The following is a 91,009-nucleotide window of genomic DNA, read 5'->3' on the forward strand; positions in this document are numbered from 1 at the left end:
GGGAAATCCACATCTGTTGGCGGCAGGCGCGGACAGTAGCGTCAACATGGAAGGTAAAGAGGCACGCTTTGGCGTGCTGGCCAGCAGCCTGTTTGCCGTCGTCACGACCGCGGCGTCCTGCGGGGCGGTAAATGCCATGCACGACTCGTTTACCGCTCTGGGCGGTATGGTGCCGATGTGGCTGATGCAAATTGGCGAAGTGGTCTTTGGCGGCGTCGGTTCAGGGCTGTACGGCATGTTGCTGTTTGTCCTGTTGGCGGTGTTTATCGCGGGGCTGATGATCGGTCGCACGCCGGAGTATCTGGGGAAAAAAATCGACGTGCGCGAAATGAAAATGACCGCGCTGGCGATTCTGGTCACGCCGATGCTGGTCTTGTTGGGTTCGGCGCTGGCGATGATGACGGATGCCGGACGCAGCGCAATGCTGAACCCTGGCCCGCACGGTTTTAGCGAAGTGCTATATGCCGTCTCCTCTGCCGCCAACAACAACGGTAGCGCCTTTGCAGGTCTGAGCGCTAACTCGCCTTTCTGGAACTGTTTGCTGGCGTTCTGCATGTTCGTCGGACGTTTCGGCGTGATTATTCCTGTCATGGCCATCGCCGGATCGCTGGTCAGTAAAAAAGTACAGCCGGCCAGTCAGGGAACGCTGGCGACCCACGGCGCGCTATTTATTGGACTGCTCATTGGCACGGTACTGCTGGTCGGCGCGCTGACGTTTATTCCTGCCCTGGCGCTTGGCCCGGTAGCGGAACATTTCTCTTTACCTTGAGCGATGCGGAGTACATTGATATGAGTCGCAAGCAACTGGCGCTGTTTGAACCTGTTTTACTCGTACAGGCGCTAACGGATGCCGTAAAAAAATTAAGCCCACGCGCCCAGTGGCGTAACCCGGTGATGTTTGTGGTCTGGGCCGGCAGCGTGCTAGCCACTCTGTTAACGCTCGCTATGGTAACAGGACAAATAGCGGGAAGCGCCTTGTTTACAGGGGTGATCAGCCTGTGGTTATGGTTCACCGTACTGTTCGCCAATTTTGCCGAAGCACTGGCGGAAGGCCGCAGCAAAGCCCAGGCAAACAGTCTGAAAGGGGTGAAAAAGACCGCGTTCGCTCGCCGTCTGCGCGCCCCGCGCCATGATGCGCAGGCCGATAACGTGCCCGCCGCTGAACTGCGGAAAGGCGACATTGTCCTGGTCAAAGCGGGCGATATTATTCCCTGCGACGGCGAGGTCATCGAAGGCGGCGCCTCGGTGGATGAAAGTGCGATTACCGGCGAATCCGCGCCCGTGATCCGCGAGTCCGGCGGCGATTTCGCCTCTGTCACCGGCGGCCGCGCCGTAGAAGCCGCGGGCGATGTCGACGTGTTACTGCTGGATAAAACCGGCACTATCACGCTCGGCAACCGCCAGGCGTCCGATTTTATACCCGCCCGAGGGGTGGACGAACGCACGCTGGCTGACGCCGCGCAGCTCGCTTCGCTGGCCGACGAAACGCCGGAAGGCCGCAGCATTGTGATCCTCGCCAAACAGCGCTTTAACCTGCGTGAACGCGATGTGCAGTCGCTTCATGCCACCTTTGTTCCGTTTACCGCGCAAAGCCGCATGAGCGGGATTAATATCGATAACCGGATGATCCGTAAAGGCTCGGTGGACGCGATTCGGCGTCATGTCGAGAGCAATGGCGGCCATTTTCCCGCCGATGTCGAGCAAAACGTCGAGAACGTGGCGCGTCTGGGCGCGACGCCGCTGGTGGTCGTGGAAGGCGCGCGCGTACTGGGTGTTATCGCCCTCAAGGATATCGTTAAAGGCGGCATTAAAGAACGTTTCGCCCAGCTACGAAAGATGGGCATTAAAACGGTGATGATCACTGGCGATAACCGCCTGACGGCGGCAGCGATTGCCGCCGAAGCCGGTGTGGACGATTTTCTTGCCGAAGCCACGCCGGAAGCCAAGCTGGCGTTGATCCGTCAATATCAGGCGGAAGGACGGCTGGTCGCCATGACCGGCGACGGCACTAACGATGCCCCGGCGCTGGCGCAGGCTGACGTCGCGGTGGCGATGAACTCCGGCACCCAGGCGGCGAAAGAAGCCGGTAATATGGTGGATCTGGACTCTAACCCGACCAAGTTGATTGAAGTGGTGCATATCGGTAAGCAGATGCTGATGACGCGCGGCTCGCTCACCACCTTCAGTATCGCGAATGATGTAGCGAAATATTTCGCCATTATTCCCGCCGCGTTTGCCGCTACCTATCCGCAGCTAAACGCGCTCAACGTGATGGGGCTGCATTCGCCGAACTCCGCCATTCTGAGCGCGGTGATCTTTAACGCCCTGATTATCATATTTCTGATCCCGCTGGCATTAAAAGGCGTGAGTTATAAGCCGCTTTCCGCATCGGCCATGCTGCGCCGTAATTTATGGATCTATGGTCTGGGTGGTCTGGTGGTGCCGTTTATTGGCATCAAAGTGATTGATGTGCTGCTGACCCTGCTGGATCTGGCGTGAGGTGTATGATGATCGGTTTACGTCCTGCTTTTTCGACAATGTTATTTCTGCTGTTATTGACCGGCGGCGTGTATCCGCTTCTGACCACGGCGCTGGGGCAGTGGTGGTTTCCCTGGCAGGCTAATGGCTCGCTGATTCATAAAGACAATCTGATACGCGGCTCAGCGCTTATCGGACAATCGTTTACCGCCGCGGGCTATTTTCATGGCCGGCCCTCCGCCACCGCCGATACGCCTTATAATCCACTGGCGTCGGGCGGAAGCAACCTGGCCGCCAGCAATCCCGAACTGGATGCGCAAATTCAGGCCCGCGTCGCCGCGCTACGCGCCGCTAACCCCCAGGCGAGTTCCGCGGTTCCGGTTGAGCTGACGACGGCGTCGGCAAGCGGGCTGGATAATAATCTGACGCCCGGCGCCGCGGCATGGCAAATCCCCCGCGTGGCGGCGGCTCGCCAGCTTCCCGTTGAACAGGTCGCGCAACTGGTTGCAGAATATACGCACAGGCCGCTGGCGAGCTTTCTTGGGCAACCAGTGGTGAATATTGTTGAGCTTAATCTGGCGCTGGATGCGCTACAGGGACACAGAGCGAAATGAACGACGAACCCTTGCGTCCTGATCCGGATCGCTTGTTGGAACAAACGCCCCCGCCCCACCGGGGGAAGTTAAAAATTTTCTTCGGCGCCTGCGCAGGCGTCGGAAAAACCTGGGCGATGCTGGCGCAAGCGCAGCGGCTGCGAGCGCAGGGGCTGGATGTGGTGATCGGCGTGGTAGAGACGCACGGCCGTAAAGAGACCGCCGCGCTACTTGACGGGCTGACCATTCTGCCGCCAAAACGTCACTCGCACCGGGGGCGGCAAATTCGCGAATTTGACCTGGATGCCGCCCTCGCCCGGCGTCCGGCGCTGATTTTAATGGATGAGCTGGCGCACAGTAACGCGCCTGGCTCACGCCATCCTAAGCGCTGGCAGGATATTGAAGAGCTGCTGGAAGCGGGAATCGACGTTTTCACCACCGTGAACGTACAACATCTGGAAAGTCTGAATGATGTGGTGAGCGGCGTCACGGGGATTCAGGTGCGCGAGACCGTCCCCGATCCCTTTTTTGATGCCGCTGATGAAGTCGTACTGGTCGATCTGCCGCCCGACGATCTGCGCCAACGGCTCAACGAAGGTAAAGTGTATATCGCCGGTCAGGCGGAACGCGCTATTGAACATTTTTTCCGCAAGGGCAATCTGATCGCCCTCCGCGAGCTGGCGCTACGCCGGACAGCCGATCGCGTGGACGATCAGATGCGCGCCTGGCGCGCGCATCCGGGCGAAGAAAAAGTATGGCATACCCGCGATGCGATTTTACTGTGTATCGGGCATAACACTGGCAGCGAAAAACTGGTGCGTACCGCGGCGCGTCTGGCCTCCCGGCTCGGCAGCGTCTGGCACGCCGTCTATGTCGAAACGCCAACGTTACACCGCTTACCGGAAAAACAACGGCGGGCTATTTTAAGCGCGCTGCGCCTGGCGCAGGAGCTTGGCGCGGAAACCGCCACCCTGTCCGATCCCGCCGAAGAGAAAGCGGTCGTGCGCTATGCCCGCGAGCATAATCTGGGGAAAATCGTCATGGGCCGCCCGGCGTCGCGACGCTGGTGGCGACGTGACGCTTTCGCCGACCGTCTTGCCAGGCGCGCGCCGGATCTCGATCAGGTAATCGTCGCGCTGGAAGAGCCGCCAGCGCGCGCGTTGGCGCAAACGCCTGATAACCGACCTTTTAAAGAGAAATGGCGTGGACAGATTCAGGGCTGTCTGGTCGCCGTGGCGCTTTGCGCCATAACCACGTTTATCGCTATGCAGTGGCTTGTCACCTTCGACGCCGCCAATCTGGTGATGCTCTATTTGCTGGGCGTAGTGGTGATTGCGCTGCTTTACGGACGCTGGCCGTCGGTGGTGGCGACGGTGATTAACGTGGCGAGTTTCGATCTCTTTTTTATCGCACCACGCGGTACGCTCGCCGTTTCGGACGTGCAGTATTTGCTGACCTTTGCCGTGATGCTGACGGTTGGTCTGGTGATTGGCAATCTTACTGCCGGGGTGCGCTATCAGGCGCGCGTCGCCCGTTATCGGGAACAGCGTACCCGCCATTTATATGAAATGTCTAAAGCGCTGGCCGTCGGGCGTAGCGAACATGATATCGCCGCGACCAGCGAGCGGTTTATCGCCTCGACGTTTCAGGCGCGCAGCCAAATTTTATTACCTGATACTAACGGTAAGTTGCTGCCTCTCACCCACCAGCAAGGCATGACGCCGTGGGACGACGCAATTGCGCGCTGGAGTTTTGATAAAGGCCAGCCTGCCGGCGCAGGCACCGATACCCTTCCTGGCGTGCCTTATCAAATCCTGCCGCTGAAAAGCGCCGATAAAACGTACGGTCTGGCTATCGTCGAACCGGGTAATTTGCGTCAGTTAATGGTGCCGGAGCAGCAACGCCTGCTGGAAACATTCACTCTGCTTGTCGCCAACGCGCTGGAACGACTGACGCTGACCGCCAGCGAAGAACAGGCGCGTCTCGCCAGCGAGCGCGAAAGTATTCGCAACGCTCTGCTGGCGGCTCTGTCGCATGATTTACGCACGCCGCTGACGGTATTGTTCGGCCAGGCGGAAATTTTGACGCTGGATTTAGCCAGCGCAGGATCGCCCCACGCGCGTCAGGCCAGTGAAATCCGCCAGCATATTCTCAACACCACCCGGCTGGTGAATAATTTGCTGGATATGGCGCGTATTCAGTCCGGCGGGTTTAATCTTAAAAAAGAGTGGCTGACGCTGGAAGAGGTCGTCGGTAGCGCGTTACAGATGTTAGAGCCGGGTTTATTGCATCCGATTACATTGTCGCTGCCGCAACAGTTAACGCTTATCCATGTCGATGGCCCCTTATTTGAGCGTGTCCTGATCAACTTGCTGGAAAACGCCGTTAAGTACGCCGGGCCGCAGGCCAGTATCGGCATTGATGCTGCGGTTAAGGACAATCGTTTACAACTGGATGTCTGGGATAATGGGCCGGGTATTCCTGCGGGGCAAGAACAGAAGATTTTCGATAAGTTCGCCCGCGGCAACAAAGAGTCCGCCGTCCCCGGCGTGGGGCTGGGGCTGGCGATTTGCCATGCTATCGTAGAGGTACACGGCGGCACGCTTACCGCCTATAATCGACCGCAGGGCGGCGCCTGTTTCCGTGTGACGCTGCCGCAAGGAAAGCCACCTGAACTTGACGATTTTCATGAGGATATGTGACAAACGTTCTGATTGTTGAAGATGAACAGGCCATCCGCCGCTTTCTGCGCGCCGCGCTGGAAGGCGACGGCCTGCGCGTGTATGAAGCTGAAACATTACAACGTGGTTTACTGGAAGCCGCCACGCGAAAGCCCGATCTGATTATTCTCGATCTCGGCCTGCCGGACGGCGACGGAATCGATTTTATTCGCGACCTGCGTCAGTGGAGCGCAATACCGGTGATTGTCCTTTCCGCCCGCAGCGAAGAAAGCGATAAGATTGCCGCGCTTGACGCCGGAGCTGATGATTACCTGAGCAAGCCATTCGGCATTGGCGAGTTGCAGGCGCGTTTGCGTGTCGCGCTGCGACGGCACGCCGCCAGCCCTTGCGCCGATCCGATCGTCCGCTTTTCCGGCGTGACGGTCGATCTCGCCGCACGGTTGATCCACCGTGGCGACGAAGAAATCCATCTGACGCCGATTGAGTTCCGCCTGCTGGCGGTATTACTCAATAATGCCGGCAAGGTATTAACCCAACGGCAGTTATTAAACCAGGTCTGGGGCCCTAACGCCGTGGAGCATAGCCACTATTTGCGCATCTATATGGGACATTTACGCCAGAAACTGGAACAAGATCCCACCCGCCCACGCCATTTTATTATCGAAACCGGAATTGGCTATCGCTTTATGCCGTGAATAGCTATTCATTATTTTTAAATAACTTTTAATTTTTATGTCATTTATTTTCGGCGTCGCGAATAATTATTTTCGCGGCGATATTATATTTTATGGAGGATATAAAAAACATATAATTAACATTTAAGAAACAATCCGTTATTTCACAGCACGATATGCATAATCGCCGACTAATTATTTTTCAAATGATCGTTTTTTGTTGATCTGGTTCACAGATTGCTGGCGCTCCCTGGATAAAATATCCATGCTTTCAATAAATCAATGAAAGGACCTCAAAATGGAAAATAATAATCGTTTTATGCCCCATATAAGGCGGACAACGCATATTATGATGTTTGCCCACCGTAATAGTTTCGACTTTCATTTCTTTAATGCCCGGTATTTTTTCTGCTACGGGTACTTCAGCATACAGGTCTTTCCGACCCTTATGTCATTCAGGTCTATTGCCTAAATAACTCGAATTGTTAAAAGCGACAGTACGGTAATTCCTTTACGCCCAGCCAGCTAACTATGTGGTTTGACAGAAGAAATTCCGACTCAGCGCAATTTTAGTTATCGCGGTTTCTGCCTGTATATCGTAGTACTCAACTCCTTAAATCCTGAATTTCCTGCAACCGGACGGGTTGGGATTTATTACATCTAAAATAAAGCTAATTTACTGATTTTTTTATCAGCGGGATAGCTTTGATTTTTTCCGGAAGAATCAGTTTCTCATGCGAGAAATTGAGGGCCTGCTATTACCTGAAATAAAGAGATGAAAAATGTCAGAATTAAAAATTGCCGTTAGCCGTCATTGCCCGGATTGTTTTTCTACACACCGTAATATTGTAAATGTTGATGAGAGTCGTTTCATCGACGTGGCTGCATCCGTGTTATCCATCGACGACATTGAACACGGAAAACTCGATGAAATCGACGCAACGGGTTACGGTATTCCCGTGTTTGTCGCGACTCATGACGAAGGACGCGTACCGCCTGAGTATTTGCCGCGTATCTCTGGTGTATTCGAATATAATGAATCCCGTACTGCCTTCTATGGTCGCCAGTTGGAAACCGCAGCAAGCCACTACGAAACGCAGTTACGTCCGCCGTTTTTCCGCGCGCTGGTGGATTATGTCAACCAGGGCAACAGCGCATTTGACTGCCCGGGGCATCAGGGCGGCGAAAGTCTTTAACGCCGATAAGACCTACTTTGTGCTGAACGGGACCTCCTCCTCTAACAAAGTCGTACTCAACGCGCTGTTAACGCCGGGCGATCTGGTACTGTTTGACCGTAACAACCACAAATCTAACCACCACGGCGCATTATTGCAGGCGGGCGCAACGCCAGTTTATCTGGAAACCGCGCGTAACCGTATGGTTTTATCGGCGGGATCGACGCTCACTGCTTCGAAGAAGATTACCTGCGCGAGCTGATTAGCGAAGTCGCGCCGCAGCGTGCCCACGAAGCACGTCCATTCCGTCTGGCCGTCATCCAGTTAGGCACCTACGACGGTACTTAGGCACCTACGACGGTACCATTTATAACGCCTGTCAGGTCGTCGATAAAATTGGTCATCTGTGCGACTACATCCTGTTTGACTCCGCCTGGGTCGGCTATGAACAATTTATTCCGATGATGGCCGATTGTTCGCCGCTGCTGCTGGAACTGAACGAAAACGATCCGGGTATTCTGGTGACGCAGTCCGTTCACAAACAACAAGCCGGTTTCTCCCAGACCTCGCAGATCCATAAAAAAGATAGCCATATCAAAGGGCAATCGCGCTACGTTCCGCATAAGCGCATGAACAACGCCTTTATGATGCACGCCTCCACCAGCCCGTTCTATCCGCTGTTCGCCGCGCTGGACGTTAACGCCAAAATGCACGAAGGCGTCAGCGGTCGCAATATGTGGATGGATTGCGTAGTTAACGGCATCGATGCCCGTAAATTGATCCTCGAAAACTGTCACCACATCCGTCCGTTCGTACCGGAACTGATTGATGGTAAGCCGTGGCAGTCATACCCAACGTCAGAGATCGCCAGCGATCTGCGCTTCTTCCACTTCGTTCCGGGAGAACACTGGCATGCGTTTGAAGGCTATGCCGAACATCAGTACTTTGTCGACCCTTGCAAACTGCTGCTCACCACACCGGGCATTAATGCAGCGAGCGGCGAATATGAAGACTTTGGCGTTCCTGCCACGATCCTCGCCAACTTCCTGCGCGAGAACGGCGTTGTGCCGGAAAAATGCGACCTCAACTCCATTCTGTTCCTGCTGACGCCGGCAGAAGACATGGCGAAGTTACAACAGCTTGTCGCTCTGCTGGCTCGTTTCGAAAAACTGCTGGAAGCTGATGCGCCGTTAGCGGAAGTATTACCGTCCATCTACAAACAGCATGAAGCGCGTTATGCCGGCTATACCCTGCGTCAGCTTTGCCAGGAGATGCACGATCTCTATGCGCGGCACAACGTGAAACAGCTGCAAAAAGAGATGTTCCGTAAATCGCATTTCCCGAAAGTCAGTATGAACCCGCAAGAGGCCAACTATGCCTATCTGCGCGGCGAGGTCGAACTGGTTCGCCTGCCGGAAGCGGAAGGTCGTATCGCGGCTGAAGGCGCTCTGCCTTACCCGCCGGGAGTGCTGTGTGTAGTTCCGGGTGAAATCTGGGGCGGTTCTGTCCTGCGTTACTTCAGCGCCCTGGAAGAAGGGATCAACCTGCTGCCGGGCTTTGCGCCTGAACTGCAGGGCGTTTATATCGAAGAACACGACGGCCGTAAGCAGGTCTGGTGCTACGTCATTAAACCTCGTGACGCGCAGCGCTCCCTGCTGAAGGAGGAAAAATTATGAGTAAACCTAAATCCAATAAAATGGGTGTCGTGCAGCTCACAATTCTGACTATGGTCAACATGATGGGCTCCGGGATCATCATGCTACCGACCAAACTGTCTGAAGTCGGCACGATATCCATTATCTCCTGGCTGGTCACCGCCGTCGGCTCGATGGCGCTGGCCTGGGCGTTTGCGAAATGCGGTATGTTTAGCCGTAAATCCGGCGGCATGGGCGGTTACGCCGAATATGCCTTCGGTAAATCCGGCAACTTTATGGCGAACTATACCTACGGCGTCTCGCTGCTGATCGCCAACGTGGCTATCGCCATCTCCGCTGTCGGCTATGGTACCGAACTGTTCGGCGCCGCGCTGACGCCGCTCCAGATCGGTCTGGCGACTATCGCCGTATTGTGGGTTTGTACCATCGCAAACTTTGGCGGCGCGCGTATTACCGGACAGATCAGTAGCGTTACCGTTTGGGGCGTCATCATTCCGGTTGTCGGCCTGTGCATCATTGGCTGGTTCTGGTTTAGCCCCAGCATGTACGTAGCGTCATGGAACCCGCACCATGTTCCGTTCTTTAGCGCGGTCGGCTCTTCCATCGCCATGACGTTGTGGGCATTTCTTGGACTGGAATCCGCCTGCGCTAACGCAGACGTGGTCGAGAATCCGGAAAAGAACGTCCCCATCGCGGTACTGGGCGGTACGCTGGGCGCGGCGGTCATCTATATCGTTTCGACTAACGTGATTGCCGGGATTGTGCCGAACATGGATCTGGCGAACTCCACGGCGCCGTTTGGTCTGGCGTTTGCACAGATGTTCACGCCTGCGGTAGGTAAAGTGATCATGGCGCTGATGGTAATGTCCTGCTGCGGCTCGCTGCTGGGCTGGCAGTTCACTATCGCCCAGGTCTTTAAATCCTCCGCTGACGAAGGCTATTTCCCGAAAGTCTTCTCTCGTGTAACGAAAGTCGACGCGCCGGTACAGGGGATGCTGATTATTGTGATTATTCAGACTGGCCTGTCGCTGATGACCATTAGCCCGTCGCTGAATAGTCAGTTTAACGTCCTGGTTAACCTGGCGGTGGTGACGAACATTATTCCGTATATTCTGTCGATGGCCGCGCTGGTTATCATTCAGAAAATGGCGAATGTGCCATCATCAAAAGCGAAAGTCGCTAACTTCGTGGCCTTCGTTGGCGCCATGTATAGCTTCTACGCGCTATATTCCTCCGGTGAAGAAGCCATGCTGTACGGCTCAATTGTGACCTTCCTCGGCTGGACGTTATACGGCCTGGTCTCACCGCGTTTTGAATTGAAAAATAAACACGGCTGATGGCGCGCCCGGGCTGCGGTAACGATAGCCCGGGCATTTTCACTCTTTGAATAAGATAATAGAAATGAGTAATCCAGAACGGGAAGTCACTGATATAGCAGAAATACTGGCTATTCTCAGTAAACACGAAGTGTGTCGGATAGGGTTTAACGACAATCTCTGTCCGTATGTTGTCCCCGTAAATTTTGGCTACGAGTATCAGAACGGACGCTGGATATTTTATTTTCACGGCGCACGCACCGGGAAAAAGATGCGTCTGTTACGTAAGAACCCGGCAGTATGCATTGAAATGGACGGCGACCATGCATTACTACGTGCCGATGACCCCTGTGATTATAGCTACGCCTACACCAGCGTTTTCGCCACCGGACTGGCATCGATATTGCAAACGCGCGAGGAGATGCGCCACGGCCTGGACGTCATTATGCGCCAGACCGATCCGGGAAAAACCTTCAGTTATCGGGAAGATATGATGAAAGCGGTTTGCGTGGTGCGTATCGAATGCGACGCCCTCACCTGCCGCCGACATCTGGCGACTCAGAGCGAATAAGTCAGATATCACAAGCGCCTTATCCGGCCTGGAGGCGGTTTACAGGCCTGATAAGCGCAGCGCCGTTAATACAAAAAAGGAGCCGTAAGGCTCCTTTTTCTTCCATATCGCCCATCAGGCGTTTTTCAATACTTCGCTAACGATTTCAACGGCTTCTTTCTCAATCTGCTTGCGATGTTCTTCCCCCAGGAAGCTTTCGCAATAGATCTTGTAAGCGTCTTCCGTACCGGATGGACGCGCGGCGAACCAGCCGTTGTCGGTCATTACCTTCAGGCCGCCAATCGATGCGCCATTACCCGGCGCTGCGGTAAGACGCGCGGTAATCGGGTCGCCTGCCAGCGTGCTGGCGCTCACCATTTCCGGAGACAGTTTAGACAATGCCGCTTTCTGGGCCGAGGTCGCTGCCGCCTGCAGACGGTTATAGCTCGGCGCGCCAAAACGCGCTGCCAGTTCATTGTAATGCTCTTGCGGGTTTTTCCCGGTAACGGCGGTGATTTCCGCCGCCAGCAGGCACATGATGATCCCGTCTTTATCGGTAGACCACGGCGTACCGTCGAAACGCAGGAACGAAGCGCCCGCGCTCTCTTCCCCGCCGAAACCAAAGCTGCCGTCGAACAAACCGTCAACAAACCATTTGAAGCCAACCGGCACTTCTACCAGCTTGCGTCCCAAATCATTCACCACGCGGTCAATCATCGCGGAAGAGACCAGCGTTTTACCGACAGCCACGTCTTTGCCCCACAGCGGACGATGCTGGAACAGATAGTTAATGGCGACCGCCAGATAATGGTTCGGGTTCATCAGCCCTGCAGGCGTCACGATGCCATGACGGTCGTAGTCCGGGTCGTTGGCGAAGGCCAGGTCAAACTTGTCACGCAGCGCCAGCAAACCCGCCATCGCACATTCGGAGGAGCAATCCATGCGGATCGCGCCATCTTTATCAAGGTGCATAAAGCGGAAGGTTTGATCAACCTGATCGTTGACTAACGTCAGGTTAAGCTTGTAATGCTCAGCGATACGTTTCCAGTATTCAATACCAGAGCCGCCCAGCGGATCAACGCCCAGCGTCAGACCGGCTTTCTGAATCGCCGCCATATCAACGATATCCGCCAGCCCTTCGACAAACGGCTGTACCAGATCTACCGCTTTAACGTGACCCGAGGCCATTGCCGCATCCAGAGAGATGCGCTTAACGCCTTGCAGGCCATCCGCCAGCAGCGCATTGGCGCGATCTTCTACCACTTTAGTGACGTTGGTATCCGCCGGGCCGCCATTGGGCGGATTATATTTAATACCGCCATCTTCCGGCGGGTTGTGCGACGGTGTAATGACAATACCATCTGCCAGCGGGCCGCCTTTTTTGTTATGGACCAGGATAGCATTTGACACGGCAGGCGTTGGCGTGAAGCCATTATTTTCCTGCACGATAACGTCTACGCCGTTTGCCGCCAGCACTTCCAGCACGGAAATGAAGGCCGGTTCCGAGAGCGCATGGGTGTCTTTCCCCACATAGCAGGGGCCGGTAATGCCATTTTTCGCCCGCTCTTCAGCAATCGCCTGGGCGATCGCCAGAATATGCGGTTCGTTGAAACTGTGACGACCTGCGCTGCCGCGATGGCCGGAAGTGCCAAATTTCACGGCATGTTCTGCATTCCCTGCCTCCGGTTTCAGTACATAATACTGCGCTGTCAGTTGGGCGACGTTAATCAAATCACTCTGTTGCGCGGGTTGTCCTGCGCGGTTGTGGATTGCCATTGCCTGGTCCTTCTAATGCAAGGATTAAATTGTTCCGCAAACCTTTTCAATCAATTCCGCCGGGAATTGCATTGACTGCATGATGTGTTCGATCATGCTGCATTTACGGCCGGTGTTGGTGTTGGTGATCACCCAGTACGGCGTGCCGGGAACGTGCTTAGGTTTAGTTTGATTCCCATTTTTCAGCAGCGTTTGTTCATCCGCCGCAAAATAGACGCGCGTGCGGCCATGCAACGACTCCGTCGCCTCCGCAAACGCGTGGTGATCCAGTGAATAGAGTGTAGTCAGAATCAGCATAAAGCGGTTGACCGCTTTTTTCTGCTCGGCATATTCATCAGACAACAACAGCTCACGCATCGCGCGAACTTTGTCTTTTACCGGGTTAACCGGTTTCGCTTCGGCAACGGGTTGCGCCGCAGGCGTCCCCTTCACCGCTGAAGCCGTTGGCTGTGTCGTGGCGGAAAACTTCAACATACGCCGTAAAATGTCGGATGCGCTCTCGCCGATATGCTTGGTGTGGCTGGCAATATAGCTATAGAGTTCATCATCAACTTCAATCGTTTTCATCTTAATCCAGTGCGATGTCTTTGCTGAATACAAGTCATTGGGATTATAGGAACAAATCCCAACAGCGGATAGCGTTAAGCCCGGCTGACAAAAAAACTCGGAGTAAACCTTAGAGGTTGCAGCCCAGTGGCAGAATGGTCAACATAATACCCTAACCCGACAGAGCGAAAAAAAGAACTTTGCCATGAAATTAAACATCCGAGCGCAATCTGCACAAAACCTGCACAATAATTCCCCCATCGTTCTCGTTCATGGCCTGTTTGGCAGCCTGGACAACCTCGGCGTACTGGCGCGCGATCTGGTGACCGATCACGACATTATTCAGGTCGATATGCGCAATCATGGTTTATCGCCGCGCGATCCGGTCATGGATTATCCGGCAATGGCCCAGGATCTTCTGGATACGCTTGACGCGCAGCAGATTGAAAAAGCGACGTTTATTGGTCATTCCATGGGTGGAAAAGCGGTAATGGCGCTGACGGCGCTGGCGCCCGATCGCATCGATCGTCTGGTCGCGATTGATATCGCCCCCGTGGATTATCACGTTCGCCGCCACGATCGCATTTTCGCGGCCATTAACGCCGTCAGCGAATCCGACGCGACATCCCGCCAACAGGCGGCAGGGATTATGCGCCAGCACCTCAACAAAGAAGGCGTGATCCAGTTTCTGTTAAAATCCTGGGCTGAAGGCGAATGGCGTTTTAATGTTCCGGTATTATGGGAGCAGTATCCGCATATCGTCGGCTGGGAAACCATTCCGCCCTGGGAACATCCGGCGCTGTTTATTCCAGGCGGTAACTCGCCGTACGTGACCGAAGCGTACCGCGACGCGCTGCTGGCGCAATTCCCTTTGGCGCGCGCGCATGTGATCGCCGGCGCGGGCCACTGGGTACATGCCGAAAAACCAGAGGCGGTTCTGCGCGCCATCCGCCGTTATCTGCACGATAAACGCTAACTGATTAAAAACTCATCGCCTGTGCGCGATTACGCGCGCGAGCGTTGGCGTCGCTTCCTCGCTGATGTATGATGGCGCGCTATCCATCCGGGCATAAGCCTGGCTGATTGTTTCCCCCGAAGTCACCAAAATCATGGCCAAAGAACAAACGGACCGTACGACATTAGATCTGTTCGCGCACGAGCGTCGCCCGGGACGACCTAAAACGAATCCGCTTTCGCGCGATGAACAGTTACGCATCAACAAGCGCAACCAGTTAAAACGCGACAAAGTTCGTGGCCTCAAGCGTGTCGAATTAAAACTCAACGCACAAGCGGTTGACGCGCTGAATGAGCTGGCCGAAGCGCGCAACATTAGCCGCAGCGAGCTCATTGAAGAAATATTAATGAAGCAGCTTATGGCGCTGCGCGGCCAGGGTTTAGTCTGAAAATAAGTTTTGTTTCATATTTCGTGTAGCAGAGCGTGCAGTCCCGCGTGATTGCTGTTTCCGCATATCTGCCTGTTCTGCTATGATTGCCCTTATCCGTGGGCAATTCGCCACCACCATTTCAATAAGTTTCAAGAGGTTATTTTACTCATGGCAATCACTGGCATCTTTTTCGGCAGCGACACCGGTAATACCGAAAATATCGCAAAAATGATTCAAAAACAGCTTGGTAAAGACGTTGCCGATGTGCATGACATTGCAAAAAGCAGTAAAGAAGACCTAGAAGGGTATGACATTCTGCTGCTGGGCATCCCAACCTGGTACTATGGCGAAGCGCAATGTGACTGGGATGACTTCTTCCCGACTCTCGAAGAGATTGACTTTAACGGTAAGCTGGTGGCGCTGTTTGGCTGTGGCGATCAGGAAGACTACGCGGAATACTTCTGTGATGCGCTGGGCACGATTCGCGACATTATTGAGCCGCGCGGCGCCACGATTGTGGGTCACTGGCCAACCGCAGGCTATCATTTTGAAGCCTCTAAAGGTCTGGCTGACGACGATCATTTTGTCGGCCTGGCGATTGACGAAGACCGTCAGCCTGAACTGACCGCCGAGCGTGTTGAAAAATGGGTTAAGCAAGTTTCGGCTGAATTGCACCTCGGCGACATCCTCAACGCCTAATCTTATGCGGCGCAGCGTTATATCTGCGCCGCATCAATAGACAAGACCAATCAAAATAATTGCTACAAATTTGTAACTTTCGCACCCATCCCTGTACAATGTCCGGGTGTAATCAGGTGGCGCCAGAATTTGCAGGCAAAACCACAGTTTTATTAACATCTGCGAGAGACTTGCGGTTTTCATTTCGGCATGGCAGTCCTATAATGATACGCATTATCTTGAGTGCAATTTCTGTCACTTCTCTAATGAAGTGAATCGTTTAGCAACAGGACAGATTCCGCATGACTGACAACAATACCGCATTAAAGAAGGCTGGCCTGAAAGTAACGCTTCCTCGTTTAAAAATTCTGGAAGTTCTTCAGGAACCAGATAACCATCACGTCAGTGCGGAAGATTTATACAAACGCCTGATCGACATGGGTGAAGAAATCGGTCTGGCAACCGTATACCGTGTGCTGAACCAGTTTGACGATGCCGGTATCGTGACCCGCCATAACTTTGAAGGCGGTAAATCCGTTTTTGAACTGACGCAACAGCATCATCACGACCATCTTATCTGCCTTGACTGCGGAAAAGTGATTGAATTTAGTGATGACTCTATTGAAGCGCGCCAGCGTGAAATTGCGGCGAAACACGGTATTCGTTTAACTAATCACAGCCTCTATCTTTACGGCCACTGCGCTGAAGGCGACTGCCGCGAAGACGAGCACGCGCACGATGACGCGACTAAATAAGTGTAAATCTTTCGAAGAGCCAACCGCCCGGTTGGCTTTTTTATATCCTCCTCTTTCCTGCCGCTTGATGTTGATTTAATGTAAAAAACGCTATCGCATCTCAGGAGAGCAGGAATGGAGCTTCGCCAGTTACGCTATTTCGTGCGTATTATTGAAACCGGCAGTATGGGCAGCGCCGCACAGGATCTTGATATTGGCGTTTCAGCATTGAGTCAACAGATGTCCCGTCTGGAAAACGAGCTCGCCATCCGTCTGCTGCAGCGCACCTCGCGCGGCGTAACGCCAACCAACGCCGGGCTGGCCTTTTATTCACAGGCGCAACTCGCCCTGCGTCATGCCGACGACGCGATTCTCGCCGCCAGAGAAGCGCGCCTTTCCGGTCATGTGAGCGTAGGAATGGCCCCCAGTACCGCCTCCATACTGGGTATACCGTTTATCCATGCCATGCAGGAAAACTATGCCGATGTCCGACTGCATGTGGTGGAAAGCTTGTCCGGTAATCTGGAAAGAATGATCAATACCCGCCAGATTGATTTAGCCGTTGTCTTTCAAAAAGATAAAATCCTGCGCTGGAGCGCCAGACCGATCCTTGAAGAACAGCTTTTTCTGATTGGCTCCCATGCCCTGCTGGCGGCGCTTCCTGATAACCCGATCACACCTGAACAACTGGCAGGCATTCCGCTCATTATGCCAAGCCAGGGACATGGGCTGCGCGGCAGGCTGGACGCTGTCTGCAAGGAACATGCGCTTAATGTTGAAATCGTCGCGGAAATTGACGGCCTGGCGTTGTTGATGCGCGCCGTGCGCGACGGTCTTGGCGCCACGTTGCAGCCCGGCGCGGCGATTTCTCATCTGGATAACGACGCGCTACGCGTGATCGGCGTCCATAATCCGGTACTCAGCCGCCCCAATTTTTTAGTCAGCCTGTCGGATGATGAACTGACGCCCGCCGGCCTTGCCGCCAGAGTAGTCCTTACCAAAGTTATGCGTCAGTTAGTCGACGCCGGTGAATGGCCAGGCGCAACCCTTTACGCTTACTAAACCCCTGTTTAGCGCTACCTGATAGCGCGCCGCTTATTTATCCGTATACATTTCAATTACAAATTTAACAAATAGTTAAATGGTACGGGAGTATAAGATGGTTGATGTACTGGTGATAGGCGGAGGCAATGCCGCATTATGCGCCGCCCTGACCGCACGGGAAGCGGGCGCATCGGTTCTGCTGCTGGAGGCTGCCCCGCGAGAATGGCGCGGCGGAAATTCTCAGCACACACGAAACCTGCGCTGTATGCATGATGCGCCGCAGGATGTGCTGGTGGAAAGCTATCCTGAAGAGGAATTCTGGCAGGATCTGTGGCGAGTCACCGACGGCAACACCAACGAGGCGCTGGCGCGGCTGGTCATTCGCACCTCTTCGCAATGCCGCGACTGGATGCGCAAACATGGCGTTAACTTTCAACCGCCACTATCTGGGGCGCTCCACGTTGCGCGCACCAATGCGTTTTTTATGGGCGGCGGGAAAGCGCTCGTCAATGCCTATTACCGTAGCGCCGAACGGCTGGGCGTACAGATTCGCTATAACACGCCGGTTCACGCGCTTGAACTTCATGACGGCGAATTCGTGGCGGCGCTGGCGGGTAGCGAACGTATTACCGCCAAAGCCTGCGTATTAGCGGCTGGCGGTTTCGAATCAAACCGTGAATGGCTGCGGGAGGCCTGGGGAGAAAACGCCCGCGGCGAATGGCCCGCGGATAATTTCCTGATTCGCGGCACGCGTTTTAACCAGGGCGTATTACTCAAATTTATGATGGATGCCGGCGCGGATATCATTGGCGATCCGTCCCAGTCGCACTGCGTAGCGATTGATGCCAGGGCGCCGCTGTACGACGGCGGTATTTGTACTCGCGTGGATTGCGTATCGCTGGGTATTGTCGTGAATCGCGACGCCGAGCGTTTTTATGATGAAGGCGAAGATTTCTGGCCGAAGCGTTACGCCATTTGGGGGCGGCTGGTGGCTCAACAGCCAGGACAAATTGGCTATTCGATTATTGACAGCAAAGCCATTGGCCACTTTATGCCGCCGGTTTTTCCTGGCGCGCAGGCCAATACGCTGGCTGAACTGGCCTGCCAGTTGGGGCTGGACGCGGAAAAATTTACCCATACCGTCACGCAGTATAACCAGGCCTGCCAGCCCGGTCATTTTGATCATACCTTGCTTGATGACTGCGCCACCAAAAACCTGACGCCGGCGAAAACCCACTGGGCGCGCCCGCTTGATGCGCCGCCCTACTACGGTTATGCGCTGCGACCCGGCATCACGTTTACCTACCTGGGCCTGAAAGTCAATGAACGTGCCGCGGTGCATTTTGCCGGTCATCCAAGCCGCAACCTGTTTGTTGCCGGCGAGATGATGGCAGGAAATGTTCTGGGCAAGGGGTATACCGCAGGCGTAGGCATGTCTATCGGCACAACCTTTGGCCGCATTGCGGGAATAGAAGCCGCTCGCGCGGCGCACAAGGAGGCGCAGCATGAAACAGCTTGAAAAATTAATCATTGAGGCCACCGTGCTTACCGAACCGGAAGCCGAGGTCGAACGCGTCATGCAAGTGTGTAACGCGTGTCGCTACTGCGAAGGTTTTTGCGCGGTATTTCCGGCGATGACCCAGCGGCTCGAATTCGGTAAAGCCGATATTCATTATCTGGCGAATTTATGTCATAACTGCGGCGCCTGCCTGCACGCGTGCCAGTACGCGCCGCCCCATGAATTTGCCATTAACGTGCCGAAAGCGATGGCGCAAGCCCGCCTGGAGACGTATCAACAGTATGCCCAGCCCGCCGCTTTTGGCGCGTTATACCGTCGGGCGGGGATCACCGTCGCGCTGGCGCTGATAGTCGGTCTGACGCTCTTTTTATTACTGGCGATGGCGCTGAAAGGGTCGCTGATTCATCCGCCGCTGGCCGGTGACTTCTATCAAATTTTTCCGCATAGCCTGCTGGCATGGATGTTTGGCTCAGTTTTTGTGCTGGCAATCGGTTTGCTTATGGCGGGCGTAATCAGCTTCTGGCGTGAGATCTCGCCGGGTGTACCGCGTTCGGCGGAGATTGCGGAAGCGTCGCACAATGCGTTAACGCTGAAATATCTCGACGGCGGTCACGGCAAAGGCTGTAACGAAGCGGACGATGCGTTCACGCTGCTGCGCCGTCGCTTTCATCACTTTACCTTTTACGGTTTTATGCTCTGTTTTGCCGCCACGGTCGTGGCGACGGGCTATCACTACGTCGCCGGTTGGGAAGCGCCCTACCCGTTCTTTAGCCTGCCGGTCATGCTCGGCACGCTGGGCGGTATCGGTCTGCTTATCGGCCCGGCCGGGCTACTGTGGCTCAATCTGCGGCGGTCGCCGTTACATAGCGATGCGCGCCAGAAACCCATGGATCGCGGCTTTATTCTGCTGCTGTTCTTAACCAGTCTTACCGGGCTGGCGCTGCTGGCAGGCAGAGACACCAGCGGAATGGGCATACTGCTGGCGCTCCATTTAGGCGTGGTGATGGCGCTCTTTCTCACCCTTCCCTACGGAAAATTCGCCCACGGATTTTTCCGCTGCGCGGCCTTACTCAAATGGGCAGTTGAGAAGCGACGCGGAAAACATGCGGGGGATACAGGCAACTGACCCGCAACATCTTACCTATAAAACAATAAAGACAGTGGAGAGCAAACCCTATGGCACAACACACACCTGCAACATCGCGCGCCGGCACGTTCGGCGCAATACTGCGCGTGACAAGCGGCAATTTCCTTGAACAGTTTGATTTTTTCTTGTTCGGATTTTACGCCACCTATATCGCCAGAACGTTTTTTCCGGCGGAAAGCGAATTTGCCTCATTAATGTTGACCTTTGCCGTCTTTGGCTCCGGTTTTTTAATGCGCCCCGTCGGCGCGATTGTGCTTGGCGCCTATATTGACAGAATCGGACGTCGTAAAGGGCTGATGGTGACGCTGGCGATTATGGGCTGCGGTACGTTGCTCATCGCCCTCGTCCCCGGCTACCAGACGATCGGCCTGGCAGCGCCTGCGTTGGTGTTGTTGGGCCGGTTATTACAAGGATTTTCTGCGGGCGTTGAGTTAGGCGGCGTCTCGGTCTATCTGTCCGAAATCGCAACGCCAGGCAATAAAGGGTTTTATACCAGCTGGCAATCCGCCAGTCAGCAGGTTGCGATCGTTGTCGCCGCGTTGATTGGTTATAGCCTGAATATCACGCTGGGACACGACGCGATATCGGAGTGGGGCTGGCGAATTCCGTTCTTTATCGGCTGTATGATCATTCCGCTGATTTTTGTTTTACGTCGTTCATTACAAGAAACAGAAGCGTTTTTACAACGCAAGCATCGCCCCGACACTAGGGAAATTTTTGCAACTATCGCCAAAAACTGGCGCATTATTACGGCCGGAACGCTGCTGGTGGCGATGACCACCACAACGTTTTATTTTATCACCGTTTATACGCCGACCTATGGCAGAACCGTGCTTAATCTCAGCGCGCGGGACAGTTTGATCGTCACCATGTTAGTGGGGGTGTCCAATTTTATCTGGTTACCCATTGGCGGCGCGATTTCCGACCGGATTGGCCGTCGCGCCGTGTTAATGGGCATTACGTTGCTGGCGCTGATCACCACCTGGCCCGTCATGCAGTGGCTGACCGCCGCGCCCGACTTTACCCGCATGACGCTGGTACTGCTGTGGTTCTCTTTCTTTTTTGGCATGTATAACGGCGCAATGGTCGCGGCGTTAACCGAAGTGATGCCAGTCTATGTGCGTACCGTTGGTTTCTCGCTGGCCTTTAGCCTGGCGACGGCAATTTTTGGCGGCCTGACGCCGGCCATCTCTACCGCGCTGGTAAAGTTAACCGGCGATAAAAGCTCGCCCGGCTGGTGGCTGATGTGCGCAGCGTTATGTGGACTTGCCGCGACGGCGATGCTGTTTGTACGTCTGAGTCGCGGCTATATCGCGGCAGAAAATAAAGCCTGAAAAAACCACAGGCGGAAAACATTCGCCCGTGGGTGGCAAGGCAGGGTTTTATTGCACGTTATTATGACTGCGAATTTCCTGCCAGACCTTATCGCAGTCAGCCTTGACCGCCTGATCGTTACCCGTGCGCGTCGCCTGAATGCACTGCTGATAGTCCAGTACCCGCACGCTTTCTTCGTTAGCAAATTGCTGATGTTTGCGCTCTTTTTTAAGGACATTCAGTACGCTTTGGCAGGCCTCTATCTTCTCAGGCGAGCCCTGTGCGGTATTGATACAGGCGCTGTACGCCTCTTTCAGCCGACTATCTTCTTCCGGCGCGGGTGATGACGCGCAGGCCGTCAAACCGGCGGTCATGCTGGCGATGAGTAAAATTTTTTTCATAGGTCGTTCCTCAACAGCGCGGCAGACCGGCAGCCTGCCGCATCTGACATCAGAAAATAGTGAATGGCGCAATAACGATAAATTTCACGTCACGTTCATCCTGGAAGATGTTGCCGTAACCACCGCCCCAGCTTGGAATATTGGAGTGGTTGTCATATTCGGTGAAGTGCAGTTTGAACATGGTGCCTTTGGCACGCCCCTCCTGCAGGGTATAGACCGCATCCAGACTGTATGAGGACTCTTCGATAGTGCGGTTTTTGTCGTAGTAAGCATCCGGGTTACTTTGCCAGGTTGCCGGTTTAGCATCCCAGGCGTAAACGTAAGACGCGCCCACAGCCCAGCCCGGCAGATTCCAGTTTTTCAGGTCATACATCGCGCCGAAGAAAACCGCCTTTTCACCGTTAGCGTTAAAGTCGGAGCGGTTATCCCACCAGATATCCAGACGACCGTTTGAAGAGGCGTAGGTTGGCGTCATACGTTGCAGAAAATAGCCCTGCTGACCGTCCGCTTTCACCCAGGTGCCCTCCAGACGCAGGTCAACCACTTCCGCGACTTTGTAGCCGAAGGTCAACGCCTGCAGCCAGGCCGTACCGTCGTAAATGTCATTCACGCTGCGATCGTCTACTTTGTCGCGCGCGCCGTAGAACTGGTAACTGGTGGTGAACGGATTGCCGCCTAAATCAAATTTATAGCTGGCCTTTGCGAAATATTGATCGACATAGCCTTCGGACTGACCAAACGCCGCTTCCAGCACCAGATCATTTTTGAAGTCGTACTTCGCGCCGATGGAGTGGAGATAGTCTACATTGGTTTTTTTATCCGCCTGATAAAACTTATCCATTTCGGTATGCCACGGCGCTTTATATTCGTTAGTCCACATGTAGGAAAAACTTAACGCGCCCGCATCGCCATAGTCAAAACTGGCGCCGGCTTCCGCACCCTGATAGGTACCCGGCATAAAACTCCAGTGCGGCGCTAACAGCGTCTGACCGGTAGGCTGAATATAACCGGCGCGCGCCCAGACCGGGCCATATTTAAATTTCGCGGCGGCTTTATAAAGACTGATACCGCTCTTATCGCCGGAATAGTCTTCGTCGTAGCCTTTATTCTTTTTCGAGAAGGCAATTTCGTTTGGATGACCGCTGTCGCCGTTTTCTGCCATTTCAATCGCGGTAAACGCCGCGATATCCAGACCGAACATATCCGCAGCGTAACCAGACTGAAAATCCAGGTTAGCGTTCCAGGTCGCATGAGAAAGGTTAGTTTTATATTTGTCGCCGTCGGTCACATCTTTGCGATCGCGTTCACGCTGCCAATAATAGATGCCGCCCGTTAACGTGGAGTCGTCGAAAAAGCCGGAGGCTTGCGCCTGCGGAACAACGATCCACCCCGACATTGCTGTGATACCGGCGATAGCCAGAGCCAGCGTACTACGTTTGCCACTAAACGTACGCATAAGTTAATCCTCTTTGACGTATAAATTGCTGCCGACAAAAGCGAACAGCGAAAAAATAAAAATAAAAAGTAGCGCTGAGAAACCTCATTTACTACGTTAAATAGACTATTTTTCGCGATGCGAATTATCAATCTCTTTCTGTAACCAGTATGTAATAATATGAGCAACCGCACATATTTAATTGCTTTCTGTTACATTCGACTGCTGGTGGGGGAAGCAGACCGCCAGAAAGAAAATTGACTTGTTTTCCATAGGCATGAAAATAATTGTCTCCTGTTGACCTGACGCTTATAACATTTAGATTAATAATCATTTATCAGATCAATAATTTTCAGAGAATAATTAATTCGCCTCGCAAAAAAGAGAATCGACTTAGAAATGCAGAGAAAAAACGCCGCAGAACGCGGCGTTGACAAGGTATTTTTACAGCATTCGCCTGTTGGCGCAGTGCTTATTCGCCCGCTTTCGCCCAGGTATCACGCAGGCCCACGGTGCGGTTAAAGACCAGCTTATCGGCCGTTGCATAGCGGCTGTCAAGGCAGAAGTAACCTTCACGTTCAAACTGGAAAGCTTTCCCTGCTACCGCCGCTTTCAGCGACGGCTCGCCATACCCCTGCTTAATCACTAATGATTCGGGGTTGATAACAGACAGGAAGTCCTCCGCGGCGCCCGGGTTCGGCACGCTGAACAGACGGTCGTAGAGACGAATTTCAATCGGCAGCGCATGTGCTACGCTAACCCAGTGGATTACGCCTTTCACTTTACGCCCGTCAGCCGGATCTTTACTCAGCGTATCAGCATCATAGGTACAGAAGATGGTGGTGATATTCCCTTCGGCATCCTTCTCTACGCGCTCCGCTTTAATGACGTAGGCATTACGCAGACGCACTTCTTTGCCCATCACCAGACGTTTGTACTGTTTGTTCGCTTCTTCGCGGAAATCCGCGCGATCGATCCAGATCTCACCGCTAAACGGCACTTCACGGCTGCCCATCTCCGGTTTATTCGGATGGTTAGGCATGGTAACCATTTCGCTCTCGCCCTGCGGGTAGTTTTCGATAACCAGTTTTACCGGATCGATTACCGCCATCGCGCGCGGCGCGTTTTCGTTCAGATCTTCGCGAATGCAGGATTCCAGCGACGCCATCTCAATAGTGTTGTCCTGCTTGGTGACGCCGATGCGTTTGCAGAACTCACGAATAGAAGCCGCGGTATAGCCGCGACGGCGCAGACCGGAAATAGTCGGCATACGCGGATCATCCCAACCTTCGACGTGTTTGTCGGTCACCAGCAGGTTCAGCTTACGCTTGGACATCACGGTGTATTCCAGATTCAGGCGCGAGAATTCGTACTGGCGCGGGTGAACCGGAATGGTGATGTTGTCCAGCACCCAGTCGTACAGACGACGGTTGTCCTGGAACTCCAGCGTACACAGAGAATGAGTAATGCCTTCCAGCGCATCGCTGATGCAGTGAGTAAAGTCGTACATCGGATAGATGCACCACTTCGTGCCGGTCTGATGATGCTCGGCGAATTTAATGCGATACAGCACCGGATCGCGCATCACGATAAACGGCGACGCCATGTCGATTTTAGCGCGCAGACAGGCTTTACCCTCTTCAAAACCGCCGGTACGCATTTTTTCAAATAGCGCGAGGTTTTCTTCCACGCTGCGATCGCGGAACGGGCTGTTTTTACCCGGCGCGGTCAGCGTACCACGGTATTCGCGGATCTGCTCCGGCGTCAGCTCATCAACGTAGGCCAGGCCTTTATTGATGAGCTCGACCGCATAGGCGTGCAGTTGGTCAAAGTAATCGGAGGAGTAGCGAATATCGCCAGACCAGTGAAAGCCTAACCACTCGACGTCGTTTTTGATCGAATCAACGTACTCGATATCTTCTTTTACCGGGTTGGTGTCATCGAAACGCAGGTTGCACTGGCCCTGATAATCTTGCGCGATGCCAAAGTTCAGGCAGATAGATTTCGCGTGGCCGATGTGCAGATAGCCATTCGGCTCCGGCGGAAAACGGGTATGGACAGTGGTATGTTTACCACTCGCCAGATCTTCATCAATAATCTGACGAATAAAGTTAGTCGGGCGGGCTTCAGCCTCACTCATCGTGGATTCCTCAAAGCGTAAACAACGTATAACGGCATATGATCTTATAAGCCGGACAGACTGACAACCTTTAGTTACTTAAAAAGTGGCTTTGCAGAAAATATTGGGGCTAATTGCGGTAAAAAAAAGCGGCGAAGGTTTCCCTCTGCCGCTTATGTTTCCTGTGATATCGCCGGATGGCGTCTTACGCCTTATCCGGCCAGGAAGCGATTATTTGCTCTTGATCTCGTACAGCGGCGTTTGACCCGCTACCACGTGACCATCCGCTTTGATGACCAGAGCGCTGAAGTCATCGCTGTTGCTGCAAACAACCGGGCTTATCTTGGAACGCGCATTGGCATTCAGGAAGTCCAGATCCAGTTCCAGAACCGGCTGACCCGCCGTGACTTCCGCACCCTCTTCTACCAGACGCTTGAAGCCCTGACCGTTCAGCGCGACGGTATCGATACCCATATGGACAACGATCTCCGCGCCTTTTTCGGTTTCCAGACAGAACGCGTGGTTAGTGTTGAAGATTTTCACGATAGTACCCGCCGCCGGAGAAACCACGGTTTTATCGGTGGGTTTCACCGCCACGCCGTCGCCGACCGCTTTGCTGGCGAAAGCTTCATCCGGTACCTGATCCAGCGCCACTACCTCACCGGTAATCGGAGAGACCAGTTCAGCGATAGTCACCGCATTCGGCACCGCCTGGGGTTTGGCCGCCGGAGCAGGTGTCGCAACGTGAGCCGCATCAGCAGACGCTGCCGCGACCGGCCCCCGCGCCACCACTTTCTTCATTTCATCGCCAATCGATTCCGCTTTCGCGCCGACAATAACCTGAATGGTCTGTTTGTTCAGTTTCACCACGCCGGAAGCGCCGAGGCGTTTGCAGGCCGCATCGTTGACGCGAGCAGAGTCGTTCACGGTCAGGCGCAGACGGGTAATGCACGCATCGACCGCTTTCAGGTTGTCCGTACCGCCAACCGCAGCAATATAGCTGGTCGCCAGTTGCGTTAACCCTTCTTCGGTGTTGCTGTTGGCTTCTTCCGTTACCATCTCATCAACTTTATCTTCGCGGCCCGGCGTTTTCAGGTTAAACATACGAATAACCGCGCTGAACAGCAGGAAGTAGATGATAAAGAATACAACGCCCATCACCAGCAACATCCAGACGTTATTGCTGGCCGCAGGCAGGTTATACATCAGAACATAGTCGATCGCGCCTGCCGAGAAAGAGAAGCCCGCATGGATACCCAGCAACGTCGCGACGAACAGGCTGATACCAGTCAAAATGGCGTGCAGGAGGTACAGCAGCGGCGCCAGGAACATAAACAGGAATTCCAGCGGCTCGGTTACGCCGGTCAGAAACGCGGTGATCGCGACAGACAGCAGCATACCGCCCACCATCGGACGACGTTCTTTCGGCGCGGCGAAATACATCGCCAGAGCGGCGCCCGGCAGACCAAACATCATGATCGGGAAGAAGCCGGACATAAACATCCCCGCCGTGCCGTCGCCAGCATAGAAGCGGTTGATGTCGCCGTGGAATACAGTGCCTGCGGCATTGGTGAATTCGCCAATCTGGAACCAGGCGATGGTGTTCAGTACCTGATGCAGACCGGTGGGGATCAGCAGACGGTTGATGAAGCCAAAGATACCGGAACCCAACGCGCCTGCGGAAACGATCCATTCACCGCCCGCATGGATGCCATGCTGTACCGGCGGCCAGACGTAACCGAAAATAGCGGCCAGCACCAGACAGAAAAAGCCCGTTGCGATCGGCACAAAACGTTTTCCACCGAAGAAACTGAGAAAATCAGGCAGTTTGATACCAGACCAGCGATTATAAACCGCGCCGCCGACCAGACCGGTAATAATCCCCGCCAGCACGCCCATGTTGATTTCCGGGTTAATCGTCACCATCGCTTTGGTCATGACGAAGTAACCCACGGCTCCCGCCAGTGCTGCCGCGCCTGCGCTATCTTTAGACCAACTGGAGGCCACGCCGATAGCGAAAACCAGCGCCAGGTTATCGAAAATAGACCCGCCCGCTTGCGCGATAAACGGCATATTCAGCAAATCTGGTTGGCCGAATCGCAGCAACAACGCTGCCACCGGCAACACGACGATAGGGAGCTGCAACGCCCTACCCAGCCGCTGGAAAAAACCTAAAATATTCATCTTATTCCCCCTACGAGACGCCGATATGGCTTCTTTGAAGCCGTTTTTTATTGTGCTGCAAACGTTAAAAACGTGATGTTCTGTAATCGAACGGTGAGATCATCTTCTGCAGAGTGTGTGGAAAATTAATTCGCCTCGCAAATTAAACGGGTGTTTTTTGTGATTATAATCACTAAATATCGTAATCACCCCCACCATCCACTGGCTAACACGGAAAACTTATTTTATGATTCAAAAAATCAGGACGGATTGAACACGAACCCTGGATATCCAGGTTACGCTTAATACGATCCGCCAAATTTTGACATTGATTATTGAGGTGAAGAATGAGACTGATCCCCCTGAGTACCGCAGAACAGGTTGGCAAATGGGCCGCTCGCCATATCGTTAACCGTATTAATGCGTTCAAACCGACCACCGATCGTCCGTTTGTTCTTGGACTGCCTACCGGCGGCACGCCGCTAACGGCGTACAAAGCGCTGGTTGAGATGCACAAAGCGGGCGAGGTCAGCTTTAAGCATGTGGTCACCTTTAATATGGACGAATATGTTGGCCTGCCGAAAGAGCACCCGGAAAGCTACCACAGCTTTATGCATCGTAACTTTTTCGATCACGTTGATATTCCAGCAGAAAACATCAATCTTCTCAACGGTAACGCACCGGATATCGATGCAGAATGCCGTCAATATGAAGAAAAAATTCGTTCTTACGGTAAAATCCATCTGTTTATGGGCGGCGTCGGCAACGACGGTCACATCGCCTTTAACGAACCGGCGTCTTCCCTGGCTTCCCGTACCCGTATCAAAACGTTAACCCATGATACTCGCGTAGCGAACTCCCGCTTCTTTGACGGCGACGTAAACCAGGTGCCGAAATACGCGCTGACGGTAGGCGTGGGTACGCTGCTGGATGCGGAAGAAGTGATGATTCTGGTGCTGGGCCATCAGAAAGCCCAGGCGCTGCAGGCGGCGGTTGAAGGCAACGTCAACCACATGTGGACCATTAGCTGCCTGCAACTCCATCCGAAAGCGGTTGTGGTATGCGATGAGCCGTCCACAATGGAACTTAAAGTTAAAACATTGAAATATTTCAATGAATTAGAAGCAGAAAATATTAAAGGTCTGTAATGTTGTCTCCGCCCCGCCAGTCAATGCGGGGCGGTAAATTTTTGATATCGGGGGTCAGAATGTATGCTTTAACCCAGGGCCGGATCTTTACCGGTCACGAAATTCTTGATGACCATGCGCTTGTTGTCGCTAATGGCCTGATTGACCGCGTTTGTCCGATGGCCGAGCTGCCGCCGGGAATAGAACAACGCTCATTGAATGGGGCCATTCTCTCCCCCGGTTTTATTGATGTGCAGCTAAACGGCTGCGGCGGAGTGCAGTTTAACGATACCGCAGAAGCCGTCAGCGTTGAAACGCTGGAAATTATGCAGAAAGCCAATGAAAAATCGGGCTGTACTAACTTTCTGCCAACGCTTATCACTACCAGCGACGAATTGATGAAACAGGGTATTCGCGTCATGCGCGAGTATCTGGAAAAACATCCGCACCAGGCGCTGGGTCTCCACCTGGAAGGCCCCTGGCTTAATCTGGTAAAAAAAGGCACCCATAATCCTGATTTCGTGCGTAAACCAGACGCTGCGCTGGTCGATTTCTTATGCGATAATGCCGACGTCATCACCAAAGTCACTCTCGCGCCGGAAATGGTGCCTGCTGACGTAATCGCTAAACTGGCGAATGCGGGCATTGTGGTTTCCGCAGGTCACTCCAACGCGACGTTAAAAGAGGCAAAAGCGGGCTTCCGCGCCGGGATTACCTTTGCGACTCACCTGTTTAACGCGATGCCGTACATTACAGGGCGTGAGCCGGGCCTTGCTGGCGCTGTTCTGGACGAAGCGGATATTTATTGCGGCGTTATCGCCGATGGTCTGCATGTCGACTACGCCAACATTCGCAATGCCAAACGCCTGAAAGGCGACAAACTTTGTCTGGTGACAGACGCCACCGCACCGGCGGGGGCCAATATTGAGCAGTTCATTTTCGCAGGTAAAACAATATACTACCGCAATGGACTGTGTGTGGATGAAAACGGTACGTTGAGCGGTTCGTCCTTAACCATGATTGAAGGCGTACGCAACCTGGTCGCGCATTGCGGCATCGCGCTGGATGAAGTGCTGCGCATGGCAACGCTCTATCCGGCACGCGCTATCGGCGTTGATAAGCATCTCGGTAGCATTGCGCCGAGTAAAGTCGCCAACCTGACCGCGTTCACCCACGATTTTAAAATTATCAAGACCATCGTTAATGGTGACGAGGTCGTTGACTTGAGTAAGTGAGAATATGACACCAGGCGGACAAGCTCAGATAGGTAACGTTGATCTCGTAAAACAGCTTAACAGCGCGGCCGTTTACCGCCTGATTGACCAGCATGGTCCTATCTCGCGCATACAAATTGCCGAGCAAAGCCAGCTTGCTCCCGCCAGCGTAACGAAAATTACGCGTCAACTCATTGAACGCGGGCTGATCAAAGAAGTCGATCAGCAGGCCTCTACCGGAGGCCGCCGCGCTATCTCTATCGTCACGGAAACCCGTAACTTCCACGCCATTGGCGTTCGCCTGGGGCGTCATGACACCACTTTAACGCTCTACGATCTGAGCAGTAAAGTGGTCGCTGAGGAGCATTATCCGCTGCCGGAGCGCACCCAGGAGACGCTGGAACATGCGCTGCTCAACACTATCGCCGTCTTTATTGATAGTTGTCAGCGTAAAATTCGTGAATTGATCGCTATCTCGGTGATCCTGCCAGGGCTTGTCGATCCGGAAAGCGGCGTGATTCGTTACATGCCGCACATTCAGGTTGAAAACTGGGGACTGGTCGAAGCGCTGGAAAAACGGTTTCACGTTACCTGTTTCGTGGGTCACGATATTCGTAGCCTGGCACTGGCGGAACACTACTTCGGCGCCAGTCAGGATTGCGAGGACTCGATTCTGGTGCGCGTCCATCGTGGTACAGGTGCCGGGATTATCTCCAACGGACGCATCTTCATTGGCCGTAACGGCAACGTCGGCGAAATTGGGCATATTCAGGTGGAGCCGTTGGGCGAGCGCTGCCACTGCGGTAATTTCGGCTGTCTGGAAACCATTGCCGCCAATGCGGCGATTGAACAACGGGTGCTGAATTTGCTTAAACAAGGGTATCAAAGCCGTGTTCCGCTTGACGACTGCACGATTAAAACCATCTGTAAGGCGGCAAACCGGGGCGACAGCCTGGCCTCGGAAGTCATTGAGCATGTTGGCCGCCATTTGGGCAAAACGATCGCCATTGCTATCAACCTGTTTAATCCGCAAAAAATCGTCATTGCCGGCGAGATCATTGAAGCCGATAAAGTCCTGTTGCCCGCTATCGAAAGCTGTATCAATACGCAGGCGTTAAAGGCCTTTCGCAAAAATTTGCCGGTGGTACGCTCCACGCTGGATCACCGTTCTGCTATCGGCGCATTTGCCTTAGTTAAACGCGCCATGCTCAACGGAACATTGCTGCAACGTTTGCTGGAAAGCTGATGCGCTCTTATAGTATCGGATTATTCACAAATTCCCTGGGTAGTTCATGACCATCAAGAATGTAATCTGCGATATCGACGGCGTGCTGATGCACGACAACGTAGCCGTACCCGGTGCGGCGGAATTTCTGACGGGGATTCTGGAAAAAGGTCTGCCGCTGGTGCTGCTGACCAATTACCCGTCGCAAACCGGCCAGGATCTGGCGAACCGTTTTGCTACCGCTGGCGTTAACGTGCCGGACAGCGTGTTTTATACGTCAGCAATGGCGACAGCCGATTTTCTGCGCCGTCAGGAAGGTAAAAAAGCGTATGTCGTGGGCGAAGGCGCGCTTATTCACGAGCTCTATAAAGCGGGTTTTACCATTACCGATGTAAACCCTGATTTTGTCATCGTTGGAGAGACCCGCTCCTACAACTGGGACATGATGCATAAAGCAGCATTTTTCGTCGCTAATGGCGCGCGCTTTATCGCCACCAACCCGGATACCCACGGTCGCGGCTTTTATCCGGCCTGCGGCGCGCTGTGCGCAGGCATTGAAAAAATTTCCGGCCGGAAGCCGTTTTATGTCGGCAAACCCAGCCCGTGGATCATCCGCGCGGCGTTAAACAAAATGCAGGCGCACTCGGAAGAGACCGTTATCGTCGGCGACAACCTGCGCACCGACATTCTGGCGGGGTTCCAGGCCGGTCTGGAGACCATTCTGGTGCTTTCAGGCGTATCAACAATCAATGATATTGACAGTATGCCGTTCCGCCCAAGCTGGATTTACCCTTCCGTCGCCGAGATAGACGTTATCTAAACCTGTCCCCTGCCTGATGACGCGCCGCTTTCAGGCCTACGGTTCGAACAACATTGTAGGCCTGATAAGCGAAACGTCATCAGGAAAAACATAATTCAATTAAACCACTATAAAACTGAAGATTCATCAATAAATTCGCGCAATACGTAATCATTTTTCACTAATCAACAATGACGATTGCGTTTTTCATTTTTCAGACCGTAATCCCCTTGCGCCTTCCACGCCTTTGCGGCATTTTTTAGTCAAGCAAACACAAAAAGTACGACGCAACAGATTAACGGAGAAGGCTATGTGTTCTATTTTCGGCGTATTCGATATCAAAACAGATGCAGCGGAACTGCGTAAAAAAGCCCTTGAATTGTCACGCCTGATGCGCCATCGCGGCCCGGACTGGTCCGGCATCTACGCTTGCGATAACGCGATTCTCGCACATGAACGCTTGTCGATTGTTGATGTTAACGCCGGCGCCCAGCCCCTGTATAACGCTAAGAAAACTCACGTGCTGGCGGTGAACGGTGAAATTTATAACCATCAGACGTTACGCGCGGAGTATGGCGATCGTTACGCGTTCCAGACTGGCTCCGACTGCGAAGTTATTCTCGCGCTATATCAGGAAAAAGGGCCGGATTTCCTTGACGATTTACAGGGGATGTTCGCCTTCGCCCTGTATGACAGCGAAAAAGACGCTTATCTGATTGGTCGTGACCATATCGGTATTATTCCGCTCTACATGGGCTATGACGAATTCGGCAACTTCTACGTAGCGTCAGAAATGAAAGCGCTGACTCCGGTCTGCCGCACCATTAAAGAGTTCCCGGCGGGCAGCTACCTGTGGAGCAAAGACGGCGAAATTCGTCAGTACTATCAGCGCGACTGGTTCGATTACGATGCGGTAAAAGATAACGTCACCGACAAAAACGCGCTGCGTCAGGCGCTGGAAGAATCCGTGAAAAGCCACCTGATGTCCGACGTGCCCTACGGCGTACTGCTCTCCGGCGGCCTGGACTCGTCGGTTATCTCGGCAATCACCAAAAAATTCGCCGCCCGTCGCGTCGAAGATCAGGAGCGCTCCGAAGCCTGGTGGCCACAGTTGCACTCTTTTGCGGTAGGTCTGGAAGGTTCGCCTGACCTGAAGGCGGCCCAGGAAGTGGCTAACCACCTCGGCACCGTGCATCATGAAATTCACTTCACCGTCCAGGAGGGTCTGGATGCGATTCGCGACGTGATTTACCACATTGAAACCTATGACGTAACCACTATCCGCGCCTCAACGCCAATGTATCTGATGTCGCGTAAGATCAAAGCGATGGGCATCAAAATGGTGCTCTCCGGCGAAGGTTCTGATGAGGTGTTTGGCGGCTACCTGTACTTCCATAAAGCGCCGAACGCCAAAGAGTTACATGAAGAGACGGTCCGTAAGCTACAGGCGCTGCATATGTATGACTGCACCCGCGCCAACAAAGCGATGTCCGCCTGGGGCGTGGAAGCGCGCGTACCGTTCCTGGATAAAAAATTCCTCGACGTGGCGATGCGTATCAACCCACAGGATAAAATGTGCGGCAACGGCAAGATGGAAAAACACGTGCTGCGCGAGTGCTTCGAGTCTTATCTGCCAGCAAGCGTGGCGTGGCGTCAGAAAGAGCAGTTCTCTGACGGCGTAGGCTACAGCTGGATTGATACGCTGAAAGAGGTGGCGGCGAAACAGATTTCCGATCAACAACTGGAAACAGCCCGCTTCCGCTTTCCATACAACACGCCGTCGTCTAAAGAGGCGTACTTGTACCGGGAAATTTTTGAAGAATTGTTCCCGGTGCCGAGCGCCGCGGAATGCGTACCCGGCGGCCCGTCCGTGGCCTGTTCTTCCGCCAAAGCCATTGAGTGGGATGAAGCATTCAAAACGATGGATGACCCGTCAGGCCGCGCGGTCGGCGTGCATCAGTCGGCGTACCAGTAAATTAACGATGACGAAAGAGCCCCTAGGGGCTCTTTTTTTATAGCAACCCACTTTCGGAAAAACGATTAATAACCAATAATTGCCGAATATTGCGCCACGCTGTTCGCAACCTAACCAAACAGACACTTTCCGACGTTTTTCGATGAAAAAGAGGTTGACGCTTCAAGGCTCAATACGCATAATGCGCCCCGCAACGCCGATAAGGTAACGCGAAAAAAGATGGCTACGTAGCTCAGTTGGTTAGAGCACATCACTCATAATGATGGGGTCACAGGTTCGAATCCCGTCGTAGCCACCATCTTTTTTGCGGGAGTGGCGAAATTGGTAGACGCACCAGATTTAGGTTCTGGCGCCGCAAGGTGTGCGAGTTCAAGTCTCGCCTCCCGCACCATTCACCGATAAGCGTTGTACGGATGGGGTATCGCCAAGCGGTAAGGCACCGGTTTTTGATACCGGCATTCCCTGGTTCGAATCCAGGTACCCCAGCCATATTTCTTCGAGTTTGCGGTTCACCGCGACGGTATTGGGGTATCGCCAAGCGGTAAGGCACCGGTTTTTGATACCGGCATTCCCTGGTTCGAATCCAGGTACCCCAGCCATCGAAGAAATCATCTGGCTACGTAGCTCAGTTGGTTAGAGCACATCACTCATAATGATGGGGTCACAGGTTCGAATCCCGTCGTAGCCACCATATTCAGAACGCGTCGAGGTATTCGACCGGTTCGAAAATAATTTGTTGGGGTATCGCCAAGCGGTAAGGCACCGGATTCTGATTCCGGCATTCCGAGGTTCGAATCCTCGTACCCCAGCCACTTTTAAAAAGCTCGCTTCGGCGAGCTTTTTGCTTTTCTGGCAATTCGGACAGCCTGATGGCGCTACGCTTATCAGGCCTACGGGCGAATACAGGCCGGGTAAGGTATAGCCGCCACCCGGCATAACACAAACTACAACCCCAACGCATACTTCAGCGCCTGACGTTTTAGCACGCCTGCGCGCTGCGCCGCCATTAGCCCCATATTGCGTAAAATACGCAGTGGCGGCAGTTCATTGCTGAACCCGGCATAAAACAGATCCATTCCACTTTGCATCATAAAATTATCTGCCATGCGCCGCGTCTGATAGCGTTTCAACACCGAATGGCTGGCCCAGGACTCGCCATAGCTACGGGCACTCGCCAGCACATCAATCAACGCATCAACATCCCGATACCCCAGGTTGACGCCCTGCCCGGCCAGCGGATGAATGGTATGCGCCGCGTCGCCTACCAGCGCCAGCCCCGGTTGCGCATACTGCAACGCGTGACGACGGGTTAGCGGAAACGCGCCCGCCGCGACAGGCATCACCGCCCCCAGACGCGCCGGAAAGTGCTGGTTAATTTCCACCTGCAATTGCGTCATCGATAAACTCTGTAGCTGGCGAATACGTGCCGGAGCGTCATACCACACCAGCGACGCCCAATCGTCGAACAGCGGCAAAAAGGCGCGCGGCCCCGTTGGCGTAAACTGCTGCCAGGTGCTGTCGCCTGGCGCATTTTCACACTTGACGGTGATAAGCATACACGACTGCGCATATTGCCAGGCATGAATGCCAATTCCCGCCATTTGCCGAACCTGCGAATTCGCGCCGTCGGCGCCAATCACTAACTTCGGCGTTACCCATTCGCCGTCGGCCAGTTCCAGCGCATAACCATCGTGGCGGCGGTGCAATGCCGCCAGTGAAGCCGGAACGCGCAGCGTCACGCCGGGGTGCGCTTCCAGCGCCTGCCACAGCGCCTGTTGCAGGACGTTGTTCTCTACCATATAGCCTAACAGCGGCAGCTTGAGTTCAGCGGCGTCGAACACCACATGGGCGTTTTCCCACTCCCAGGTCTCCAGTCGCCGATAAGGATGGCTACGCATCCCCTGCACCGCCTCCCAAACGCCCAGCCCCTTGAGCAGCGCCACGGATGCCGCGCTAATGGCCGAAATCCGCACGTCAGGCTGGCTGTCAGCCACAAACGGCGCAGGCGCGGCATGTTCTATTACCATCACCGTAAACCCTTGCTGCGCCAGACCCAGCGCCAGCGCGCCGCCGACCATTCCCCCGCCGACAATGGCAATTTCCGTTGGTTGATTTGTCATGGTCATTCATCCTGTTACGTTTTAGACAAGTTTACAGGATTTTTTACCCATTAGGGCTGACGTCAGTCATACTGGTCACAACCGCGCCAAAGCATTACACTATGCGCCCTGCTTTTCAGCCACTATTTCGCAAGAGCAAGTCGATGACTAAAAAACTCCATATTAAAACCTGGGGCTGTCAGATGAACGAGTACGATTCATCGAAGATGGCCGATCTGCTGGACGCCACCCACGGCTATCAACTGACCGACGTGGCGGAAGAGGCGGATGTGCTGCTGTTGAATACCTGCTCAATCCGCGAGAAGGCTCAGGAAAAAGTCTTCCATCAATTAGGTCGCTGGAGACTGTTAAAAGAGAAAAATCCCGATCTGATTATCGGCGTCGGCGGCTGTGTGGCTTCCCAGGAAGGCGAGCACATTCGTCAACGCGCCCATTACGTCGACATTATTTTTGGCCCGCAAACCTTACACCGCCTGCCGGAGATGATTAACTCCGTGCGTGGCGACCGCAGCCCGGTGGTCGATATCAGCTTCCCGGAAATCGAGAAGTTCGATCGTTTGCCGGAGCCGCGCGCCGAAGGCCCGACCGCTTTCGTTTCTATCATGGAAGGCTGCAATAAATATTGTACTTACTGCGTGGTACCGTATACCCGCGGTGAAGAAGTCAGCCGTCCCTCAGACGATATCCTGTTCGAAATCGCCCAGTTAGCGGCGCAGGGCGTGCGTGAGGTCAACCTGCTGGGCCAGAACGTTAACGCCTGGCGCGGAGAAAACTACGACGGCACCACCGGCACCTTTGCCGATCTGCTGCGTCTGGTTGCCGCCATCGACGGCATTGACCGTATTCGCTTTACCACCAGCCATCCGATTGAGTTCACCGACGATATTATCGAGGTGTACCGCGATACGCCGGAGCTGGTCAGTTTCCTGCATCTGCCGGTACAGAGCGGTTCCGATCGCGTGTTGAATCTGATGGGGCGCACCCACACTGCGCTGGAATATAAAGCAATCATCCGTAAACTGCGCGCGGCGCGGCCGGACATTCAGATAAGCTCTGACTTTATCGTCGGTTTCCCAGGCGAAACTACCGATGATTTCGAAAAAACCATGAAGCTTATCGCCGACGTCAACTTTGATATGAGCTACAGCTTTATCTTCTCTGCGCGTCCGGGAACGCCGGCTGCCGATATGGTTGATGACGTACCGGAAGAAGAGAAAAAGCAGCGTCTGTATATTCTGCAAGAGCGTATCAATCAGCAGGCGATGGCATGGAGCCGCCGTATGCTCGGCACGACACAGCGCATTCTGGTGGAAGGCACGTCGCGTAAAAACATTATGGAACTGTCTGGCCGTACCGAAAACAATCGGGTGGTGAACTTTGAAGGCACGCCGGAGATGATTGGTAAGTTTGTCGATGTGGAAATTACTGACGTCTATCCGAACTCCCTGCGCGGAAAAGTGGTGCGTACCGAAGATGAAATGGGTCTGCGCGTCGCCGAAACGCCGGAGTCCGTCATTGCCCGTACCCGTAAAGAAAATGAGCTGGGCGTAGGATTCTACCAGCCTTAATCCTGCAGGAAAGGCAATAATGCCCGATGGCGCTACGCCTGTCGGGCTTCCTGGTCATGGCCTGTCGCCCGACGGGCCTTGCAATTTTCTCTCTTCATCCCCATCTTCATTGCAATGCTTGCGCCTTTTCCCTATGGCGTGAATAATTTCCTTAGATGCCGGTAAATGTTCAGCGTCCGGCGATACAGACACAAGAGGAACAGTTTGAATATAGACACTCGCGAAATTACCCTTGAGCCCGCAGACAACGCCCGTCTGTTGAGCCTTTGCGGGCCGTTTGATGACAATATTAAACAGCTCGAACGTCGTCTCGGTATTGAAATCAACCGCCGTGACAATCACTTTAAACTGACCGGTCGTCCGATTTGCGTGACCGCGGCGACAGATATTTTGCGAAGTCTGTATGTCGATACCGCACCGATGCGCGGCCAGACTCAGGATATCGAACCGGAACAAATTCATCTGGCGATCAAAGAAGCGCGGGTGCTGGAACAGAGCGCGGAAAGCGTGCCTGACTATGGCAAAGCTATTAATATCAAAACCAAGCGCGGCGTGATTAAACCGCGTACCCCGAACCAGGCGCAGTACATCGCCAATATTCTCGATCATGATATTACCTTTGGCGTCGGCCCGGCGGGTACCGGTAAAACTTATCTTGCGGTCGCCGCTGCGGTAGACGCCCTGGAGCGCCAGGAGATTCGCCGTATTCTACTGACCCGTCCGGCGGTGGAAGCGGGCGAAAAACTCGGCTTTCTGCCAGGCGATTTAAGTCAGAAGGTGGACCCGTACCTGCGTCCGCTGTATGACGCGCTGTTCGAAATGCTCGGCTTTGAAAAAGTCGAGAAGCTGATTGAGCGCAATGTGATTGAAGTCGCGCCGCTGGCCTATATGCGCGGACGCACATTAAACGACGCCTTTATCATTCTGGATGAAAGCCAGAACACCACTATCGAACAGATGAAGATGTTCCTGACGCGTATCGGCTTTAACTCGAAAGCGGTGATCACCGGCGACGTGACGCAGATTGACCTGCCACGCAACACCAAATCCGGCTTGCGTCATGCCATTGAAGTGCTGGCGGAAGTCGATGAAATCAGCTTTAACTTCTTCCACAGCGAAGACGTGGTGCGCCATCCGGTCGTTGCCCGCATTGTGAACGCCTATGAAGCCTGGGAAGAGGCCGAACAAAAACGCAAAGCGGCGTTGGCGGCGGAGCGTAAGCGTGAAGCCCAGGAGCAGGAACAGAAATGAGCCAGGTGATCCTCGATTTACAGTTGGCCTGTGAAAACCACGCGGGCCTGCCGGATGAAGCTCAGTTTCAACGCTGGCTGGACGGCGTTATTCCGCAGTTTCAGGAAGAGGCGGAAGTCACAATCCGTCTGGTGGATGAGGCCGAAAGCCATGACCTTAATTTGACGTACCGCGGGAAAGATAAACCCACTAATGTTCTCTCCTTCCCGTTTGAAGCGCCCCCCGGCATTGAAATGCCGCTACTGGGCGATCTGATTATTTGCCGTCAGGTCGTGGAGCAGGAAGCGCAGGAACAGAGCAAGCCACTGGAGGCGCACTGGGCGCACATGGTCGTACACGGTAGCCTGCATTTGCTGGGTTACGATCATATCGACGATGACGAAGCGGAAGAGATGGAGTCTCTCGAAACGGAGATTATGCTTGCTATGGGCTATGAGGATCCGTACATTGCCGAGAAGATTGCAGAATAGTAGCTTGCCGGATGGCGGCGCTTGCGCCTTATCCGGCCTACATTCATGCCTTTTGTAGGCCTGATAAGCGTAGCGTCATCAGGCAAAACATGCCGTCACAGCTGAGTATACGCATGACGAGCTTTGTATTAACTAACATGAGAACCCATACGACGCCATGAGCGACGACAATTCACACAGTAGTGACACAGTAAACAGTAAAAAGGGATTTTTTTCCCTGCTACTCAGCCAGCTTTTCCACGGTGAACCTAAAAACCGTGATGAGTTGCTGGCGCTGATCCGTGATTCCGGGCAGAACGAGCTTATCGATGAAGATACGCGCGATATGCTCGAAGGCGTAATGGACATCGCCGACCAGCGCGTTCGCGATATTATGATCCCGCGCTCCCAGATGATTACCCTGAAACGCAACCAGACGCTGGACGAATGTCTCGATGTTATCATCGAGTCCGCCCACTCGCGTTTTCCGGTGATCAGCGAAGATAAAGATCACATTGAAGGGATTCTGATGGCCAAAGATTTGCTGCCGTTTATGCGCAGCGATGCCGAAGCCTTCAGCATGGACAAAGTGTTACGTACCGCGGTTGTCGTACCGGAAAGCAAACGGGTTGACCGTATGCTCAAGGAATTCCGCTCCCAGCGCTACCATATGGCCATCGTTATCGATGAGTTTGGCGGCGTTTCCGGCCTTGTGACTATCGAAGACATCCTCGAACTGATTGTCGGTGAAATTGAAGATGAGTATGACGAAGAAGACGATATCGACTTCCGTCAGCTTAGCCGCCATACCTGGACGATTCGCGCGCTGGCGTCGATTGAAGACTTCAATGACGCTTTCGGCACCCACTTCAGCGATGAAGAAGTCGATACCATCGGCGGGCTGGTGATGCAGGCGTTCGGCCATTTACCGGCCCGCGGCGAAACCATTGACATTGATGGTTACCAGTTCAAAGTGGCAATGGCCGATAGTCGTCGTATTATTCAGGTGCATGTCAGGATCCCGGATGACTCGCCCCAGCCAAAACTGGACGAATAACAGCAATAGTGGACTAAAAATGGCATTTGCCTCGTTAATTGAACGCCAGCGTATTCGCCTGCTGCTGGCGTTATTATTCGGCGCCTGCGGAACACTGGCTTTCTCTCCGTATGACGTCTGGCCCGCAGCGATAGTGTCGCTTATCGGGCTGCAGGCCTTAACGTTTAATCGCCGCCCGCTCCAGTCTGCCGCCATCGGCTATTGCTGGGGACTCGGACTTTTCGGCAGCGGGATTAACTGGGTTTATGTCAGTATCGCGCAGTTTGGCGGCATGCCGGGCCCGGTTAACGTTTTTCTGGTGGTGCTGCTTGCAGCTTATCTCTCGCTGTATACCGGACTGTTTGCCGGGATTTTGTCGCGCCTGTGGCCAAAAACCAACTGGCTGCGCGTCGCTATCGCCGCGCCTGCAATATGGCAAATCACCGAATTTTTACGCGGCTGGGTGCTGACCGGCTTCCCCTGGCTGCAATTTGGCTATAGTCAGGTCGACGGCCCGCTAAAAGGCCTGGCGCCGGTAATGGGCGTCGAAGCGATCAACTTCCTGCTGATGATGGTCAGCGGCCTGTTAGCGCTGGCACTGGCGACGCGGAACTGGCGTCCGCTGGCTGTCGCCGTGATTCTGTTTGCTTTGCCCTTTCCGCTACGTTATATCCAGTGGTTTACGCTGGAACCTACCAAAGCGACCCAGGTATCGCTGGTGCAGGGCGATATTCCGCAGTCGCTGAAGTGGGACGAAAACCAGCTACTGAATACGCTAAACATTTATCTCAACGAAACTCGCCCAGAGTTAGGCAAATCACAGATTATTATCTGGCCTGAGTCGGCGATTCCGGATCTCGAAATCAATCAGCAGCCTTTCCTTCGTTCGCTGGACGAGATGTTACGCGAAAAAAATAGCACGCTGATCACCGGTATTGTCGATGCGCGTCTCAATAAACAGAATCGATACGACACCTACAATACGATTATTACGTTGGGCAAGGATAATCCATACAGTTATGACTCGCCCAATCGCTACAATAAAAATCACCTTGTACCCTTTGGCGAGTTCGTTCCGCTGGAGTCTATCCTGCGTCCGCTGGCGCCGTTCTTCGATCTGCCCATGTCCTCCTTTAGCCGCGGCCCTTATATCCAGCCGCAGTTACATGCGCACGACTATAAGCTGACGGCGGCAATCTGTTATGAAATTATTCTTGGCGAACAGGTGCGGGATAACTTCCGCCCGGACACCGACTATCTGCTGACGATTTCTAACGACGCCTGGTTTGGTAAGTCCATTGGCCCGTGGCAACATTTCCAGATGGCGCGGATGCGTTCGCTGGAGCTGGCGCGTCCGTTGCTGCGCAGTACTAATAACGGTATTACGGCGGTGATTGGCCCGCAGGGCGAAATTCAGGCGATGATCCCGCAGTTCACACGCCAGGTGCTAACTACCAAAGTCACGCCGACCACCGGCCTGACGCCGTACGCACGAACCGGCGACTGGACGGTGTGGTTGATTACCGTACTGTTCGGCTTTGGCGCGCTGGTGATGAGCCTGCGTCAACGCCGCAAATAAAACATTGCACTATCCAATGTAGGCCGGATAAGGCGTTACGCCGCCATCCGGCAGTTGTATCGCACCGTGCCTGATGGCGCTACGCTTATCAGGCCTACAACCTCTCACCGCCACCAAAATCTCATTCTGGCACGCCAATTGCTTAATATAATCAAGAGGCTGCACACTCCCTACCGGCGCAACCAGGTTGCACCACAACACAGCATCGGTAGCACCATTATTGTGCAAACTGCGATTTTTGCCTCTGAACGGTGCGGCGCACTTCGCAAAAATAAACAATATCGCAGCAAAATATTTACAACAAGCCACACTAAATGTTAACAAACACACATAACACTGCACGCGCAAGTTGCAGGCAATAACAACATCACAATAGCTATCAATGCGTCGACGGCGCAGATGATAAAGGAGTTGGATATGCAATTACGTAAGCTAACCACAGCAATGCTGGTCATGGGACTGTCTGCGGGCCTTGCGCACGCAGAAGATGGCGCGCCTGCCGCTGGTAGCACCCTGGACAAGATCGCTAAAAATGGCGTGATCGTCGTCGGGCATCGCGAATCTTCTGTGCCCTTTTCTTATTACGACAACCAGCAGAAAGTGGTCGGCTATTCCCAGGACTACTCCAACGCCATTGTGGAAGTGGTAAAAAAGAAACTTAACAAGCCCGATCTGCAGGTGAAGCTGATCCCGATCACCTCGCAAAACCGTATTCCGCTGTTGCAAAACGGAACCTTCGATTTTGAATGTGGTTCAACGACTAACAACCTTGAGCGCCAGAAACAGGCCGCCTTCTCCGATACGATTTTCGTCGTCGGGACGCGACTGCTGACTAAAAAAGGCGGCGATATTAAAGATTTCCCGGATCTGAAAGGCAAAGCGGTCGTCGTCACCTCCGGGACGACCTCTGAAATTCTGCTGCATAAGCTTAACGAAGAGCAAAAGATGGGGATGCGTATTATTAGCGCGAAAGACCACGGTGACTCGTTCCGCACCCTGGAAAGCGGTCGCGCCGTCGCCTTTATGATGGATGACGCGCTGCTGGCCGGCGAGCGCGCCAAAGCCAAGAAACCGGATAACTGGGAGATTGTCGGTAAACCGCAGTCCCAGGAAGCCTACGGCTGTATGCTGCGTAAAAACGACCCTGAGTTTAAAAAGCTGATGGACGATACCATCGCTCAGGCGCAAACCTCCGGCGAAGCGGAAAAGTGGTTTGATAAGTGGTTTAAAAATCCGATCCCACCGAAAAACCTGAACATGAATTTCGAGTTGTCTGACGAGATGAAAGCCCTGTTCAAAGCACCGAATGATAAAGCGCTTAACTAACTAAAACTAAATGGGACGGGACTCCTGTCCTCTCGATTGTCGCTCAGCACGGACAGACTATAAGCCTGATGGTCGTTCCCCATCGGGCCTGAAACCGCAGATCGCCGGGCAACAATCTTCGAGGGTAGCGCTGCTACCCTTTTTTTTCGGAGTAGATGTATGTCAATAGACTGGAACTGGGGTATTTTTTTACAGGAAGCCCCCTTCGGCAATACCACCTATCTCGGCTGGCTATGGAGTGGTTTTCAGGTCACCGTAGCCCTTTCGATTACCGCCTGGATTATCGCTTTCCTGGTAGGATCTATTTTCGGCATTTTACGTACCGTTCCCAACCGTTTCCTCTCCGGACTGGGCACATTGTACGTAGAACTGTTCCGCAACGTGCCGCTGATCGTGCAATTCTTCACCTGGTACCTGGTGGTGCCTGAACTGTTGCCGGAAGATCTTGGCATGTGGTTTAAGGCGGAACTCGATCCCAATATTCAGTTTTTCCTCTCCTCAATGATCTGTCTGGGACTGTTTACCGCCGCCCGTGTTTGCGAACAGGTGCGCGCCGCGATTCAGTCTCTGCCTCGCGGACAGAAGAACGCGGCGCTGGCGATGGGGCTAACGCTGCCGCAGGCTTATCGCTATGTCCTGCTGCCGAATGCCTATCGCGTTATCGTGCCGCCAATGACGTCAGAGATGATGAACCTGGTGAAAAACTCGGCTATTGCATCAACCATCGGCCTGGTGGATATGGCGGCGCAGGCAGGCAAACTGTTGGATTACTCGGCGCACGCCTGGGAATCCTTCACCGCCATTACGCTGGCCTATGTGCTGATTAACGCCGTTATCATGCTGGTTATGAGCCTGGTTGAACGCAAAGTCCGCCTGCCGGGCAACGTGGGGAGCAAATAATGTACGAATTTGACTGGAGTTCGATTATCCCCTCACTGCCTTACCTGCTGGCCGGGTTGGTCATCACGCTGAAGATCACCGTCACCGCCGTTGTCGTGGGGATAGTCTGGGGAACCATTCTGGCCGTCATGCGCCTCTCAAGCTTTGCTCCTATCGCCTGGTTTGCTAAAGCGTATGTTAACGTTTTCCGTTCCATCCCGTTGGTCATGGTCTTGCTGTGGTTCTATCTGATTGTACCCGGCTTTCTGCAAAACGTGCTGGGACTATCGCCGAAAACCGATATCCGCCTGATCTCCGCGATGGTGGCATTCTCCATGTTTGAAGCGGCCTACTATTCCGAGATTATTCGCGCCGGTATTCAAAGCATTTCCCGCGGGCAGTCCAGCGCCGCGCTGGCGCTGGGGATGACCCACTGGCAGTCGATGAAGCTCATTATTCTGCCGCAGGCGTTTCGGGCAATGGTGCCGCTGTTGCTTACGCAGGGCATCGTGCTATTTCAGGACACCTCTTTAGTTTATGTACTCAGCCTGGCGGACTTCTTCCGCACCGCGTCGACTATCGGCGAGCGTGACGGTACTCAGGTCGAAATGATTCTGTTCGCCGGCGCCGTTTATTTTGTTATCAGCCTGAGCGCGTCGTTGCTGGTCAGCTATTTGAAGAAAAGGACAGTTTAATGATTACCCTGAAAAATGTTTCAAAATGGTATGGTCACTTTCAGGTGCTGACCGATTGTTCGACAGAAGTGAAAAAAGGTGAGGTGGTGGTAGTCTGCGGGCCATCGGGTTCCGGTAAATCCACGCTAATTAAGACCGTCAACGGTCTGGAACCGGTGCAAAAAGGCGAAATTACCGTTAACGGCATTATTGTGAACGACAAAAAAACCGATCTGGCGAAACTGCGTTCCCGCGTGGGCATGGTATTCCAGCACTTCGAGCTGTTTCCCCACCTGTCGATCATCGAAAACCTGACGCTGGCGCAGGTGAAAGTGCTGAAACGCGATAAGGCCGCCGCCCGCGATAAAGGCCTGAAGCTGCTGGAGCGCGTTGGCCTGTCTGCGCATGCCAACAAGTTCCCGGCGCAGCTTTCCGGCGGTCAGCAGCAGCGCGTGGCGATCGCCCGCGCGCTATGTATGGACCCCATTGCCATGTTATTCGATGAACCGACTTCCGCGCTCGATCCGGAAATGATCAACGAGGTACTGGACGTGATGGTCGAGCTGGCGAACGAAGGGATGACCATGATGGTGGTGACGCACGAAATGGGCTTTGCCCGTAAAGTGGCTAACCGGGTGATCTTTATGGATGAAGGTAAAATCGTCGAAGATTCGCCAAAAGAGGAGTTCTTCGCTAACCCCAGTTCCGATCGCGCAAAGGACTTCCTTGCGAAAATCCTGCACTAATCTTCCCGGCGCGCACGTCAGAGTGCGCGCTACCTCACGCTTTACTTCTTCGCTTCTCGAAACGTATCCAGCCGGGCGTTAACCTTGTCACAAAGTACCGCTTACAAGGAGCCACAATGGCACTGCCCATTATTATTGATTGCGATCCGGGTCATGATGACGCGATCGCCCTCGTTCTCGCCCTCGCCTCCCCTGAACTGGAAGTGAAAGCGATCACCTCTTCCGCCGGCAACCAGACGCCGGAGAAGACGCTGCGCAACGTGCTGCGGATGCTGACACTGCTCAAACGCCCGGATATTCCTGTGGCGGGCGGCGCGGTGAAACCGCTCATGCGCGAACTGATTATCGCTGATAACGTTCACGGCGAAAGCGGTCTTGACGGCCCGGCGCTGCCCGAGCCGTCATTCGCCCCGCAAAGCGGCACTGCCGTTGAGCTGATGGCAAAAACACTGCGCGAGAGCGCACAGCCGGTCACCATCGTCTCCACTGGCCCACAGACCAACGTGGCGCTGCTGCTGAATAGCCATCCGGAACTGCATACGAAAATCGCCCGCATTGTGATCATGGGCGGCGCGATGGCGCTGGGTAACTGGACGCCCGCTGCGGAATTTAATATTTACGTCGATCCGGAAGCGGCAGAAATTGTCTTCCAGTCAGGCATTCCGGTGGTGATGGCCGGGCTGGACGTCACCCATAAGGCGCAGATTCACGCCGCCGATATCGAGCGTTTCCGCGACATCGGCAATCCAATTTCGACGATCGTGGCTGAACTACTCGACTTCTTCTTTGAATACCACAAAGACGAAAAATGGGGATTTGTCGGCGCGCCGCTGCACGACCCTTGCACTATCGCCTGGCTGCTGAAACCTGAGATTTTCACCACCGTTGAGCGTTGGGTTGGCGTGGAAACTCAGGGGAAATATACCCAGGGGATGACGGTGGTGGATTATTATTTCCTGACGGGGAATAAGCCGAATGCGACGGTGATGGTCGATGTAGACCGTCAGGGATTTGTCGATTTGCTGGCGGAACGGCTGCAATACTACGCATAAAGCGCAAAGAAGAATCCAGGGATGAACAGCGATGTTTTGGCGTAACAATAGACCTGAAATCAGCCTGCTACAGCACGACGTAGCCCATATAACGTTTTCAGTACGTAACGGAAAAGCATTGCTTCGTCCCTGCATTATCCACGATCCCGACTCTGACGCCGGTATTCATATGCTCTCCTGGCATGGCTCGCCGCTGATTCGTTTTTACACTGAAGCCTGGTGCCCAACCTGCGCAGAATTTGTTTATGCCGGTTTTAGCAATGATGATGAAGGCGCCGCGCAGTTTTTATCCTCACTTGCCGAGTGGAATCAGCCAGGAGTCGGGTTGAACGAAGCATTTACCGCCCTGACGCCGCTGTTTTCACTCTTTGCCGATGGCTATTACCGGCTGGAAGCCCAACTACACTCTTAACATGGCGGACGGCAACCGTCCGCTCACGATAATGAACCTTACGGCTCAAACGGCCTGCGCTGGAACTGATCGTGCCCACACTTCGGGCAGAGCGGCAGCACATCCGGCGTGTAAACCGCCAGATGATAGTGGCATTTCTCGCACACCAGATTCCCCAACCCCACCACTTCGCCACTGTGATACACGCCGTGGTGATTCAAATCCTGGAAGACTTCACGCCATTCCAGCTGGGTTTTGTCGGTAATATCCGCCAGTTCCTGCCAGAGACTCTCTTTAATCACCCGCAAGAAGACGCTATCTTCCTGGCTCTCTTCGTAGCTCATGGCGAACTCTTCCAGATCGCGTCTGACAGCGCGCGTCAGTTCGTCCACCTCGGTTCGCGTTAACTCCCCTGTTTGCATCACGCGCTGGCGCGCCTGCTCCACCAGCGCATCAATGTCGCGCTCGCCATTGCGTAAACGCTCGCTTAATGAGGCCACCAGTTCACGATAATATTGAGCAACCTTGTTCATCACTTCACCTCTTGGATCGTTAACTGCCTATAATAATAGACGTTATTTGCGTTACGCTTTGCAAGGCTGCCCACAGAGTCTGTAAATTCTTGTCAGGCCGACTCGCGTATCCAGCGCGTCAGCGAGGTACGATCGACATTTAACCGTTTCGCCACTAACGATTTATTATCCCTTTCCGCCTCTAATAATTTTCTCAAAATACGCAGGCGAATCGTTTTATAATCGCCAGCCAGCATCTGGCAGTCGTGGCAGGTACTTGGCTCGCGTCGGCTCCCCTCTTCCAAATCGTCCAGCAAGAGGCGGCCCTCATCCAGAGTTGCCGGGGAGTGATCAATAGAGAGCACCAGCCGTTCGATAATATTGCTTAACTGCCTGACGTTTCCGGGCCAGGCGAAGCGCTGAAGCTCCTGCCACAGCGCCGGGGTTAACGTTAGTGCCGGGCGTTTATAATGCTGGCTGAAACTAGTAAGCAGCGACAGGCCGATGGCTTTGATATCCTCCGGACGTTTGCGTAGCGGGATAGTGGTTACTTTTAATACGTTAAGCCGATAATAAAGATCTTCGCGAAATGTCCCATCCGCAATGAGCTTCGTTAACGTCTGATTGGTCGCCGCAATCACGCGAATATCAACAGGTATCATCTGGTCTGAGCCCAGCCGCATAATCTGCCGCTCCTGCAATACCCGTAATAAGCGCGTCTGTAGCGGTTTATCCAGTTCGCTAATCTCATCCAGAAAAATGGTACCGTGGTGCGCTAATTCAAACAGGCCTATTTTGCCTTTCGGCGACGCGCCGGTAAATGCGCCGGCGACATAGCCAAAGAGTTCGCTCTCCAGAATCTGAGTGGCCATCGCGCCGCAGTTAATGGCGACAAACAGGCCGTTGACGCGTTGGCTGGCATTATGAATACTTTGCGCCAGCACCTCTTTTCCCGTCCCGCTTTCGCCATTAATTAAGATAGTCGCGTCCGTACCGGCATAATTTTTAATGATCGCCAGACGACGCAGCATTTCCGGGTTTTCGGTAAGCAGATCGTCGAAATGATAGCGGGCGCTCAAGCCGCGGCGAGACAGTTCCTGGCGGCGAACATGATGTTCCGCCCCCTGTAAACTGGAGACGGTTTGCATCGTCAACACCACCCGGCTTAACTGTCTGGCCGCAAATACCGGATACAGATTAACTACCATCGCGCCTTGCGGTGTATCGACGACTTTCGCGCTGACGGTTTTTCCCTCACGTAATGTATGCCGCTCCTGGTGCAATACCTGTTTCAGGAAAGATGCGTCATAAATTTCACCGGAGGCGTTAATTTTAAAAAGTTGGCTCGCATATTTATTGTAATGCAGTAACGCGCCGGTATCATCAAGCGTGATAACAGCTTTATCAAACTGATCGAGAATCAGCTGCAGATGATGGCGCTCCAGTAATTGGCTGCGAAAAGCCAGATATAATGAGCGGGCTTCTTCCAGAGCTTCGGTTATTGAGGCGGGGCTGGAATCAAGTAAACGGAATTGCGAGCCCAGCGGTGAAAAATAATCCTGACAAACGGTATCGCCAACAATGCAATCTAATGGCGTGGACGCTAATTGCCGCTTCAGGCAAGAAATCGTTTCTTTATCATTTCCCTGTAAGGTAAAAATTTTATAGTTAATATTTAACTGTTCCGCTACGCGCGCGCATCCTTTGATCACACTGGAAAAGCCGACAATACCGACAGTGCCTTTTTGTCCTTTAAAAGGGATAAGCGCATCAAGAATGTCGTAGCCGGACATTTTAATTTCGACTACCGGTAATTTACTGTGCTTTTTTAATATTTCCGCACAGCCGCCACGACTAATCAGTACCTGGTGCCCACGGGACTCTAATAAAGGTAGCTCATCCAGGATACGATTAAGCGTCGTTTGATGAATAGTGACGGCGTAATCCAACTGCGCGACCAGCGCCTCGGCAGCCTTTGCCAGTTGCGGATAAGGAGAGACAAAACAGAGAGGAGATGCGGCTATATCTTTCGTCTTATTCATCACTCACCATCCTGTTGGTTTATAAACGGGCGAGACCGCCCGTCGTGATTTATTTTCCGCCGAAACGCTAACCGCCTGCGGCGGCTGGGTTCAGTTTACGATCGTAGCGTTTTTTTATCCATACGGTCAGGAAGGGGGCGCACAGAGCGGTAATAATCGTCGAGGCCGCCACCTGCGCCGCCGCCGTCGACGCCAGGTCGGTAAAATGCGGATCGAGCAGCGCGATTGCCGCTGGCGTCGCGACGGCGTTGCCAGAGGTGGTGGATACCGCCGCGCCTGCCACGCCGCTGCCTCCCGTCACACGATCGGCGAAAATATTAAAAAATCCGCCAATCGCCACCGTCATGAGTCCCAGTAAAATGCCTGAAGAACCTGCCGTGATAAGTCTTGCGAAATCAATACTGTATCCTAACCCAAAGGCAAAAAAGGGAATCGTTACCACGCTGCCCTGTTTAAGAAACTTGCGCATGTCCTCATCCAGATTGCCCAAAATCATGCCAATGATAATGGGAATAATAACCGCCACCAGATTCATAAAGGGTATCGACACCATGCCTGCCGATCCTAACGCCAGCATGGTGAAAAAGGGACCATCGTTCAACGATATTACCGCAATCGCGCCGCCGTCGGTTTCATCGCCGTACTCCCCCACCAACGCGGCATATAACCCACTGTTCGAGTTGGTCATCGCCGAAATAATCGCTAAAGCCGACAGACCTAATAACCCATCCGGGCCGCAAAATTTCCCGACCAGAATGCCAATAATCACGCCGCTGGCAAATTTCGCAAAGGTGATCGCAGCGCCTTTTTTCAACGCTTTCGGCGCGGCTTTAAACTGGATATCCGCGCCCATACAGACTAAAAACATGCCTAAAATCGCCATTGCGCCATGCGAAATAGAGATGACAAAACCGCCTATTTCCAGCGCCTCCGGCGCAAAAGTTTTAAACAAGGCGCCGATGATCAGCGGTACAACCATCATACCACCAGGAAAACGTTCCAGTGTTTTTTTAATTTTCATAGCTTATTCCCAGGAGATAACCGGACAGCTTGTGCTGCCCGATTTGGTATCAGAACGTCGGCGCGATCTTATAAATAGAGAATTCGTTATGACCTAAATCTTCTGATTTAGTCGTTTTCCCATTCGCGACGCGTAAAATTTCCTGATAAATTTCCTCGCCCATTTGCGTAATAGAAGCCTCGCCAGACATAATGGCGGACACATCAATATCAATATTGTCCTGCATCATTTCCCACGTTGCTTTATTACCCGTAATTTTTATTACCGGCGCTATTGGGTTACCGGCAGGCGTTCCGCGACCGGTAGTAAAAATAACGATCTGCGCTCCACCCGCCACCATGCCGGAAATAGATTCAATATCCTGCCCTGGGGTATCCATAATCCACAGGCCCGGATGCGTTGGACTATCGGCATATTCCAGTACGCCCTGTAGCGGCGCATGACCCGCTTTATGCATACAACCTAACGATTTTTCTTCAATGGTAGTCAGCCCGCCTTTAATACTGCCCGGCGTCGGCTGTCCCCCGCGAATATCCTCGCCCAGCGCTTTTGCTCGCGCCTCACAGCCGACCACTAAATCAATGAGCTGTTGACCAACCTCCGGCGTCACCGCGCGTTTCGCCATCACATGCTCGGCGCCAATAAATTCCGTCGTTTCAGAAAGAATTGAGCTTCCGCCGCAGCGTATCAGCTTATCCGAGGCGACCCCGCAGGAAGGGTTAGACGCCAGCCCCGATGTCGTATCTGACCCGCCGCACTCCATCGCCAGCAGCAGCTCGCTAACCGGTGCTTGCTGCGGTTTTTGCATGGAGAGTTGTTGCGCATAGTCGCGGGCCAGCGAAATCCCCCTGGCCTGACATTTAAGCGTGCCGCCCTCTTCCTGAATGGTAATGCAGGAGGTCGGTTTGCCAAATGCGGTAATCTCTTCTGCGATGCGCAGCGGCTCCGCGCCTTCACAGCCTAAGCCCACAACCACAATAGCGCCGACGTTGGGATTATTCGCCACATTAATCAATGTCTTTTCCGTCAGACGCGCATCGCCTGCCACCTGGCAGCAGCCAAAATCGTTATTCACCCATGTCGCACCTTTTACCTGCCGGGCAATATCCTGGGCAACTTTATTCGCACAAACGCTGGTAGGTAAAATCAGTACATAATTACGGATGCCAAAACGGCCGTCAGGGCGTCGGAAACCCAAAAAAGTCTCATTGCTCATAATCATTTTCCCTTGTTTTATATTATTTCCAGTCACCACGTCCGCGTTCGCTTTCCACATTGTGGACGTGCACATAGTCGCCACTTTTTATTTCCTGAGTGGCGCGGCCAATGGATTCGCCATATTTATAAACTTCGCCATGAAAAGGCACATCGCAGATGGCGAATTTGTGGCCAAATGGCACATCCTGATGTAACACAACGCTTATCTCGCGTTCGCCAATGAACATTGTGGCGGTTTCGCCGGCCTTGAGCGCCGTAATAGCCGTCGCGACGCAATCCTGAGGGTGAATCACCACTGCATTTTTTTTCACGATTAACTCCTTTGCTTTAGTCCTGTCTTCCCTAATCAAAAGGCGTGCCATTTTTTAACTGCATGGTTTATATGACTTTATTTTTACAGGCCGATCTGGCGGTGACAGGAACTGCGGTAATTTGCCTCAGTCGTGTCGCATTTTGCGTCACCTCCTCATGAACGCCTAGCGCGACAAATGTTCTACCCCCTGTTTTGACGTGCGTGTTTGGGCTATGCTATGCGGATCTAAACACCACCTCTAAAGCTACATTTGTAGCTGTATCGAAAACAGGACTACTGGCTGCCATGCAAGAGCAATACCGCCCGGAAGAGATAGAATCCAAAGTACAGCTTCACTGGGATGAGAAGCGCACATTTGAAGTGACCGAAGACGAGAGCAAAGAGAAGTATTACTGCCTGTCGATGCTTCCCTATCCTTCTGGCCGACTACACATGGGCCACGTACGTAACTACACCATCGGCGACGTGGTTGCCCGCTACCAGCATATGCTGGGCAAAAACGTGCTGCAGCCAATCGGCTGGGACGCCTTCGGCCTGCCGGCGGAAGGCGCGGCGGTGAAGAACAACACCGCGCCGGCGCCGTGGACGTACGACAACATCGCGTACATGAAAAACCAGCTCAAAACGCTGGGTTTTGGCTATGACTGGAGCCGTGAAATCGCGACCTGCACCCCGGAATACTACCGTTGGGAACAGAAATTCTTCACCGAGCTGTATAAAAAAGGCCTGGTGTACAAGAAGACTTCTGCCGTTAACTGGTGCCCGAACGATCAGACCGTTCTCGCCAACGAACAGGTGATCGACGGCTGCTGCTGGCGTTGCGACACCAAAGTTGAGCGTAAAGAGATCCCACAGTGGTTTATCAAAATCACCGCTTACGCAGACGAGCTGTTGCGCGATCTGGATAAGCTGGACCACTGGCCTGATACCGTAAAAACGATGCAGCGCAACTGGATTGGCCGCTCTGAAGGCGTGGAAATCACCTTCGATGTGAAGGGTTACGATAACACGCTGACCGTCTATACCACCCGTCCGGATACCTTTATGGGCGCCACCTACCTGGCAGTGGCCGCCGGTCATCCGCTGGCGCAAAAAGCGGCGGCGAACAACGCCGAGCTGGCGGCGTTCATCGACGAATGCCGTAACACCAAAGTGGCCGAAGCCGAAATGGCGACCATGGAGAAAAAAGGCGTCGACACCGGCTATAAAGCGATTCATCCGTTAACTGGCGAAGAGATCCCGGTCTGGGCGGCAAACTTTGTCCTGATGGAGTACGGCACTGGCGCGGTGATGGCCGTTCCGGGTCACGATCAGCGCGACTACGAATTTGCCTCCAAATACGGTTTGACCATCAAGCCGGTGATTCTGGCCGCTGACGGTTCCGAGCCGGATCTTTCCGAACAGGCGCTGACCGAAAAAGGCGTGCTGTTTAACTCCGGTGAGTTCGACGGTCTGGCCTTTGAAGCGGCGTTTAACGCCATTGCCGATAAACTGGCGGAAAAAGGCGTCGGCGAACGTAAAGTGAACTACCGTCTGCGTGACTGGGGCGTTTCCCGTCAGCGTTACTGGGGCGCGCCGATCCCGATGGTCACCCTGGAAGACGGCACCGTGCTGCCGACGCCGGAAGATCAACTGCCGGTTATTTTGCCGGAAGACGTCGTCATGGACGGCATCACCAGCCCGATCAAGGCCGATCCTGAGTGGGCGAAAACCACCGTTAACGGTATGCCGGCGCTGCGTGAAACCGACACCTTCGACACCTTTATGGAATCGTCATGGTACTACGCGCGTTACACCTGCCCGCAGTATCAGGAAGGAATGCTGGATTCGAAAGCGGCAAACTACTGGCTGCCAGTCGACATCTACATCGGCGGTATTGAACATGCCATCATGCACCTGCTCTACTTCCGCTTCTTCCATAAGCTGATGCGCGATGCGGGCATGGTCACCTCTGACGAGCCGGCTAAACAGTTGCTGTGCCAGGGCATGGTACTGGCGGATGCGTTCTATTATGTCGGCGAGAACGGCGAGCGTAACTGGGTTTCGCCAGTTGACGCTATCGTCGAGCGCGATGAAAAAGGCCGCATCGTCAAAGCAAAAGACGCAGCGGGTCATGAGCTGGTCTACACTGGCATGAGTAAAATGTCCAAGTCGAAAAATAACGGTATCGACCCGCAGGTAATGGTTGAACGTTATGGCGCGGATACGGTACGCCTGTTTATGATGTTCGCTTCTCCGGCGGATATGACTCTGGAATGGCAGGAGTCCGGCGTAGAAGGCGCAAACCGCTTTATTAAACGCGTCTGGAAGCTGGTTTACGAACACACCGCTAAAGGTCCTGTCGCGGCGCTGAACGTCGATGCGCTGAGCGAAGATCAAAAAGCGCTGCGTCGCGATGTGCATAAAACCATTGCCAAAGTGACCGATGATATCGGCCGCCGTCAGACGTTCAACACCGCCATTGCGGCGATCATGGAGTTGATGAACAAACTGGCGAAAGCCCCGCAGGAAGGCGAACAAGACCGCGCACTGCTTCAGGAAGCGCTGCAGGCCGTCGTGCGTATGCTTAACCCGTTCACCCCGCACGTCTGCTTTACCTTGTGGCAGGAACTGGGTGGCGAAGGCGATATCGACAACGCGCCGTGGCCGGTTGCCGACGAGCAGGCAATGGTGGAAAACACCACGCTGGTTGTCGTGCAGGTTAACGGTAAAGTTCGCGGTAAGATCACCGTTGCGGTGGATGCCACCGAAGAACAGGTGCGTGAACGTGCAGGCCAGGAACATCTGGTGGCAAAATATCTTGATGGCGTTACCGTGCGTAAAGTGATTTACGTTCCGGGTAAACTCCTCAATCTGGTTGTTGGCTAAGCGCGGGAGGAAGCGTGCGATATCTGGTAACACTGTTGTTATCTCTGGCGGTGCTGGTCACCGCCGGATGCGGCTGGCATCTGCGTAGCACTACGCAGGTTCCGGCTTCAATGAAAACGATGATCCTCGATTCCGGCGATCCGAACGGTCCGCTAAGTCGTGCGGTACGTAATCAGTTACGGCTGAATAACGTAAACCTGCTTGATAAAGACACAACGCGCAAAGACGTTCCGTCTCTGCGGCTTGGAACGGTGACTATTTCGCAGGATACGGCGTCAGTGTTCCAGGACGGCCAGACGGCGGAATATCAGATAGTGATGACCGTCAATGCCTCGGTATTGATTCCGGGCCATGACATCTATCCTATCAGCACGAAAGTGTACCGTTCGTTCTTCGATAACCCGCAGATGGCGTTGGCGAAGGATAACGAGCAGGCCATGATCGTTCAGGAGATGTACGACAAAGCCGCTGAACAGCTGATTCGTAAGCTGGCCAGCGTCCGCGCGGCGGATATTCAGGCGACGAAAGAGGAGGCTACCGCCGACAATGAGACGGCGGCGCCCGCCTCTACGCCAGCACGCGTCTCCACTACGCTGAGTAACTAATGATCAGGTTGTATCCTGAACAACTCCGCGCGCAGCTCAACGAAGGGCTGCGTGCGGCATATCTATTATTGGGCAACGATCCGCTGCTGCTGCAGGAAAGTCAGGACGCTATTCGTCTGGCGGCTGCGTCGCAAGGCTTCGAAGAGCACCACGCTTTTACTCTCGATCCCAGTACCGACTGGGGATCGCTTTTCTCACTCTGCCAGGCGATGAGCCTGTTCGCCAGCCGCCAAACGCTGGTGCTGCAACTGCCGGAAAACGGGCCTAACGCGGCAATGAATGAGCAACTCGCCACCCTGAGCGAGCTACTGCATGACGACCTGTTATTAATAGTACGCGGAAACAAGCTCACCAAAGCGCAGGAAAACGCCGCCTGGTATACCGCGCTGGCAGATCGTAGCGTTCAGGTCAGTTGTCAGACGCCGGAGCAGGCGCAGCTTCCCCGCTGGGTGGCCGCCAGAGCGAAAGCACAGAATTTGCAACTGGATGACGCCGCGAACCAACTGCTGTGCTATTGCTATGAGGGCAATCTGTTGGCGCTGGCGCAGGCGCTGGAACGGCTGTCGCTGCTTTGGCCTGACGGTAAGTTAACGCTTCCTCGCGTGGAGCAGGCCGTCAATGACGCCGCCCACTTTACCCCTTTCCACTGGGTGGATGCGTTACTGATGGGGAAAAGCAAACGCGCGCTGCATATCCTGCAACAGCTACGCCTTGAAGGCAGCGAACCGGTTATTCTGCTGCGGACCCTCCAGCGAGAGCTGCTGCTACTGGTAAATCTCAAACGTCAGTCCGCGCATACGCCGTTACGCGCGCTGTTTGATAAACACCGGGTCTGGCAAAACCGTCGCCCCATGATCGGCGACGCGTTGCAGCGTCTCCATCCTGCACAGCTTCGCCAGGCCGTGCAGTTACTGACGCGTACAGAAATTACGCTCAAACAGGATTATGGTCAGTCGGTATGGGCAGATCTTGAAGGGCTGTCGCTCCTGCTCTGCCATAAGGCGCTGGCAGACGTATTTATTGATGGGTGATATGAAATCGTTACAGGCTTTATTCGGCGGCACCTTTGATCCGGTGCATTATGGACATCTTAAACCTGTTGAAACGTTGGCGAATCTGATCGGCTTATCGCGGGTGATTATTATGCCTAACAATGTGCCGCCGCATCGCCCCCAGCCGGAAGCCTCCAGCGCGCAGCGTAAATATATGCTGGAGCTGGCTATCGCCGATAAGCCGCTTTTTACGCTGGGTGAACGCGAGCTACAGCGAAACGCGCCCTCTTACACTGCGCAAACGTTGAAAGCATGGCGCGAAGAACAGGGCCCCGAAGCGCCGCTGGCGTTTATTATCGGCCAGGACTCGCTGCTTAACTTCCCCACCTGGCATGATTACGACACCATCCTTGATAACACTCACCTGATCGTTTGTCGTCGTCCCGGCTACCCCCTTGAAATGACGCAGGCGCAACACCAGCAGTGGCTGGAACAGCATCTGACCCATACGCCAGACGATCTGCACCAGTTGCCAGCCGGTAAAATTTACCTGGCGGAAACGCCATGGCTTAATATCTCCGCAACCCTCATCCGCGAACGGCTGGAAAAAGGCGAATCCTGCGACGATCTGTTGCCGGAAAACGTGCTGAACTACATCAATCAGCAGGGGTTATACCGGTAAGCACATTGCGTAGCGCCGCCAGCAGACGCTCGTTTTGCGCAGCGCTGCGTATCGCCACACGATAATAGCGGCTGTCCAGCCCCGGGTAGTTAGCGCAGCTACGGATTAAAATCCGCTGCGTCAGCAACCGTCGCTGCAGATCAATATCCTCTCGCTCACAGCGTAACAACAGATAGTTTGCCCGCCCGGGATAAACCGTCAGCAGGGGAAGCTGACAAAGCGCCTGATAAAACCGGGCGCCCTCCTCCCGTAACCAATGCCAGGTCGCCTGTTGCCAGGCACTATCCTGTAACGCTACCTCACCGGCCAGCGCCGCCAGCGCGTTAACCGACCACGGCATTTGTTGGCGACGCATCCGCGCCACCGCCGCGTCATCGCTATTGACGAGATATCCCAACCGCAGGCCGGGAATGGCATAAAATTTGGTCAGCGAACGCAGCACCCAGATATGCGGATTATCTTTAAGAGCAGGAATAAAGCCCGTCTCATGCGGAATAAAATCGATAAACGCTTCATCCAGGATCAGGTTAATGTTCAGCGATTTGCAGCGATCGGCAATGGCCTGTAATAACTGCCGCTCCGGCAGCAGGCCGGTAGGATTATTGGGCGTACACAGAAACAGGCAGTCCAGATCGGGCGTCAACGCCTCAAGAATGGCATCGGTAAGCTGCCAGCCATCCGCTTCGCGTAGAGACCAGCGACGAATTTCACAGCCAATTTGCGCCAGCGCCCGGCCATACTCCGCGAAACCTGGCGTGACAATTATTGCACGACGCGGTTTAAGACCGCTCGCCACGGTAAAGATTGACTCCGTCTCGCCATTTCCCGCCAGTATCCACGATGCCGGCACCTGGTGATGACGCGCCAGCGCCTGGTGCAAATGAAAATAATCGGCGTCCGGGTAGCGCTCAATGCAGTCCAGATTGTCGATAAGCGCGCGTTTCACGCTGACAGGCATACCCAGCGGATTAATGTTTGCGCTAAAATCCAGTAACTGGTCAGGCGAGATGCCCAACACCGTCGCGGCTTCCCGAATATTACCGCCATGCGCGCTGTTGAATAACGCCATTATGCCTCCGGCCAAAAAACGCTATTTTAGTGAAAAAAACGTTGCGCAATCAGGGGCATTATCATGTTTTGCGCATTTAACCTCATGAGGAATACCATGCGATTGTGGCTGGTGCGTCATGGCGAAACCGAGGCCAATGTCGCCGGGTTGTATAGCGGACATGCTCCCACGCCGTTAACGGAAAAAGGGATTGGCCAGGCGAAAACGCTACATACTTTATTGCGCCACGCGCCATTTGACAGGGTGTTATGCAGCGAGCTGGAGCGCGCGCGCCATACCGCCCGGCTCGTACTGGAGGGCCGGGATACGCCGCAACACATCTTACCTGAGCTTAATGAGATGTACTTCGGCGACTGGGAAATGCGCCATCACCGCGACCTCACCCATGAAGATGCCGAAAGCTATGCCGCCTGGTGTACGGACTGGCAGAATGCGGTTCCGACCAATGGCGAGGGTTTTCAGGCTTTTACCCGGCGCGTAGAGCGCTTTATCTCGCGACTCGGCGCGTTCAGCGATTGCCAGAACCTGCTGATCGTCAGCCATCAGGGCGTACTCAGCCTGTTGATTGCCCGCCTGCTCGCAATGCCCGCCGCCTCGCTATGGCATTTCCGGGTAGAACAGGGATGCTGGAGCACAATCGACATATGCGAAGGGTTCGCCACCCTGAAAGTATTAAATAGTCGTGCCGTCTGGCGGCCTGAGTGATGAATTTTCCGTTTTTTCTCGCCGCAGCGGTTTCGCCCATTGACAGCCCCCGACAGGCTGTTATTCTCCGCAGCCAGGCTTTTTTCACCTTGCAGAGCTTTGCAGAAATTGTTTTACAAAAATGGCGATGCTTTCTGTGACGTGGGATGGGATGATAATCTGGTTTTAAACGCCGATCCGGCGACATAAGTCCCGGTATCGCCGCTGATTCAGGTATACTACACGGCGTCCCGCCGGAAGGTTAGCGTTAACTCGCAACGCCTTACCGGTCCAGCCTGTTGGCCTTTTTTCTATCGTTATAACGCAATTATTCACCCAGGGGGAAAACTTGCAGGGTAAAGCACTCCAGGATTTTGTTATCGATAAAATTGATGACCTGAAAGGTCAGGACATCATCGCCTTAGATGTTCAGGGTAAATCCAGTATCACCGACTGTATGATTATTTGTACCGGCACCTCCAGCCGTCACGTTATGTCTATTGCCGACCACGTGGTGCAGTCGTCGCGCGCGGCCGGTATGCTGCCGTTGGGCGTCGAAGGCGAAAATGCGGCTGACTGGATTGTCGTCGATCTGGGCGATGTGATTGTGCATGTCATGCAGGAAGAAAGTCGCCGCCTGTATGAACTGGAAAAACTCTGGAGTTAATGCGTGAAGCTGCAACTTGTCGCTGTCGGCACGAAGATGCCCGACTGGGTTCAAACGGGATTTACGGAATATCTGCGTCGTTTTCCGAAAGATATGCCCTTTGAGCTGATCGAAATCCCTGCGGGCAAACGCGGCAAGAACGCGGATATCAAACGCATTCTCGACAAAGAGGGCGAGCAGATGCTGGCCGCCGCCGGTAAGAATCGCATTGTTACCCTGGATATTCCAGGCAAGCCGTGGGATACGCCGCAGTTAGCCAATGAGCTGGAGCGCTGGAAACAGGACGGGCGCGACGTCAGTTTGCTGATTGGCGGCCCGGAAGGATTATCTCCCGCCTGCAAAGCGGCAGCGGAACAGAGCTGGTCGCTCTCGGCGTTAACGCTCCCTCACCCGCTGGTTCGGGTTCTGGTCGCGGAGAGTTTGTACCGGGCGTGGAGCATCACAACCAACCACCCTTATCACCGTGAGTGATCGTGAAGTCTTGAGAAGATTAAGCAGCGGATGAAACGACAAAATTCTTTTCGTGACTATACGGCTGAGTCCGCACTGTTTGTGCGTCGGGCGCTGGTCGCCTTTTTGGGTATTTTGCTGCTGACCGGCGTACTGATCGCCAATTTGTATAATCTGCAAATTCTCCGTTTTACCGATTACCAGACCCGCTCGAACGAAAACCGTATCAAGCTGGTGCCAATTGCGCCAAGCCGCGGGATAATCTACGACCGCAACGGCATTCCCCTTGCGCTGAACCGCACTATCTATCAGATTGAAATGATGCCGGAAAAGGTGGATAACGTTCAGCAAACGCTGGATGCACTACGCAGTGTGGTCGATTTAAACGACGACGATATCGCCGCCTTTAAAAAAGAGCGCGCCCGATCCCATCGCTTTACTTCTATTCCGGTGAAAACAAACCTGACGGAAGTTCAGGTCGCGCGCTTTGCTGTCAACCAGTACCGTTTTCCGGGCGTCGAAGTCAAAGGCTATAAACGCCGCTATTATCCATACGGATCGGCGCTGACCCACGTTATCGGCTACGTATCGAAAATCAATGATAAAGACGTCGAGCGTCTCGACAGAGAAAACAAACTGGCGAACTACGCCGCCACCCATGACATCGGCAAGCTGGGCATTGAGCGCTACTATGAAGATATTCTGCATGGGCAAACCGGTTATGAAGAGGTTGAAGTCAACAACCGCGGCCGCGTTATTCGCCAGCTTAAAGAGGTGCCGCCGCAGGCCGGACACGATATCTACCTGACGCTGGATCTCAAGCTCCAGCAGTATATTGAAACGCTGCTGGCAGGCAGTCGCGCGGCGGTGATTGTCACCGATCCGCGTACCGGCGGCGTGCTATCGCTGGTCTCCATGCCAAGTTACGACCCTAACCTTTTCGTGGACGGCATCTCCAGCAAAGATTACTCCGGGCTGCTTAACGACCCGAACACGCCATTAGTGAACCGCGCGACTCAGGGTGTCTACCCACCCGCTTCTACCGTTAAGCCTTACGTCGCCGTATCGGCGTTAAGCGCTGGCGTCATCACCCGTAACACCAGTCTTTTCGACCCTGGCTGGTGGCAGTTGCCGGGGTCTGAGAAACGCTACCGCGACTGGAAAAAATGGGGCCACGGGCATCTGAATATCACCAAATCCCTTGAAGAGTCGGCAGATACCTTCTTCTATCAGGTGGCCTATGACATGGGGATCGATCGCCTGTCAGAATGGATGGGTAAGTTCAGCTATGGTCACTATACCGGAATTGATCTCGCAGAAGAGCGCTCTGGTAATATGCCGACCCGCGAGTGGAAACAGAAACGCTTTAAAAAACCGTGGTATCAGGGCGATACGATTCCGGTGGGCATCGGCCAGGGCTACTGGACGGCAACGCCGATTCAGATGAGTAAGGCGCTGATGATCCTTATTAACGACGGTGTAGTTAAAGTCCCGCATCTGTTAATGAGCACCGCGGAAAACGGTAAACAGGTGCCGTGGGTACAGCCGCATGAGCCACCGGTGGGCGATATTCACTCCGGCTACTGGGAAATTGCGAAAGATGGCATGTATGGCGTCGCCAACCGCCCTAACGGCACGGCGCATAAATATTTTGCCAGCGCGCCCTATAAAATCGCGGCGAAGTCGGGCACCGCGCAGGTCTTTGGCCTGAAGGCCAACGAAACGTACAATGCGCATAAAATCGCCGAGCGCCTGCGCGACCATAAATTAATGACCGCCTTTGCGCCGTATAACAATCCCCAGGTCGCCGTCGCGATCATCCTTGAAAACGGCGGCGCAGGCCCGGCAGTAGGCACGATCATGCGCCAAATCCTTGATCACATCATGCTGGGCGACAACAACACCCATTTGCCTGCGGAAAACCCGGTGGTTGCAGCGGCGGAGGACCAATAATCATGACGGATAATCCGAACAAAAAAACCTTCTGGGATAAAATTCATATCGATCCCACGATGCTACTCATTCTGCTGGCGTTACTGGTTTATAGCGCGTTGGTCATCTGGAGCGCCAGCGGCCAGGACATCGGCATGATGGAGCGTAAAATCGGTCAGATTGCGATGGGGCTGGTGGTTATGGTGGTGATGGCGCAGATCCCGCCGCGCGTGTATGAAGGCTGGGCGCCCTATCTCTATATCATTTGTATCATTCTGCTGGTCGCCGTTGATGCCTTCGGCGCAATATCCAAGGGCGCGCAGCGCTGGCTCGATCTGGGAATCGTTCGCTTTCAGCCTTCGGAAATAGCCAAAATCGCCGTGCCGCTGATGGTCGCCCGCTTTATTAACCGCGACGTCTGCCCGCCCTCGCTGAAAAATACCGCCATCGCCCTGGTATTAATCTTTATGCCTACCCTGCTGGTCGCCGCCCAGCCGGACCTGGGGACGTCTATTCTGGTCGCCCTTTCCGGTCTCTTTGTCCTATTTTTGTCTGGCCTGAGCTGGCGCTTAATTGGGGTCGCCATTGTATTGATCGCTGCATTTATTCCTATTTTGTGGTTTTTCCTGATGCACGATTACCAACGCCAGCGCGTCATGATGCTCCTTGATCCGGAGACCGATCCGCTGGGCGCGGGCTATCATATTATTCAGTCTAAAATCGCCATTGGCTCAGGCGGCCTGCGCGGTAAAGGCTGGCTCCACGGCACCCAGTCGCAGCTGGAGTTTTTACCCGAACGCCATACCGACTTTATTTTCGCGGTACTGGCGGAAGAGCTCGGTCTGGTGGGCATCCTGATTCTGCTCGCGCTCTATATTTTGCTAATAATGCGCGGTCTGTGGATTGCCGCCAGAGCGCAAACTACATTTGGTCGCGTGATGGCTGGCGGATTAATGTTAATATTATTCGTTTATGTCTTCGTAAATATTGGTATGGTGAGCGGTATTCTGCCTGTGGTTGGAGTACCTTTACCCTTGGTCAGCTACGGGGGCTCCGCACTGATTGTGCTGATGGCCGGGTTCGGGATTGTGATGTCGATCCACACCCACAGAAAAATGTTGTCGAAAAGCGTATAAGGGGTGCGCAATGCATAAGCAGTTGCCTGTAATCTGCGTCGCGGCAGGGATAGTACTACTCGCGGCATGTACTAATGACGGCGGTCAGCAGCAAACCACCGTCGCGCCGCAACCTGCGGTATGTAATGGTCCGACTGTGGAAATCAGCGGAGCGGAACCGCGTTATGAACCTCTGAATCCGACCGCAAACCAGGATTATCAGCGTGACGGTAAAAGTTATAAAATCGTTCAGGACCCGTCCCGCTTTAGCCAGGCTGGCCTGGCCGCTATTTATGATGCGGAACCCGGCAGTAATTTAACCGCCTCCGGGGAGATGTTCGATCCGATGCAGCTTACCGCCGCCCATCCGACACTGCCTATCCCCAGCTATGCGCGAATCACCAACCTGGCCAACGGTCGCATGATCGTCGTGCGTATTAACGATCGCGGCCTCTATGGCACCGATCGGGTCATCTCCCTGTCCCGCGCAGCGGCGGATCGTCTGAATACCTCGAATAATACTAAAGTACGGATTGACCCCATTATCGTGGCGCCGGATGGTTCGCTCTCCGGCCCGGGGATGGCCTGTACGACGGTGGCGAAACAGACCTACGCTCTGCCCCCGCGCCCTGATTTAAGCGGCGGCATGGGAAGCGCCTCTTCAGCGCCTGCGCAACCGCAAGGCGACGTTCTTCCGGTCAGTAATTCCACGTTGAAAAGTGACGATACCACCGGTGCGCCGGTGAGCAGCAGCGGCTTCCTCGGCGCGCCGACCACGCTGGCGCCTGGCGTGCTGGAGGGTAATGAACCGACGCCGGCGCCACAGACAGCGCCGGTTTCCGCGCCGGTGACGGCTCCAGCGACTGCGACGCCGGTGAGCGCGCCTGCCGCCGCAGCCCCGGTATCTGCCCCGGTGAGCGCGCCTGCCGCCGCGGCGAGCGGTCGTTTCGTCGTCCAAGTCGGCGCCGTCAGCGATCAAACGCGTGCGCAGCAGTACCAACAGCGTTTAAGCCAGCAGTTCAGCGTACCAGGACGCGTAATACAAAACGGCGCGGTCTGGCGTATTCAACTGGGGCCTTTTGCCAGTAAAGCCGAAGCCAGCGCGTTACAGCAACGTTTGCAAACAGAAGCACAATTACAGTCCTTTATCGCCAGCGCGCAGTAACCGATTGCAGGTATCTGTACTGTCAATTTCTGTAAATGACATTAACAAAGTCACGCGGAAAGTCAGATGCCTGCCAGTTATGCTTTTGCTATAGTAGGGCTCTTTTTTAATTTCATCACGGACGTCGTAGTTCAGACCATGAAGACCACTTTTTCCGCTCGTTTTATGCAGCGCATGGCGCTCACCACGGCGCTTTGTGCCACGTTTATCTCAACCGCACATGCCGATGACCTGAATATCAAAACTATGATCCCGGGTGTTCCGCAGATCGATGCGGAATCCTACATCCTGATCGACTACAACTCCGGCAAAGTTCTGGCGGAACAAAACGCCGACGAACGTCGCGACCCGGCTAGTCTGACGAAGATGATGACCAGTTACGTCATCGGACAGGCAATGAAAGCGGGTAAATTTAAAGAAACCGACCTGGTTACCGTCGGTAATGACGCCTGGGCCACCGGCAATCCGGTATTTAAAGGCTCTTCGCTGATGTTCCTCAAACCGGGAATGCAGGTACCGGTCTCTCAGTTGATACGCGGCATCAATCTGCAATCCGGCAATGACGCCTGTGTGGCGATGGCTGATTTCGCCGCCGGTAGCCAGGATGCTTTCGTCGGGCTGATGAACAGCTATGTGAACGCGTTGGGGCTGAAAAATACCCACTTCCAGACCGTACACGGCCTGGACGCCGACGGACAATACAGTTCAGCTCGCGATATGGCGCTGATTGGCCAGGCGTTAATTCGAGATGTGCCGAACGAATATGCCGTTTATAAAGAAAAAGAGTTCACCTTTAACGGCATTCGCCAGTTAAACCGTAACGGTCTGCTGTGGGATAACAGCCTGAATGTGGACGGCATCAAAACCGGCCATACCAGCAAAGCGGGCTATAATCTGGTCGCTTCCGCAACCGAAGGCCAGATGCGATTGATTTCCGCCGTAATGGGCGGACGGACCTATAAAGGCCGTGAAACAGAAAGCAAAAAACTGCTGACGTGGGGCTTCCGTTTCTTTGAAACCGTTAATCCGCTGAAGGCTGGTAAAGAGTTCGCCTCTGAACCCGCCTGGTTTGGTAATACCGATCGCGCCTCGCTGGGCGTCGATAAAGACGTTTACCTGACGATCCCTCGCGGTCGCATGAAAGATTTGAAAGCGAGCTATGTACTGAATACCGCAGAACTGCACGCGCCGCTGCAGAAAAACCAGGTGGTCGGCACCATCAACTTCCAGCTGGACGGTAAAACCATCGAGCAGCGTCCGCTGGTCGTACTGCAAGAGATCCCGGAAGGGAACTTCTTCGGTAAAATCATTGATTACATTAAATTAATGTTCCATCACTGGTTTGGATAAAAATTGAACGCTTGAAAGTGTGATTTTCGTCCCCATATACTATGCATCAGTAAAACTCCCGCCCTGTGGCGGGAGTTGTTATTTTTTTACGTAATGCCGGAGCTGACATGAAAACCAAACTTAACGAACTGCTTGAATTCCCTACGCCATTTACTTACAAAGTAATGGGGCAGGCGTTACCTGAGCTGGTTGATCAGGTGGTTGAAGTGGTACAGCGCCATGCGCCTGGTGATTACTCTCCGACGGTAAAACCGAGCAGCAAAGGCAACTACCACTCGGTCTCTATCACCATTAATGCCACCCATATTGAACAGGTTGAAACGTTGTACGAAGAACTGGGTAATATTGATATCGTGCGAATGGTATTGTAATACATCCAGACGGTTACCCGGTCTTATCCGGGTAACTCCCCGCCTCCCCCGCTGTGATATACTTTCCTCTCTTTTTTCATTCTCTACGGAGATGCCGTTTTGTATCAGGATAAAATCCTTGTCCGCCAGCTCGGCCTTCAGCCCTATGAAGCTATCTCTCAGGCCATGCATAACTTTACCGATATGCGCGATGAAAACAGCCATGATGAAATCTGGTTGGTTGAGCATTACCCGGTGTTTACCCAGGGCCAGGCCGGTAAAGCGGAACATATATTGATGCCTGGCGATATTCCCGTTGTGCAGAGCGATCGTGGAGGACAGGTGACCTATCATGGTCCGGGCCAACAGGTAATGTACGTTTTACTTAACCTGAAACGACGTAAACTGGGCGTGCGTGATTTAGTCACCCTACTTGAACAGACCGTGGTGAATACGCTGGCTGAAATGGGTATTGAGGCGCATCCGCGCGCCGATGCGCCGGGCGTCTACGTGGGTGAAAAGAAAATCTGCTCGCTGGGTTTACGTATCCGTCGCGGCTGCTCATTCCACGGTTTAGCGCTAAACGTTAACATGGATCTTTCTCCTTTCCTACGCATCAACCCGTGTGGTTATGCCGGCATGGAAATGGCTAAAATAACGCAGTGGAAGGAAGACGCTACCACAGATAATATTGCGCCCCGCTTGCTGGCGAATATTTTAGCTCTGCTAAATAATCCACCGTATGAATATATTGCTACTTAATGCGTAAAATATAATGGCCCAAGAAATTTATGGGTCATTAATCATATATGATTTGAATGCTTTACTTCTCCCCCCGCTTTCTATATTTTCGTTATATCCCTGCTGTAGCCGCCAGGCGGCATGGCCTCTTCAGTCCTCATGATGAGGAATTTTCCGTGAACAAAATCCCGGCCTTGCTGTTACTTATCTTATTGAAATGACTAAAAATACATTCATAAGAGTAATTTTAAAACCAACTCATAAATGCAAAATATACTATTTAATCTATTATTCATAATACGAATGAATTCGGAGCCAGAGCGTGAGTGATAATAATCAGGCAGAAAGACAACCGGCCGATCAACACCTACAAGACAAACCGCAAATTTTCAGAACACTGAGAAATATTGACCTCAATCTGTTGACGATTTTCGAGGCCGTATATGTCCATAAAGGGATCGTCAATGCAGCGAAAATTCTTAACCTGACGCCGTCAGCCATCAGCCAGTCCATTCAAAAATTACGGACTATATTTCCCGATCCGCTGTTTATTCGCAAAGGCCAGGGCGTAACGCCCACGACGTATGCTACGCATCTGCACGAATACATCAGCCAGGGGCTGGAATCTATTCTTGGCGCCCTGGATCTTACGGGCAGCTATGATAAGCAACGCACCATTACAATTGGCACGACACCTTCGGTCGGCGCGCTAGTGATGCCGATTATTTACCAGGCCATCAGGCCGCGTTATCCTCAGCTTTTGCTGCGCAACATTCCGGTAGACGATGCCGAAAGCCAGCTTAGTCAGTTTCAGACCGATCTCATTATCAATACCCATAGCTATAACAACCGGAGCATCCAGCATCACGTCCTGTTTAGCGATACGCTTGAGATTGTCTGCCGCCAGCATCACCCGTGTCTGGCGAACGCCATTACTGAAGAGAGACTGAACAGCGCGGATCACACCTTTCTGATGCTGGAGGGACAACATCTTTCCCTCCTGCGCCAGCGACTGCAGGAGACATTTCCCGATCAGCAAATCAGTTTTAGCAGCTACAATATTTTTACCATTGCCTCGCTGATCGCCAGCAGCGATCTGCTGGGACTGATGCCCACCCGCTTCTACGACTTATTTAGCCGTTGCTGGCCGCTTGAACGCCTTCCCTACGCGCCGGTGAATAGTGAACAGGTCGAGTTCTCGCTGCATTACAATAAACTGAGTCTGCGCGATCCGGTGCTGGAGAACGTCATTGATATCATCCGTGAGGCGTTCTGACAAAAATGTTGCATTCAGGTCACGGAAGATATGGGCAAACAGCACAAAACAACAACTATTTTACATTTTGCCGGGCTGTCAGGCTGCTTTATGGCCCTTATCAATGATATACTGCGTGTCACAAATTCAAAAATAGTTGATAAATACAACTTTCCCTTGAATTGAAACGCTTTCCTTCGTTATTCGCAACTGGAACACGCACGCTATGAGTAAACCCATTGTGATGGAACGCGGTGTAAAATACCGCGATGCCGATAAGATGGCTCTTATCCCGGTTAAAAATGTGGTCACAGAGCGCGACGCTCTACTACGTAAACCGGAATGGATGAAAATAAAACTTCCGGCGGATTCTACCCGTATCCAAGGCATCAAAGCCGCAATGCGCAAAAATGGCCTGCATTCTGTCTGTGAGGAAGCGTCTTGCCCAAACCTGGCTGAATGTTTCAACCACGGTACCGCTACGTTTATGATCCTTGGCGCCATTTGCACTCGCCGCTGTCCGTTCTGTGATGTCGCCCATGGCCGCCCCGTTGCGCCGGATGCGGAAGAGCCGCAGAAACTGGCGCAAACGATCGCCGACATGGCGCTACGCTATGTGGTCATCACCTCTGTCGACCGTGACGATCTGCGTGACGGCGGCGCCCAGCACTTTGCTGACTGCATCACCGCCATCCGCGCCAAAAGCCCGGAGATAAAAATAGAGACCCTGGTGCCAGACTTCCGTGGACGTATGGATCGCGCGCTGGATATTCTTAACGCGACGCCGCCGGATGTGTTTAACCACAACCTGGAAAACGTGCCGCGTATTTACCGCCAGGTTCGTCCGGGCGCCGATTACAACTGGTCGCTGAAATTACTGGAACGCTTCAAAGAAGCGCACCCGGAAATTCCGACAAAATCGGGTCTGATGGTGGGCTTAGGCGAAACCAATGCGGAAATCATTGAGGTTATGCGCGACTTACGCCGTCACGGCGTTACCATGCTGACGCTTGGTCAGTATCTACAGCCAAGCCGCCATCACCTGCCGGTACAGCGTTATGTCAGCCCGGAAGAGTTTGACGAGATGAAAGCAGAAGCCCTGGCGATGGGCTTTACCCATGCCGCCTGTGGCCCCTTTGTACGTTCTTCGTACCATGCTGATCTCCAGGCCAAAGGCATGGAAGTGAAATGATCGTGTAATAGACGCTTACATTTCAGGCAAAAAAAAACCGGCAACTCGCCGGTTTTTTTACTCTGCGGAGCAAGCGCATTGCGCTATTACTCTTTATGCGAGAGTTTTTCAGCCTGAACGCTACCGTCGACGTCTTTCTTAACGCCCGCGTCTTCATCGTTCATTGCTTTCTTGAATCCTTTAATCGCCGTGCCCAAGTCTCCGCCCAGCGTACGTAACTTCTTGGTACCAAACAGCAGAACAACCAGTGCGGCAACCACCAGCAGTTTGGTAATACTAATCTCACCCATAGATACCTTCTTCACTAAAAACAGGCTGCGTAACGCGCCGGATTAACCTGAGAATATTAACGGTCTTTCGACGCGCGCACACAATAGCAATCTGTAACAAGGTGAATCAAGCTTTGCGTAAAAAACATCATAATAATTGCGGTGGCGCAAATCGTCGTTGCTGCAAAAGAGGAAGTTGCTCCCGCACCTGGTCTATTCGTTCTCTGAATATTTCCGCGACGATCAGCGCCGGACGATCGGCTGCCGCGGCTATCGTTACCCCCAACGGTCGATAATACGACTTTGACCAATATTACGATTACCACACTCCCCGGCCGCAATCATATAGCAGGTGGTATCCAGCGCTCTCGCCGCCAGCAGCGTCGACCACTGCTGCTCTTTCAACGGGCCGCGAACCCAGCCCGTCGGCAGCGCCAATACGTCAGCCCCCTGTAAAGCCAGCGCTAACGCCATATCCGGAAAGCGCAGGTCATAACAGGTCATAAGACCCACCTTAACCCCCTCCACGTCCAGCACAGGCGCGATAACGGTTCCGGCATCAATACTTTGGGATTCTTGCATCGAAAACGCATCATAGAGATGCAGCTTCGCGTAACGCGCGACAATGTGACCCGCCCGTAGCGCCACCAGCATATTAACCGCCCGTCCAGGCGTTGACGGGACAAGGATAGTGAATATCGTCGTCATATTATTATGAGCGCTTTCTTCCAGAAGCCGCGTCATAAACGCGCCATCCAGCGGCTGCGCGGCGCGAATCGGCAGGTCAAGGTCGATGTCATCTCGCGCTAATATCCCCTCAGGCAACACCAGAAGCGATACGCCGCGGCCCGCCGCCTGAGCCATTAACGAAACGCAAACTTGCACATTCTCTTCCCATACAGAACTCACCACAAACTGCCCGGCTGCAACGAACATATCCCCTCCCACACCTCTGTCAGGACTCGCCAATTATGCGTGTTCGGCGTTACACTCCTCTTGTATAGCAATTAAATAAAGGATTCGGCAGTGTTACAGCTTCTTTTAGCAGTTTTTATTGGCGGTGGAACGGGGAGCGTAGCCCGGTGGATGCTCAGTATGCGTTTTAATCCGCTTCATCAGGCGATTCCCATCGGTACGCTAACAGCAAATTTACTTGGCGCGTTTATTATCGGCATGGGGTTCGCCTGGTTTAACCGCATGACACATATCGATCCGATGTGGAAAGTGCTCATTACGACCGGCTTTTGCGGCGGCCTGACGACCTTTTCTACTTTTTCTGCCGAAGTGGTATTCTTGCTGCAAGAGGGGCGCTTTGGCTGGGCGCTGCTGAATGTGCTGATTAACCTGTTGGGTTCGTTTGCCATGACGGCGCTGGCATTCTGGCTATTTTCCGCCGCCGCAGCGCGTTAAGCGCAAAAAAAACCCGCCGAAAGGGCGGGTTTTGAAATCTTGCTGTCGGACGTATGCTTACAGAGCAGTTACGTTTGCAGCGGAAGGGCCTTTGGCACCGTTAGTGATTTCGAACTCTACGCGCTGACCTTCAGCCAGAGTTTTAAAACCATTGGTCTGGATTGCAGAGAAGTGTACAAACACGTCTTTGCTGCCATCTTCCGGAGTAATGAAACCGAATCCTTTGGATTCATTAAACCACTTAACGTTACCTTTAATCTTAGACATCAAAATTACCTTTACATGAAAAATAGACACAAATGCTGTATCGGATACCAGTACAACAATTGTGATGCATTTTGTCCAGTCGAACTTTGCGAAAAAGTGATAAATATCGCGTTAATTTTTAGCTAACCCTATCTACTTATTGTTTTTTAAGGCTTTTTAATTCACAACAGAACAATGCCCTTCTCCGTCAAAACTGGAAACGCATCCAGGCAAAATAGACGTTTCCGTTGTTATACGAACCCGGAATGTAGGTCATCTGAAAGGTAGCGGGACCATAGCCTATCGACGCTAAAGGCAACAGCACAGGGATGGGAATATAATTCCAGTTGTCGCGCGCGGTAACGCCTGCGGTAAAGCCCAGTCCCAGACGAAAATTATCGTCTTCCAGCGGTCGCCAGGTTTTTTCCCAGCCATAACCGCCTATGGGTTCCCATTTGTTAAATGAATCTTTAAAGGCCATCATATAGAGGCCATGCCAGTTGCCTTTATCGTCCCAGCGCGACTGACCAAAACCAACGCCCCACGGCCGTTCGTTATAGCGATCCGTTTTCTCTTTATCGTAGGCAAAGCGCGCATGCCAGGTAATGGCGGGGACATACAAATCATAATACTCAGGCTGTCGCCACGTTTCTGCGACGTTATCGGTAAACGTGTTAAACCACCCTTTATCCGCCGCAGAGACTGAAGGAATAGCCAGCCATGGCATAACAAGGAGAGCAATAATAAGAAAATACTTTCTGATGATCATCGCAACATACATACCGTTCAAAAATTCGACTGTGATAATAACAACATTAACCTGAATAAAATCTTAACAAACTATAAACAGAGAATAATCTGAGAGAGTATCGGGTTAACGGCGTTTGATTTAGCACTCAGAACCGTCACGCGCTCCTTAATAAGCTTTCACAAAAAACACAAAACAAAGCACAACAAATAAAACAATAAAATAACAATAAATTAATACTTATAGCGCTACAGAAAATTTGTATAAACATATTTCATCTTTAGTGATGACATGAAAAAATAACCGCGCCGTGATTTTAATCAGTAAGGCGCCATCCTTTATTCGGTACATTTTTATACCACTTTTGTGGTTCTTATTTTTACTCTGGGTGTCGATAAGACAGGGGAAACAATGCTAACAGTTATAGAGCTCCTTATCGGAGTCGTCGTTATTGTGGGTGTAGCACGCTACATCATTAAGGGATATTCCGCCACTGGCGTTTTATTTGTCGGCGGTCTGGTTCTGCTTATTATCAGCGCGCTGATGGGGCATAAGGTATTACCTGCCAGCGAAACCAGTACCGGCTATACCGCAACAGATATTGTTGAATACATCAAAATTTTGCTTATGAGTCGCGGCGGCGATCTTGGCATGATGATCATGATGCTGTGCGGCTTTGCCGCCTATATGACGCATATCGGCGCAAATGATATGGTCGTGAAGCTGGCGTCGAAACCTTTACAGTATATAAACTCGCCCTACCTGTTGATGATTGCCGCCTATTTTGTCGCCTGCCTGATGTCGCTGGCCGTCTCTTCCGCGACGGGGCTTGGCGTACTGCTCATGGCTACTCTCTTCCCGGTGATGGTCAACGTCGGCATTAGCCGCGGCGCGGCGGCGGCTATTTGCGCTTCGCCGGCCGCCATCATCCTCTCGCCAACGTCTGGCGATGTGGTTTTAGCCGCAAAAGCGGCGGAGATGCCGTTAATCGATTTCGCGTTCAAAACCACGCTGCCGATTTCCATCGCCGCCATTATCGGTATGGCGATTGCGCATTTTTTCTGGCAACGCTATCTGGATAAAAAAGAGAACATTTCACATGAGATGCTGGACGTGGCGGAGATTACCACCACGGCCCCGGCGTTTTATGCCCTTTTGCCGTTCACGCCCATTATCGGCGTACTGATTTTTGACGGTAAATGGGGGCCGCAGTTGCACATTATTACCATTCTGGTCATCTGTATGCTGCTGGCCGCCGTGCTGGAATTCGTGCGCGGCTTCAACACGCAAAATGTGTTTTCCGGCCTGGAAGTGGCTTATCGCGGCATGGCGGATGCGTTTGCCGGCGTTGTGATGCTGCTGGTCGCGGCGGGCGTTTTCGCCCAGGGGCTGAGCACCATTGGCTTTATCCAAAGTCTGATCTCGATTGCCACTTCTTTTGGGTCCGCCAGCATTATTCTGATGCTGGTCTTAGTGATTTTAACCATGCTGGCCGCGATGACCACCGGTTCAGGCAATGCGCCTTTTTACGCCTTTGTTGAGATGATCCCTAAACTGGCGCACTCCTCCGGTATCAACCCAGCCTATTTATCCATCCCAATGCTGCAAGCCTCAAACCTGGGGCGCACGATTTCGCCGGTCTCCGGCGTCGTGGTCGCTGTCGCCGGGATGGCTAAAATATCACCGTTTGAAGTGGTGAAGCGCACGTCCGTTCCGGTCATCGTCGGTCTGTTGATCGTCATTATCGCTACGGAAATTATGGTGCCAGGCGCCTCTTCCGCCGTCACCGGCGGCTGATAGCCGGTAAGCCGGGGCGAGGGAAAACATCGCTCCGGCATCTTAAAGCGGGCTTAGCCGCCGTGATAAATACGCTGCGGCCTGCCCACTTTGCCATGAATAATCTCTGCGACAATCAGGTGCCGACTCGCGCAATATTCCAGGTAGCGTCGGGATGTGGTGCGGCTTATCGTTAAGGCCTGCGCGACCGTTTCAGCCGTATGGCGTACGGTTGGATCGGCAAACAGCTTCATCACCGCATTAAGGGTTAAGGCATCAATACCTGTCGGCAAATCCCCTTTCGGTTCGCCGCGCGCATAGGCGTTGAACATTTCATCTATCTGCTTCTGGCTTGCGCTATCCGCGCTCGCCAGCATACGTCTGCGCTGTTGATAACGGGTCAGCGTCTGCCCCAAACGCTCATAAGCAATAGGTTTGACCAGATAATCAAACGCGCCGCTACGTACCGCTTCCGCTACCGTCTCCATGTCACTGGCGGCGGTCGTAAACACGACGCCGCCGGGATAGCGCGACTGCATTAATTCATGCAGCAGCGTAATCCCCTTCCCATCCGGCAGATAATTATCCAACAGAATTAATCCAGGTTTGAACCGGTCAATCATCATTCTCGCCTGCGCCAGATTGCCCGCCAGCCATATCTGGTTAAAGCCAGGAATATGGCGGATATATTCTGCGTGCATTTCCGCCAGCAGCGTTTCATCCTCAACGATCAATAGGGTTAATGGTTCTGTCATCGTTTTTTTTCACTTTCGGAAGGAATAAAGAAAATAAGGTGCCACAAGGATCATTGTCTTCCAGCGTAATGACCCCGCCACAGCGCCCCACATAACTTGCAATCAGATATAACCCGATACCATGCTCACCGGGTTCGTCAGCTCGGGTACTTACGCCCTGCTCAAAAATTTTTTCCCGCAGCGCTTCAGGAACGCCGCAGCCCTGGTCGGCGACCTCTATCACCACCTCGTCGCCCTCGTCGCTCAGGAAAAGTTCGATGGTATTGTCGCCTTCCTGTGTACGTAAACTCGCCTCAAACGCGTTATCCAGCAGATTCCCGACGATGGCGGCGAACTCCGTGCTATCCAGCCCCTCCGGCAGTTGATGTAACTGGCTGCCGGGAACAATCACCATCTTGAGCCCCAGTTCACGCGCGCGCTGAACTTTGCCAAACAGCAAACCGGCCACCTGACGATCGGCGAAGGCGCCGCGTAAACTATCAATAAGTTGCTGCTGCGCCTGCGATTCGCCCTGCACCATCTCTCTGACCCGATCATACTCTTTCATTTGCAGCAGGCCGTTCAGAGTCGACATCCAGTTCAGGTGCTCATGGCGTAGCGTGCGCAGGCTCTCAACATACTGTTTAATCTGGGTTAGCTGCGCGTTCAACGTCGCGATTTCATCTTTGCTGCGAAAACTAATAATAGCGCCCAGCAGCTCCTCGCCGGAACGGATAGCCTCACGATTGGCGATGACGCTCAGGCCATTGAAGTTGGCCATCACGTCCTGGCGTCTTTCTGCGATCTGGCAGGTAAAAAAGTCTGCCGGATTGACGACTTCCGCTATCAGCTTGCCCAGCCACTGACGCCCCGGCGACGGCAGCCCCAACATTTTTCTCGCATTGCGGTTAATCGCGGTGATATGTCCCTCCGGATCAACGGCGATCAGCCCTTCATAAACCGAGCTAAATAACGCCTCCTGCTGGCGTACCACGCGCGCAATCTGTTTCGGCTCCATGCCCAGCATTTGTCGGCGGATATGCGCGGCGAAAAACCAGGAAAGCAGCATTAATACCACCAGCAACAGGACAAAAACCCCCGCCATCGGTAATAAGAAGTCCAGCCGCCAGGAGTCGATTTTACTGACCAGATAGCCAATTGAAACAACGCCGATCACGTTGCCTTCGTTGTCAAAGATAGGCGTTTTGGCGCGCATCGCCATCCCTATTGAGCCCTTACCGGTAATGAAATAACTTTCTCCTCTTTCCAGCGCGCCGGGTTTCGTAAACTGCATGGGATAGCCGATTTTTTCCGGATTCGGATGGTAAAGCCGGATCGAGTGGCGATCGCCTATCACCACATAGTCAAAATCCGTCCCGCGCTGCAGTTTATTCGCAATTATCGCCAGGCGTTTATAGTCCCGGTTTTTTACGGCAGCGATAATGCTGTCGTTAGAAGCAATAATTTTTGCCTGATTCATCGCCATGTCACGAACATGGGACGCCAGATAATCTTCGAAACTGGCAGACAAATATTGTGCTAACGCTGCCACGATGAAAACAGAAACCACCAGAATGAGCAGAAAAATACGTAACGGAAACGCGAGTTGCCGAAAAAAAGGAAACAGCTTTTTATTTTTCTGATAGGACATTAAGGTTCCTTATGGGTATTTCTCTACAGATTTATCGCAAATGTAATAAAAATGTTTTGAGTATCTTGAAGCATATAAAAACCAATCGTTACAGATTCCCCACATTAAATCAATTAAACAACTAAAACCCACTGCCGGAATGGCGATTAAATTAATTAAAAAACTTAAAACCATAAAACACTTAAAAACCATCTAACGCTTTGTGAAATAAATCAAAATTTACCACCAAAATACTCCTTACGATGTATACGTCAGAGAGAAAAATAAATAACTCGTCATAAAAATACTCCCACTCTGACTGAAAAGAAAAAGTTATCAAGTTGCAACACAACGCAACATATACAGAAAAGTGGCAACAAGCATATCACCAGGATATTTCTTACTATGTTTGGCAATAATGTATTCACTCGGGTAAAACGCTCTGAAAATAAAAAATGGCGGAGATCGCTCACTTTCTCAAAGAGAATGATTTAAGCGTCGATACCACTGTAGAAGTGTTTATTACCGTCAGCCGTGATGACCGTCTTATTGCCTGCGGCGGTATTGCCGGAAATATCATTAAATGCGTGGCCATTAGCGAATCAGTACGCGGTGAAGGCTTAGCGTTAACGCTGGCGACGGAATTGATTAATCTCGCCTGGGAACGGCACTGCACCCATCTTTTTATTTATACCAAAACGGAATACGAAGCGCTGTTTAAACAGTGCAGCTTTTCGACGATAGCCAGCGTCCCTGGCGTGATGGTCTTAATGGAAAATAGCGCGACCCGGTTGAAACGGTATGCGGAATCGCTGGCGACATTGCGTCACGAGGGAAAGAAAATTGGCTGTATTGTGATGAACGCCAATCCTTTCACGCACGGCCATCGCTATCTGATCCAACAGGCGGCGGCACAGTGCGACTGGCTGCATCTGTTCCTGGTCAAAGAAGATACGTCACGCTTTCCCTATGAAGACCGACTCGATCTGGTCCTTAAAGGGACTACCGATATCCCGCGCTTAACCGTTCATCGCGGCTCCGAATACATTATTTCTCGTGCGACGTTCCCCTGCTATTTCATTAAAGAGCAGAGCGTCATTAATCACTGTTATACCGAAATCGACCTGAAGATTTTCCGCCAGTATCTGGCGCCCGCGCTTGGCATCACACACCGCTTTGTCGGTACGGAGCCGTTTTGTACCGTTACCGCCCAGTACAACCTTGATATGCGTTTCTGGCTGGAGACGCCAACGCTTCCCGCCCCACCCATTACGCTGGTGGAAATAGAGCGGCTTTGCTTCCAGGAGACGCCGATATCCGCCTCCTGGGTACGCAAGCTGCTGGTTAAACACGATCTCACGGCTATCGCGCCGCTGGTTCCCGACGCCACCCTGCGCTATTTGCAGGGCATGGTCGAACGCCATCCGGGCAGCGCGGCAGCCCGTCAAAAGTCCCCCGTATTAGCAACAGGTGAAAAATGAAAATAAACCAGCTAGCCGTCGCAGGCACGCTTGAGTCCGGCGATGTGATGATACGCATTGCGCCGCTCGATACGCAGGATATTGACCTGCAAATTAACAGTAGCGTTGAAAAACAGTTTGGCGAGGCCATTCGCGCCACCATCCTGGAGGTGCTTTCTCGCTACGACGTGCGCGGCGTACAACTGAACGTCGATGATAAAGGCGCTCTGGACTGCATTTTGCGCGCCCGACTGGAAACGCTACTGGCGCGCGCCAGCGGTATTGCCGCTCTGCCCTGGGAGGATCGCCAATGATTTCCGCCTCTCTGCAACAACGTAAAACCCGCACCCGCCGCAGTATGTTATTCGTACCGGGCGCCAACGCGGCGATGGTGAACAATTCGTTTATCTACCCGGCCGACGCGCTGATGTTCGACCTGGAAGACTCCGTTGCATTACGCGAAAAAGACGCGGCGCGCCGTCTGGTATATCACGCGCTGCAACATCCGCTTTACCGTGACGTCGAAACCATCGTCCGCGTGAATGCGCTGGACTCCGAATGGGGCGTCAACGATCTGGAAGCGGTCGTGCGCGGCGGCGCGGACGTGGTGCGTTTACCGAAAACCGACACCGCGCAGGACGTCATTGATATCGAAAACGAAATTCTGCGCATTGAAAACGCCTGCGGTCGCGAACCGGGCAGTACCGGCCTGTTAGCCGCCGTGGAATCGCCGCTGGGTATTACCCGCGCGGTAGAAATCGCCCACGCCTCTGAACGGTTGATCGGGATTGCGCTGGGCGCGGAAGACTATGTTCGCAACCTGCGCACCGAACGCTCTCCGGAAGGCACCGAACTGCTGTTCGCCCGCTGCGCCATTTTGCAGGCCGCGCGTTCCGCCGGCATTCAGGCCTTCGATACCGTCTATTCCGACGCCAACAACGAAGCCGGTTTCCTGCAAGAAGCCGCCCACATTAAACAGTTGGGCTTTGACGGTAAGTCACTGATCAACCCCCGCCAGATAGAACTGCTGCACAACCTTTATGCGCCGACGCGTAAAGAGGTCGCCCATGCGCGTCTGGTCGTTGAGGCCGCAGAAGCCGCCGCCCGCGAAGGTCTCGGCGTCGTTTCCCTTAACGGCAAGATGGTCGACAGCCCGGTGATTGAACGCGCCCGTCTGGTGCTCTCCCGTGCAGAACTTTCCGGTATTCGCGAAGAATAAGGCAAAAAAATGACGCAGAAAAATGAATCTCAACGCCAGGATCGCGTAGTAGCCTGGAGCCGTCACGCTGAAAGCGAACTGAGCGCTTACCAAAGTGCGGCAAAATTGGATCTACAAGCGCAAAAACCGCGCGACCACAAACTGTGCGCCAGCCTGGAAGAGGCCATCCGCCGTTCCGGTTTACGCGACGGCATGACGCTTTCCTTTCACCACGCTTTTCGCGGCGGCGATCTGACGATTAACCTGGTGATGGAAACCATCGCGAAGATGGGCTTCAAAAATCTGACCCTGGCCTCCAGCTCGCTGAGCGACTGCCACGCGCCGCTGGTTGAACACATTCGTAACGGGGTGGTCAGCCGCATCTACACGTCAGGCCTGCGCGGCCCGCTGGCGGAAGAAATTTCTCGCGGCCTGCTGGCTGAGCCGGTTCAGATTCACTCCCACGGCGGTCGTGTGCATCTGGTACAAAGCGGCGAACTCAATATTGATGTTGCGTTTCTTGGCGTGCCCTCCTGCGATGAATTCGGTAATGCTAACGGTTATACCGGCAAAGCCTGTTGCGGTTCTCTGGGCTACGCGATGGTGGATGCCGACAGCGCGAAGCAGGTCGTGATGCTGACGGAGCAACTGCTGCCGTATCCGCATAACCCGGCAAGCATCGCTCAGGATCAGGTTGATCTGATCGTGCAAATCGAAGAAGTCGGTGATGCAAACAAAATCGGCGCTGGCGCGACCCGCATGACCACTAATCCGCGTGAACTGCTGATCGCCCGCAGCGCGGCGGAAGTCATTGCTCACTCCGGCTACTTCAACGAAGGTTTCTCCCTGCAAACCGGCACCGGCGGCGCATCGCTGGCGGTCACCCGCTTCCTGGAAGACAAAATGCGTAGCCGCAACATTGTGGCTAATTTCGCGCTGGGCGGTATCACCGCCACCATGGTCAACCTGCATGAAAAGGGCTTAATCCGCAAACTGCTTGACGTGCAGAGCTTCGATCGTAACGCTGCGCAATCTTTGGCCCGCAACCCGAACCATATCGAAATCAGCGCTAACCAGTACGCCAACTGGGGCTCTAAAGGCGCTTCCGTCGACCGTCTGGACGTGGTGGTACTGAGCGCGCTGGAAGTAGACACCCACTTCAATGTTAACGTGCTGACCGGCTCCGACGGCGTTCTACGCGGCGCGTCCGGCGGTCACTGCGATACCGCCGTCGCGGCGGCGCTGTCCATCATCGTCGCGCCGCTGGTGCGCGGTCGCATCCCAACGCTGGTTGATAACGTCACCACCTGCGTCACACCGGGCTCCAGCGTTGACATTCTGGTCACCGATCACGGTATCGCCGTCAATCCGGCGCGTCCGGAGTTGGCTGAACGCCTGAAAGCAGCGGGAATGAAAGTGGTATCGATTGAGTGGCTGCGCGAACGCGCGCAACTGCTTACCGGTCAGCCCCGCCCTATCGAATTCACCGACCGCGTGATTGCTGTCGTGCGTTATCGCGACGGTTCAGTGATCGATGTGGTGCATCAGGTGAAGGAATAAGCCACGCCACTCCACTGGTCTCCTTTACCGTGGTGGCGCCAGGCCCGATGAAAGACAGCGCGTTAACCCGCCGGATCTTTAATCACGGCGTGACTGCCCTGCACACGCTGGCAGAAGAGTATGGCTGGACCATCCGGGAGCAGGCTGCACTGGCTTCCGCCAGCGGGCCGGAAGGGTTGCTGGCGATTGACGCGCCCGCTCAGGCGCTCAAACAGGCGACCATCGCGCTGGAACAGCGTTATCCACTGGGGCGCCTGTGGGATATCGATGTCCTGACGGCGGAAGGCGAAATACTCTCTCGCCGCCATTTCGCGCTTCCCGCTCGCCGCTGTCTGCTGTGCGGGCAAAGCGCGGCTGAATGCGCGCGGGGTAAAACCCACGCGCTGACTGATTTACTGACTCATATGGAGGCGCTGCTGCATGATGCCGATTCCCGTCAACCCGACTAACGCCTCCATTCAGCCTCAGTCGCTGTATGACGCCTGGGCCGATTTGGCCTGGCGCGCCATGCTGACCGAGGTAAATTTATCGCCAAAACCCGGTCTGGTAGACCGACTAAACTGCGGCGCGCACAAAGATATGGCGCTGGCGGATTTTCACCGCAGCGCGGAGGCGATTCGACACTGGCTGCCGCGCTTTATGGAATATGGCGCCAGCTGCACGCGCCTGCCACCAGAGTCAGTTCTGGCGGGCCTGCGTCCATTGGGGATGGCCTGTGAAGCAGCGATGTTTCGCGCAACGGCGGGCGTCAATACCCATAAAGGCAGCATTTTCTCGCTGGGGTTACTGTGCGCCGCCATTGGCCGCCTGTATCAGCTACGCCAGCCGATCGCCGCAGAAACACTCTGCGCTACCGCCGCCGATTTTTGCCGCGGCCTGACCACGCGCGAACTGCGCCAGAACAACCTACAGCTCACCGCAGGCCAGCGGCTGTATCAGCAACTGGGATTAACCGGCGCGCGCGGTGAAGCGGAAGCGGGCTATCCGCTGGTCATCCGCCACGCGTTGCCGCACTACCGCGCATTGCTGGCGCAGGGGCGCGATCCGGAACTGGCGCTGCTTGATACCTTACTGCTGCTGATGTCGCTTAACGGCGATACCAACGTCGCTTCGCGCGGCGGGGCGGACGGTCTGCGCTGGTTACAGCAGCAGGCGGCGGTCTTATTACATCAGGGCGGCATACGGACGCCTGATGATCTCGTTTATCTCCACCGGTTCGATCAGCAATGCATTGAACGCAATCTCAGCCCAGGCGGTAGCGCCGATCTGCTGATCGTGACCTGGTTTTTAGCGCAAATTTCGCAAGTTAATCATTAACACAATTATAGAAAATATCCTTTCCGGAGAGTCATTTATGTCTTTATCCAAAGATAATATATGGAAGTTGTTGGCCCCATTAGTGGTGATGGGCGTCATGTTGCTAATTCCTGTTCCAGATGGTATGCCGCCGCAGGCCTGGCACTATTTTGCGGTTTTCGTCGCGATGATTGTCGGTATGATCCTGGAGCCGATCCCGGCGACAGCGATCAGTTTTATCGCCGTAACCATTTGCGTTATCGGCAGCAATTACCTGCTATTTGACGCTTCAGAACTGGCCGATCCGGCGTTTAAAGCCAGTAAACAGGCGCTGAAATGGGGGCTTGCCGGTTTCTCCAGCACCACGGTCTGGCTGGTTTTCGGCGCGTTTATTTTCGCGCTGGGCTACGAAGTGACCGGACTGGGGCGCCGCATTGCGCTGTTTCTGGTAAAATTCATGGGTAAACGCACGCTGACGCTCGGCTATGCGATTGTCATTATCGATATTTTGCTGGCGCCGTTTACTCCCTCCAATACGGCTCGTACCGGCGGGACTGTCTTCCCGGTTATCAAGAACCTGCCGCCGCTGTTTAAATCGTTTCCAAACGATCCTTCCGCACGCCGCATCGGCGGTTATTTGATGTGGATGATGGTGATCAGTACCAGCCTGAGCTCTTCGATGTTTGTCACTGGCGCGGCGCCAAACGTGTTAGGTCTGGAGTTCGTCAGCAAGATCGCCGGGGTCCAGATTAGCTGGCTGCAGTGGTTTCTCAGCTTTCTGCCGGTAGGGATTATTTTACTGATCGTTGCGCCGTGGCTCTCCTATGTGCTTTATAAACCTGAAGTGACCCACAGTGCGGAAGTCGCGGCCTGGGCTGGCGGCGAGTTAAAAAACATGGGGCGTCTGTCCCGCAAAGAGTGGACGCTGATTGGCCTGGTGCTGCTTAGCTTAGGATTGTGGGTTTTTGGTGGAAAAATCATCAACGCCACTGCCGTGGGTCTGCTGGCCGTCTCGCTGATGCTGGCGCTGCATGTTGTGCCGTGGAAAGATATTACGCGCTACAACAGCGCCTGGAACACCCTGGTGAACCTCGCTACGCTGGTGGTCATGGCCAATGGCTTAACCCGCTCCGGCTTTATTGACTGGTTCGCCAATACCATGAGTACGCATCTGGAAGGTTTCTCGCCGGATGCAACCGTCATTGTACTGGTACTGGTACTGGTACTGGTACTGGTACTGGTACTGGTACTGGTACTGGTACTGGTACTGGTACTGGTACTGGTACTGGTACTGGTACTGGTACTGGTACTGGTACTGGTACTGGTATTCTATTTCGCGCACTATTTGTTCGCCAGTCTTTCCGCTCACACCGCGACCATGCTGCCGGTCATTCTGGCGGTGGGTAAAGGCATTCCGGGCGTTCCGATGGAACAACTGTGTATTCTGCTGGTGCTGTCTATCGGTATCATGGGCTGTCTGACGCCGTATGCCACCGGCCCTGGTGTGATTATCTACGGCTGCGGTTACGTGAAATCCAGAGACTACTGGCGGCTTGGCGCAATCTTTGGCGTTATCTATATCGCAATGCTGTTGCTGGTGGGCTGGCCGATTCTGGCAATGTGGAATTAAACATTACGCCAACGTAGGTTAAAAATGATGCCGTTCAGGTTCACCTGAGCGGCATTTTTTATGATTAAATGAGTAACATTCATAATGTCTATAAATTATCGAATTCATCATGAACACAATATGGCATTACAGTCCGCTGCTGGCTGTCCTCTTAACCCCGATTTTTGCCGCCAACGCCGACGAACTTCAGGCGCAACAGTACGGTGATTTCACTGACTATGTGCTGGCGCTTTCCTGGCAAACCGGTTTTTGTCAAAGCCAGCATGAACGCCGCCATCGGGAACCCGATGAGTGCCGTCTGCAAAAAGAGCCAGCCAACAAAGCAGACTTTCTGACCGTCCACGGCCTGTGGCCAGGATTACCCAAATCTATCGCCGCACGCGGTGTTGACCAGAGACGCTGGCAGCGCTTTGGTTGTGCGACGCGGCCAATCCCGAATCTGCCTGAAGTCAAGGCCAGCCGGAAATGCTCCGCCCCCGCCCCCGGACTTTCGCCTGACATCGCGACAGCGCTTAAGGAAGTGATGCCCGGCGCGGGGGGGAATTCCTGTCTGGAGCGCTACGAATATGCCAAACATGGCGCCTGTTTCGGGTTTGATCCCAATGCCTATTTCGGCACCATGATACGGCTGGATAAGGCGATAAAAGACAGCGCGCTGGGGCAGTTTCTGGCGGATAATTACGGCAAGACCGTTAGCCGCGCTGAGTTTGATAGCGTCGTCGCACAAACGTGGGGCCAGGATAATGTCAAAGCCGTTAAAGTAAACTGCCATGGCAATCCCGCCTATTTAACAGAGATTCAGTTTTCATTAAAGGCGTCGATGATTAACGCCCCGCTCTCCTCTGCCTCATTCCAGCCGCAGCCGCATCCCGGCAACTGCGGGAAACAGTTTATTATCGATAAAGCCGGTTATTGACGAAGCAGAGGTTTAAAACCGTAGCCACATTTGAGAACACGCCCGAATGTAGACTAAAATTCACTCAGGGCTATGACGTTTGAGGATTTACCCGAATGTGAACTAAATCACTTCAAAGACGGGGTAAGTCTCAGTATCATCATGAGAGTTAAACCCTCGCCGCCAGACGGTGAGGGTTTTCTTTTGGGACCATTTACCTGCACTACTCGCAGTATCGATGACATGGAGTAAGAAATGTCCAGACCCACTATTATCATTAACGACCTTGACGCCGAACGTATTGATCGTCTTCTGGAACAGCCTGCGTATGCGGATCTGCCGATTGCCGACGCGCTCAACGCCGAACTGGATCGCGCGCAAATGTGTTCGCCACAAGAGATGCCGAACGATGTCGTCACCATGAACAGCCGCGTTAAATTCCGCAATTTGAGCGATGGTGAAACACGCGTGCGGACGCTGGTGTACCCCGCCAATATGACGGACAGCAGTACCCAGCTTTCGGTAATGGCGCCCGTCGGCGCGGCGTTGCTGGGACTGCGCGTCGGCGACACCATTCACTGGGAACTGCCGGGCGGCGCCTCCACCCATCTCGAAGTGCTGGAACTCGAATATCAGCCTGAAGCCGCGGGCGACTTCCTGCGTTAAACCATCTGCATAAGCGTTAATGCGTTTACACAGAGGATGCCTGCGCATCCTCTTTCCGTTAGCTCTTTCATTTCTGCCTGCTTCAGACAACGCCGCCTGGCATCGGGTTGATTACTCCCGTCGCCTGTTTCTGCGCCGCTTGTGCCGACATCGCTCCCGGCACCAGGATAACCTTCCGGCACTCTTCTTCGCGTTTTTCGAAAATTTCGTAGCCGCGCGCCGCCTCTTCAAACGGCATATAGTGCGTGACAATCTCCTCCGGCTTCAGCAACCCTTTTTCAATAAGCGGTAATAATTCCCCCAGCCACGCGTGAACATGGGTTTGACCCATTTTAAAAGTTAGCCCCTTATCAAAGGCGTCGCCGAATAAAAAGCCGTGAATAAAACCGGCATACACGCCGGGCACGCTGACCACGCCGCCGCGTCCTACCGCCGCGATACATTGTCGCAGCGCTTTGCCGCTGCTGCCTTCCAGTTTAAGGTTCGTCAGCACCGTCTCCGTCATGCTGCCTTTCGCTTCAAAGCCTACGGCATCAATTACCGCGTCCACGCCGCGGTGTCCTGCCGTCTGCTCGATGATTTTTTCCGCCGGATCGTTCTCATCATCGAAGTTGATCGGTATCGCGCCGTAACGTTCTTCGGCGAAACGCAGGCGCCAGGCGTGGTGATCAACGACGAAGATCTGCTCCGCGCCCAGCAGTCGCGCACAGGCGATAGTCAGTAATCCTACCGGCCCTGCGCCAAAAACCGCCACGCTGGAACGTTGCTGAATCTGGGCATTTTTTGCCGCCTGCCAGGCGGTAGGCAAAATATCAGAAAGAAACAGCGCTTTATCGTCAGATAACAGCGGCGGCACCTTAAATGGACCGACATTACCTTTTGGCACGCGAACATATTCGGCCTGTCCGCCGGGAACGCCGCCATACAGATGGCTATAACCAAACAGCGCCGCCGGCGGCGGGATCTGTTTTTTATTCATCGCCGCGCCGTGTCCGTCGTTAGTGTTTTCACACGCTGAATATTGCTGTAGTCGACAGAAAAAGCAGTCGCCACAAGCAATGACGAACGGGATAACAACCCGATCCCCTTTCCGAATATTCTTCACATCATGTCCGGTTTCCACCACCTCGCCCATAAATTCATGGCCGAAAATATCACCATGTTTTACCTGTGGGATCTTGCCGCGATAGAGATGCAAATCAGATCCGCAAATCGCGGTGGCGGTAACACGCAAAATGATATCGTCAGGCTGCTCAATGCCGGGATCGGGTACGTTTTCAACCTTTACGTGATGTGGACCGTGATACGTCAATGCTTTCATGCAGCCTCCGGGGTAACGGTGAATGTTGCGTTCGACTATAAAAGGGTAGCTATCCCGGAGAGACTACCGGAAAAACAGGCGGCTTTAGGATTTTTCCTGGAAAATACACGACTTTTTTAACGTCAGGTTGTCGCAATATTTAAAATTGCCAGACAAATAGCAGAAAGAAACATTATTATATGCTTGAATAAATTCAGTATTGATTAACAGGGAGTAACGGGTATGTATAAGACAATCATTATGCCGGTTGATGTTTTTGAAATGGAACTTAGCGATAAAGCCATTCGCCACGCTGAGTTTCTGGCGCAACAGGATGGCGTCATTCATCTGTTGCATGTACTGCCTGGGTCCGCGAGCATGAGTCTGCACCGCTTTGCCGCCGACGTGCGTCGCTTTGAAGAACATTTACAGCATGAGGCGGAAACGCGTCTGCAAACGATGGTGGGACACTTCAGTATCGATCCTTCACGAATTAAAACGCATGTTCGCTTTGGTAGCGTGCGCGATGTCGTCAATGAGATGGGCGAAGAACTGGATGCGGATGTCGTGGTAATCGGTTCGCGTAATCCGTCTATCACGACACACCTGTTGGGGTCTAACGCCTCAAGCGTGGTGCGCCATGCGACGCTGCCAGTATTGGTTGTGCGTTAACCCTGGTGGCTAAAAACTGACACGCCCTGCCAGGTCACGCCTGGCAGGGCTTTTTACTGCATCATCGTTAGTACAAATGCCCGATATTCACAATAGTACTCACCGTGTCGCCAAAAAAGACCAGCCGACTCAGAAATACGCCAACGAATAACAAGACGAACAGGAGTTTCGGGCGCGAATCACCGTGACGGCTGGCGACAAAAGCGAGCGCAAGGCAAACCAGGCTTGCCAGATAAAACGGGGAAGCCAGCCATGAACGCGCCGTCATCTGCATGACCGTTCCCCCGCTTAACCACACCAGCGGCGCCGCGATAAGTACCGCGATACACACCACAATTCCCTGGCGTAACGCAGGAACGGCAGGCCTGAGTCTTAACAGCGGAATCGCCGCGCAACCCATGACCCATACCGTAATAAAAAATAACAGCATGGTAAATCCATTAGCGATAGCTACCATCGCTGGCGCGGCGTAGGTCATCCCCTGCACCGCCACCAGTAACACGCCGAACACGGAGGCGATAAGAGCCATCGCTTTATGTCCCTTTGCCAGGAACGTTACGCCGACCGCTGCGCCAAACAACGTGGCGCCAAGGATTTCCCGACTTAACCAGGCATGTCGCAGGTTAATCAGCGCATTATAAGCGCGATCGGGATGCGCCAGATGCAGAATCGCGGCAATAGACGCCAATGCCAGCACCAGCCCGGTGGCCAACCAATAGAAACGCTGGCCTTCCACTTCACCACGCAGCGTACGCCATGTCAGTACCAAAGCCATCCCGACAGACATCTGGCTTAATACCGTAAAAAACACCAGCGGCAGTTCATATTTTTCCATTACTTGTCCTCCGGCTGCTTAGGCTGGCGCGCCAGAATAAAGCGCGTTCCTGGATTGAGCTGTGGCATATGCGGGAACCCTGGCGGATACTGCACCGCATTATCGGGCACAGGATCGGCATCCAAATCGATAATCGACAAGGCGCCCACCGGACAGGCGTTCACGCACGCCGGATTCATACCGATATCAAGACGCTCGTAGCATATACTGCATTTTTCCGCTTTACGCGTCTCTTCATTAAAACGCGGCGCGCCATAAGGACAGTTACGAATACAGTTTTTACAGCCGATGCAGCGCTCAGGGTTATGCACCACCACGCCATCTTCACGTTTGGTATAGGCTTCGACCGGACAGGCGGCGACGCAGGCCGGATGTTCGCAGTGGTTACAGGCCAGCGAGTAAAACGCCCGCTCTTCATGTGGATAGATGTCTTTATCCAACGGATAAACGTAGCGCCAGAAGCGATCCGGCTCCAGTTGGTTAAAGCTTTTACACGCCATAGCACAGCCGCGGCAGCCGATGCACTTATCGCTATTCACTAAAAACGCACGTCTCATGCTACGGATTCCCCTTTACCGATCAATACAACGTCAGCAAACTGACTGTGGATAGCGGCGCCCGGCGCGCCAGTTTTCATCAGCCCCATATCAGCAGGCGTATCGGCCACGACGTTTTGCACGTTGTACTGCCGTTTCGGGAACCACGCTTCATACATCACCAGAAAATCTTCCGGCACGTTGGTGGTGACTTTTGCCCGCAGTTCCACCTCGCCAATGTTGTTGAAAACTTTGACCCGGTCATTTTCGCTAATGCCTTTTTTCTTCGCGGAAGAAGGATGGATATAAACAAACGGTTCCGGATAGAACACCTGCATCCAGTCCAGGTTGATAAACTGCGAGTGCAGGCCAAACTGCACGTGCGGCGTAAACAGATGGAAAGGCAGTTTGCTCTCGGCTTCCGGTTTGTATTCCGGCAGCGCGGTGTGGCCGTTTTTCTCCGCCAGTTCAGATTTAAATTCATACTTGCCTGACGGCGTTTTGAACTTGCGATCGTACCAGGCGGCAGAGCTTGGCAGGATCGCTTTTTTTGGCCCGTCCAGCAGATCGTCCCAGGAAGAGATGCCGAACATTTTCGCCATACCGTCGTTGAACTCCTGATCCAGCCAGCGCTTGTGATCGAACTCTTGCGGGAAGGTACAGGAACCCGGCGCCATCTTATTAATGGTGCGCGACAGCATGGTAGCGATTTCAAGGTCGCATTTTGCTTCATACATCGGCTTAATCGCCGGCTGATTAATGGAAAGCCAGTAGTGCCAGTAAGAAGCATCCACGTTCCACTCTTCAAACGCGGTGGTAACGGGCAGCACGATATCAGCGTGTTGCACCGTTTCGTTGAAGAACTGATCGGCGCAGACCACCATTTCCAGTTTTTCAAACGCTTTTTTCATCTTGCTGCGATCGAAATCCTGGGCAAACGGGTTTTTACAGGCGACCCACAGCATACGAACCGGCGGATCGTTGGCCTCCAGAATCCCCTGCGCCGTCTGGTTAATATTCAGAGAGCGATCGGAGTACTGCACGGCGTCGCTGCCAGCGGCAGCCCCGAATTCACTGGTGGTGCCCGCCGCTCCCGGTATGCCAATAGCGCCCACCGGCGGCTTCTGCAGCATGGCGTTATAGTTAAAGCCCCAGGTATGCAGATGGCCATAACGCGCGCCGCCGCCTTCGACACCGATGTTGCCGGACATAGCGACAAAGGCATCGATAGCGCGAACGTTGGCGCCGCCGTTGACATGACGCTGCATCCCGTAACCAATCCAGGCCGTGGCCGGGTTAACCGCCGTAAACTCTTCCGCCAGTTGACGAATCACCTGTGCCGACAACCCGCAGATTTCTGCCGCCCACTCCACGGTTACATGGTTACGCAGATAGGCTTCAAATTCCGGATAGCCATGAGCGTCGTTGTTGACAAAATCCTGATCCACCAGGCCCTTATCCACCAGATGGCGCGCCATCCCCAGCGCCAGCGCGCCGTCTGAGCCAGGCCGTACGCGCAGGTAGAGATCGGCTTTGGCGGCAGTCTGCGACAGCAGCGGGTCGATAACCACGACCTTCGCCCCTTTCTCGCGCGCCTGATAGATATATTTCATGGAGTGCATTGAGCACCAGGCTGGGTTCGCGCCCCAGATAATGATGTATTTTGCTTTCACCATATCTTCCGGGTCGTTACACCACATGTCGCCCATGTCGTAGTTTTGCGCGTCAATACCGGCAGGCCAGCACGGCGTACCGGCAAAACGGGTGGTATAGCCAAGCGAGGACATCATCCCTTCAACGGCATAGTTCAGCACGCCAAACTTACCGGAATATTTGGTCAGCGCCAGACCGAGCATAGAACTGTCTTTTTTCTTAATCTCCAGCATTTTGGCGGCAATACGCTGCATCGCCTCTTCCCATGAGATGCGACGCCAGTTGCCGCTACCGCGAACGTCCTGCGCCATGGGATATTTAATACGATCGGGACTATAAACCCGGCGCGGATAGCTCAACCCTTTGACGTAAGGCGTACCGTGAGTAAATGTTGATTCCGGCGCACCTTCCACGAAAGTAATGACCCCGTCCTTTACCCACGTCTTGAGGCTACAGGTGTCATAGCAGTTACGCGGACACGCGTTACGATAAATTTTGTACGTTTTAGGGTTAAAGGGAACAGGCGGCTGCGCAAGCGCGCATCGGGAGGTCAGTAATCCTCCGGGTAAAGCCGCAACGGTGCCCAGCGCCACTATCCCCTTTAAAAAAGAACGTCTGTTCAGATGTCCCGTCTCATTACTCATATTGATACTCTCGTTTTAATTCATCAAACCAATAAAATAAGATGTCCGCCACCGTATATAACGTGGTCGTTTATGCATGAGTTTTTATTTTTTCGATATATAATGGCACCCACTTTGTTAAATAGTTATTGATATATTGAGTGAGGGTAGAGCAGTATTGTGACGTTTGCCGGGTATTAGCCAGTAATAGTGTGGTCAATTCCAGCACGCAGGAAATATGATCGTCAGGAATATTGCTTTCCTGATTAACCGATAATCCCAACGCTGCCATAAAATCCCGTATCTCCAGCGTCGCCTTTCCCATCACCAGCGCATCCTCTTCCAGATACACTGAAGCGAAAGGCGCAGCCAGCAGCTTGCCAGGGCCGACGAATAGCGCATTAAAGTCATACTCCGCTTCCAGCCACGCCCGGTCGGTAAGGTTTACCGCAGCAGATGGATTTAATCTCACGTAGGCAGATTTCAGTGAATGACTATCATGAGAATTAAAAAAATCACGCAATGTAAGCCCTGTTTTTTCTAATTCCGTCAGTGATTCATAGATTGAATCCATGAATAAATAACCTCACATACAAATGCAATATAAATCAAGAAAAAAGAATGGGCATGTTAACGGAAGCGCTTAATCTTTCTTTGATAAAAAAACAGAAAAATTCCAGTTAAATCCGTAGAAGACTTTTTTATTGTTTCAAAGTTTAAAAACAGAAGACCGTTGAAATAATAAATATCCTCCGGCATAGCCGGAGGTTTTTCTGATGCGCCTGTAAGGCTCTCTTACCAGCCGCGCCCTAACAGGCGCATACGATCTGACATTTGCATCAAACTTCGTTACTT

Annotated in this window: 77 protein-coding genes, 6 tRNA genes and 8 pseudogenes (1 of these 91 running past the window's edge); 67 read left to right on the plus strand and 24 right to left on the minus strand. The window is 53.4% G+C overall.

The genetic code is table 11. The annotated features are described in order from the left end of the window. The 9 genes and pseudogenes from kdpA to AAYN39_RS04900 all read left to right on the plus strand — a co-directional run. Positions 1-769 carry the final stretch of a potassium-transporting ATPase subunit KdpA gene (kdpA, locus tag AAYN39_RS04860; protein ID WP_000730077.1) on the plus strand. Its footprint begins 911 nt before the window's first position, so 769 of the gene's 1,680 nt are visible here — the last part of the coding sequence; the start codon falls outside the window, past its left edge; the stop codon is at positions 767-769. Between the two features lie 20 nt (positions 770-789). After that, positions 790-2,499 (plus strand): potassium-transporting ATPase subunit KdpB, encoded by a 1,710-nt coding sequence (gene kdpB / locus AAYN39_RS04865; protein WP_000088016.1) that lies wholly within the window; start codon positions 790-792, stop codon positions 2,497-2,499. A gap of 8 nt (positions 2,500-2,507) precedes the next feature. Then, complete coding sequence (gene kdpC, locus AAYN39_RS04870; RefSeq protein ID WP_014341418.1) at positions 2,508-3,092, plus strand: potassium-transporting ATPase subunit KdpC; 585 nt, start codon at positions 2,508-2,510, stop codon at positions 3,090-3,092. Continuing rightward, on the plus strand, positions 3,089-5,773 hold the full coding sequence (gene kdpD / locus AAYN39_RS04875; RefSeq protein ID WP_000997483.1) for a two-component system sensor histidine kinase KdpD: 2,685 nt from the start codon (positions 3,089-3,091) through the stop codon (positions 5,771-5,773). Before kdpC ends, kdpD begins: the two co-directional genes overlap by 4 nt. Continuing rightward, a complete protein-coding gene (gene kdpE, locus AAYN39_RS04880; RefSeq protein WP_000186051.1) occupies positions 5,770-6,447 on the plus strand; it encodes a two-component system response regulator KdpE in 678 nt (225 codons plus the stop codon). Before kdpD ends, kdpE begins: the two co-directional genes overlap by 4 nt. 277 nt (positions 6,448-6,724) lie before the next feature. After that, positions 6,725-6,826: pseudogene (gene speFL, locus AAYN39_RS04885) on the plus strand (leader peptide SpeFL); the annotation flags it as partial. A gap of 382 nt (positions 6,827-7,208) precedes the next feature. After that, positions 7,209-9,277 (plus strand): annotated as a pseudogene (locus AAYN39_RS04890) (ornithine decarboxylase). Beyond that, positions 9,274-10,593, plus strand: a complete 1,320-nt coding sequence (gene potE, locus AAYN39_RS04895) for a putrescine-ornithine antiporter (protein ID WP_000042658.1) — start codon at positions 9,274-9,276, stop codon at positions 10,591-10,593. Before AAYN39_RS04890 ends, potE begins: the two are co-directional and overlap by 4 nt. A gap of 64 nt (positions 10,594-10,657) precedes the next feature. After that, positions 10,658-11,143 carry a pyridoxamine 5'-phosphate oxidase family protein gene (locus AAYN39_RS04900; RefSeq protein ID WP_000070053.1) on the plus strand — a complete coding sequence of 162 codons (486 nt, stop codon included), beginning with the start codon at positions 10,658-10,660 and terminating at the stop codon, positions 11,141-11,143. A gap of 114 nt (positions 11,144-11,257) precedes the next feature. Here the strand turns inward: AAYN39_RS04900 and pgm are convergent, their stop codons facing one another. Both pgm and seqA read right to left on the minus strand, forming a co-directional pair. Continuing rightward, positions 11,258-12,898: a phosphoglucomutase (alpha-D-glucose-1,6-bisphosphate-dependent) gene (pgm, locus tag AAYN39_RS04905; RefSeq protein ID WP_000974372.1), complete on the minus strand. Its 1,641-nt coding sequence runs from the start codon at positions 12,896-12,898 to the stop codon at positions 11,258-11,260. Positions 12,899-12,922: 24 nt separating this feature from the next. Further along, positions 12,923-13,465: a replication initiation negative regulator SeqA gene (gene seqA / locus AAYN39_RS04910; RefSeq protein ID WP_000848395.1), complete on the minus strand. Its 543-nt coding sequence runs from the start codon at positions 13,463-13,465 to the stop codon at positions 12,923-12,925. Positions 13,466-13,649: 184 nt separating this feature from the next. Here seqA and ybfF point away from each other — a divergent pair, with 184 nt between their 5' ends. The 9 genes and pseudogenes from ybfF to tcuC all read left to right on the plus strand — a co-directional run bounded on the left by ybfF (position 13,650) and on the right by tcuC (position 21,285). Next, the gene (gene ybfF, locus AAYN39_RS04915; RefSeq protein ID WP_000773252.1) at positions 13,650-14,420 is read left to right on the plus strand and encodes an esterase; all 771 of its coding nucleotides are present in this window, start codon (positions 13,650-13,652) and stop codon (positions 14,418-14,420) included. A 133-nt stretch (positions 14,421-14,553) separates the two neighbouring features. Further along, on the plus strand, positions 14,554-14,847 hold the full coding sequence (gene ybfE, locus AAYN39_RS04920; RefSeq protein ID WP_001040939.1) for a LexA regulated protein: 294 nt from the start codon (positions 14,554-14,556) through the stop codon (positions 14,845-14,847). Positions 14,848-14,997: 150 nt separating this feature from the next. Next, positions 14,998-15,528: a flavodoxin FldA gene (gene fldA / locus AAYN39_RS04925; RefSeq protein ID WP_001018622.1), complete on the plus strand. Its 531-nt coding sequence runs from the start codon at positions 14,998-15,000 to the stop codon at positions 15,526-15,528. 203 nt (positions 15,529-15,731) lie between these two features. Next, positions 15,732-15,817, plus strand: a pseudogene (locus AAYN39_RS04930) (ryhB-regulated fur leader peptide). Further along, the gene (gene fur / locus AAYN39_RS04935) at positions 15,810-16,262 is read left to right on the plus strand and encodes a ferric iron uptake transcriptional regulator (RefSeq protein WP_000131699.1); all 453 of its coding nucleotides are present in this window, start codon (positions 15,810-15,812) and stop codon (positions 16,260-16,262) included. The pseudogene AAYN39_RS04930 and the gene fur overlap by 8 nt, the downstream one beginning before the upstream one ends. 114 nt (positions 16,263-16,376) lie before the next feature. Then, the gene (tcuR, locus tag AAYN39_RS04940) at positions 16,377-17,303 is read left to right on the plus strand and encodes a tricarballylate utilization LysR family transcriptional regulator TcuR (protein ID WP_000423368.1); all 927 of its coding nucleotides are present in this window, start codon (positions 16,377-16,379) and stop codon (positions 17,301-17,303) included. A 97-nt stretch (positions 17,304-17,400) separates the two neighbouring features. Continuing rightward, positions 17,401-18,804, plus strand: coding sequence for an FAD-dependent tricarballylate dehydrogenase TcuA (tcuA, locus tag AAYN39_RS04945; protein WP_000228705.1), 1,404 nt, complete (start codon positions 17,401-17,403; stop codon positions 18,802-18,804). After that, complete coding sequence (gene tcuB, locus AAYN39_RS04950) at positions 18,791-19,930, plus strand: tricarballylate utilization protein TcuB (RefSeq protein ID WP_000811143.1); 1,140 nt, start codon at positions 18,791-18,793, stop codon at positions 19,928-19,930. The genes tcuA and tcuB overlap by 14 nt, the downstream gene beginning before the upstream one ends. 50 nt (positions 19,931-19,980) lie before the next feature. Continuing rightward, positions 19,981-21,285 (plus strand): tricarballylate/proton symporter TcuC, encoded by a 1,305-nt coding sequence (tcuC, locus tag AAYN39_RS04955; protein WP_000057014.1) that lies wholly within the window; start codon positions 19,981-19,983, stop codon positions 21,283-21,285. Between the two features lie 48 nt (positions 21,286-21,333). Here tcuC and chiQ read toward each other — a convergent pair whose 3' ends face one another. The 4 genes from chiQ to nagE form a co-directional block, all read right to left on the minus strand. Continuing rightward, positions 21,334-21,666, minus strand: a complete 333-nt coding sequence (gene chiQ, locus AAYN39_RS04960; RefSeq protein WP_000722260.1) for a ChiQ/YbfN family lipoprotein — start codon at positions 21,664-21,666, stop codon at positions 21,334-21,336. A 49-nt stretch (positions 21,667-21,715) separates the two neighbouring features. Beyond that, the gene (gene chiP, locus AAYN39_RS04965) at positions 21,716-23,122 is read right to left on the minus strand and encodes a chitoporin (RefSeq protein ID WP_001258803.1); all 1,407 of its coding nucleotides are present in this window, start codon (positions 23,120-23,122) and stop codon (positions 21,716-21,718) included. A 451-nt stretch (positions 23,123-23,573) separates the two neighbouring features. Continuing rightward, the gene (glnS, locus tag AAYN39_RS04970; protein WP_001287188.1) at positions 23,574-25,241 is read right to left on the minus strand and encodes a glutamine--tRNA ligase; all 1,668 of its coding nucleotides are present in this window, start codon (positions 25,239-25,241) and stop codon (positions 23,574-23,576) included. Positions 25,242-25,451: 210 nt separating this feature from the next. Then, positions 25,452-27,404 (minus strand): PTS N-acetyl glucosamine transporter subunit IIABC, encoded by a 1,953-nt coding sequence (gene nagE, locus AAYN39_RS04975; RefSeq protein WP_001023150.1) that lies wholly within the window; start codon positions 27,402-27,404, stop codon positions 25,452-25,454. A gap of 326 nt (positions 27,405-27,730) precedes the next feature. Here nagE and nagB point away from each other — a divergent pair, with 326 nt between their 5' ends. The 11 genes from nagB (at position 27,731) to AAYN39_RS05030 (ending at position 34,535) form a co-directional block, all read left to right on the plus strand. After that, entirely contained in the window at positions 27,731-28,531 is an 801-nt protein-coding gene (nagB, locus tag AAYN39_RS04980; RefSeq protein ID WP_001237064.1) for a glucosamine-6-phosphate deaminase, read from the plus strand. A gap of 59 nt (positions 28,532-28,590) precedes the next feature. Further along, positions 28,591-29,745, plus strand: a complete 1,155-nt coding sequence (nagA, locus tag AAYN39_RS04985; RefSeq protein WP_000271187.1) for an N-acetylglucosamine-6-phosphate deacetylase — start codon at positions 28,591-28,593, stop codon at positions 29,743-29,745. Positions 29,746-29,749: 4 nt separating this feature from the next. Next, the gene (gene nagC, locus AAYN39_RS04990; protein WP_000187578.1) at positions 29,750-30,970 is read left to right on the plus strand and encodes a DNA-binding transcriptional regulator NagC; all 1,221 of its coding nucleotides are present in this window, start codon (positions 29,750-29,752) and stop codon (positions 30,968-30,970) included. A 46-nt stretch (positions 30,971-31,016) separates the two neighbouring features. Continuing rightward, a complete protein-coding gene (gene nagD / locus AAYN39_RS04995) occupies positions 31,017-31,769 on the plus strand; it encodes a ribonucleotide monophosphatase NagD (RefSeq protein ID WP_000153143.1) in 753 nt (250 codons plus the stop codon). A gap of 289 nt (positions 31,770-32,058) precedes the next feature. Beyond that, a complete protein-coding gene (asnB, locus tag AAYN39_RS05000; RefSeq protein ID WP_000337026.1) occupies positions 32,059-33,723 on the plus strand; it encodes an asparagine synthase B in 1,665 nt (554 codons plus the stop codon). A 221-nt stretch (positions 33,724-33,944) separates the two neighbouring features. Beyond that, positions 33,945-34,021: transfer RNA gene (locus tag AAYN39_RS05005), tRNA-Met, on the plus strand. An 8-nt stretch (positions 34,022-34,029) separates the two neighbouring features. Next, a tRNA-Leu gene (locus tag AAYN39_RS05010) sits at positions 34,030-34,114 on the plus strand. Between the two features lie 23 nt (positions 34,115-34,137). Beyond that, positions 34,138-34,212: transfer RNA gene (locus tag AAYN39_RS05015), tRNA-Gln, on the plus strand. Between the two features lie 35 nt (positions 34,213-34,247). Next, a tRNA-Gln gene (locus AAYN39_RS05020) sits at positions 34,248-34,322 on the plus strand. A gap of 15 nt (positions 34,323-34,337) precedes the next feature. Continuing rightward, a tRNA-Met gene (locus tag AAYN39_RS05025) sits at positions 34,338-34,414 on the plus strand. Between the two features lie 46 nt (positions 34,415-34,460). Next, a tRNA-Gln gene (locus tag AAYN39_RS05030) sits at positions 34,461-34,535 on the plus strand. Between the two features lie 132 nt (positions 34,536-34,667). Here AAYN39_RS05030 and ubiF read toward each other — a convergent pair. Next, positions 34,668-35,843 carry a 3-demethoxyubiquinol 3-hydroxylase gene (ubiF, locus tag AAYN39_RS05035; protein ID WP_000184625.1) on the minus strand — a complete coding sequence of 392 codons (1,176 nt, stop codon included), beginning with the start codon at positions 35,841-35,843 and terminating at the stop codon, positions 34,668-34,670. Positions 35,844-35,986: 143 nt separating this feature from the next. Between ubiF and miaB the strand changes: the two genes are divergently transcribed. The 11 genes and pseudogenes from miaB to AAYN39_RS05090 form a co-directional block, all read left to right on the plus strand. Beyond that, positions 35,987-37,411, plus strand: a complete 1,425-nt coding sequence (gene miaB, locus AAYN39_RS05040) for a tRNA (N6-isopentenyl adenosine(37)-C2)-methylthiotransferase MiaB (protein WP_001519200.1) — start codon at positions 35,987-35,989, stop codon at positions 37,409-37,411. Between the two features lie 204 nt (positions 37,412-37,615). Beyond that, positions 37,616-38,662 carry a PhoH family protein gene (locus tag AAYN39_RS05045; protein WP_001018045.1) on the plus strand — a complete coding sequence of 349 codons (1,047 nt, stop codon included), beginning with the start codon at positions 37,616-37,618 and terminating at the stop codon, positions 38,660-38,662. Continuing rightward, the gene (gene ybeY, locus AAYN39_RS05050; protein WP_000084477.1) at positions 38,659-39,132 is read left to right on the plus strand and encodes an rRNA maturation RNase YbeY; all 474 of its coding nucleotides are present in this window, start codon (positions 38,659-38,661) and stop codon (positions 39,130-39,132) included. Before AAYN39_RS05045 ends, ybeY begins: the two co-directional genes overlap by 4 nt. A gap of 157 nt (positions 39,133-39,289) precedes the next feature. Further along, a complete protein-coding gene (gene corC / locus AAYN39_RS05055) occupies positions 39,290-40,168 on the plus strand; it encodes a CNNM family magnesium/cobalt transport protein CorC (protein ID WP_001278615.1) in 879 nt (292 codons plus the stop codon). 19 nt (positions 40,169-40,187) lie between these two features. Next, positions 40,188-41,726, plus strand: coding sequence for an apolipoprotein N-acyltransferase (gene lnt / locus AAYN39_RS05060; protein ID WP_000853074.1), 1,539 nt, complete (start codon positions 40,188-40,190; stop codon positions 41,724-41,726). Positions 41,727-42,143: 417 nt separating this feature from the next. Beyond that, positions 42,144-43,052, plus strand: coding sequence for an amino acid ABC transporter substrate-binding protein (locus tag AAYN39_RS05065; RefSeq protein WP_001682194.1), 909 nt, complete (start codon positions 42,144-42,146; stop codon positions 43,050-43,052). Positions 43,053-43,211: 159 nt separating this feature from the next. Next, positions 43,212-43,952 carry a glutamate/aspartate ABC transporter permease GltJ gene (gene gltJ / locus AAYN39_RS05070; RefSeq protein ID WP_000020930.1) on the plus strand — a complete coding sequence of 247 codons (741 nt, stop codon included), beginning with the start codon at positions 43,212-43,214 and terminating at the stop codon, positions 43,950-43,952. Beyond that, a complete protein-coding gene (gltK, locus tag AAYN39_RS05075) occupies positions 43,952-44,626 on the plus strand; it encodes a glutamate/aspartate ABC transporter permease GltK (RefSeq protein WP_000272799.1) in 675 nt (224 codons plus the stop codon). The genes gltJ and gltK overlap by 1 nt, the downstream gene beginning before the upstream one ends. Beyond that, positions 44,626-45,351, plus strand: coding sequence for a glutamate/aspartate ABC transporter ATP-binding protein GltL (gene gltL / locus AAYN39_RS05080; protein WP_000631369.1), 726 nt, complete (start codon positions 44,626-44,628; stop codon positions 45,349-45,351). Before gltK ends, gltL begins: the two co-directional genes overlap by 1 nt. 116 nt (positions 45,352-45,467) lie before the next feature. Continuing rightward, positions 45,468-46,403, plus strand: coding sequence for a pyrimidine-specific ribonucleoside hydrolase RihA (gene rihA, locus AAYN39_RS05085; protein ID WP_001207423.1), 936 nt, complete (start codon positions 45,468-45,470; stop codon positions 46,401-46,403). 31 nt (positions 46,404-46,434) lie between these two features. Then, positions 46,435-46,809: pseudogene (locus AAYN39_RS05090) on the plus strand (hypothetical protein); the annotation flags it as partial. A gap of 44 nt (positions 46,810-46,853) precedes the next feature. On the opposite strand, the gene AAYN39_RS05095 reads toward AAYN39_RS05090, so the two are convergent. The 5 genes from AAYN39_RS05095 to AAYN39_RS05115 all read right to left on the minus strand — a co-directional run bounded on the left by AAYN39_RS05095 (position 46,854) and on the right by AAYN39_RS05115 (position 51,949). Beyond that, positions 46,854-47,327 (minus strand): zinc ribbon-containing protein, encoded by a 474-nt coding sequence (locus AAYN39_RS05095; RefSeq protein ID WP_001044885.1) that lies wholly within the window; start codon positions 47,325-47,327, stop codon positions 46,854-46,856. A gap of 92 nt (positions 47,328-47,419) precedes the next feature. Beyond that, positions 47,420-49,348 carry a sigma-54-dependent Fis family transcriptional regulator gene (locus AAYN39_RS05100; RefSeq protein ID WP_001044179.1) on the minus strand — a complete coding sequence of 643 codons (1,929 nt, stop codon included), beginning with the start codon at positions 49,346-49,348 and terminating at the stop codon, positions 47,420-47,422. Between the two features lie 67 nt (positions 49,349-49,415). Then, the gene (locus tag AAYN39_RS05105) at positions 49,416-50,369 is read right to left on the minus strand and encodes a 2-keto-3-deoxygluconate permease (RefSeq protein ID WP_000694473.1); all 954 of its coding nucleotides are present in this window, start codon (positions 50,367-50,369) and stop codon (positions 49,416-49,418) included. Positions 50,370-50,418: 49 nt separating this feature from the next. Further along, the gene (locus tag AAYN39_RS05110; protein ID WP_001775656.1) at positions 50,419-51,591 is read right to left on the minus strand and encodes a UxaA family hydrolase; all 1,173 of its coding nucleotides are present in this window, start codon (positions 51,589-51,591) and stop codon (positions 50,419-50,421) included. 16 nt (positions 51,592-51,607) lie between these two features. Then, positions 51,608-51,949: a UxaA family hydrolase gene (locus AAYN39_RS05115; protein ID WP_001574029.1), complete on the minus strand. Its 342-nt coding sequence runs from the start codon at positions 51,947-51,949 to the stop codon at positions 51,608-51,610. A gap of 236 nt (positions 51,950-52,185) precedes the next feature. On the opposite strand from AAYN39_RS05115, the gene leuS reads away from it, so the two are divergent. From leuS to nadD, 4 genes are read left to right on the plus strand one after another with little or no spacing between them, the layout of a single operon-like run. Continuing rightward, the gene (gene leuS / locus AAYN39_RS05120; protein WP_001157907.1) at positions 52,186-54,768 is read left to right on the plus strand and encodes a leucine--tRNA ligase; all 2,583 of its coding nucleotides are present in this window, start codon (positions 52,186-52,188) and stop codon (positions 54,766-54,768) included. Between the two features lie 14 nt (positions 54,769-54,782). Beyond that, entirely contained in the window at positions 54,783-55,373 is a 591-nt protein-coding gene (lptE, locus tag AAYN39_RS05125) for an LPS assembly lipoprotein LptE (protein ID WP_001269948.1), read from the plus strand. Beyond that, positions 55,373-56,404: a DNA polymerase III subunit delta gene (gene holA, locus AAYN39_RS05130; RefSeq protein WP_000620491.1), complete on the plus strand. Its 1,032-nt coding sequence runs from the start codon at positions 55,373-55,375 to the stop codon at positions 56,402-56,404. Before lptE ends, holA begins: the two co-directional genes overlap by 1 nt. A gap of 1 nt (position 56,405) precedes the next feature. Further along, complete coding sequence (gene nadD / locus AAYN39_RS05135) at positions 56,406-57,047, plus strand: nicotinate-nucleotide adenylyltransferase (protein WP_010989126.1); 642 nt, start codon at positions 56,406-56,408, stop codon at positions 57,045-57,047. On the opposite strand, the gene cobD is transcribed toward nadD, so the two are convergent. Beyond that, positions 57,022-58,116: a threonine-phosphate decarboxylase CobD gene (cobD, locus tag AAYN39_RS05140; protein ID WP_001173241.1), complete on the minus strand. Its 1,095-nt coding sequence runs from the start codon at positions 58,114-58,116 to the stop codon at positions 57,022-57,024. The two genes, nadD and cobD, sit on opposite strands and share 26 nt — an antisense overlap. Positions 58,117-58,212: 96 nt before the next feature. Here cobD and AAYN39_RS05145 point away from each other — a divergent pair, with 96 nt between their 5' ends. The 11 genes from AAYN39_RS05145 to lipA all read left to right on the plus strand — a co-directional run bounded on the left by AAYN39_RS05145 (position 58,213) and on the right by lipA (position 69,017). Then, positions 58,213-58,821, plus strand: coding sequence for an adenosylcobalamin/alpha-ribazole phosphatase (locus AAYN39_RS05145; RefSeq protein WP_001241919.1), 609 nt, complete (start codon positions 58,213-58,215; stop codon positions 58,819-58,821). A gap of 328 nt (positions 58,822-59,149) precedes the next feature. Next, on the plus strand, positions 59,150-59,467 hold the full coding sequence (rsfS, locus tag AAYN39_RS05150) for a ribosome silencing factor (protein WP_001161670.1): 318 nt from the start codon (positions 59,150-59,152) through the stop codon (positions 59,465-59,467). 3 nt (positions 59,468-59,470) lie between these two features. Beyond that, positions 59,471-59,938, plus strand: a complete 468-nt coding sequence (gene rlmH, locus AAYN39_RS05155; RefSeq protein ID WP_000776107.1) for a 23S rRNA (pseudouridine(1915)-N(3))-methyltransferase RlmH — start codon at positions 59,471-59,473, stop codon at positions 59,936-59,938. A gap of 30 nt (positions 59,939-59,968) precedes the next feature. After that, positions 59,969-61,870 carry a peptidoglycan DD-transpeptidase MrdA gene (mrdA, locus tag AAYN39_RS05160; protein ID WP_000828701.1) on the plus strand — a complete coding sequence of 634 codons (1,902 nt, stop codon included), beginning with the start codon at positions 59,969-59,971 and terminating at the stop codon, positions 61,868-61,870. A 2-nt stretch (positions 61,871-61,872) separates the two neighbouring features. Beyond that, positions 61,873-62,985, plus strand: coding sequence for a peptidoglycan glycosyltransferase MrdB (gene mrdB / locus AAYN39_RS05165; protein WP_000131713.1), 1,113 nt, complete (start codon positions 61,873-61,875; stop codon positions 62,983-62,985). Positions 62,986-62,995: 10 nt separating this feature from the next. Further along, the gene (rlpA, locus tag AAYN39_RS05170; protein ID WP_000549517.1) at positions 62,996-64,129 is read left to right on the plus strand and encodes an endolytic peptidoglycan transglycosylase RlpA; all 1,134 of its coding nucleotides are present in this window, start codon (positions 62,996-62,998) and stop codon (positions 64,127-64,129) included. Between the two features lie 138 nt (positions 64,130-64,267). Further along, positions 64,268-65,479, plus strand: a complete 1,212-nt coding sequence (gene dacA, locus AAYN39_RS05175; protein WP_000858714.1) for a D-alanyl-D-alanine carboxypeptidase DacA — start codon at positions 64,268-64,270, stop codon at positions 65,477-65,479. A 107-nt stretch (positions 65,480-65,586) separates the two neighbouring features. After that, positions 65,587-65,850, plus strand: coding sequence for a DUF493 family protein YbeD (ybeD, locus tag AAYN39_RS05180; protein WP_000850547.1), 264 nt, complete (start codon positions 65,587-65,589; stop codon positions 65,848-65,850). A 99-nt stretch (positions 65,851-65,949) separates the two neighbouring features. Next, entirely contained in the window at positions 65,950-66,591 is a 642-nt protein-coding gene (gene lipB, locus AAYN39_RS05185; RefSeq protein ID WP_000284017.1) for a lipoyl(octanoyl) transferase LipB, read from the plus strand. 301 nt (positions 66,592-66,892) lie between these two features. Further along, positions 66,893-67,846, plus strand: coding sequence for a YbeF family transcriptional regulator (locus AAYN39_RS05190; RefSeq protein WP_001282817.1), 954 nt, complete (start codon positions 66,893-66,895; stop codon positions 67,844-67,846). Positions 67,847-68,051: 205 nt separating this feature from the next. After that, on the plus strand, positions 68,052-69,017 hold the full coding sequence (gene lipA / locus AAYN39_RS05195; RefSeq protein WP_000042640.1) for a lipoyl synthase: 966 nt from the start codon (positions 68,052-68,054) through the stop codon (positions 69,015-69,017). Between the two features lie 86 nt (positions 69,018-69,103). On the opposite strand, the gene tatE is transcribed toward lipA, so the two are convergent. Both tatE and AAYN39_RS05205 read right to left on the minus strand, forming a co-directional pair. Continuing rightward, complete coding sequence (gene tatE / locus AAYN39_RS05200; RefSeq protein ID WP_000503938.1) at positions 69,104-69,307, minus strand: twin-arginine translocase subunit TatE; 204 nt, start codon at positions 69,305-69,307, stop codon at positions 69,104-69,106. A 127-nt stretch (positions 69,308-69,434) separates the two neighbouring features. Next, a pseudogene (locus AAYN39_RS05205) lies at positions 69,435-70,222 on the minus strand (deaminated glutathione amidase). A gap of 90 nt (positions 70,223-70,312) precedes the next feature. Here AAYN39_RS05205 and crcB point away from each other — a divergent pair. Further along, positions 70,313-70,696 (plus strand): fluoride efflux transporter CrcB, encoded by a 384-nt coding sequence (gene crcB, locus AAYN39_RS05210; protein ID WP_000939753.1) that lies wholly within the window; start codon positions 70,313-70,315, stop codon positions 70,694-70,696. Positions 70,697-70,753: 57 nt separating this feature from the next. On the opposite strand, the gene cspE is transcribed toward crcB, so the two are convergent. Both cspE and pagP read right to left on the minus strand, forming a co-directional pair. Then, on the minus strand, positions 70,754-70,963 hold the full coding sequence (gene cspE / locus AAYN39_RS05215; protein WP_000034826.1) for a transcription antiterminator/RNA stability regulator CspE: 210 nt from the start codon (positions 70,961-70,963) through the stop codon (positions 70,754-70,756). 187 nt (positions 70,964-71,150) lie between these two features. Continuing rightward, a complete protein-coding gene (gene pagP / locus AAYN39_RS05220) occupies positions 71,151-71,723 on the minus strand; it encodes a lipid IV(A) palmitoyltransferase PagP (RefSeq protein WP_001784638.1) in 573 nt (190 codons plus the stop codon). Between the two features lie 378 nt (positions 71,724-72,101). On the opposite strand from pagP, the gene dcuC reads away from it, so the two are divergent. After that, positions 72,102-73,487, plus strand: a complete 1,386-nt coding sequence (gene dcuC / locus AAYN39_RS05225; protein ID WP_000958619.1) for an anaerobic C4-dicarboxylate transporter DcuC — start codon at positions 72,102-72,104, stop codon at positions 73,485-73,487. Positions 73,488-73,540: 53 nt separating this feature from the next. Here dcuC and dpiA read toward each other — a convergent pair whose 3' ends face one another. Together dpiA and dpiB are read right to left on the minus strand one after the other, a co-directional pair. Next, positions 73,541-74,221 carry a two-component response regulator DpiA gene (dpiA, locus tag AAYN39_RS05230; RefSeq protein ID WP_000138786.1) on the minus strand — a complete coding sequence of 227 codons (681 nt, stop codon included), beginning with the start codon at positions 74,219-74,221 and terminating at the stop codon, positions 73,541-73,543. Further along, positions 74,190-75,851, minus strand: coding sequence for a sensor histidine kinase DpiB (dpiB, locus tag AAYN39_RS05235; protein WP_000121811.1), 1,662 nt, complete (start codon positions 75,849-75,851; stop codon positions 74,190-74,192). Before dpiB ends, dpiA begins: the two co-directional genes overlap by 32 nt. Before the next feature lie 384 nt (positions 75,852-76,235). Between dpiB and citC the strand changes: the two are divergent. From citC to rnk, 9 genes and pseudogenes are all read left to right on the plus strand, one after another. Further along, positions 76,236-77,311 (plus strand): annotated as a pseudogene (citC, locus tag AAYN39_RS05240) ([citrate (pro-3S)-lyase] ligase). Then, the gene (gene citD / locus AAYN39_RS05245; RefSeq protein WP_000700679.1) at positions 77,308-77,604 is read left to right on the plus strand and encodes a citrate lyase acyl carrier protein; all 297 of its coding nucleotides are present in this window, start codon (positions 77,308-77,310) and stop codon (positions 77,602-77,604) included. The pseudogene citC and the gene citD overlap by 4 nt, the downstream one beginning before the upstream one ends. After that, complete coding sequence (gene citE, locus AAYN39_RS05250; RefSeq protein ID WP_000622335.1) at positions 77,601-78,509, plus strand: citrate (pro-3S)-lyase subunit beta; 909 nt, start codon at positions 77,601-77,603, stop codon at positions 78,507-78,509. The genes citD and citE overlap by 4 nt, the downstream gene beginning before the upstream one ends. A 9-nt stretch (positions 78,510-78,518) precedes the next feature. Continuing rightward, positions 78,519-80,048 carry a citrate lyase subunit alpha gene (citF, locus tag AAYN39_RS05255; protein WP_000192347.1) on the plus strand — a complete coding sequence of 510 codons (1,530 nt, stop codon included), beginning with the start codon at positions 78,519-78,521 and terminating at the stop codon, positions 80,046-80,048. 2 nt (positions 80,049-80,050) lie between these two features. Next, positions 80,051-80,497: pseudogene (gene citX / locus AAYN39_RS05260) on the plus strand (citrate lyase holo-[acyl-carrier protein] synthase); the annotation flags it as partial. Continuing rightward, positions 80,469-81,365 carry a triphosphoribosyl-dephospho-CoA synthase CitG gene (gene citG, locus AAYN39_RS05265; RefSeq protein ID WP_000982670.1) on the plus strand — a complete coding sequence of 299 codons (897 nt, stop codon included), beginning with the start codon at positions 80,469-80,471 and terminating at the stop codon, positions 81,363-81,365. The pseudogene citX and the gene citG, both read left to right, overlap by 29 nt. A gap of 37 nt (positions 81,366-81,402) precedes the next feature. Further along, positions 81,403-82,974, plus strand: a complete 1,572-nt coding sequence (locus AAYN39_RS05270) for an anion permease (protein ID WP_000059037.1) — start codon at positions 81,403-81,405, stop codon at positions 82,972-82,974. Positions 82,975-83,083: 109 nt separating this feature from the next. Beyond that, the gene (rna, locus tag AAYN39_RS05275; protein ID WP_001092588.1) at positions 83,084-83,890 is read left to right on the plus strand and encodes a ribonuclease I; all 807 of its coding nucleotides are present in this window, start codon (positions 83,084-83,086) and stop codon (positions 83,888-83,890) included. Between the two features lie 234 nt (positions 83,891-84,124). Beyond that, positions 84,125-84,535 carry a nucleoside diphosphate kinase regulator gene (gene rnk / locus AAYN39_RS05280; RefSeq protein ID WP_000089748.1) on the plus strand — a complete coding sequence of 137 codons (411 nt, stop codon included), beginning with the start codon at positions 84,125-84,127 and terminating at the stop codon, positions 84,533-84,535. Between the two features lie 82 nt (positions 84,536-84,617). Here the strand turns inward: rnk and AAYN39_RS05285 are convergent, their stop codons facing one another. Then, a complete protein-coding gene (locus tag AAYN39_RS05285) occupies positions 84,618-85,856 on the minus strand; it encodes a zinc-dependent alcohol dehydrogenase (protein ID WP_000646123.1) in 1,239 nt (412 codons plus the stop codon). A 222-nt stretch (positions 85,857-86,078) separates the two neighbouring features. Here AAYN39_RS05285 and uspG point away from each other — a divergent pair, with 222 nt between their 5' ends. Beyond that, positions 86,079-86,507 carry a universal stress protein UspG gene (gene uspG / locus AAYN39_RS05290; protein ID WP_000278499.1) on the plus strand — a complete coding sequence of 143 codons (429 nt, stop codon included), beginning with the start codon at positions 86,079-86,081 and terminating at the stop codon, positions 86,505-86,507. 67 nt (positions 86,508-86,574) lie between these two features. Here uspG and AAYN39_RS05295 read toward each other — a convergent pair whose 3' ends face one another. From AAYN39_RS05295 to AAYN39_RS05310, 4 genes and pseudogenes are all read right to left on the minus strand, one after another. Further along, positions 86,575-87,342 carry a dimethyl sulfoxide reductase anchor subunit family protein gene (locus tag AAYN39_RS05295; protein ID WP_000417104.1) on the minus strand — a complete coding sequence of 256 codons (768 nt, stop codon included), beginning with the start codon at positions 87,340-87,342 and terminating at the stop codon, positions 86,575-86,577. Further along, positions 87,342-87,899: a 4Fe-4S dicluster domain-containing protein gene (locus tag AAYN39_RS05300; RefSeq protein ID WP_001250378.1), complete on the minus strand. Its 558-nt coding sequence runs from the start codon at positions 87,897-87,899 to the stop codon at positions 87,342-87,344. Before AAYN39_RS05300 ends, AAYN39_RS05295 begins: the two co-directional genes overlap by 1 nt. After that, positions 87,896-90,175 carry a molybdopterin-dependent oxidoreductase gene (locus AAYN39_RS05305; RefSeq protein WP_000064331.1) on the minus strand — a complete coding sequence of 760 codons (2,280 nt, stop codon included), beginning with the start codon at positions 90,173-90,175 and terminating at the stop codon, positions 87,896-87,898. Before AAYN39_RS05305 ends, AAYN39_RS05300 begins: the two co-directional genes overlap by 4 nt. Beyond that, positions 90,168-90,728: pseudogene (locus tag AAYN39_RS05310) on the minus strand (molecular chaperone). Before AAYN39_RS05310 ends, AAYN39_RS05305 begins: the two are co-directional and overlap by 8 nt. Between the last annotated feature and the right edge of the window lie 281 nt (positions 90,729-91,009).

The sequence above is a fragment of the Salmonella sp. K21076 genome (assembly GCF_039650795.1).
Taxonomy (GTDB): Bacteria; Pseudomonadota; Gammaproteobacteria; order Enterobacterales; family Enterobacteriaceae; genus Salmonella; species Salmonella enterica.

Bases quoted from the DNA above. Each gene is read 5' to 3' on its own strand.
- uspG (WP_000278499.1), top strand. From the start codon at position 86,079: ATGTATAAGACAATCATTATGCCGGTTGATGTTTTTGAAATGGAACTT.
- rnk (WP_000089748.1), top strand. From the start codon at position 84,125: ATGTCCAGACCCACTATTATCATTAACGACCTTGACGCCGAACGTATT.
- seqA (WP_000848395.1), bottom strand. From the start codon at position 13,465: ATGAAAACGATTGAAGTTGATGATGAACTCTATAGCTATATTGCCAGC.
- citF (WP_000192347.1), top strand. From the start codon at position 78,519: ATGACGCAGAAAAATGAATCTCAACGCCAGGATCGCGTAGTAGCCTGG.
- nagE (WP_001023150.1), bottom strand. From the start codon at position 27,404: ATGAATATTTTAGGTTTTTTCCAGCGGCTGGGTAGGGCGTTGCAGCTC.
- rlpA (WP_000549517.1), top strand. From the start codon at position 62,996: ATGCATAAGCAGTTGCCTGTAATCTGCGTCGCGGCAGGGATAGTACTA.
- citE (WP_000622335.1), top strand. From the start codon at position 77,601: ATGATTTCCGCCTCTCTGCAACAACGTAAAACCCGCACCCGCCGCAGT.
- kdpD (WP_000997483.1), top strand. From the start codon at position 3,089: ATGAACGACGAACCCTTGCGTCCTGATCCGGATCGCTTGTTGGAACAA.
- chiQ (WP_000722260.1), bottom strand. From the start codon at position 21,666: ATGAAAAAAATTTTACTCATCGCCAGCATGACCGCCGGTTTGACGGCC.
- pagP (WP_001784638.1), bottom strand. From the start codon at position 71,723: ATGTATGTTGCGATGATCATCAGAAAGTATTTTCTTATTATTGCTCTC.
- kdpC (WP_014341418.1), top strand. From the start codon at position 2,508: ATGATCGGTTTACGTCCTGCTTTTTCGACAATGTTATTTCTGCTGTTA.
- kdpB (WP_000088016.1), top strand. From the start codon at position 790: ATGAGTCGCAAGCAACTGGCGCTGTTTGAACCTGTTTTACTCGTACAG.
- AAYN39_RS05285 (WP_000646123.1), bottom strand. From the start codon at position 85,856: ATGAAAGCATTGACGTATCACGGTCCACATCACGTAAAGGTTGAAAAC.
- asnB (WP_000337026.1), top strand. From the start codon at position 32,059: ATGTGTTCTATTTTCGGCGTATTCGATATCAAAACAGATGCAGCGGAA.
- AAYN39_RS05110 (WP_001775656.1), bottom strand. From the start codon at position 51,591: ATGATTATGAGCAATGAGACTTTTTTGGGTTTCCGACGCCCTGACGGC.
- tcuB (WP_000811143.1), top strand. From the start codon at position 18,791: ATGAAACAGCTTGAAAAATTAATCATTGAGGCCACCGTGCTTACCGAA.
- dpiA (WP_000138786.1), bottom strand. From the start codon at position 74,221: ATGACAGAACCATTAACCCTATTGATCGTTGAGGATGAAACGCTGCTG.
- AAYN39_RS05095 (WP_001044885.1), bottom strand. From the start codon at position 47,327: ATGAACAAGGTTGCTCAATATTATCGTGAACTGGTGGCCTCATTAAGC.
- glnS (WP_001287188.1), bottom strand. From the start codon at position 25,241: ATGAGTGAGGCTGAAGCCCGCCCGACTAACTTTATTCGTCAGATTATT.
- AAYN39_RS05270 (WP_000059037.1), top strand. From the start codon at position 81,403: ATGTCTTTATCCAAAGATAATATATGGAAGTTGTTGGCCCCATTAGTG.
- pgm (WP_000974372.1), bottom strand. From the start codon at position 12,898: ATGGCAATCCACAACCGCGCAGGACAACCCGCGCAACAGAGTGATTTG.
- ubiF (WP_000184625.1), bottom strand. From the start codon at position 35,843: ATGACAAATCAACCAACGGAAATTGCCATTGTCGGCGGGGGAATGGTC.
- nagA (WP_000271187.1), top strand. From the start codon at position 28,591: ATGTATGCTTTAACCCAGGGCCGGATCTTTACCGGTCACGAAATTCTT.
- dacA (WP_000858714.1), top strand. From the start codon at position 64,268: ATGAAGACCACTTTTTCCGCTCGTTTTATGCAGCGCATGGCGCTCACC.
- gltJ (WP_000020930.1), top strand. From the start codon at position 43,212: ATGTCAATAGACTGGAACTGGGGTATTTTTTTACAGGAAGCCCCCTTC.
- gltL (WP_000631369.1), top strand. From the start codon at position 44,626: ATGATTACCCTGAAAAATGTTTCAAAATGGTATGGTCACTTTCAGGTG.
- fur (WP_000131699.1), top strand. From the start codon at position 15,810: ATGACTGACAACAATACCGCATTAAAGAAGGCTGGCCTGAAAGTAACG.
- miaB (WP_001519200.1), top strand. From the start codon at position 35,987: ATGACTAAAAAACTCCATATTAAAACCTGGGGCTGTCAGATGAACGAG.
- AAYN39_RS05295 (WP_000417104.1), bottom strand. From the start codon at position 87,342: ATGGAAAAATATGAACTGCCGCTGGTGTTTTTTACGGTATTAAGCCAG.
- lipA (WP_000042640.1), top strand. From the start codon at position 68,052: ATGAGTAAACCCATTGTGATGGAACGCGGTGTAAAATACCGCGATGCC.
- AAYN39_RS05300 (WP_001250378.1), bottom strand. From the start codon at position 87,899: ATGAGACGTGCGTTTTTAGTGAATAGCGATAAGTGCATCGGCTGCCGC.
- mrdB (WP_000131713.1), top strand. From the start codon at position 61,873: ATGACGGATAATCCGAACAAAAAAACCTTCTGGGATAAAATTCATATC.
- nadD (WP_010989126.1), top strand. From the start codon at position 56,406: ATGAAATCGTTACAGGCTTTATTCGGCGGCACCTTTGATCCGGTGCAT.
- citG (WP_000982670.1), top strand. From the start codon at position 80,469: ATGATGCCGATTCCCGTCAACCCGACTAACGCCTCCATTCAGCCTCAG.
- citD (WP_000700679.1), top strand. From the start codon at position 77,308: ATGAAAATAAACCAGCTAGCCGTCGCAGGCACGCTTGAGTCCGGCGAT.
- tcuA (WP_000228705.1), top strand. From the start codon at position 17,401: ATGGTTGATGTACTGGTGATAGGCGGAGGCAATGCCGCATTATGCGCC.
- corC (WP_001278615.1), top strand. From the start codon at position 39,290: ATGAGCGACGACAATTCACACAGTAGTGACACAGTAAACAGTAAAAAG.
- rna (WP_001092588.1), top strand. From the start codon at position 83,084: ATGAACACAATATGGCATTACAGTCCGCTGCTGGCTGTCCTCTTAACC.
- ybeY (WP_000084477.1), top strand. From the start codon at position 38,659: ATGAGCCAGGTGATCCTCGATTTACAGTTGGCCTGTGAAAACCACGCG.
- gltK (WP_000272799.1), top strand. From the start codon at position 43,952: ATGTACGAATTTGACTGGAGTTCGATTATCCCCTCACTGCCTTACCTG.
- AAYN39_RS05100 (WP_001044179.1), bottom strand. From the start codon at position 49,348: ATGAATAAGACGAAAGATATAGCCGCATCTCCTCTCTGTTTTGTCTCT.
- cspE (WP_000034826.1), bottom strand. From the start codon at position 70,963: ATGTCTAAGATTAAAGGTAACGTTAAGTGGTTTAATGAATCCAAAGGA.
- ybeD (WP_000850547.1), top strand. From the start codon at position 65,587: ATGAAAACCAAACTTAACGAACTGCTTGAATTCCCTACGCCATTTACT.
- leuS (WP_001157907.1), top strand. From the start codon at position 52,186: ATGCAAGAGCAATACCGCCCGGAAGAGATAGAATCCAAAGTACAGCTT.
- mrdA (WP_000828701.1), top strand. From the start codon at position 59,969: ATGAAACGACAAAATTCTTTTCGTGACTATACGGCTGAGTCCGCACTG.
- tcuC (WP_000057014.1), top strand. From the start codon at position 19,981: ATGGCACAACACACACCTGCAACATCGCGCGCCGGCACGTTCGGCGCA.
- fldA (WP_001018622.1), top strand. From the start codon at position 14,998: ATGGCAATCACTGGCATCTTTTTCGGCAGCGACACCGGTAATACCGAA.
- holA (WP_000620491.1), top strand. From the start codon at position 55,373: ATGATCAGGTTGTATCCTGAACAACTCCGCGCGCAGCTCAACGAAGGG.
- cobD (WP_001173241.1), bottom strand. From the start codon at position 58,116: ATGGCGTTATTCAACAGCGCGCATGGCGGTAATATTCGGGAAGCCGCG.
- ybfF (WP_000773252.1), top strand. From the start codon at position 13,650: ATGAAATTAAACATCCGAGCGCAATCTGCACAAAACCTGCACAATAAT.
- AAYN39_RS05305 (WP_000064331.1), bottom strand. From the start codon at position 90,175: ATGAGTAATGAGACGGGACATCTGAACAGACGTTCTTTTTTAAAGGGG.
- dcuC (WP_000958619.1), top strand. From the start codon at position 72,102: ATGCTAACAGTTATAGAGCTCCTTATCGGAGTCGTCGTTATTGTGGGT.
- chiP (WP_001258803.1), bottom strand. From the start codon at position 23,122: ATGCGTACGTTTAGTGGCAAACGTAGTACGCTGGCTCTGGCTATCGCC.
- nagD (WP_000153143.1), top strand. From the start codon at position 31,017: ATGACCATCAAGAATGTAATCTGCGATATCGACGGCGTGCTGATGCAC.
- tatE (WP_000503938.1), bottom strand. From the start codon at position 69,307: ATGGGTGAGATTAGTATTACCAAACTGCTGGTGGTTGCCGCACTGGTT.
- rihA (WP_001207423.1), top strand. From the start codon at position 45,468: ATGGCACTGCCCATTATTATTGATTGCGATCCGGGTCATGATGACGCG.
- AAYN39_RS05065 (WP_001682194.1), top strand. From the start codon at position 42,144: ATGCAATTACGTAAGCTAACCACAGCAATGCTGGTCATGGGACTGTCT.
- nagB (WP_001237064.1), top strand. From the start codon at position 27,731: ATGAGACTGATCCCCCTGAGTACCGCAGAACAGGTTGGCAAATGGGCC.
- tcuR (WP_000423368.1), top strand. From the start codon at position 16,377: ATGGAGCTTCGCCAGTTACGCTATTTCGTGCGTATTATTGAAACCGGC.
- AAYN39_RS04900 (WP_000070053.1), top strand. From the start codon at position 10,658: ATGAGTAATCCAGAACGGGAAGTCACTGATATAGCAGAAATACTGGCT.
- ybfE (WP_001040939.1), top strand. From the start codon at position 14,554: ATGGCCAAAGAACAAACGGACCGTACGACATTAGATCTGTTCGCGCAC.
- lnt (WP_000853074.1), top strand. From the start codon at position 40,188: ATGGCATTTGCCTCGTTAATTGAACGCCAGCGTATTCGCCTGCTGCTG.
- AAYN39_RS05105 (WP_000694473.1), bottom strand. From the start codon at position 50,369: ATGAAAATTAAAAAAACACTGGAACGTTTTCCTGGTGGTATGATGGTT.
- dpiB (WP_000121811.1), bottom strand. From the start codon at position 75,851: ATGTCCTATCAGAAAAATAAAAAGCTGTTTCCTTTTTTTCGGCAACTC.
- AAYN39_RS05145 (WP_001241919.1), top strand. From the start codon at position 58,213: ATGCGATTGTGGCTGGTGCGTCATGGCGAAACCGAGGCCAATGTCGCC.
- AAYN39_RS05115 (WP_001574029.1), bottom strand. From the start codon at position 51,949: ATGGCACGCCTTTTGATTAGGGAAGACAGGACTAAAGCAAAGGAGTTA.
- potE (WP_000042658.1), top strand. From the start codon at position 9,274: ATGAGTAAACCTAAATCCAATAAAATGGGTGTCGTGCAGCTCACAATT.
- nagC (WP_000187578.1), top strand. From the start codon at position 29,750: ATGACACCAGGCGGACAAGCTCAGATAGGTAACGTTGATCTCGTAAAA.